Source organism: Streptococcus halotolerans, from assembly GCF_001598035.1.
In the GTDB taxonomy this organism is placed as follows: Bacteria; Bacillota; Bacilli; order Lactobacillales; family Streptococcaceae; genus Streptococcus; species Streptococcus halotolerans.
In genome coordinates, this window is record NZ_CP014835.1 from 1,640,344 (window position 1) to 1,755,686 (window position 115,343).

A 115,343-nucleotide genomic window follows, 5' to 3' on the forward strand; every position below is an offset into this window, starting at 1 on the left:
GTGTCGAGTGAATGCAGGTTATACTTTGCGACAAGTAGCTAAAAAGGTAGGGAAGAACTTTCAAACTATCTCGAAGTACGAAAAAGATAGCACTACAATCCCTTATGAATTGCTGAAAGAATTGTCGGTATTATATCAAGTTAAACTTGATGATATTTTTTTGGGCGATAGTACGAAAAAAATAGAACTGTCAAAACAGAATAGCTAAAACCAGAAAGGCAAGCAAGGATGAAAAGGAATTACAGCAAAGTCATAGCTGAGCTAAGAACCTCTTATAACTTGAACTTGGTAGAAATTGGGCAATGTTTGGGAACCGACCCCCGAACAGTTGGCAAGTGGGCATCAGTTAACAGGGCAATAGGAGGTACAAAATGAATTTAGTTTACTTAGATGGTAAGAAAGAACCGTACACGACACACGACATTATAGCTGAACATGCTGAAATCGATAATATTTCAGTAAGAAAGCTAATTGATAAACATAGAGAAGATTTAGAAGCCTTTGGGGTTTTGTCATTTGAAATCCATAAACCTGATAAAGGTTCTGTAGGTGGGCGACCTAGAAAAGTTTATCGCTTAAATGAACAACAAGCGACTTTGTTAGTTACTTACCTAGACAATACCAAACCAGTCAGAGCGTTTAAGCAGAACCTAGTCAAAGCGTTCTTTGAAATGCGTGATGAACTCACTAAGTTTCAATTACAACGTGAGTTAGAAAAGCCCAAGCGTAGGGCGTTGCATGAAGCCATTGAAACATGGACGGAAGCCCCAAAACACGCGCATTCAACGGTAACTAACTTATTACTGAAGACAGTAACAGGATTTAACGCCAAGCAATTAAAGACGGTTAGAGGTGGTAACAACGGTGTTGACACACTGACTAGTCAAGAGTTAGAAAATTACCAATCATTTGAAGATATGGCTATTGCAATGATTGACCTAGGCTTTACCTATGGTGAAATCAAAACCATGATCAACAAAGGCAAAGAAAAAACGCACCAGTAAATGGCGCGTGATAGAAAAAAGGCTTATGCAACCGACCAAAGTTCTAAGCCTTAACCAAAATGACTAAAACACAGTATAGCAAGCAAGCCATTAAAGGGTTTTAGAAATTATTTTATATGTTCATTATAACATATTTTGACCATTGAAAATAAAATAGAGTACGCAAAAAAGTTTGGTTTAGGGGTTGACTAAAAGGGTACACCATTATGCAATTTACGAGTACCCCGAAATAGAAAGTGAGGTATTCCATGGGGAAAACAGTTGGAAGACCTAAGAGCGATAACCCGAAAAATAGACAGCTAAAGATAAAAATGACGGAACAAGAGTTTCAAGATTTGAATGATTTAGCTGAAAAGAAAAGCATGACCAAAACAGATATAGTCATGCGAGGGATTGAGCTTGTAAAGTCTGAACCATAACAGCAAGAAACCGCCTAGGTTGTGTTAAGTTTGGCGACCTAACAACCTAGACGGCGAAGCACCCACAAAGTAGGTACGTAAATATAATAACATGCGTACTCTATTTTGTGAACTTAAAAATCATAGAAAGGGAGTACGCTTTTTGTGTACTCAAAAATAATATGAACAAATTTCCATTTAAAGAAGTAGGTAAACGACTAGAAGAATTAAACGGTTTGACGATTTATGAAATGTTAGATGTATTAGGAGCTGACCGCAAAAAAGCTGGTACCTTAAAAAGTAACTTATACGGATGGCGTAGATTGGGCAAAGTTTCCTTTGTTTGTAAAAATAAACGCTTCTACGATTTAAAATTAACAGACAATAAGTTAACTAACATCATTAAGGACGAAAAAGAAAAAGTTGAGTTATCTCAAATTAAGATAAAGTTATACGTGCAAGACGTTATCAACATGACTGAGATAGCCGACAACCCTGCTATTAAAGCGACAGAACGAATAAAAGCAACTGAAAACAAACAGCGGGCGCTGAAACACTTGGAAGATAAATACGCCTTACAGGTTTTAAAATCTTATGGCTTAACCGCTGAATTATAAACACCGACCGCCAACTTAGAAATAGCGGTGTAAAAACCAATCAAACAATAAAGACAGCATAAACGGAACAGCAGGAGCAATAATATGACAACAGATTTTTATGGGTTAATGTTAGAAGAAATCAACGAAGCAAACGGTAAATTATCTCTTTTAGTAGATTGGATTTGTTTGAAAGCAAAAAAAACTAACGACAGTACCATGAATGGGGCACTTGATTTAGCTAAATCCGCGATGATATCACAAGCTGAAGCTTACCAAAGATTAAGTCAGGCTAAAGAACAACACTATCGATTGACTAGAGACCTAGAAACAACCGCAGACGAAACTATGTCGGAGTTTATTGCCTGGCTAGATGGTGAAATGCTAAAAGGTCATGAAGTATTTAAAGATAGCCAGATACTAAGTAAACATTATCAAGCGAAAAGTGTCAAAGAGTATATTCTATTGAAAGCGGAAGAACATGCTATTTTCCCTTTAAAAGACGCAAATGTTACGAGTTATATTGAAACTTTAATCATAAATGATATGAAAAAATATAACGCAAATAAGCCAAGTTTATTTTCAAAGGTAGGGGTGAAGATATGATCCAAGAACTTAATTTAAGTCCCACAGGTTACGTTATTCTGTTTCTCGTTCTTGCATGGGTATTCTATCAGCTTGTCAAAACGCCAAGCAAAATAGAGCCTAGACAAGGCGATACAGAGCATAAAAACGAGTCTGATCTAACGTACCTATCAAGATATGGTGCTGTTATCCAAATGCAAGGGAGAAATTAAATGACAAACCTAGAACAAAGATTACTTAGACTTTTGAAAGTCGGCAAAGAAAACGCAACACCGACAGCGGAATTAGCTGGCTTGTTGAATATTGATATTAGAACTATTCGAAGCTTGGTCAGAAACCTTAGGTTAAAGCATGGCATTGCTATTATCGGTGGGCGTGAGACAGGCGGTAAGGGGCTTTATATCCCAGCTAATGACACAGAACGCCTAGAAGGTGTCAGAGCCTTAGACAACCAAGTTAATGAGGAGAGAAAGACAATCACAGCTTTATTGAATGCTGATTTGGATAATTACAGGAGATTATTAGATGGCGGTATTAAGTGAAGAAACTAGCCGAGATTTAAAAATGGAAGTGCTAGAGGTTGTTTCGGAATACTTAAAAGAGCAGAGCAAGCCAAAGCCTAGATTATTAGGGCTAGTGACACGAGTACAATTACAAGATGAATTAGACATCAGCTTGACCACTATCAAACGTTGGGAAGATACAGGATTAAAGCAGTATAAGCCCCCGTTAGAAGATAGCAGAATAATTTTCTATAAAGTCGATGAGGTTTTGAAGTTTTTGGGGGTGGAAAATGGTAGGTAAACGATTAAAACACCCAGCGCTTAAAGGGTTAAAGATAGGTCAAGAAAGCAATATTAAAAGGCGAACGCCAACAATTGAGCAGATCAAAGAACAGCAACGGCTGAAAAAGCTGAAGAAAAAGCGTAGAAAGGGGCGATAATGTGGCAATCTATGAAACCAGAGGTTATAGTCAACCCTTAAATGCTTATGATAAAAAAACGGCGTTTAGGTATCTGAAGGAGTTCAGACCTATCCGAGTGCCTGAAAATGTTGATGTTGAGGATTACAAACGTAGACAAGCCCCACAGTTTATCAGTGGCAAGATTGAACCCGATAATACAGGAACTTACAAACGCAACAATGACAGTCTTATCAATCGTGACCTTGTCTTGATTGATTACGATGATTTAGAAGACGCTGAGAGCTTTAAAACAGCCGTATCACGCGCATTGAACGAGTTTACTTACATGATTTACAGCACCATCAAACACAGACCCGAAAAGCCAAGATATAGGCTTGCCGTGGATGTTGATAGACCAATGACAGAAAGCCAGTATAGGGCAACGATACTAGCCATTACGCAAGCGATCGGACTACCGTTTGATATGGCCAGCTTGACATGGTCGCAGTTGATGGGGTTACCCGTTGACGCTGGTTATTATGATTCGGTTATCAATATTGGCAAACCTTATGAAATTAAGACAGGCAAGATTGCTAACAAGTCGATTCAAACATCATACAAGCCCCGTACAGGGGTTTCAATGACAATGAGGATAATTCGTACATTGATGAATGGTTACGGTGCAGAGGGTGGCAGAAATCAAAACCTAGCGCAGTTTGTGGGCTTGCTCTTGAATAAGTGGGTTGATTGTGATGTGCCAACAGCTTATGAATTGGCCAGAATTGCTAACGAGCAGACACCGGAGCCGTTACCGTTGGCAGAATTAGATAACACCTTTAGAAGTATCGTCAAAGCAGAAAACAGAAAGCGAGGAGCTTAGCTATCGAACAAGAAGAATTAAACCAATTGCAAGAAGAACATCTTGAAGCGCGTGAGAAAGTCAGTAGCATTGAGGCTAAAAAGCTTTCATATACAGAAAACAATAAATTAAAAAAGACTAGGACTAACCTAATCACGTTACTTAAAGGCGGAGATGAAGCGCTTAGGGGTGCTTTTGCTTACAATGAAGCGATCAATGATATTGAAATTGTTAAATCGGTAAAACTCAATAATGGTTATCACTTAACTAAAGGGGTGGCAGACGATACGGCTATTGTTAACTTATGGGGATATATCGCTGATAAATGGGGGTTGGAATTTAACAACAGTGACATTTACAACGCTTGTATGATTGTTGCGCAAGGTAATAGATACAATCCGATCAAAGACTTTTTAAACAAAGCCGTTGAAAAAGCCGAAGACAGAGATCCGTTTCAGATCATCAGGCATTATTTAAATATTGAAGACACCGAATATAACAAAATTGTCTTTGATTTAGTTTTTAGAGGGGCAATCGCTAGGGTGATGAATCCAGGTATTCAATTTGACTATTGTCTAGACTTGGTCGGAAGACAAGGAACAGGGAAAACAACTTTTTTTAGAGAAGTATTCAAGGGATTTCAAGCAAACGTCACAGGTTTTTCGGATAAAGATGACCTTTTGAAGATGATGAGACTTTGGGCAGTCAACGATGATGAGTTGATAGCGTCTAATAAATTGTCATTCGGAGAATTAAAAAGCTTCATCACAGCAACGGAACATCTTATTAGACGGCCATACGGACGCATAACAGAAAGTTTTCTAGTGGACTATATTATCACTCGGACAACCAACGATACAGGGCATTTGAAAGACGCAACAGGCGACAGGCGTTTTCTAGCGGTACAGGTTGAGCCAAAGACACAAGAACACGGTCACAATATTAGTGATGAAGATTTAAGGGATATTTGGGGCAATTATTACCGCGCCTATAAGGATAACCAAGTACTTTTCTATTCGGAAGATAGTCGAGAAGGGAAATTGATTGCCAAAGAGCGCGCTAAATTTAAAGCCCAAGATGACATTATAGATCGCCTTGAATGGTACTTAGAAACGATGATCCCTGAAGATTTCTATGAACCAACAACTAGCAGTGTTAACCGTCATAATTATTATTGGGGCTTAGAAGAGACAGGGGAAGCATATCGCAACAGTGAGAGCACGACACCATGGATAGGCACTGTTCAGCGTGACAGAATTTTCCTGAAAGGCGTGATCAATGACATTTTCCAAGATGAAAGAGATCGTCATCTTAAAAATAAAATCAAGATTTACATGAACAACTTAGAGGGGTGGGAGTATAACAGGGCTATCAAGTTTGGAAAGAAGACAACGAGCGGTTGGATCAAACAGTAAAAATGCAACCAAAACCCCGTTTTTGCAACTTTTGAAAAAAATTGCAACCAATCTAAACCCTTGAGGCATAAGGGATTGAAGGCCATTGGTTGCATAATTGCATATTTTTTACTATAAACTATTTATATTATTTATAGAGGATATATTCCCCAGGGTTTGTGACGTGAAAAAAATGCAATTTTGCAACCAACAGGGGGAAACTCCTTGGCGTTCTAGGCGTTTAAGTGGTTGCTGAAGTGGTTGCATAATTGCAAAAAGATACAAAGAAATGAGGAAAAAAATGAATCGGAATTACACCAAGCGAGGTAAGCTAGACTTAATATATGATTATGACGAATTTCCGCCTGATCAATATTATCGTTTAGAGTTACCAAATGGGCAACGAGGATATGACTTTATCAACAAGATTAATTTTAATACAAAGTCAAAACCTGGTGACTTAGATTTTACAAAACTAGAACTAGTGAAGAGAGGTTATCAATGGGTGTTTGATTGTGGGTTTGCCATACCAGTAGATGAAGACGGCAAAGATTGGCAGATAGGAGAATAACAAATGAAAATAATTTCAGATAACGAAACAATAGAATCTATGGAAGACTTTGAAAAAATCCGACTAGCCTACATGGCTGATAATACGCCAGTGACTGAGGAAGACTTACCGAAGCTGTTAGAGATAGCCGAGAAGTTACGAAACGAAGATACCAGCTTGAACCTATATGAGTTACAGAAACACCCCGACGCACGTTCTAAGCTATTTGAACAGATCACCGACGCTTGTTACATGATGTTGGAATTAGCGCCAACAACAGCCCAAAGAATGGTATTTTACAGCTATTTAGAAGGACAGTTTATCAAGACACTTGCTAAGCAAGCGAGCCGTACAGACGTAGAACGTTTAAATCAAGTGCTAACATTTGTTAACAAAGAAGATCCAAATGGTGATTTAAAAGCGTTAGCAAGGGAATTGGTTACCAGCGGATTATTTACAAAGGAGAGCTAGGAACATGACATCAAAAGAACAACTTAAAGAAATCTATGCTAATAAGCGCGTGACATCATTAGTAAATAAGACTAAGTGGGAAAATGTCAGCATAATAGCCCTTCGCTGAATATAAAAAAAGACCAGCACTGGCCGGTCTCCGTGTTAATAAGCATTGCAATCTTATTATATCACAGGGGGGCAGTGATGGACGCTAAGCAACTAATCAACCAATTAAAGTCTATTCCTAAGTTAATCCAAACATTAGAAGAAGACAGAGAAGCGACTTTAAGCGTTGTCTACGGCTCTCAAAGTTATTCTGATATAAGAGTGCAGACCAGCAAAACAAACGCACAGGAAGCTAAAACAGTAGCTTATTTAGACCAATCAGACTATTTGCTGAAGCAGATTGAGCAGTTGCATGCAGAGCGCCAAAGTATGCTTGAATATGTCTATAAAGTCGATGACTTGAATCTTGTTATGGTACTGTTTGCCATTATCAATAACGGGACGCTGACTGAAGCACAAGGTCATCTTGATGTAAGTAGATCAACATTCTTTAGATTGAAGCGTGAAGCGATGGCAAAGTTAGATGAAGTGTTGAATGCGAATGAATGAATTGGTTTAACAAAAGTTTGGAGATGGTAACAATGGCAAGGGAACATATTAAGACTTGTTAGAAAACCTTATTGGTAACAGTTTAAACAGATATTGTTAGAGGTGAATTTAAATGGAAGATATTTTAAAACAACATAGAAAGTTTTTTAACCGATATTCTGATAACAGGCTAAAGCTTGTAATGGTAGAACAGAAAGAAGATCTAGCAACAGTAACACAGTCATTGGTTAATACTGAAATGACAGTTTTGAACTTGTTACGAGAATTGAACAGCTTAGGAGTAACTGGGTTTAATGAGAACGCACTCCCAGACAATGTTAAAAGGTTGGTGGAAATATTAGATATAGATGGCTTGTATAAAGATATTTTTACAGAAAGCTAGATGAGAACACGATATAATAAATTTCAGTAATAAAAAAGCGTAGCTGGTGACTACGCAGTTCTTGCTTGCTGAACTCATTATTTAACAAAAAATTACCAAGTTTTTACCAAGTTTCTATGATCGTTTAAAGTGCTTTAATGATATGTTATTTTTTACAAACCCTTTATTTAAGCGATTTATGAGCGTTAGTGACAGTTAAAAAAATAACGTGCCTATAGCTTGCCAATATAACAGATTATAGGATAGTTATATTTGCTACTTGTAGCTAGCTTTGTTATGCTAAGGGTAACCTATATGCTCCGTAAACAGTTTTGCAGTTTTCTAGGAAAGAAAAAGAGGTAAGCCTATGTCTAAAGCACAACATCATTTTGATCATGTCGGTTCTTATTTACGTCCAGCCAAACTCAAAGAAGCTCGTGAACAGTTTGCCAATGGTGAGCTATCACGTGATGAATTACTTCGTATTCAGGATGAATTGGTCAAGGACTTGGTTCATCATGAAGTAGACAATGGCTTGAAAGTTGTCACAGACGGTGAATTTGGTCGTTCTTGGTGGCACTTGGACTTTCTTTGGGAATTAAGTGGCTATGAAGCCTATTTACAGGAGGATTCCTACAAGTTTCACGGTGCCAAAACGCGCACGACTAATGTCCGTGTAGCCGGTAAGATTGCGGTAAATCCTAATCATCCCTTCTACCGTGATTTTGAGTATCTGAAAGCCATTACCCCAGAGGGCGTGACACCAAAAGTTACTATTCCTAGTCCTTCCATGGTCTTTCGTGACGGGCGCAGTGATCTGGCTTTGGATTATTACGATAGCCGTGAAGACTACCTCAATGATTTGGCGCAAGCTTATCATGATACCATCCAACATTTTTATGATCTGGGTGCACGCTATGTGCAGCTGGATGATACGACCTGGGCATTTTTGATTGCCAAATTAAACGAAACTAGTGGTGACGAGTTTGATGACTACCGTACGCAAGCTCAAGAGATTGTGGACACCATAAATCAAGCCCTAGAGGGCTTACCTGATGATTTAACGCTTGCAACGCATATTTGCCGAGGAAACTTTAAATCAACCTATCTCTACGAAGGTGGTTATGATGCCGTTGCTAAATACTTAGGCCAACTCAATTACGATATCTTCTTTTTAGAATATGATGACAGTCGTTCAGGCGATTTCACACCACTTGTGGATATCTGGAATCATCGTGACCATGTGGAACTTATTTTGGGAGTTATCACGTCAAAAGATCCTACTTTGGAAGATGTGGATAAGATTATTGCGCGTTTTCAAGAAGCAGCTGTCTATGTACCATATCAAAATCTTGGTATTTCAACCCAATGTGGGTTTGCTTCAACTGAAGAAGGCAATGTTTTGACAGAAGAAGATCAATGGCAAAAACTTAAACTGATTAAGACTATCCGTGATAAGATATGGGAGTAAAATAGTCCAGCAGGCTATCTTAGTTTGCCAGTTTGATTCACAAAATGAAGCACGTTCATAGTCTAATAGGACGATATAAAGAAAACACAAGAATCTGGTTATCCTTGTGTTTTTGAATGTGGTTTAACTTAATCTTTTAAATGATAAGAATAAGATGAAATCACAATGCCTTCATTCCAGCGCAAGTAGTATTTGAGGCGTAGGCTCATTTGATTATGAAGAAGTTTTTGCCAAGATTTTTTGGGAACAAATTGTGGAATCAACACGGTTAAGGTTTGATTATTTTCTTTGGCGTCTTGACTACGTTTACGTACATAATCAACTGTTGGTTTGATAATATCGCGATAATCAGAATCAATTGTCACCAGTTCGGTGTTTGGGTATTTAGCATGAAACTCACAGATAATTTCAGTATCCTTATCTTGTGTTTCTTTGGTTGAAATATGTAGAGCTGTGACCTGCGTTCCGATAGCATTAGCATAGCTGATTGCTTGGGCAGTAGCTTGTGTCATATTTCCGAGAAGCACTAAAACCTGATTTCCAGTAAAGACAGCTGTTTCTTGATCTTCTTCTTGTAGATGCAATTGTTTGGCCACTTGTACATAGTGCTTATGGATGGCCATAAACATTAACATTAATAGGATGATAATAGGGAAAAATGGCCAGATATCTCCCAGGCGAAAGGCTAGTAAAATGCTAATAATGCCATAACAAATAATTGCTCCGATAATGTTCGCAGCGGCTTTTTTCAGGTAACACTTGCTGGATAGTTTTTTCCAATGGATGATCATTCCTGTTTGTGCAAGGGCAAAAGGAATAAATACACCGATAGTATATAGTGGGATTAGGGCTTCGGTAGATCCATTAAACAAGAAGAGCAAGAAAATGGCACCGACTGCAAGTGTGATAATTCCGTTGGAATAGCCCAAACGTGCCCCTTTTTCCAAGTACAAGTGTGGCATGTATTTGTTTTTTGCCATATTATAGGCTAGGACAGGAAAGGCTGAAAAGCCAGTATTGGCAGCAACAGCTAAAATCATGGCTGTTGAGAGTTGGAAAATATAGAAAAATGCTTGTCCTAGTGCACTATGGCCAAAGACAGCTTGTGCGATTTGTGCTAGGATTGTGACATCTTTTGATGGGATGATGCCTAACCAATAGTTGAGAAAGGTAATCCCAATGAACAAAACGCCCAAAATAAAGGACATGATGACCAGTGTTTCAACAGCGTTTTTGGTTTTAGGTTTCTTGAAGAATGGGACAGCATTGGAAATGGCTTCAACTCCAGTTAAAGATGCTGATCCGCTGGTAAAGGCACGTAATATCAAGAAAAGACTAATGCCGCTGACTGGGCTACCAACTCTTGAAATTGCATGGTAGGCAAGGTTACCTGTTATGATATTAATAACACCAAAGACAAGAAGTAGAAGGATTGCCCCAATAAAAAGGTAGACAGGGATGAAAAGTGCTGTGGCGGACTCGCGAAGGCCACGCAGGTTCATGAGCATGAGGATGAGGACTAGGGTTATGGAAAGTTCGAGATTGATATTCTTGAGGTCCGGAAAGGCTGAGGTGATAGCATCGGCGCCTGAGGATACGGATACTGCTACGGTTAGCATGTAATCGATAAGGAGGCTTCCGCCGGCTAGGAGGCCTAGTTTTGGTGAGAGATTTTCGGTGGAAACCATATAGGCACCACCACCGTTAGGGTAGGTATGGATAACCTGACTGTAGGAAATGGTCAGACTGATTAGAAGGATGAGAACGCAGATTCCGATAGGAAGGGACCACCAAATAGCACTAGCTGAGAGAGCGGTCAGGACTAAGATAACCTGTTCGGGACCGTATGCAATGGATGACAAGGCATCACTGGACAACATGGCGAGGGCTTGTGATTTGCTAAGTAAATGGTTGTCACCAGTACCATCGTCGGATCTTAAGGGTTTTCCTAATAGGACGTTTTTGAATGATTCTAACACCCTAGTTTCCTCCTGGAAAGTTATTGATAAGGCATTATAGTCTTATTTATTCTGAAAAGCAATAGATTTTTCAAAAAAATTAGACTAACTCTAAGTTGGGGTGGACAGGTGGTTTATGAGTTTATAGTAGTCATCGGATATCAGGACATTAAAAAAATGGTTATCGTAAATTTTAGGATTTCATGGTAAAATAAGGCTATTAAGTCTAGAGAAAGGGGAGGTCTGGGGCCTGTGCTTGTGAATGGAGCATGGTCCGAATCTTTGGTAGTCAATTCGATCACTAAAATCTGTTACGGATCATGATTGTCTATTGACTTTGAATGATATGACCTCTGTATTTGATGAGAATGAAACTGCAAAAACCTAAAGGAACCCAGGATATTCTTCCTGCAGATAGTGCCAAATGGCAATATGTCGAAAACTTTGCGCGTGAGACTTTTAAAAAATATAATTATGGTGAGATTCGAACACCAATGTTTGAACATTACGAAGTGATTTCGCGTTCGGTGGGTGATACGACTGACATTGTCACCAAAGAGATGTACGACTTCCACGATAAGGGTGATCGTCACATTACCCTCAGACCTGAAGGAACAGCCCCTGTTGTGCGTTCTTATGTGGAAAACAAACTCTTTGCACCAGAAATACAGAAGCCTGTTAAAATGTACTATATCGGCTCTATGTTCCGTTATGAGCGTCCTCAAGCCGGTCGTCTACGTGAATTCCACCAAATCGGTGTTGAGGCTTTTGGTTCAAGCAATCCTGCTACAGATGTTGAGACGATTGCCATGGCTTACCAACTCTTTACAGAACTCGGAATCAAAGATATCGTCCTTCACCTTAACAGTCTTGGAAATACCTCTAGTCGTCAAGCTTACCGCCAAGCCTTGATTGACTACTTGACACCAATGCGTGATCGTCTTTCTAAAGACAGTCAACGCCGTCTGGAGGAAAACCCTCTTCGTGTTCTTGATTCTAAAGAAAAAGAAGATAAGCTTGCCGTTGAAAATGCGCCATCTATCTTGGATTTCTTAGATGAGGAGAGCCAAAGGCATTTTGATGAAGTGCGCGCCATGCTTGAAGACCTTAATATCCCTTACGTGATTGACACCAACATGGTTCGTGGGCTAGATTACTACAATCACACTATTTTTGAATTTATCACAACCGTTGAAAAATCAGAATTGACCATTTGTGCAGGTGGGCGCTACGATGGCTTGGTTGAGTATTTTGGTGGGCCTGAGACGCCTGGCTTTGGTTTTGGTCTTGGATTGGAACGCTTGTTAATGATTATTGACAAACAAGGCATTGAGCTTCCAATTGAATCTGATATGGATCTTTATATTGCTGTTTTAGGGGCTGAAGCAAATAGCAAAGCATTAGAGCTTGTTCAAGCTATTCGCACTCAGGGCTTTACAGCAGAACGCGATGTTCTGGGCCGTAAAATCAAGGCCCAATTCAAATCAGCGGATGCCTTTAAGGCCAAAACAATTATGACTTTAGGCGGCAGTGAAGTTGAGGCAGGACAAGTAACTGTTAAAAATAACATTACCCGTCAAGAGGTGACGGTAACTTTTGAAGAGATTAGCGAAGATTTTGCAAGCATTCTCCAGAGGTTAGAAGCATAGGATAAGATTATTTAGATATCAAAATCGCTAATAATTTGTTCTTAAGTGATTTTGGTTTAGTCTTGGTTTGTAAGAGGTTATTAAAAATAACTATAAAAAGCGATTCGAGTAAGATTCCAGAAGTTTGAAATCTTGCTCGAATCGCTTTTTTACATGTAGTTTTTGTTTCAAGTTGAGATGCTACTAGCTTATTTATTTGTAATACTATCAACGTGAGGAAATAAAATGGTGATTTTGTAGATGTTCTCATTGATTTCTTGCTTATAGAGTCCATGATAACGGTTAACGATGTCTTTGATATTTCGAAGACCCAATCCATCATAAAGTCGTTGTTTTCGAGAATGTGCTTCTTGAGGATCGAAGCCATTTTCTATGGCGATATATAGTTTCTCATTGTAAAGATTGATGATAAGATTGATTTTTTTCTCAGTCGTTCTTTTGTTTCGGATGACTGCTGAAATGCTATTATCCAAAAGGTTTCCAACGATGATAGCTATTATATCTGTTTTTAGACGTGTAGAGGAGGGGATGAGACAACTGATGGATAAGCAGATATTATTTTCTTTGGCAGTTTGCGATTTTTGGTTTAGCAAGTGATTTAATATCAGTTCATTGGTAAAAAAGGTATCGTTAGTCTCGGTAAGTTGTGCTAGATTATTGTTGATGAGTTGCTCAGCCTCATCAAATTTTTCTTGCTTTAAGAGACCTATTAGAACGATATGATGGTTGTGTAGGTCGTGTTTTAATGCTCGGACTTTCAGGTGAGAATCCTTGAGATTTTGCATATTGTGGAGTTGCGCTTGAAATCTGATATTATCAAGTTTGGTATTGTAATGATTAGTATTTTGAATCATCATGTAACGATAGGTGTACAGAGAGATAATCGTTATTGCCATAAAACCAAAGGAGTAGATAAGGGTTGAGGCATCCAATTCGTAATGAGTTGAGCTATCAAATAATTGAAAAAAGAGTAGAGCACAGGTGATGGCAGGAATTAGCGATAAGCAGATAATCCAAGCCCCTTGTTTATGGTGGTTATCAGTATAACTGAGTTCAAACAAGAAAAAATGTTTTAAATAAAAACTCATGATGATGCTTAAAATAGCTAATAAGTTAATATAAATAAAGGTAAATGTCACCGAATTTATCAAGGCATCCCCAAAGAACAGGGTTAGGTTAAAGCCTAGAATGGCTTCGAATAGAAGACCAATAGTTTGCAGAAGAATTGCCCAGAAAAGCCCTTGTTTTCTGCCATAATCATAAATAGAAGCGATATAGAAAGAAGTGAGAAAAGAGCAGATCACAGTGATAAGGGAAGCTAAGTTAGTCCTTAAGTAGAACCTCAATGATTACAAGCACTCCAAGTGTGAGGATAGAGATGAGCTGGTTGATTTTTTGGGATGTCGCTCTTGAGAAAAAATAGTTGATAACTAATATGTTGATGATAGCTGTATAGAGATGAAATAAGCCTTTAATAACCATTACTGTCTTTCAATTTCATTAGAATAGTATCTTGTAAGTGTCGTTTAAATTTTCGACTAACGGGCAGGTTGATAAATTGTGACTCTCGAAGAAGTGTAATCATTTGTTTTTCAAATTTATAGAAATAGTTGACATTAAAGATATAGGAGTTATGAATTTGAATAAATTGTTGGGAAACTTGAGCAAGAACCTCCTTGGTTGATAAGAGAGCAGTGTAGGTTTCATACCTTGTATGGATATAAACCTTTCTACCGTCCTTTTCGAAAAAAATAATGTCTTTAAGAGGTAATTTATAGTAGGCATGATTGTAGGAAAAAGTAAAATAGTGATTGGTATTTTCCAAAATTTTCAAGCTACGGTTCAGACACTGATAAAATCTTTCTCTATCAAGAGGTTTAAGTAGATAATCGAAGGTCTGTACGTGAAAAATCTGTTCCATGTAGTCACGATGATTTGTTAAAAAAATGATTATGGCATCAGCATGTTTACTTCTAATGTATTCTGCCAGTTCGATACCAGAGCTATCTCCCATTTCAATATCTAAAATAAACAATTGATAATCTGTTAGTATTTTTTCATACAATTTACGAGGATGTTCATAGACGTCTAATGAAAAATAAGAATTATTTGAGAATTTATCAAGGGCATCTTCAACCATTGAACCAACTCCCTTGTCATCATCACATAAAGCGATACGAATCATCAAAAATCTCCTCCTGTTTGAAAAAAATTTATACTATTGTACCAAATTTTACTTAAAAACGGCTATTTTTGACAGAATTTTCTATCGATTGGGAAGACTTGTTAAAATAGAGCTATCAATTGAGGAGGAGGTAGTTATTATGCGGGAAGTGACCGTTCGTAAACCGATGGAAACAGCTGAAGTTTCATGGGTGATTGTTTAAATTTATAAAGTAGATTGCGCAATCAGCCTACTTTTTATCTTAATGAGGAGAGGTTTGATGCTGGGATATAGTAGGCCACGGATAAAAATATTTACCCAGTATATAAATTAGATAAGAATAGATTTAGAATCGGTGCTCAAATGAATATTACAAGAGAATTTGAAGATCCGACAGGACAATTATGGGATTTTGTAAAAAGATTAGATGGAAGAGAATTACCTTTAATTGAGGCTGATTTGCAGGCAATCTACCCTGAGGTGACACATGATGATATTGTATTCGCTTTGGAATTATTAGACAAATAAGGTTTTATAGAAGAGTATCAGGATGTTAACCTTGTGGAAGAACGGTATATGTCGAATGTTAATTATTTTAGACGCTATCTTGGTAGCTATGATGAAAGTTTAACTGTACAAAGAAAACTAAATGAAAGTTCAATTTTATTGTTGGGTCTGGGGGGGAGGAGGCTCTAATATTTTAAGTTTACTAGCTGGCATAGGTCCTAAAAAATTAACAATTGTAGATTATGATAAAGTTGAAAGTTCAAATTTAGGAAGGCAATTGCTGTATAAAGAAGATGATATAGGGAAATTGAAGACAGAAACGGCTTAAAGAGAGTTTCAGAAGATGAATTCATCTGTTAGCATAAATGCCATTACTAAAAAATTACTTCTGTGTCTGATGTAGTAGAATTACTTGATGGCATTGATCTGGTTATTTGTGCAATAGACGAACCGCCTTTTGTAGCACAAAGAATAGTTAATAAAGCCATTGTTAAAGTAGGAGTATCTTGTGTCTTTGGAGGGTCGCAAGTAAGTAGGGGTCGAGTTTATAGTGTTATTCCAAAAAAACAGGATGCTTTGACTGTCTAAATATCCATTATACAAAGACGTCTCCTAACTTTATAGATCAATTTATTGGCTTTCAGAAAATTAAATTTGATCCTCCCACAATAGCTTATGCACCTGCAATTCTTCAGTTATGTAGTGCTATAGTTGATGAATCAGTAAGACTTTTAACAAAATATACTGAACCAATGAGTTTAAGTACACAATTTGAGATTAATTATGAAACAGGTGCTTCGTTCTGTCATAAACCATGGCCTAGATATGAAGATGAGTGCCCAACTTGTGGAAAAGGAACTGTTTCTGAGTGGGAAATTTTTAATCATTATAATTCATGATGGTAAGAAGGAATAGAATATGAAGAATTGTTTAGCAGTGACGAATATCTCTAAAAAATACGCTAAGGGGAAACAGTTTGCAAACAAAGAGTTGAATTGTGAATTCAACGAAGGAGAAATCACAGCTTTAATAGGGCATAATGGTGCAGGAAAAACCACCTTGTTGAATCAAATCATCGGTGTAACAGATTCAGATAAGGGCGACATCTCCTATTTACAAGAGTCGTTTACGAAATCTCCCAAGCTAGCTAGATATTACACTTCAATGATGCCGCAAATGCATGCCCCTTTGAAAGGAGTAAGTGTGAGGCAAGCCATAAGCTCGATTGGAGCCATCCGAGGGATAGATCCAGCTGCTTTAAAAGATGAAGTTGATGATATTTTAGAGGCATTAGACATCACAAAATGGGAGAATCAAAAAGGAGAAAAGCTATCAGGTGGACTTAAACGCCTAACTTCATTTGCCATGGCGATTGTTGGTGCTCCTAAAATCATTTTGCTGGATGAACCGACAAATGATGTGGATCCGATGAGAAGGACTCGCCTATGGTTATATCTTAGAAAATTGGCTTCAAGAGGGCATATTCTTATCATTGTGACACATAATATTTTAGAAGTAGAAAAATACGCTGATAAGTATTATATGTTAGAGCAAGGAGAAGTAAAGGCAAGTGGAAACGTCAAATCGCTTGAGAACATGGCTGGTCACTTAGTTCGTTTCACGGTATACTCTCAAAAAATAATGGAGAGTTTTCCCTTAGACTGTACTATCAGTGATAGTTTGGAGGTTTCAGCAAGGATTGAAACACCCGATTTACCCGTATTATTGGCTTGGTTGCAGGATGCTATCATAGCTAAGACGATCAGTAACTACCACCTATCTACACTAGGCTTAAATGATTATTATGAGGTCCTATCCAATGAAAAGTAATTATCAACAGATACGAGGTTTGTTAATTTGGAGTTATGTCAGAAATAAATCTCTAATAATACTTTGTAGTATTGTCCAGTTTTTCATGTCTATTGCTCTGATTTATGGCTATTCATTAATTGTAGAACCCAGAACTCTAGAAGCGCAACTTTATTTGGCTTCAGGTGCAGTGACTTTAGGTATGATAACAATAGGCTGTACCATTGCTGCGCAAACTATCAGTAGCGCAAAGCAAGATGGACTCGTAGCCTACTTGAAAACCTTACCTGTAAAAAGAAGTTTTATTCTCTTTTCTGAACTGTTTATTTGGGCTATCGTCTCTTTTTTGGGTGTCATCCTATCTCTAATCACAGTCTTTGTAAAATTTCACTTTTTACCACAGCTGTCCATTGGGAGTTTTGGGATTCTATGGTTAATCCTATTAACCATGCTATCAATAGGATTTGCCATTGCCTATTCGACTTCACCAAGTGCCATGTCTCTAATCACTCAATTAATCCTCATGATTGGCTTACTATTTTCACCTATAATGTTTCCCGCAGATAGAATACCTGCCTTTTTACTAAGGCTGTACAGCCTTCTCCCCTTTGTTCCTGCTGGAAATCTCATTAGGTTATCTGTCTATCAAGATTATCCTGTGGCTGCTCGTGACATTTTTGTTTTATTGTTTTGGTTGCTCTTGACGAGTTCACTCTCAGTGTGGCAACTACACCGAAAAGTATGATCATCATTTATAGTGATGATAGGGAATCCCTAGAGTAAAGGATTGTTTTTGTCAAAACTCCACCTAAAAGGGTGGGGTTTTTAAGTGCTTTTTGCTATAATGATAAGGAATGATACGCAGGTCTTGTGTATGAAATACTGATATACGGAGAATAAAATGATTGAACGTAGTATGTATGCTGGTCGTGTTCGTAGCGAACACATTGGAACGGAAATCACCCTCAAGGGTTGGGTAGGACGTCGTCGCGATCTAGGTGGATTGATTTTTATTGATTTGCGTGACCGTGAAGGGATCATGCAGCTGGTGATCAATCCTGAAGAGGTTTCAAATGACGTGATGGCAACCGCTGAAAGCCTTCGTAACGAATATGTTATTGAAGTGACAGGGACTGTTGAAGCGCGCCAGCAGGCTAACGATAATCTTGCAACGGGTGCTGTTGAGTTGAAAGTAAGCGCCTTGAGCATTCTTAATGTTGCCAAAACAACACCTTTTGAAATTAAAGACGGTGTGGAAGTTTCTGATGATAATCGTCTAAAATACCGTTATTTGGATCTTCGTCGTCCAGAAATGTTGGAAAACTTCAAACTACGTGCTAAAGTGACACATTCTATCCGAAACTATTTGGATGCGCTTGAATTTATCGATGTTGAAACTCCGATGCTGACCAAGTCAACGCCAGAAGGTGCGCGTGACTATCTTGTGCCATCTCGTGTCAGCCAGGGTCATTTTTACGCTCTTCCACAAAGCCCACAAATCACGAAACAATTGTTGATGAATGCTGGTTTTGATCGCTACTATCAAATTGTGAAGTGTTTCCGTGATGAGGACTTGCGTGGAGACCGTCAACCGGAGTTTACACAGGTCGATTTAGAAACATCATTTCTTAACGAGCAAGAAATTCAAGATATTGTTGAAGGCATGATTGCCAAAGTCATGAAAGATACTAAGGGGATTGATGTAACCTTGCCATTCCCTCGAATGGCTTATGATGACGCTATGAATCTTTATGGTTCAGATAAACCAGATACGCGTTTTGACATGCTTTTACAGGACTTGACAGATATTGTCAAGGACGTTGACTTTAAAGTCTTCTCAGAAGCTCCAGCGGTTAAAGCCGTTGTCGTTAAAGGAAGCGCGGATAAGTATTCCCGTAAAGACATCGACAAGATGACAGAATTTGCTAAACAATTTGGTGCCAAAGGCCTCGCCTGGATCAAGGTAACAGACGGCGCTATCGCTGGTCCTGTTGCTAAATTCTTGACAAGTATCGAAGCTGACTTGACAGCTGCTTTACAACTTGAAGAAAATGACTTGGTGCTATTTGTTGCAGATAAGCTTGAAGTAGCTAATGATACACTTGGTGCTTTACGTGGTCGTATTGCCAAAGAGCTTGACATGATTGACAACTCTAAATTCAACTTCCTTTGGGTTGTAGATTGGCCAATGTTTGAATGGTCTGAAGAAGAAGGACGTTACATGTCAGCCCATCATCCATTTACTTTGCCAACGAAAGACTCTGCTCATGAGCTTGAAGGTGAGTTAGCCAATGTTCGTGCTGTTGCCTATGATATTGTTCTGAATGGTTATGAACTCGGTGGTGGGAGTCTTCGTATTAACGAAAAAGAGATGCAAGAGCGTATGCTTAAGGCACTTGGCTTTACAGAAGAAGATGCCTATGAACAATTTGGTTTCTTATTAGAAGCGATGGATTACGGCTTCCCTCCACATGGTGGTTTAGCGATTGGGCTTGACCGTTTTGTCATGCTGCTAGCTGGCAAGGACAATATTCGTGAAGTGATTGCCTTCCCTAAAAACAATAAAGCCACTGACCCTATGACGCAGGCACCAAGCGTGGTTGCTGACAAACAACTTGAGGAATTAGCCCTACAATTACAGTTAAATGACTAAAAAAACGACTTTTCTTAAAAAAGTAAGATATGAAGTAAATGTTGTTGCCAAACGGTTTGGTTTGTGGCGTACCTTACGAAGTATCTCCAGAGAAAAATACGCAGAGAAGATCTCGGCTTCTCTGCTTTATGGTATGTTATCTAGTATCGCTGTGAATTTCTTTTTTCAACCAGGCCATGTCTATTCAAGCGGTGCAACAGGTTTGGCACAGGTTATATCAGCCCTGACGGAAAGAAGTTTTGGGTATGCAGCTCCTATTTCCTTGACTTTTTATGCTATCAATCTGCCATTGTTGATTTTAGCTTGGTACACAATCGGTCATAAATTCACCGTCTTCACCTTTATGGCAGTTTCGATGAGTTCTTTGTTTATTCATCTCATGCCTCAGGTAACTTTAACAACTGATCCCTTGATTAATGCTATTTTTGGTGGATTGTTCATGGGCTTAGGTGTCGGTGTCGGGCTTCGCTCTCGAATTTCTAGTGGTGGTACCGATATTGTTTCTTTGACGATTCGGAAGAAAACAGATCGTAATGTGGGTAGCATCTCCCTCATTGTTAATGGGGTGATTATGATTTTTGCTGGTCTTCTTTTCGGTTGGCAATATGCGCTCTATTCTATGATTACTATTTTTGTGTCAAGTCGTGTCACTGATGCAATTTATACTAAGCAAAAGAAAATGCAGGCCATGATTGTGACATCAAGACCTGAGCGTGTGGTGGCTATGATTCATAAGAAATTACATCGCGGCGTAACATCGATAAACGATGCTCATGGGACTTATAAACATGAGGATAAGGCGGTGCTCTTAGCTATTATCACACGGGAAGAATACACAGAATTTAAACAACTAATGGCAAAAGCAGATCCTCGAGCATTTGTTTCTATTTCGGAGAACGTTCAGATAATCGGAAGATTTAACGATGACTAAAGGGGCTGAGCCCCTTTTTTAACCCGAGGTTAGACATTATACAATAAGAGGGCTAGGCAGCCTGGGGTTGGATAGTTAGATAGTCGAAGGGATTTTCCTGCTGTAGTCTGGACTCCCTGATGACTATACTAAGGTAAAAGGAGCCATCGGTTCTTTTTATGACGATGAAATGAAACACTCATCTTTGAAAAATAAGATGTTAAAAAGAGGTAATGGTATGAAATTTAGATGGCATCTTTCAGATAGTATTCATCTGGTTTGGATTGCATTAGGGACAGCTTTATATGCATTTGGGTTTGTGAACTTCAATATGGCCAATCATCTAGCAGAGGGTGGCGTATCGGGGATCACTTTGATTTTACATGCTCTTTTTGGCATAGATCCTGCCTTGTCGTCGTTACTGATTAATTTACCACTCTTTGTTTTGGGAGCTCGCGTTTTTGGAAAGAAATCGCTGCTGCTAACGATTTATGGTACGGTGACCCTATCTATTTTCATTTGGCTTTGGCAACGTATTCCGATGGAACTTGGTCTACAAGATGATATGATGCTGGTCGCGATTGTAGCAGGTATTTTTTCTGGAACGGGCAGTGGAATTGTCTTTCGTTACGGTGCTACAACTGGCGGTACAGATATTGTTGGTCGTGTTTTGGAAGAAAAAGTAGGGATGAATCTGGGTCAAACCTTGCTGATGATTGATGTTTTGGTGTTAGCATCTTCTTTGGTTTATATTGATCTAAAGCATATGCTCTATACTTTAATCGCTAGTTTTGTTTTTAGTCAAGTTCTGACAGTTGTGCAAAATGGTGGTTATATGGTTCGTGGTATGCTGATTATTACCAAAGAGTCGGACAAGGCTGCGGCAGCTATTTTACAAGAAATCAGTCGAGGAGTGACTTACCTACAAGGAAAAGGAGCTTATACCGGTCATGAATTTGATGTTCTTTACGTCGTTTTGAATCCTAGTGAAGTGCGTGAAGTCAAAGATATCTTGGCAGTACTAGATCCAAATGCCTTTATTTCAGTGCTTAATGTTGATGAAGTGATTTCTTCAGATTTCAAAATTAGGCGAAAAAAAGTCGACAAAAGGGTATAAACCAGAGGCCTGGTCAATGATAAACGAGGAATAATATTAAGTAGGAGAGGAGAACATTCTGGTCTCCTCTTTTTAGTTTTTTAAGAAGAGGAGTTTCATTGCTTACTATTGTGGTTATTAGAAGTTTTTTGATACTCAAAAAGCCCTATCGTCCCTGCGGCGGCATTTACCTACTACAGAAACGATAGCGCCTCGACCAACTTATCTAGCTTCTTTATTGGCATCATAATCAACACCAATAATGGTGACATCGATATTACCACGTGTCGCTTTAGAGTAAGGACACACTTCATGAGCTTTTTCACCGAGTTCTTTAGCTTCATCTGCTGATTTACCATCAACAGAAACTTCGATTTCAACACCCAGTTTGAAATCAGCGCCATCTGCTTTGAAGAGTTGTGTGCGCTGGGTAATCATTGACTTAGCTTTGATATTTTCTAGTGCAAGTACAACTTCTAAGGCACTATTGAAGCAGGCTGAGTAACCAAGTGCAAACAGTTGTTCAGGGTTTGTACCATTACCGTCACCTCCCATTTCTTTAGGACTTGAAATGGTGACTTGAAAACTACTGTTTTCAACATAGCTAATACCACTACGTCCACCAGTGTTTACAGCAGAAGTTTCATAGATTTTTTGATAATTTGACATATCAGCACCTCCATATCTAATGTCATTATAGCATTTTCAAGGTTAAAAGGCAGACTAGTTGTTTATTGATTTGACAAATCAGTCTTAGCTAATCTGTTTAGCGAAAAAGATAATCAAGTTGACAGGTCTGTAAAGATGCGTTAAGTCACTTGTCAAAAGATGTTGACACATTTTTAATATCATGTCAAAAGATTTAGTAGAATAGGCTGAATAAAAGCGATAAACTAGGAGTGACTGAGGAAGTTAGGGAATTGGTGACGGATTTCAGAAGGGAGGTATCGCCTAGAAGTTGAGAAAACATTAAAAGTTATCGTCAGCAGTTCAATTTATCTTAGGAAAAATTGGCAGAAAAGATCTATGTGACTAGACAAAAGATCTCTAACTGGGAGACTGACAAGTCCTATCCAGATGTTCACTCGCTCGTCTTACTTAGTCATTGTTTTAAGGTTTCCTTGGCTCAACTAATTGAAGGAGATCTCGATAAAATGAAAAAAATTGTTAAGAAAGAAGATATCGATCTTATGGATTGCTATGCCAAAAAGATGATGTGGGCAATGTTAGCTCTCTTGTTTACGGTGTTTCCTGCTTTTTATTATTTAGATTGGTGGGGATTTCTCGTTTATCTGCCTTTAGCAGCTTTTGGAATCTATTATGCTCATAAGGTTGAAAAATAAAGGCCAATTATGATTTGAAAACGTATCGTCAAATGCTTGCCTTTAGTCAAGGAAAAACTTTGGATGATTTAGAGACCAGCATTGAAAAAGCTAAGTACCCTTATCAAAAGCCTTTGATTGTTCTTGGTTTCATTCTAGCTTTTGCAGTTTTAGCCATTTTTCCTACCTTGATTGATGTGAGGTTCTTACCATAATGTAAAAAACACGGCCGTGGAGGTCGTGTTTTTTAGGCTCTATAATTTCTGTAGTGGGTAAATTCTTCTCGGAGATTATGGAGTCTTTTTGAATATAGCAAAAAAGTCCCATATGACTTATAATGAAGAGCAACCAAACCACTCATTAGAAAGACTCATATGGAACAATTAGATTATATCAAAGATTCGCTTGACATTAAAGACCCTAACATCACTTTTGAAAAGACATTTGACAAGTTCTTCACTCACAGAGAGTATCATGCCAAGTTAGATTATGATGCCCCGCAATGCCCTGATTGTCAAGGAAAAATGACAAAGTACGATTTCCAAAAGCCTTGCAAAATTCCCTATCTGGAAATGGCGGGTTGTAAAGTACTGATTCGTCTCAAAAAGCGTCGCTTCAAATGTCAAGCGTGTGGGAAAATGGCTGTCGCTAAGACCTCTCTAGTCAGAGAAAATCATCAGATTCCCAACATCATTAACCACAAAATCACCGACAAACTCATGAGCCGTGAAGCAATGACAAAAATCGCTGAAGACCTGTCTATCTCTGTGTCAACTGTCTATCGGCAACTCAACCGCTTTGAGTGCAAGACCGATTTAACCTGGTTACCTGAGAACATGTCCTGGGATGAGTATGCTTTCAAGAAGGGAAAGATGAGCTTTATTGCCCAAGATTTCGATGCTAACAAGATTATCGCTATCCTTGATGGGCGGACGCAAGCTGTCATCAGAAATCATTTCATGCGGTATTCTCACAAGGTGCGCAGTCGTGTCAAAGTCATCACCATGGATATGTTTAGTCCCTATTATGACATCGCTAAGCAACTGTTTCCTAAGGCGAAGATTGTTCTCGATAGGTTCCACATTGTTCAACAGTTATCTCGTGCTATGAACCGTCTCCGTATCCAAATCATGAACCAATTTGAGCGTCAATCTCACGACTATAAGGCCTTGAAACGTTACTGGAAACTCATCCAACAAGATAGTCGTAACCTAAACGATAAACGGTTTTATCGTCCAACTTTTCGCATGCACTTGACCAATCAAGAGATTGTGCAACGTCTTTTGAACTACTCTGATGAGCTACGTCACCACTATGAACTCTTCCAATGCCTTCTCTTTCATTTCCAAGAAAAGCAGGAGAAACACTTCTTTGAACTCATTTCTGATACCATCAAACAGGTCCATCCCATCTTCAAGACCGTCTTGTCAACCTTTCTAAAAGACAAAGAGAAGATTATTAATGCTCTGAAACTACCTTATTCCAATGCCAAACTAGAGGCCACCAACAACCTTATTAAAGTCATTAAGCGAAATGCTTTTGGCTTTAGGAACTTCGAAAACTTCAAAAAACGGATTTATCTTGCTTTGAACACAACAAAAGAGAAGACCAAACTGGTCCTCTCTCGGTGTTAGCTATAAGTCAACCCACTACAGTTGACAAAGAGCCGTTTTTTATACTATTACATTTCGTTTGGTGCTTCAACGCCAAGAAGACGAAGAGCTTCTTTAAGAACAGTTGCTGTCGCGTATGAAAGTGCTAGGCGACTGTCACGTTCTGGATTGTCATCGAGAATACGTGTGTGTGCATAGTATTTGTTGAAACTTTGTGCCAAATTGATAGCAAATTTAGCGATAATGGATGGCTCATAGTTGTCTGATGCACGTCTGATAATACGTGGGAAATCTTGAATCAATTTAATAATTTCCCAGCTTTCGTTGTCAGATAGGCTGTAGGTTGCCTCAGTATTTGGTTTGAAATCCGCTTTACGCAAGATTGACTGGATACGCGCATGAGCATATTGGACGTAAGGACCAGTTTCTCCCTCGAAGGAAACCATGGTATCAAGGTCAAAGTCATAACCGTTCGTACGGTCTGTTTTAAGATCGTAGAATTTGATAGCTCCGACACCGACAGCACGGGCAATAGCTTCTTTATTTGGAAGATCTGGGTTCTTAGCATCAATTTGAGATTGAGCACGATTAACAGCTTCGTTAATTGTAGGTTCCAAAAGGATAACATTACCTTTACGAGTTGACAATTTTTTACGTTCTTTAGTAACCAGACCAAAAGCAACGTGATGCATATCATCTGACCAGTCATATCCCATTTCTTTCAGAACCGCTTTAAGCTGTTTGAAGTGGGCAGCTTGTTCGTTACCAACAACATAGATGGATTTAGCAAAGTCATAAGTACGTTTACGATAAAGAGCAGCTGCGAGGTCACGGGTGATATAAAGTGTAGCACCATCCGATTTTTTAATCATAGCTGGGTGTTCGATACCGTATTTTTCAAGGTTAATGACTTGAGCTCCTCGAGAGTCTTGGAGAAGGTCTTTTTCTTCTAAAAGATCAATCACTTCATCCATCTTGTCATTGTAGAAGGCTTCACCATTGTAAGAGTCAAAATCCACTGCAAGCCCCTGATAAATTCGGTTAAATTCAACGAGGCTTTCATCACGGAACCATTGCCAAAGAGAAACAGCTTCCTCGTCATCAGCTTCTAATTTACGGAACCAATCACGTGCTTCGTCATCAAGAGAAGGATCTTCTTCAGCTTCAGCATTGATACGAACATAAAGTTTGAGAAGTTCTGAGATTGGATTAGCTTCAACAGCAGCTTGATCGCCCCATTTTTTATAAGCGACAATGAGCATACCAAACTGCTTGCCCCAATCTCCGAGGTGATTGATACGTACAGGGTTATAGCCTAATTTTTCCACGATGTACGCTAAACTATCTCCTATAACAGTTGAACGTAAGTGTCCAATAGAGAATGGTTTGGCAATGTTAGGACTAGACATATCTAAGATAATGTTGCGGTTTTGGCCAAGATTTTGGTCAGCGTAGTGGCTGCCATGTTGAACAACCTCTGCTAAGACTTGTCCTGAGATTTTGGATTTGTCTAAGAAAAAGTTGACGTAAGGGCCAACTGCCTGTACTTTTTCGAAGTCAGAAGCGTCAATTTGTTCAGCAACTTCAGCTGCAATCAAATTTGGTGCCTTGCGAAGGACTTTAGCTAATGAAAATGCTGGGAAAGCTAAGTCTCCCATGCTAGCATTTTTAGGTTTTTCAAGTAGTTGTTCAATGGTCTCTTGATCTAGGTCATTTAAGACAGCAGCAAGTTTTGAGGCGATTAGTTGTTTTTCAGTCATGATGTCTCCTTTGGTTTTTTGTTATTAACCATTTTAACATATTTTTCCAAAAGCTTAGTAGACTTTTTTGAAATTCTATGAATTTATATAAAAGATGAAAAAAACAGCCATTTTTGCTATAATTTAGGGTGAGTTAGAGTAAAAAGGATACTATAAAAATGAATAAAATACAGAGACATGCGGAAATTAAGCGTATTATTACACATCATCAAGTTGGTACGCAAGAAGAAATCAAGACCCTTCTGGAGCACCAAGATATTTTTGTGACTCAGGCGACCTTATCTAGAGATTTACGCGAGATTGGATTAATCAAGCTGCGTAGTGATGAAGGGAAACTTTACTATTGCTTGAATGAAGTGACTGGCAAACATTTTAGTAAACGAGCTAGTGACTTTGTCAATAAGGTCTCGAAAGTTCAATTTATGCTCGTTTTGAGTACTAATTTAGGTGAAGCAGATGTTTTAGCTAACATTATCGATCAAGAAGAACGCGGTGATATTTTGGGTACTGTTGCGGGAGCAGACACGCTTTTGGTTATTTGCCAAAATGAAGAGACTGCCGAGACGATTTACCAAGATATTTCAGCACAATTGTAAAAGGATTAACCATGGTAAAAGAAAAAATTTCCCCTGGTATGCAGCAGTATCTGGATATTAAGGCAGATTATCCAGATGCTTTTTTGCTTTTCCGGATGGGGGACTTCTACGAATTATTTTATGACGATGCGGTTAAGGCGGCACAAATTTTAGAAATTAGCTTAACTAGCCGTAATAAAAACGCTGAGAATCCGATTCCTATGGCGGGTGTGCCTTATCATTCTGCCCAAGCCTACATTGATGTTTTAGTGGAAATGGGCTATAAGGTTGCTATTGCAGAGCAGATGGAGGATCCTAAGCAGGCTGTCGGTGTGGTCAAGCGCGATGTGGTTCAAGTGATCACGCCAGGAACAGCAGTGGATTCTAGTAAGCCAGACAGTGCCAATAACTTTTTGGTAGCCTTAGATTTTGATGGTAGTCAATATGGTCTTGCTTATATGGATTTGGCTACGGGTGAGTTTATGGTGACTGTTTTGGCTGACTTTTTGACGGTAAAAAGTGAAATCCAGAACCTCAGAGCAAAAGAGTTACTTATTGGTTTTGAACTTTCAGATGAAGATAAGGAAGTCTTTGCGAAGCAAATGAATTTGATTTTGTCTTATGAAACTCAGCTTTTCGAAGACAGAGAATTGGTTTCAGATACCTTAAGTCCTCTTGAACAGACAAGTGCCTTAAAATTGCTTTCTTACGTTCACCGTACACAAATGAGAGAGCTCAAGCACATTCAAGCCTTGGTGCATTACGAGGTTAAAGATTATTTACAGATGACTTATGCTACTAAGTCTAGTCTGGATCTCCTGGAGAATGCTCGTACTGGTAAGAAGCATGGAAGTCTCTATTGGCTGCTCGATGAAACGAAAACAGCAATGGGTATGCGTCTCCTACGCCAATGGATTGACCGTCCTCTTATTCGCTTTGATGAGATTAAGGAGCGCCAGGATATTATTCAAGCTTTTTTAGATGACTTTATTAATCGAAGTGATTTAACGGAAAGTCTCAAAGGTGTTTATGATATTGAGCGTTTAGCCAGCCGTGTCTCTTTTGGTAAAGCTTCTCCTAAGGATCTTTTACAATTAGGAAATACCTTGACAAAGGTTCCTGTTATAAAGGCTGTTTTATCAGCTTTTGAAGTTGATGTCATTGACAAGGTTGACAGTCAAATTGACAGTATCCCTGATTTGGAATCTTTGATTCGTTTGGCCATTGATCCAGATGCGCCAGCAACTATTTCAGAAGGCGGCATTATTCGTACAGGCTTTGATGACACTTTGGATCACTATCGTAAGGTCATGAAAGAGGGTCGAGCTTGGATTGCTGATATTGAAGCTAAAGAGCGCCAGTCTTCGGGAATTTCTACTCTTAAAATTGACTATAATAAAAAAGATGGTTACTATTTCCATGTGACGAACTCTAACCTTTCCTTGGTGCCAGATTATTTTTTTAGAAAAGCAACACTGAAAAATTCAGAACGCTTTGGAACAGCAGAACTAGCCAAGATTGAAGGAGATATGTTGGAAGCGCGGGAGCAATCAGCTAATCTAGAATACGATATTTTTATGCGACTTCGTGCCCGTGTGGAGACTTATATCGATCGCCTGCAGACCCTAGCAAAAGTTTTGGCAAAAGTCGATGTGTTGCAAAGTTTGGCTGTTGTTGCTGAGACTAATCATTATGTGCGACCTGTTTTCAATGACCAACATATCATTGAGATTGTTGGTGGGCGACACGCAGTAGTGGAAAAGGTTATGGGAACGCAAGTATATATCCCAAATGATATTTACTTCGATCAAGAAACGACGATCCAATTGATTACTGGTCCAAATATGAGTGGTAAGTCAACCTACATGAGACAGCTCGCTTTATCAGTGGTGATGGCTCAAATGGGTGGCTATGTGGCAGCTGATACGATCAATCTTCCGATTTTTGATGCCATATTTACCCGTATTGGAGCGGCAGATGATCTGATTTCGGGACAGTCTACCTTCATGGTTGAAATGATGGAGGCCAACCAAGCTATCAATCGGGCCACATCAGATTCTCTCATTCTTTTTGATGAGTTAGGACGTGGAACGGCGACCTATGACGGAATGGCCTTGGCCCAGTCCATTATTGAATATATCCATGACCAGATTAAAGCAAAAACCATGTTTGCGACGCACTATCATGAGTTGACAGAACTGTCAACGACATTGACAAGTCTTGTCAATGTTCACGTAGCAACAGTAGAGGAAAAAGGTGAGGTAACCTTTCTCCATAGGATTTCTGAAGGTCCAGCTGATAAATCTTATGGGGTTCATGTCGCTAAAATTGCAGGCTTACCCGCTTCAGTGCTCACAAGAGCGGATCGTATTTTACAAGATTTGGAGAGCCATTCCGCACAATTAAATGTTGAACCTCTTTCAGAGCCAGTTTCCACCAATCAAGTTGAGGAACCGGTAGGTCAACTGTCTCTTTTTGCAGATGACCAGTATGCTGAATTGGCGGCTCGACTGGAGAAAGTTGACGTGTTAAATCTTACGCCGATGGAAGCCATGAATACTTTGTTTGAACTTAAAAAATTACTTTAGTGTTTTATCAAAAATCAAAAAGTTTATGATTGTCCTGACTCTCAAAAAGCTAGATTAAAAATCTAATGATTGGAGTATGCGTCAGACCTTTCATAGGCTTTTTATTGTCTAAGATGATTCAGTATTTGTGTTATAATAGTTAGCAACATAAAGCGAGGTCAGTATGAGTAGAATTATTGAATTACCCGAAATCTTAGCCAATCAGATTGCTGCAGGAGAGGTCATTGAACGGCCGGCCAGTGTAGTGAAAGAACTAGTGGAAAATGCTATCGATGCAAAAGCCAGCCAAATCAGTATTGACATTGAAGAATCTGGTTTACAAAAAATGGTGATCACTGATAATGGAATTGGAATGAGCCGCGATGATTTGGAATTAAGTTTGCAACGCCATGCCACCAGTAAAATCAAAAACCAAGCAGATTTATTCCGTATCCGAACACTAGGTTTTCGTGGCGAAGCCCTGCCTTCTATTGCCTCTATCTCCTATCTGACTGTGGAAACGGCCAGCGAGGATGAGTCAGTAGGAGCAGTTTTGTTTGCTAAAGGAGGTCAGATTGAGTCAGTAGAGACTATTTCACGTCCTGCAGGAACTAAGGTTTCTGTTGAAAATCTCTTTTACAATACCCCTGCTCGACTCAAATACCTTAAAAGTTTACAATCCGAATTGGCTCATATTGTTGATATTGTAAACCGTTTGAGTTTAGCCCATCCTGATATTGCTTTTACCTTGACCAGCGACGGACGCCAGGTAACTCAAACAGCAGGAACAGGGGATTTAAGACAAGCTATTGCTGGTATTTATGGACTTAATACAGCTAAAAAAATGGTGGAAATTTCCACAGCTGATTTAGATTTTGAAGTATCCGGATATGTCAGTTTGCCTGAATTAACCCGTGCCAATCGTAATTACATCACACTCTTGATAAATGGTCGTTACATTAAGAATTTCTTACTGAATCGTGCTATTTTAGATGGTTATGGCTCTAAGTTGATGGTTGGTCGTTTTCCGATTGCAGTGATTGATATTCAAATCGATCCTTACCTAGCTGATGTCAATGTTCATCCTACTAAGCAAGAAGTCCGTATTTCAAAAGAACGTGAACTGATGACCTTGATTAGCACAGCTATCAAGGAATCACTTCGAGAACAGGATTTAATTCCAGATGCCTTAGAAAATTTAGCTAAGTCTGCTACTCGAACGGCAGACAAACCTTTCCAAACTAGCTTGTCATTGAAACAATCCAATATTTATTACGATACTGACAAACAAGATTTTCTGGAACGCCCAAGTATTTTAGAAGAACCAACCCAATTTGAACAAGAAGAGGAACCTAAAGATATTGACAAAAATGTAAACTTTGTTGACAACGATGTCAACATTGATGTCAAAGGGGCGCCCAATATCAAATTTGCTGAAAGAGATGATCATCTTCTTGATAATGAAGAGCATGGTAGCCTTGATTTTCAAAATAAATCAAAAATCAATCGTATGATTGATCATTTGGAAAATGAAGAAACCTCGACTTTTCCAGAATTGGATTACTTTGGTCAGATGCATGGGACTTATCTGTTTGCGCAGGGCAAGGGAGGCCTTTATATCATTGACCAACATGCTGCCCAAGAACGTGTTAAGTATGAGTATTATCGTGATAAAATTGGTGAAGTTGACAGTTCATTACAGCAGCTTTTAGTCCCTTATCTATTTGAATTCTCATCTGCTGATTTTTTGAATTTACAAGAGAAAATGCCCTTGTTAAATCAAGTGGGGATCTATTTAGAGGCTTATGGAGATAGCACCTTTATTCTGCGTGAGCATCCGATTTGGATGAAAGAAGAAGAAATTGAATCAGGTGTCTATGAAATGTGTGACATGCTCTTGCTGACGAACGAAGTTTCTATTAAGAAATATCGTGCAGAGTTGGCGATTATGATGAGTTGTAAACGATCTATTAAGGCCAATCATATCATTGATGATTATTCTGCTTGCAATTTGATTTACCAATTGTCTCAGTGTCAGAATCCCTATAACTGTCCGCATGGACGTCCAGTTTTAATCAATTTTTCATCATCTGATATGGAAAAAATGTTTAGAAGGATTCAAGAAAATCATACCAGTTTACGAGACTTAGGAAAATATTAAGTTGACGATGTTGTAAACGTGATTGTAAAGGAGGTATTATGAGGAAATTTTTTACCCTGCCGAAACAATTGCAATGGCGCGAGGAATTACGGTTTATCTCCATCATTCTGGGAAGTGCTATTTTTCCTTTTATGTCGATGTACTATGTACACTACTTTGGTGCTTTTATTACAGGTTTACTTGTTATTGTGACGCAGATTGTTAGTTTTGTGGCCACCCTCTATGGAGGTCACCTTTCAGATTCTTTGGGACGCAAAAAAGTGACCGATTTGGGAAATTTTGGCGTTTTCATAGGTTATGTTCTGACAACAGTTGCTAACATACCTGGACAAGTTCAACCGGCCATGACTTTCATTGGTATTTTTACAGTTGAAGTGGCTTCTAATTTTGCTCATCCTGCTTATGAAGCGATGCTAATTGACTTAACCACCGAAGAAAACAGACGCTTTGTTTACACCATCAATTACTGGTTAATCAACGTTGCGGTTATGATGGGTGCTGGCATAGCTGGAGCTTTTTATGATCATCACTTTTTTGAATTGCTTCTAGTGATGACACTTATGGCAGCTTTTTCTTACGTTATTATGCGCTTGAAATTTGAAGAGACTCGTCCCAAAGACTTTGCTTTTAGTCATGGACGTGGCGTTTTAGCGACTTTTCGTAATTATAGTGAGGTTGCTAAAGACAAGGTCTTTATGCTTTATACTTTAGGTACTATTCTCTTTGCAGCTGTGTGGGGACAAGTGGACAACTATATTCCTATCCATTACAAGACTTTTTATCAAGAAACAGATTTATTTGGGATAACAATTAGCGGGCCAAAATTACTTAGCCTAGCTCTGTTTATTAATACGGTCATGATTGTCCTTTTGATGACGAGTATCAATCGTTTAACAGAAAAGATGTCCTTATTACCTCAAATCCTTTTAGGGGGAAGCATTTTTGCAACGGGGATTTTTGCAGCCTTAACCTTTAAAACGCTTATTCCAATTATGTTAGCTGCTGTAATCTATACATTAGGAGAGATTATTTATATTCCAGCTAGTCAGGTTCTTCGAGTCAATATGATGAATGAGAACAAGATTGGCTCTTATTCAGGCTTTTTGGCTATTTCCCAACCTTTGGGGATTATTATTGCTGGCGCTATGGTATCTCTCAGTGAATTTACAGGGACACTAGGAGTTCAGCTGACCTTTATCCTCATAGCTTCACTGGGACTTTATCTTATGGTGCATTCAGCTAAGTTGCACCATCTTTCTTAAGGAGAAATCATGTACGACTATATTAAAGGAAAATTGACAAAAATTACCGCAAAGTTTATTGTAGTAGAAGCTGGCGGTTTGGGCTACATCATCTATGTAGCTAATCCTTACTCATTTTCAGAAAGTGTCAATCAAGATGTCCAGATTTACTTGCATCATGTGGTCAGAGAAGATGCTCATCTTTTGTTTGGCTTCCACTCAGATGACGAAAAGGACGTCTTTCTTAAATTAATTTCAGTATCGGGTATTGGACCAATGACAGCACTTGCCATTGTGGCTGTGGACGATAATGAGGGATTGGTTAAGGCTATTGATAATAGTGATATCAAGTATTTAATGAAATTCCCTAAAATCGGTAAGAAAACAGCTCAACAAATGATTCTTGATTTAGCTGGTAAATTTATCGATGCTCCAATGGAAAATGGCAAGGCACCGAAAACGAAAACTGTCGCGACCAATGAGCAGTTGGACGAAGCTATGGAAGCTCTTCTGGCCTTAGGCTATAAAGCCAGCGAACTCAAGAAAATTAAGGCCTTCTTCGAGGGCACCAACGAAACCGCAGAGCAATACATCAAATCAGCTTTAAAAATGTTGATGAAGTAGGCCGTGATGGGGAAAGCAACAGTGACATTAGGAGATCTGATGAAGACACCGGTGTCTCAAAATTTTTTTCCTTTTACTCACTTTGTAGCGTGTACTTAATGACTTTGTCAGATCATTTGGTCCTGGATAGGGCTAGCATTAAAATGGCTTAAGTTTCATGCTAAAACTGTGTAGTGTCACTTATTCCCATCGTGTGATGTGACTTATGATTGGTAGTCCTTAGCTATCCGAGGAGTACTTTGTTAGGTTTACGCGGATAGAAAAATCAGAGGAGGTTTCACATGAAACGTTGTTCTTGGGTCAAGGAATCTAATCCACTTTATGTGGCTTACCACGATGAGGAGTGGGGCAAGCCGCTTCATAAGGAACAAGCTTTGTTTGAGCTGTTGTGCATGGAAACTTACCAGGCTGGCTTATCATGGGAGATTGTTCTTAACAAACGTCAAGCTTTTCGTGAAGCTTTCTATCATTATGATGTGGGTAAAGTAGCAATGATGACAGATAAAGAATTGGATGAGCTTTTGACGAATCCTGAGATTATTCGTCACCGTCTGAAACTGTATGCGACTAGAGCCAATGCACAAGCTTTTTTAGGGATTCAAAAAGAGTATGGTTCCTTTGATAGCTATATCTGGTCCTTCGTCAATGGCGAAACGAAAAGACATGACGTCGCTGATTATCGCCAAGTACCTGCTAAGACAGACCTTTCAGAGACAGTGTCTAAGGCATTGAAAAAAGCCGGATTTAAATTTGTTGGTCCTGTTGCTGTTCAATCCTTCTTGCAGGCAGCTGGCTTGGTCAATGATCATGAGAATGACTGTGAGTTTAAATAGTGCTTAGTTGATCATATCTTTATAAAACAGCCAAGTAATCAAAAGCATCTGACACAAAACATAAAAAAGGAACAATCGACGTATTCTCTTCAACAGAAAAACAACGATTGTTCTTTTTTAGAGTCTTATCAACTGACTAGGTATAGATGATAAAGTATTTTCTAAAATTTATCTCTTTATCCTAGACGCTTGTTTATTCTGCAGCTAGCGCTTCAATTGGGTTAAGGCGAGCGGCTTTGCTAGCTGGTGCGATGCTTGCCAATAAGGCGATAAGGATACCAATAATCACGGTAATGATGATTGACATGAGTGACATTTGAATAATGTCAAATTCAATCGTATTGTAGACCAGCTGGTTAACAGTAAATTGTGCTAGAAAGGCTGTGATAATAGCTAGGATATTAGCTGAGATACCCAATAATAAACTTTCGTTGACAAAGAGACGACGGATGTCTTTGCGACGAGCTCCCATAGCTCGAAGAACACCAATCTCCTTAGTTCGCTCAGAGACACTCATATAAGTAGTGGCAACAATCATAAGGATGCTGACAAGTAGTGAGATACCAGCGATTAAAGCAAGCACAACACTAACAATATAAGTCACCTGAACAATACTATCTAAAATATCACCAATACTAGCCACACGGAAACGGCGTTGTCCATTACTTTGAAGCTGGCGGACGGCCTTTTGAGCAGCCTTGGTGTTGTTCAAATCATCGACAGAGGCTGTTATGAAATTAGGTTTTAGATCAATGTTTTCCTTAGCTGCTGCGTCTTGTATGTCTTTGAAGTTAACCATATTGTAGCTGGTGCTAGTTCCTGAGACAATCAAGTCTTTTGTGATTACCTTTTCTTGTACTAGTGGAAGGGTTAGAGTGACCGTTTTACCGACGATTTTTTCAAATGTCTTTCCAACCAGTGCTTTGGCTTGTGTTTCAGACAGGACGATTTGGTCAGTTTTAGGATACTTTTTATTAGAGATACTATCGGCTAATAAGGTGGCATTTTTAGTAATGAGGTTATTTGGTCCATCTTGGTCTGTTTGGCTAGGCTGAGGTTTAGGATTGGTCTTCTGACCTTTAAGAGTTACTTGAAAGGCAGGCGACATGTAGCCCTTTTCGACTTTGGTGATGTGCTTAGTCTTAGCGACATCAGAAATATCTTGCTCACTCATGCTGGTTTGATCAGGTTTGAAAACTTGGAAAGCTTTAGGGTTGGCAATCCCGTCAATGAAGTGGTTCATGTAGTTGGTCGCACCATTGCCTAGGCCTAAGAAAAACATAACGGCAAAGAGACCGATAGCGGTGCCGGCGGTGATCATCAGGTTTTGCTTCCAAGCATTTCGAAAGTGGGCGAAAGCCATTTTCCAAATATCTCTAGATTTGAGTGGACGAGCTTGGAAAGCTTTAGGGCTGACCGATTGGCTGAAAGGTTGGCGAAGACGTTCATCTCCAGTCACACGACCATCAGCTAGACGGACAATCCGTGATCCAGCGTCAGCAACTTCTTGTGAGTGGGTCACCACGATCACCGTTTTTCCACTTTTGGCAATCCCTTGCAACAAGTTGAGAACTTCCTTGGTGTTTTGGCTATCCAAAGCCCCAGTTGGTTCGTCAGCAATGATGATATCAGGGTCACTGGCTAAAGCGCGTGCGATAGCAACACGCTGTTTTTGCCCACCAGAGAGTTGAGCGGGCTTTTTCTTGCGGTGCTCATAAAGTCCGACTTGTTTGAGGAGTTTTTCCGCTCTTTTAACCTGTTCTTTATGGCTTAATTGGGTCATCTGAAGACTGGTCATGACATTGCCTAAGACAGTGAGGTAATTGACAAGATTAAATGATTGAAAGATAAACCCAATGGTATCACGACGGTAATTGTCCATTGACTTTTCTTTTTTATCTTTTTGACGTTGCCCATTGACCATCACATCTCCGTCATAAGAACGGTCCAAGCCACCGATGATGTTCATCAGAGTAGATTTACCACCGCCGGATTCGCCAAGAATAGAAACGAAGTCTCCTTGGTCGAAGCTTAGATCAATGCCTTTGAGGACGGGAAATGCTTCTTTTCCTAAATAGTAAGACTTGTGGATATTTTGTAATTCTAAAATAGACATAACTTCTCCAAAATGATTTTTAACTGCCTACTAGTGTAACTTAATTTTCAGAAAAATTCAGTAATCCAGCGCGAAGACATTATATTTTAGGATTTGAATTAAGTTTGAATGTGTTATATTGAAAAGGCCATCTTTTTCTGTACAATTTTTATAAACTGCTTTTTGTTAAGCGATACCTCGCCTAGCCATGGGGGTGATAGTTGAGACTGCTGTGAATGCGATGATGATTCCACCAGTGGACGTCGTCCTTGGTTTTAATAACATCTTATGAAAAAAAGTAGCTGTCTTACTACTTTTTTTGTTAAAATAAAGGCAAAAATTCGAATAGTAAAGTAGGTGGGTAAATGAAAGCAGAATTAATTGCAGTCGGAACAGAAATCTTAACTGGGCAAATTGTTAACACCAACGCGCAATACTTGTCGGAAAAAATGGCCGAAATCGGGATTGATGTTTACTATCAAACAGCCGTAGGAGATAATGAAGAGAGGCTTCTATCGGTCATTGATTTGGCAAGTCAACGTAGTGATTTGGTGATTTTATGTGGTGGCTTAGGCCCAACAGAGGATGATTTAACGAAACAAACCTTGGCGAAGTATTTGAAGAGGGACTTGGTCTTTGACGAGTCAGCCAATCATAAATTAGATCAATTTTTTAAATCTCGACCTAAATATAGCCGCACTCCTAATAACGAGCGTCAGGCTCAAATGGTTGAAGGGTCAACTCCCATTCAAAACATTACAGGACTTGCCGTTGGTGGTGTGTTGACTGTTGATGGTGTCACTTATGTCGTCTTGCCTGGTCCTCCAAGTGAGCTGAAACCGATGGTACAGGATGGTTTAATGCCCCTCTTTTCAACTAGCGGTGAGCAGCTTTATTCTCGTGTACTTCGTTTCTTTGGCATCGGTGAGAGCCAGTTGGTGACGGTGTTAGCAGATATGATTGACCAGCAAACTGATCCTACTCTTGCTCCCTATGCTAAAGTTGGTGAAGTAACCTTGCGACTATCAACCAAGGCTAAAGACCAGAAGTCCGCAGATACTAAGTTGGATGCACTAGAGGCACAACTCTTAGCGATGCAAGGTTTGGATGATTTACCATTGAAAAGTCATTTATATGGCTATGGCGAGGGCAATTCTTTAGCTCAAGTGACGGTTGAGTTGTTGAAGGATTCTGGAAAAACCATTACGGCAGCAGAAAGCTTGACGGCAGGGCTCTTTCAATCGACGATTGCTGATTTTCAAGGGGTGTCTTCGATTTTCAAGGGTGGTTTTGTGACCTATAGTTTGGAACAAAAGGCAGCAATGTTGGGGATTTCTCGAGACGATTTATTAAAGCATGGTGTTGTCAGTGAGTTTACGGCAAAAGCTATGGCTCATTCAGCGCGTGAAAAAGTTGGGGCTGATTTGTCTATTTCTCTAACTGGAGTAGCGGGTCCTGATGAGCTTGAAGGGCAACCAGTCGGCACGGTCTTTATCGGACTAGCTAGCGAAGCAGGTGTTTGTGTCAAAAAAGTTCATATTGGCGGTCGTAGTCGTTCAGATATTCGATATATTGCGGTCTTACACGCTCTAAATATGATTCGACAAGCATTGCTAACATGATTATATCCACTTAATTTGGTATAATAAAGGGGTTGATACTTTGGGTGTTTCTGTGGATAACTTGTGGAAATATCAGGGTAAGATTATGGTATGACTAACGGTGATCGTTGTTGAACGTTAGTTTTATTTAAGAACATAGGAGACTATTTTGGCTAAAAAACAAAAAAAACTAGATACCATTTCTAAAAAGTTTGGGGACGAGCGTCAAAAGGCACTTGATGATGCTCTAAAGAATATCGAAAAGGATTTCGGTAAGGGAGCTATCATGAAGCTGGGTGAACGTGCTGAACAAAAAGTTCAGGTCATGAGCTCAGGGTCATTGGCACTCGATATTGCTCTTGGTGCTGGTGGTTACCCTAAAGGGCGTATCATTGAAATCTATGGACCGGAGAGTTCCGGTAAAACAACTGTAGCGCTTCATGCCGTTGCTCAAGCTCAGAAAGAAGGTGGGATTGCTGCCTTCATCGATGCCGAGCATGCCTTGGATCCAGCTTACGCTCAGGCGCTTGGTGTTAATATTGATGAACTGCTCTTGTCACAACCAGATTCAGGGGAGCAAGGTCTTGAAATCGCTGGTAAGTTGATCGACTCAGGTGCGGTTGACTTGGTGGTTGTGGACTCGGTTGCTGCTCTAGTGCCCCGTGCGGAAATTGATGGTGATATCGGTGATAGCCACGTTGGTTTGCAGGCGCGTATGATGAGTCAGGCCATGCGTAAATTATCAGCCTCTATCAACAAGACTAAAACAATCGCTATTTTCATCAACCAATTGCGCGAAAAAGTTGGGGTAATGTTTGGTAATCCTGAAACAACACCTGGCGGACGTGCTCTTAAATTCTACTCATCTGTTCGTTTGGATGTTCGTGGTAACACCCAAATTAAAGGAACTGGTGATAAGAAAGATCAAAATGTCGGTAAAGAAACTAAAATCAAGGTTGTTAAAAATAAGGTTGCGCCACCGTTTAAAGAAGCTTTTGTAGACATTATGTACGGTGAAGGGATTTCTCGGACGGGCGAGTTGGTTAAGATTGCTAGTGATTTGGATATTATCCAAAAAGCCGGCGCATGGTTCTCTTATAACGGTGAAAAGATTGGTCAGGGGTCTGAAAATGCTAAGAAGTTCCTGGCGGAGAATCCAGCCATTTTTGATGACATCGATCAAAAAGTACGTGTTCACTATGGTATGATCGAAGGTGACCAAGCTGAAGCTGTTCAAGAACAAGATGAAACACCGGTTGAAGCAGACGAGTTGGTTCTCGATCTTGATAGTAGCATTGAGATTGAAGAGTAAAAGAGCTATTGGCTACTTCCCAAAAACTTTAGAAATCAAGAGTAAGTGACAGGCACTTCCTAATGTATTGATAGGTTAGGCGTGATTAATCCTTAAAATCTAGTAGTTTTATAGTATGACTCTGCTTCATTCACAGTCTTAAGCGAATGAGTCTAAATAGACGAGGTAGGATTGTTGTCCTGCCTTTTTACTTTAAGAAAAGTTTAAGTTTTTGTGCTACTTTTCAGGTAAATACTTGACAAAATCAAAAATAGGTCCCAAGACCTATATCTTTGAAAACGTACACGTGCTATAATGTAACTATCATGGGATAGAAAGTGAGAATGTACATGATTAAAATTTATACCATCTCAAGCTGCACGAGCTGTAAAAAAGCAAAAACTTGGCTCAATGCGCACAAGCTCCCTTATAAAGAACAGAATTTAGGAAAAGAAACACTTACCAAAGAAGAAATTTTAGCTATTTTGGCTAAAACTGAAAACGGTATTGAGAGTATTGTCTCTTCAAAAAATCGCTATGCTAAAGCTTTGAACTGCGATATTGATGAACTTAGTCTCAGTCAAGTCATTGATTTGATTCAGGAAAATCCACGTATTCTTAAGAGTCCAATTTTAATTGATGACAAGCGTCTTCAAGTGGGTTACAAGGAAGATGATATTCGTGCCTTCTTGCCTCGTAATATTCGAAATGTTGAGAATGAACAGGCTCGTTTGCGTGCAGCATTATAAGAAGACATCATAAAACATAACAGGAAAAAATGCTTAGCTGACCACAGCTAAGCATTTTTTGGACTAACAACATTTATATTTTAAAAATGCTGAGATATGATTAACACCGAAAGCGAGAGCTTCTTCACTAGGATTCATCTTAGCATGGTGTAAAGGATAGGGCGTGTCAATACCCAGCCAAAACATCACACCTGGAATTTTATTTAGCAAGTAACCAAAATCTTCGCCTGTCATTGCAGGAAGACAGTCAATCAGATTAACATTGGCTTGTCCTTGAAAAAAGTTCATCAGCTCATGTGCTAAATCTGGTTTATTCTCTACAGGAAGATAGCCGCTAGGATTTAGCACGACCTCAACGTCCATATCAAAACTAGCAGCTACCCCTTCTGCAATGGTTTTAACACGCTTTTGAATATGGAGGCTCATCTCTTGTGTTAGTGCTCGGATGGTTCCGTGTAGGAAAGCTGTTTCTGAAATCACGTTGTTTGTGGTACCAGCTTGCATGGCTCCAAAGGTAACCACCCCTCCTTCAATCGGATCGACATTACGACTGACAATTGTTTGAACCTGAGTGATAAAATAGGCAGCTGCTACTAGGGCATCGTTTGACTGATGGGGGAAAGCTGCATGACCACCTTTGCCTTTAAAGGTTACTTTAACTTCACAAGTTCCAGCAAAAAGGGTTCCAGTATTGGTCGCAATATCACCAACTTTCATATCTGGACGAACATGAAGGCCGTAAAATTCATCGGGTTTCCATTCACCGAAGGCCCCATCTTCATACATGAGCATACCACCAGCTAAATTTTCTTCAGCAGGTTGAAAAAGAAAAAGTAAGTTTTCCTTCGGTTGTAGCTGTGTCAGTTTTTCGAGAAGTCCTAGGGCGATGGTCATATGCATATCATGACCACAAGCATGCATGCGTCCGGCATGTCGGCTAGTAAAATCAAGTCCTGTTTCTTCATGGATGGGAAGCCCATCGATATCTGTTCGCCAACCAATTGTTCTTTGAGCAGCGTAGCCTTGAACGAATACAAGGATTCCTGTGCGCCATGTTTTTTGTTTGACAAAAGGCTTGTTCTGGATTAATTCTGCTATTTTTTCGAGGAGATAGGCTTGAGTTTTGAATTCTTCTAAGCCGATTTCAGGGATTTGATGAAGGTCTCGTCTAATTTGGATTAAATCTAAAGCCATAATCATTCTTTCCTAGTTGTGATAAAAGCTGAGCTATGCTCAGCTTTTTAGTCTTAAAGGTTACGTAGAGCTTCTTCTAAGGCTGTCTTTTGTTGAGTTTTGGCATCGATTTGTTTGATCACACGAGCCGGGACACCAGCTACTACAACGTTTTCTGGGACATCTTCTGTGACAATAGCACCAGCTGCAACAACGGCTCCATTTCCGATTTGAACCCCTTCGATAACAACAGCATTGGCACCAATAAGAACATTGTCTCCCACACGAACAGGTTGAGCAGAAGCTGGTTCGATCACACCTGCTAGGACAGCACCAGCGCCGATATGGCTATTTTTACCGACTGTTGCACGCCCTCCAAGGATAGCCCCCATATCAATCATTGTGCCAGCACCAATTTCAGCACCAATATTGATGATAGCTCCCATCATAACAACAGCATTATCTTCAATAGTAACTTGGTCACGGATAATAGCTCCTGGCTCGATGCGAGCATTGATGTGACGCTTGTCTAACAGAGGAACTGCAGAATTACGGCCATCTTGTTCAACAACATAGTCAATATTTTCTGTCATTCCCTCAAGGAGTGGTTCAATATCTTTCCAGTCTCCGAACAGAACATTACTGAGTTGGATGACTGAAGCAGGAATGTCAGCAGCTACCTGTCCAGCATAGGTTACCTTAACATTAGTTTTTTTCTCAGCATTACCAATGTAAGCAATAATTTCTTGTGCAGTCATTTTTTGAGCGGTCATTCTAATCTCCTAAGAGTGTTTGGTTAGCTAGAAAGTAACACAGAATAACGCCACCCGTAGTGTTTCTAGTTAATCAGCTATGGCAAGCTTTAGACAAACCTAACCAAACACCCACTTTCTTCAAAAATAAGTTGATGGTATCTATTATAACAAATAGTCAGAAAATTTGGAAATGATGAAATAAAAAAAGACCTCGGGTGAGGTCTCATAATGTAGAGAAACGTCAATAATGCGTTTTTTGCTAAATCTAATTATTATTCTAATAATGCTGTGATATTGTTTTCACCATGAATGGATTTCCAATCCTTTCGGAAATCTTCAACAGCTTGCATGATAGTATGGGATGAAAGCAATTGTTCGACTAAATCTGGATTGACAGTAATGGCCTGTGCACCAGCATCAAACGTATCGTTAATCTGTTCGATGGTTTTGTAACTAGCTCCTAGTATTTTACTTTGACTACCTGTTCGTTCGATTTCTTTCTGAAGTGATTCAATGACCGCTTTAGAATCAATTCCTAGAGTTTCCATACGATTATAATAGGGGGCTAAATAGTCAGCGCCGGCAGCAATAGCAAGAAAACTTTGTAGTTTTGTATAAATAGCAGTTGCTGTAATATGGATACCTTCACTTTTAAGTTTTTTGATGGCTTTTAGTCCTTCAATAGTGACAGGAATTTTGATGTAGACTGAGGCATCGATGCCTTCTAAAATGGCATAGGCTTCTTCAATCATAGTTTTAGCATTAGTTGCAGTAATCTGAACATGGAGAGATTGTTCAGGTCCTATAATTTTCCTTATTTGTTTCAAATGATTGAAAAAATCAATTTTTCCTTCTTGTTTTAATATAGATGGATTGGTTGTAACCCCTTTGAGCGGAAGAATGTCGTGTAATTGTTTGATTTTCTGAATATTAGCAGTATCAAGTAATAATTCCATAAAATACCTCTTAGGTGTTAATTTTTACAATAGTCCCTTTCGCTAACGTAGGAAGTTGTTCAGCAGAGACATGAAGTGTACCGGGAAGTGAGCTTTCTTCAGAGCCATCAAAAGCGATGGTAATATGGCCAAGATTACTAAGATTTTTCTCAACAACCTTTCCCACTGATGTGATAGGGTAGGATAGGTTATCAATGAGAACAACACCTCCTGGTTGAATTGGTCCAGCTAGGTTTTTATTATCGATGGTAAAGCAAAACTCAGCTAAATCAGCAGGAGCATCCTCCCCGAAGAGAATCAGCATGTTTGCGCCTTCAATCATTTCTTCAGCTTCTGGACCAATTGTAGTTACGGTAGTTTGAAAAACAGTTGTCATGATAGTGTGCTCTTTCTAAGAAAATTATTCTTTTTATTGGTAAAGTCCGATACTTGCTAACCAAGCAACTAAAACACGTGGAACCCCATTTAAAAATCGAGAATAGAGTACAGAAGGGACACCAACTTCTACAGTTTCAGCATCTGCTTCAGTCAATCCAAGAGCGACTGGGATAAAGTCACAACCATTTTGAGTATTGATAGCAAATAAAGCGGGTAGTGCCATTTGTGGCGGAATGTTACCTTTTCCAATTTGAACACCAATTAAGGTTCCGACGATTTGTGAAATGACTGCCCCAGGTCCAAGAAGGGGAGATAAGAAAGGAAGAGAGCAAATAAAACCAATGATAACGAGTCCCCAAATATTACCAGCAAGTGGTGCTAATAAATTAGCAATCCATGTTCCAATACCAGAACCATTGATGATACCGATGAGTAGGGATACAAAAGCCATAAAGGGAAGAATGGTATTAAGCATAGTCTGAATGGCATCACGAGCGGCTTGATTAAAGGTGGCAACCACTTTACCAGCCCCCATTCCAATACGAGCCACAAAACTAGTTTCTGCACGCTGCTCAGTAATTTTTTGATTAGTATCGTAAGTACTTGATTTTGTTTGTTCTTGTTTAGTTTCAATAGTGGCTATTGAAGCACTTTCGTCAGTTCCTGAAATTTGATTTGGACCAACAGCTGATACATAGATATCCTCCGTGATATACTTAGCCAATGGACCGGATTTTCCTGTTGCCACGATATTGATTGTTGGAATCCCTTTTTTAGGATAAATACCACAACGTAGGGTACCACCACAGTCAACAATGGCAAGAGCGATTTCACTATCAGGTATAGATGTTTTAAAGCCGTTAACAGCTTCCATACCTGTTAATGCTACAATTTTATCGACAATTTCTGGTTTCTCTCCACCGCCAGTGATATAAATAAATTTATGTTTTTTATCGGTCGGAGTGATGATGAGAGGGCCACCAAAACCACCATTTCCTTTAACAACCTTAATGCTTTTATATGTCATGTTCGTTCTCCTAGCTATCTTATTTATCTAAGTGGACTGTTTTACTTAATTGAATCCCCTGTTGCTTGCAGACAAATGCTGTAGTAAAGTCAGTTACCCATCCCCCAACAGCATTCATGATAAGCCCCACTAAAAGGTAGCGAATAGCAAGGTCCATTTGGCTAAGACCTAATTTTTGAATTCCAGTAGCAATACCAAGGTAAACAAAGAGTTCCCCAGGATTAATATGGGGGAAGACACCATTAGAAGTGTGGCAAAATTGCATTTGAGCAGCAATATAACTTGGTTTGTAGTATTCTGGTAAGAAACGCCCCATGCTCATTGACATTGGATTTCCTAACATAAAAGCTGACAAGAAGGGGAGTAACATATAGCGTGTTAGAGGATTTTTGGCTGAAAATTCTCCAACTTTATTCATTCTGTCTTCACCGATAAGGGCAATTAAAGCATTCATTGCAACCAATAGCATCAATACTAATGGTACAATACCAGTCATCCAGCTAATAAAAGTATCAGCTCCTGCTTGGAAAAGGTTCATAAAACCTTCTGCAAATTTAGTGATATGATCCATGAGAAACCTCCTAGATTAAGATATTATAATGATTTTTTATTAAGTTTAACGTATGATAATAATGTTTTTACCTGTAATCCCCAATCAATCATTGGAATGTGTTTAGGCGCTTCTTTATAAGTTCCGGCTTCAATAGTGAGGAAGACGTTTCTAGCATCTTCAATAGCAATTTGTGTTAATTTATTTTCCTTGCGAACAAGTGGGTTATAGTGGTCAAGGTAGTGTAAGTCTTGATCCAAGTATTGAGGCATACTTTTAAAGCGTGCCCCAACAGTCACTCCTTGAATTTTTTTAGCGTCCAAAATAATGCCATCTTTATTTATAGCAAACATTACAACCGTTCCAGACTTAAATTTTCCCGAGCGCCGTCCGATGGCAACACGTCCTTTTCGTAGTAATGCGGCATAAACGGTATTGAAATGTTTAATCTGTTTTATTCCAAGAAAAATTTGAAAGATATATGCCATTGCAATAGTAATGGTTAGAACAATTACTGGACTCATCTCAGTACTCCTTTATTCTGGATAAATATTGAAAAATCTTCGTCAGTTTCAATCTGTTTTAGATTTGATTTTAATTCAGTATCATTGGCAATTCTGAAAATATCATCATAGAGTGCTAACAATTCTGTCTCTATTTTTTGTGTTGATTTTTCTGGAATGGCTAGCATAAAAATGAAGTCTACAGATTCTGAGGAAGTGATGTAAGTTTCCTCGAGAACCCCTACCATAAGTATTATTTGTTGTTTCGAATGTGTAGCATGAGGGAATGCAATATTATTTCCAAAGATGGTTGACTGCTTTTTTTCTCTAGTAATGATTTTATGAGTGAATGTTGAATCGATAGGGGTCTCTTTAACCAGCTTATCTGCCATCTCAATGAGATAATCAAAATAATATTCTTTTGGACTTAAACGTATAAATTGGAACTGAGTTGATTGGAAACTCTTTTGTTCCCACTGATTAACTTGTTCCCATTGATTTCTTAACCATTGGTCGTTAAAGAGATTCGTGATCTGAATAACAGGTGTACTAATGTGCTGAAATTTTAAGGGAATAGTGGTAAAAATAGCAGAGTAATGTTCAGCTTGATTAGGCTTGAAATTCTCTTCTGAATATTGATCAATGACAATTTCGTTTCCAAGAACGCGTCTTAGTTGATGATTAATCATAGTAGCAGTCCCCCGACCAGTAGTACAAACAACAGCTATTTGTCTTTTCTGTGTCAAGTGGACAGTATTAGCCTCGCGTAGTTCCATTTCAAAGTATAGCGCTAGATAACTAATCTCTGAGCTTTCTAGTTCATTTTGAAAAAGTTCTTCCAGAACAGTTCCTGCTTTACGGGCTAATTGATAAGCTAGAGGATATTTATTTTTGATTTCTCCTTGAAAAAGATCTGAAGTTTGGCAATAGAATCGAAGTCTATTCAGCAAAAATTTCAGGTGTGTGTGTAAATCACGAAATAATTTTTCAGTATTAATTTCAAGGTCAAAACTATCATTGATTCGTTCCATCATTTGTTGAAAGATAGTGCTGATTAAATCACTTGGTATCTCTTGATAGTTTAAAGTTGCAATGTATTGTAAGTGTAGTGGAAAGGACAGGAAATCTCGTTCTATTTGATTAAGAGAGATCTGGTAAGTGATTTCGATATGATAGACAAGCTCCTCTAAGATATTGCTCTGCTTAAGTTGGTTATTAAAATAGGGAATAATCCCTTCTAAGAAGGAACTAGACTTGATTCTCATGAGGCTAATAGCAATCACTTTTGATAATAGGTCTTGCGTTTTTCTGGGTAGCTGATAACGTTCATAGAGCTCAGATAAAAAGTGTTTGGTATCAGTTTTCAAGATTGTAGTATCAAAGTAAGGGTAAACATTGTAGCAATAAAACAACCGCAGTTGCATCTCATCGCCGTTGATGCTAATCCCACGATTAGGGGTTCCAAAGATGTCCACCTGATAGTGCTTGGCTAACTCTTTTACTTTTCTCAGGTCTTTATTAATCGTTGTACGGCTAACGTTTATTTCTGCTGCTAAATCATCAATTAAAGTTGGTTCGGGATGTTGCATCAGTTTTTTGATAATATATGATATTCTTTTACTGGATGAATTGAAATCACTTTCTTTCTTCAAACTTCCTGATAAAATTTCTTCTAGACGATTGTAGTCAAAGACTTGTAGAGATAACTGGTTATGCTCATTTTTTATACGAATATCGTCGTCCAAAACAGCATTTAATTGTTCGATACTGCTTAGTAATGTTTTTTGACTGACATTTAATTCTTTTTTCATCTCTTGTAGAGAGACTTGAGTTTGACTCACCAAAAAGTTCAGTATTTTATACCAACGTTTTATAATTGCCAATTCATCACCATCCTCAAGTTAAGTTAACCGCGGGTTTTACCACCTGCTATATTCGTAGTCACACCTGTGATATAACTGGCTCTATCAGATATGTAATAAGCTACGAGATCAGCAACTTCACTTAATTTTCCGCTACGTCCAAGGGGAGTAGTACTGGTAGAGGCATAACCTGCACGAATATCGTCTACACTCTTACCTCTAGTATAACCAAGAGCTTCTTCATAGGCCAATGTACGAAGTCCAGTGGCTTCCATGATCCCTGGCGCAATCCCAACGACACGAACATTGTGTTTACCCAGTTCTTTAGCCCAGGACCGTGTATAACTATAAACAGCAGCCTTAGTGGCAGCATAAGCACTTTGTCCTTCGGAACCTTCTAGCCCTGCCTCAGATGCCATATTGATAATAACACCATCTTTTTTCGCTACTAATATGCGCCCCACAGCTTGACTGACCAGGTAGAGCCCTTTTTGATTAATAGTTGTTATTTTGTCAAAGGTTGATTCATCTAATTCGTATCTACCGTGAGGGTCTTTAGGATCAATGAGTAGTCGAGGAATGTTAATGCCTGCATTATTAACAAGTGCATCGACTGTTCCAAACTGTTTAACAACCTCCTCTGTAGCTGCTTCTACTTGCTGGCGAGAAGTGATATCAACTTTTTGAAAGAGTAGATTAGGATGTGTTTCCTCGTTATCAGAAATATCAAAGTTAGCAACATTGACGCCTAAATCAAGTAGTTCGTCAACAATAGCTTTTCCGATACCAGATGAACCACCTGTAACAATAACTGTTTTTCCAGTAATATTTAACCAATCAGTCATGATTAAGCTCCTTTTCTTTTTATAGCTTAATTATAAAGCGCTTACAAAACAAAATTAAGACACACTTTTTTTAGTTATGAAGAAATTTACTGGACTAATGACTAAAATTAAAAAGCCTCTTTCGAGGCTTTCAGTTATATTACAAACGAGCGTTGAGTTCTGCGCCGAGGTCTTCAAATCCTGGTTTGCCGAGAAGTGCAAACATGTTTTTCTTGTAGGCTTCAACACCTGGTTGGTCAAATGGGTTAACGCTGTTGAGGTAACCAGAAAGACCGATAGCTAATTCGAAGAAGTAAATAGCATATCCAAGTGTAAATTCATTTTGTTCTGGAAGAGTCACAAACATGTTTGGTACGCCACCATCGGTGTGGGCAAGAAGAACGCCATCAGTTGCTTTTTTGTTAACAAAGTCAACGTCTTTACCTTGGAGGTAACCGAGTCCATCAAGATCTTCAGCCATTTCAGGGATAAGAACGTTTTTGCGTGGTTTATCAACGCGAATAACAGTTTCAAAGAGATTACGGTAACCTTCTTGGATGAATTGTCCCAATGAGTGAAGGTCTGTTGAGAAGTTAGCAGAAGTTGGGTAAATGCCTTTTTGGTCTTTACCTTCTGATTCACCAGCCAATTGCTTCCACCATTCACCGAAGTATTGAAGTGATGGTTCATAGTTAGCCAAGATTTCAGTTACATAGCCTTTGCGGTAAAGCACATTACGAACGGCTGCGTATTGGTAAGCGATGTTTTCAGAAATTTTATCTGAAGACAATTCTTTGCGTGCAGTGTTAGCACCTTCCATGAGGGCAGTGATGTCAGCACCAGCAGCTGCAATTGGAAGAAGTCCTACCGCTGTAAGGACTGAGAAACGTCCCCCAACATTATCTGGAACAACATAAGTTTCCCAGTTGTTAGCGTCAGCTTCGACTTTAACAGCCCCTTTAACTTTATCAGTTGTTGCATAGATACGTTTGTTAGCTTCTTCTTGGCCATATTTTTTAACCAAAAGCTCTTTGAAGACACGGAAAGCGATAGCAGGCTCAGTTGTTGTTCCTGATTTTGAAATTACGTTGACTGAGAATTCTTTATCTTGAACATATTCTACTAAATCAGCTAGGTAGGTTGATGAGATAGAATTACCTGCGTAAAGAATTTGAGGAGCTTTGCGTTCTTCTGCCGTTTGCAAGTTAGCAAAGTGGTTGTTTAAGAAATCAATGGCAGCTTTAGCGCCGAGGTAAGAACCACCGATACCGATAACAACAAGCACTTCACTGTCAGATTGGATTTTTTTAGCAGCTTCTTGGATACGGGCAAATTCTTCCTTGTCGTAGTTTTCTGGAAGATCAAGCCATCCTAGAAAATCTGATCCAGGTCCAGTGCCTTGACGAAGCATGCTGTCTGCTGCTGTTACTGATGCTTGCATGTAGTCAAGTTCATGCGGTGCAACAAATTGATCGAGAACTTTTGAATAATCAAATTGAATGTGTGTCATTTTAATACTCCTGTTAATTTTGGATTCAGATACTATCATACTCTTTTGTGAGACTTTTTTCAATCATTTCAAATTATTTTTGTAAAATAATGTAAGCGTTATAAACGGTTTTAAATCAAAGTTTTCCCTTACAGAAATTTTCTTGAAAATAATAATTATATTTCAGAAAATCAATAATGCGATTTGATGATTTCAATCCGTGTGATAATACCGTCGCTCATACTATCAACGCGCAAGGCAAGGTCTTTGATATGAATAAATGCTCCGATGGCAACTGTTTTATCTTCTGCTTTGAGATGGCGAGCCATAAAGTCACGCATTAACTCCTTGTCTTTGCAAGGAATATCAACACGAGCCAGAAGATTTGCCATTTTAACCGTTTGGCTACCTCGGACGATGATGCTATTAGGGTCATCGAAGTGACTGAGAAGAAATTTACGTGATGCGAAAAGAATTGACAGACTAATGACCGTCATTAAGGTATCCAAGGCGTTGCCATGAGAAACAACTAGCTGACGGGCTAGGGCAAAAAGTAGGACTTCGATGATGGTCGTTGACGTATGCTTGGTCAACATTTTGATTAGCTCGACCCCGATGGCAATGCTCATCGCCTGATTAAGAAAATTTTGTAAATAATGTTCTATGGTATTGTTTGATGCAAAAACACCTGATATATCAAGTACTAGACGAGTTGTTAGTGTCGCTAAAACAATGGCTAGGATGACAGAAATAATAATTTCAACATAGAAGGACAGCTCATAGAGAGTAGTTTGTAAAAATTTACGCATAAAGACTCCTGATACAGTAGATTGGAAAGGTCATATTTCCTTGTTTTTATAGTACCATAAATGAGCTTTTAAGGTGGAAAGCATTTCCTGAAAATATTAAATCCTTTATATCAAAAAAACTAGTCAGTTAAAAAACTAACTAGTCGAATGAGATGCTTTATAGCAAGCTTAGCACATCGATGTCTGGTCGAGGGTCTGCATTTTTATGATAACGGATTGGTAAGATAATTAGGGAGATAACCATTGTCACACCAGCTATCATCATTAATGACATCAGTGGGTCAGTATCTGTACTTGTTTTAAAGATAATATTTTGAATCAATTGCCATGATGACGAGACAGGAAGGTATGGGCGGATAGCTTTTAGCGCAGGTGCCATGAGGTATTCTGGAATCATAGTACCTGCAGTCACTACTTGGGCTAATGTTAAAGGTAGGGTGACAAGAAAAGCGACTGCGCCCAGAAGCATATAAATAGCTAAGATTAGTTGGAAGCTAACAAAGGTATTGAGGGTTAGAATACCAAGGAGTTTAAAGGTGACTTCCTGATTAAAATGATTAATCCAAGCCAGCATGAGAGCACCAGCTCCGCCAACAGCCAATGAAATCAAGAGATAATCAACTTCAAGAGCAAGCCAACCAAGCCATTTGTGAGAAACATTAGAACGGATTGCCTTTTTAAAGACAAAACTATAAAGGATGATGGATGAAATCATAGCACCGATATAACTGGATACAGGAGCAATCATTGGTGTCATAATGAGGTTCATTTGAGAGGTTGGTTTAGGATTAATATCCTTGCTATTTTCAGAAACGCTATTGAGGTTAACGGCATTTTTAGCCATTTGCGTGAACCGTTCCTGGTATTTAGCTGTAACCGTTTTTTGAATAGAGTCTAGTTTAGTTGGGTCCGTACCAACAGCTTTTTTGATATCGGCTTCGATTTGAGGTTTAGACACTTCCATCATTGATTTAACGAGGATAGCCTGCATTTTTTGACTAGATACGGCTAAGTTGAGTTTGTTTGTCAATTGGTTAGCAACCGTTGTTCCTGTTTGTTTACTGATGGTATCACCAGCACTGTTATAGAAGTAATTGAGCTTGACCGCCTTACCTTGGGCCATATCTTCAGTGTAATTTTCAGGGATATTGATGACCAAAGCAGCCTTATGGTTGCGAAGGATGGCTTTGGCTTTTGTTAAGCTCTGTTCGTCTTGACTGGCAAAATCCAAGGCATTTTTCATGGATTTGACAATATCTTTACCCTTGTCACCGTCCTGATTAACGTAGATAATCTTGCTATTTTCAGGACGGTCAGCTGTGTATTTGTAGCCGCCAATGTAGATACCTATCATGGCCACTTGATAAACCACTGCAATCACCATTGCTATTAACATGAGCTTATTAAGGATGATTTTTTTAAAAGTCATGGGGTCTCCTTTTCTATTTTTCAAATAACAAAGGGTATTATAGGACTATTTTGGGGTGTATTCAATCAGCACTTTTTTTAAAACCGTTGCTTATCAAACGTCCTCTGCAAAATCGTTGTATATTTCAGAAAAAAGACTAAAATAGATATTACTGAGGAGGGTATTCATGGATAAGCGAGTCATCAAAACAAAAAAGGCTATCAAAGATGCTTTTGTCCGATTGCGACAAGATAAGCCTATTGAAAAGATTTATGTGGAAAACTTGTGTCGGGAAGCACTCATCAATAAATCTACTTTTTATCGATATTACACCGATATTTATGATCTTGTGGCACAATTACAAGAAGAAGCTCTAGAGCCCATTCGTCAGTTTCTTTTGGAAAATCCTATTCAAGAAGAGGATATGGCAACTTTTTTGGATGACATTCAAACGACAATTCGTCAGGTTTACAGTGAGAATAGAGCTTTGTTTACCAACCAAGACGAGACCTTAGAAAAAACCTTTCAACTCTATCAAGAGACCATTTCAGAGCAACTACCAGAGACTGTTCAGTTAAGACTTTCTTTTGCGGTAGGAGGAGCCTATGCAATCTTGAAAAACAATCATTACAGATTGACCAAGGAACAAGAAGATGTCTTGTATAACCTCTTTAAACGTATTTTTGCCGATTAAAAAAGCTGGGATAACAGTACCCAGCGTAATATTTTTAGAGGTTCTTTTGGAAGAGACCATGTTGAGAGTCTCAGAGACCGGAATGACTTTTTAAAGAAAGAAGTGAGAGGATCATTAGTTTTGAACCATTTTAGATCGAATCACTAGGCCTAACGATTGGGGACAAAATCGTCTCCGTTTTCATAGATCAAAAAGAGAGGCGAGTTGTGCGGGGTAACTTTTTTTGCAGATAGAAAACCAAAACAGTGATTTAGCTTTCTGTTTCAGCGATTAACATATCTGCTGCAATAGTGATTTCATTTAGATCTTGCCAATCAATCTTATCCAAGTTAACATGGAAAAATAATGGTGTCATCTGAGCAAACGTCAGCAGCTCTTTTTGAGTGGCAGGATGGGTTGTTGTGAGATGGCTTTTGTGATAATTTGGAAATGCCTGGCTAAAATGATGGAGAATCTTAGCATTTGAGTAGGTTTTATTTCTTAATTGTTCAAAAGCAGCTTGGCGGAGTTCCGAAACGTGTTCACTTGCTGTCACCACTTTAATCAGTTTGCCACCAGGCTTTAAGACACGCTTAAATTCTTGATAGTTAGCAGGGGAGTAGATGTCAAGAATAACATCAACGCTGCTATCGGCCAGAGGAAGTTTGGCTAAATCCCCCACAAACCAGGTCACACGTTTTTCAGTATCTTTTTGGGCAGCCAGTCGAATGGATTGTTTTGATAGGTCGAAAGCGATGATATGATTTTTCTTATTTTGAGCGAGTTGACGTGCGTAGTATCCTTCCCCGCAAGCCACATCGAGGATCACCTTCGTTTTGTCATCGTTACTAATTTCTTTGGCAATGGCCTTTAAAATAGGGTCATAAAAACCTGCTTCTAGAATGTCATGACGTCGCGCAAAAGAGAGTTTGTCATAATGTTTATCGGGTTTGTTGTTGAGGATTAGATTAATATAATGTTGTTTGGCAATGTCAAATGAGTGTCCCTTTGTGCAGACTAATCGTTTGGGTTGATAGTCCATAGCAGCGAGACAGACAGGACAGGTAAAAAGAGGGGCTAATGATTTTAAGGGGTGAGACATGATGTTCCTTCCATGGAAAATGATAGGCTAATGATTTTAGGTTACTGATTTTAACATGATATTGCCTCATCAGTGAAGTGAGGCTTTAAAAAGTATTTCTTTGAGAAGTAATCCTTTACATTATAACATCTTTCGTCAAAACCTTCTCAAGGTATTCCTTTTATAACCTATCCCAATATGGAGAAGTATAAGGGAGCCAAGTCATCTACAATCTTTTGAGTTTCTTGTAAACAGCCAAACGATATGGGATTGATTTAGAGAAATGCATGACTTATCTTCTAAAAAGGAGGTTTTAGAGGCTCATTTGCCGTGAACTAAAGACATTCAGAAGACGTGCAAGTAGCAAAACGTTCCAGAGTCAGCTTGACTTTGGAACGTTTTTAATAGACTCCGTTATGGGGCGCTTGCAAAAAATTAGCTCTATAGATCTGAGACACCCAAAGACCCCAACCGTTAGTATCTCTAGCGGTTGGGGTCTCTTTGATCCTTTGACTTGATCAACTCGTCGTTGACAATCGTCTGTAACGATTCAGGACATGTCTTGACAAAAATTTAATCAGTAGTAGTGCGATAAAATTAGTCTTCACTATCTCTTTTACGCTTCTTAGAAGCCAGTAAGGCAGCTAGACCGATTGCCATACCACCGTAAGCTGCAGCTAGGTAGCTGCTTGTCTCACCTGTATTCGGTAAGTTTTCAACACCTTTTGCCATGTACTTATCAGAATTGTTACGACGTGTTGACGCTGTCGGAGTCACTGGAGACTCAGGAGATTCTGGAGTCTTAGGAGCATTCGGTGTGTCAGGCATGTCTGGAGTACCTGGTTTTTCAGGTGACTCAGGAACTTTCGGCACCTCAGGCGTTTCCGGCGTTTCTGGTTCTTTCGGTACCTCAGGATTTTCTGGCACTTCTGGTTTTTCTGGGGTGTTTGGTACATCTGGATTTTCCGGCTCTTCAGGAGTATCGGGCACTTCCGGTTTTTCTGGTTCTTCCGGTACTTCAGGAGTATCAGGAATTTCCGGCACTTCTGGTACTCCTGGTTTTTCTGGTTCTTCCGGTGCCGTTAAGAGTCTATAAACGTAAGTCACATGGATAGTCCCTTCGCGTAATTCCCCTTCCACCGGCTCACTATTTGGATGAACTCTCACTAGTTCATACGATTTTCCATTAAAGACAATGGTACTTGGTTTATCCGTTTCATTATCGACATTGTAAGGCTCATGTGCATTACTCTCTTCAGCCAGTTGGGCATTGATGTAAGTTTTCGTTGTGACTACTTTCTTATCTTTGACATTGTCACTAGCAATAACATTTCCATCTTCATCGACGTAATGAACGATGACATTTCCTTCCACTTGTTTAGTGGTTAACTCAGCCGTTGGTCTGTCCACTGTTGGGTAGTCGTTTGGTACTTCACTTGTTTTAAGCTTGTAGACATAAACGACGTGTCGAGTGCCTTCAATATATTCACCCTCAACAGGTTCGCTTTCTTCGTGAACACGGATGAAGCGGTAGTTATCCCCCTCAAATGGAATTTCGTCAGGTTTTAATTCCGGTGTGGTTGTATCGTACGTTTCACCAGTTGGTACGGATTCAGCCAGTTCACCGTCAATGTAGGTTTCGGTTCTGACTTCTTTTGTTGGGAGCTCTTGGTTCGGTGCAATGACCTTGCCATTTTCATCGACGTAGTGAACGACGACATTACCTTCCACTTGTTTAGTGGTTAACTCAGCCGTTGGTCTGTCCACTGTTGGGTAGTCGTTCGGTACTTCACTTGTTTTAAGCTTGTAGACATAAACGACGTGTCGAGTGCCTTCGATGTAGTCTCCTTGCACAGGTTCGCTTTCTTCGTGAACACGGATGAAGCGGTAGTTGTCGCCTTCAAATGGAATTTCGTCAGGTTTTAATGCTGGTGTGGTTGTATCATACGTTTCACCAGTTGGTACGGATTCAGCCAGTTCACCGTCAATGTAGGTTTCAGTTCTGACGACCTTAGTTGGGATCTCTTGGTTTGGTGCAATGGTCTTACCATTTTCATCGACGTAGTGAACGACGACATTACCTTCCACTTGTTTAGTGGTTAACTCAGCCGTTGGTCTGTCCACTGTTGGGTAGTCGTTCGGTACTTCACTTGTTTTAAGCTTGTAGACATAAACGACGTGTCGAGTTCCTTCGATGTAGTCTCCTTGCACAGGTTCGCTTTCTTCGTGAACACGGATAAAGCGGTAGTTGTCGCCTTCAAATGGAATTTCGTCAGGTTTTAATGCTGGTGTGGTTGTATCATACGTTTCACCAGTTGGTACGGATTCAGCCAGTTCACCGTCAATGTAGGTTTCAGTTCTGACGACCTTAGTTGGGATCTCTTGGTTTGGTGCAATGGTCTTACCATTTTCATCGACGTAGTGAACGACGACATTACCTTCCACTTGTTTAGTGGTTAACTCAGCCGTTGGTTTCTCCACAGTTGGGAAGTCGTTAGGGATGTTGCTCGTTTTGAGTTTATAGACATAAACGACGTGTCGAGTGCCTTCAATATACTCACCCTCAACAGGTTCGCTTTCTTCGTGAACACGGATGAAGCGGTAGTTGTCCCCCTCAAATGGAATTTCGTCAGGTTTTAATTCCGGTGTGGTTGTATCGTACGTTTCACCAGTTGGTACGGATTCAGCTAGCTCACCGTCAATGTAGGTTTCGGTTCTAACTTCTTTTGTTGGGAGCTCTTGGTTCGGTGCAATGACCTTGCCATTTTCATCCACGTAATGAACGACGACATTTCCTTCTACCTTTTTAGTGGTTAACTCAGCCGTTGGTCTGTCCACTGTTGGGTAGTCGTTTGGTACTTCACTTGTTTTAAGTTTGTAGACATAAATGACGTGTCGAATGCCTTCAATATACTCACCCTCAACAGGTTCGCTTTCTTCGTGAACACGGATGAAGCGGTAGTCGTCCCCCTCAAATGGAATTTCGTCAGGTTTTAATGCTGGTGTCGTAGCATCGTAGGTCTCGTTAGTTGGGGTTGCGTCAGCGAGTTGTCCATCAATGTAGGTTTCAGTTCTGACGAGCTTAGTTGGGATCTCTTGGTTTGGTGCAATGGTCTTACCATTTTCGTCTACGTAATGAACGATGACGTTGCCGTCCACTTGTTTAGTGGTTAATTCAGCCGTTGGTTTCTCCACAGTTGGGAAGTCGTTCGGTACTTCACTTGTTTTAAGCTTGTAGACATAAACGACGTGTCGAGTGCCTTCAATGTATTCCCCTGATACAGGTTCACTTTCTTCGTGAACACGGATGAAGCGGTAGTCGTCCCCCTCAAATGGAATTTCATCTGGTTTTAATGCTGGTGTCGTAGCATCGTAGGTCTCGTTAGTTGGGGTTGCGTCAGTGAGTTGTCCATCAATGTAGGTTTCAGTTCTGACGACCTTAGTTGGGATCTCTTGGTTTGGTGCAATGGTCTTACCATTTTCGTCTACGTAATGAACGATGACATTTCCTTCCACTTGTTTAGTGGTTAGCTCAGCCGTAGGTCTGTCCACAGTTGGGAAGTCGTTCGGTACTTCACTTGTTTTAAGCTTGTAGACATAAACGACGTGTCGAGTGCCTTCGATGTAGTCTCCTTGCACAGGCTCACTTTCTTCATGAACACGGATGAAGCGGTAGTTGTCGCCTTCAAATGGAATTTCATCTGGTTTTAATGCTGGTGTCGTAGCATCGTAGGTCTCGTTAGTTGGGGTTGCGTCAGCGAGTTGTCCATCAATGTAGGTTTCAGTTCTGACGAGCTTAGTTGGGATCTCTTGGTTTGGTGCAATGGTCTTACCATTTTCGTCTACGTAATGAACGATGACGTTGCCGTCCACTTGTTTAGTGGTTAATTCAGCCGTTGGTTTCTCCACAGTTGGGAAGTCGTTCGGTACTTCACTTGTTTTAAGCTTGTAGACATAAACGACATGTCGAGTACCTTCGATGTAATCCCCTTGCACAGGTTCGCTTTCTTCGTGAACACGGATGAAGCGGTAGTTATCCCCTTCAAATGGAATTTCATCTGGTTTTAATGCTGGTGTCGTAGCATCGTAGGTCTCGTTAGTTGGGGTTGCGTCAGCGAGTTGTCCATCAATGTAGGTTTCAGTTCTGACGAGCTTAGTTGGTATTTCTTGGTTTGGTGCAATGGCCTTACCATTTTCGTCTACGTAATGAACAACAATATCGCCTTTTACCTCTTTAGTGGTTAATTCTGCTTCAGGTAATTCTTTTGTTGGATAGTCGTTTGGCACTTCACTATTACGAGGGATTTCTTTGTAATACACATTAATGGTGCGAATATGACGCGCTTCTTCCGCTACGCAGTATTCTGGTTCTAATCCTTCACGCACTTGTTGTGCTCGTTCATGACTAACTGCTTCTACAATCGCATAGTTATCATAAGTTAGGGCAAATCCTGCGTTACGTCCATCAGTTGATGAGAAGAATGGCGGTGCAACCGTACCCATTGTCTCAGTTTGAGTAATTGTTACAGACCCAAAATTAAATCCTTTTGTGTAATATTGGGGATTTTCTACCTTTTTATAAATATATTCTTGCTCATCTATGTCAGAGCGAACATAGGTATAATCTTTAAGAAACTCTGGTGACCCCTCTCTAAAATAAGGATCTAGCGTATCGGTCGCTGCTTTCGTTTCCGTTTTTAACAAGGTTCCATCTTCTAAATAATGATTGACTGTCACATTCGGTGTAATCGTTACATTACGGTGGAATGGCGCATTTTTATCAGCGACTTCAGCTAGAATTTCGCGGCGGACATCGGTACGATATGGACGATGGTTGATATTATAAGTCGCCTTACGATCATCCATCTCCGTTGCGCGGCGTGTCGTGTCGTCTCCAGTAAATAATGCATCGTAACCGTCAGGATTATCTGCTAATCGACGCGCATCATAAATACCGTAGTAATCTTGTAAAATAGACTGTTTATTGATATTGTAGTTTTGATCATAAATCACTTGTAATAATGCTTTATTGGTTAAAACAACATTACCATCTTGTAATTTGGGTAAGGTTAAGGCAACCCCTTCAGAGACGAATGTTGTCTGTGTTTGATCCGCTGGGACTTCGTCAACAGGTATTAGTGTTTCAGAAAGGATAACTTTTTCACCTGTCTTTTGATTGAGGCCATACTCTGTGTATTTATAGTGTTCTTTACCGTCCACCATCGCACGTTCAGTTGTCGGTTGAATATCCACGAGTACTGCTCGGCGATACTCATTTCCAGCAATACTTAAACGAGCAGTTTCCGCTATTCCACTATTTTCCGTTATGCGGGCATTAGTCACTTCTGGATAATAGCCAACATGTGATTTTAATGTAATGGTCTTGTTAAATGGCATCCAAGCTGTTTTAGAATAAGTAACATCTTGTCCGCTATAGTCAGGAAACGGACTTGCCTCACGCTTGTCATTAGTTGTTTTTGTGGCGGTTCGATAGGATACCGTATAAGTTACATCAGTTGTCGTATTATGGTTATATAAATACGCTTTGTTATCGCCTTGTCGGTTTTCAACATTATGCGCATCATTCACGACGGTCAACAAAGGGGTTTGACCACGCAAACGCCTACCTTCTGGGCTGGCACTATTTACAATACCATATAATCCTCCTAGTGTTGAAGGATTTTTCGCTAATTGAGCAGGTGTTAATTCTTGCCATGAACGACCATCATAAAAATCACGTATATGTGCGTTAAATGCAGACGAGGCTGCTTCTGTCACTGTCGATACTTGACTCCCTTCAACAACAGACGCTACCACCTGTTCTGACTTATTCGTAGACACCCAATTACGGCCATCCGCGCCTTTGAATAAGGCTAAATACGATTCATGTCCGTCGGATCCCACTAATTTAAACTCAGTCATTACTGGTTGGTTTTCTTGGGTAGCCATCCAGTCCAATACTTTATTTAAATCAATGACCCCTTCTTCGCCAAATTGTTGTACTTGCAGTGTGTCTTCAATGGTGCGAATTTCTTTGGCTTCAACTGTTTCGTAGGCTTTTATTAAGTCAGTGTATTGGCCTTTTGCGATTTTGTTTAGTCCATCCAAGTTTTCTACTACATGATTTGGCGCAATGTTAGACTCACCTGTTTTGTATTTTTCATAGGCACTTTTATCATAGGATAAGCTGCCTGCTTCGTAGCGTGTGGTGCGAATGGTGTTATCATCTTCAACTACTTTTGGTTTGACACCTAATGCGATGGTACCAGTCGTTGCACCTTCTTCAGTCGTATTTTCCGCATAGCCGAAATCTTTAGTAGGATCTTCCTTGATTTCATATTTTGTAACAGTTTCGCAACAAGTTGCTTGAGTTTTTGCTGCATCTTGTTCTTCAGAGTTCGCTTCTGTGATAACTAGTTGTTTCTTTGGATCTGATTCAGTAGCAGGGGTTGTATCTTGTGGTGCTGTGGGTTCAGAAGTAGGTACAGGTGTACTTGCTAAAGCAGTGTTGTCTGTTTCTGAACTACCTTGAGTTGCTTGCGAGACTTGTGTTGTACCTGAGGTGGCTTCTTGTGCTAAGACTGCATGACCACCAAACAGGCTTACACCAATCAAAGCGGAAGCAACACCGAGTTTAAATTTTCGAATTGAAAATATCTCTCTACGTTCCATTCTATAAAATTCTCCTTTAGTTCTAGTTTTATTTTTCTGCATGTTTAACTTATTTTAAAATCTCTCTAGTGTCGCGTTAGATTGAGACTAATAGTCATTGATTAGTGGAATTATCTGTGTTTATATGATTCATTCTAGTTCAATTTCCTGAAAACGATTAGTATTTTCAGACTTTTTGAATTAAAAAAAGTTATCAAGAAACAGCCACACCGACTTTTAAAGCAATGAGAAGTAACTCAATGCCGTTAAATTAATGCAAAATCATTAATTATGTTCTGCGATTTTTATAGTTAAATTTTTAGTTAATATGGTTTTTATTGGAAAATAAACTACCATATAGCTAACATACCATACTAGTAGCGTATAAGCAACTAGTACGCAAACGATTTAAACGTATTCATGAATGGCAAACTTAATCTCAGGTTAAGCAAGGATATTTAACTTATGGTAGGGTGTCATCGGTACGTCTACCACTTAGCGGTGGATAGCTAAAATAGAAGTTGTATTTATTAAAAATAAATCTCCTCTAATCTCTGTGAACCCTTCAGTCCTAAACAAAACAACTCGATGATATTCTCTGAAATTGAGATAAGCTCTTATTTTATAAATAGGAAGAAAGGTAGGTTAAAGTAATGTTAACCACCGTGATTGCACGGCTGAAAAATGATAATCATTGGCTCGCTTTACACTGCTAGTTTGAAAGCCATGATCAGGAAAGTGAACCAGTATATCTGCTAAGTCATCCAGATTGTCATATAGGATCCCTGAAAGACCTTGTTGAATGATTTCTGGAGCACCATAGGGTTTATTCCAAGCTATAGGAGGTGTTCCTTGCGACAACGCTTCAAGTAGCGTATTTCCCAATCCTTCCCCAAAGGACGTAGACACGTAAGCCTTGTACTGATAGTAGGGAATGTCTTTTGATAACACATGTCCCATCAAACGAATATAAGGCTTGTCTTGAATCATTTTTTCGAGTTCTAAATGCTCTGCTCCTTCGCCGTAAATATCTAGGGTGATGGAATCATCTTTGTCATGGGCGCGACTTACTTGGTCAATCAAAGCTGTTAGATTTTTTTCAGGAGCCAATCGACTTGCTGTTATAAAACCCTTTCGTTCGGTATAATAAGCTTTTGGATGAATGTTTGGGCTGCTACTCATTTGAGCGACGTAGATACGATCCATCTCAATATCGTTCTGTTTAAGCGAGAGAGACAAGGCTTCTTTTTGCGCATTTGTATTAACCACAAAACCGGTTACCTTATTTGACAAATAAGGTAGTAATGAGTATCCTGGATTCCATATGCTGTCTACCATGTGCTCACTCATAATATTGATATAGCTTTTGATGTTTTTTTGGCTTGCAACCGAAAAGAAAAACGCAGGCGCAACCTCCTCGACACGATCAAAAAAGACAACATCACTACTTTTAAAACCGATTAAATTATAAAAATGAACTAATAAATCTTGGTGCGTTTTATAGTAGTGCCCTTGATAATCATAGGCTGTATTGTTGTATTGAAAGTACTGGATGAGGATTTTCTGACCAAAATCATCATAGAAAATCCGTTGCGTCAACTCACTAAAACCACCTATAACTTCATAAATTTCTTTATAAAAAAGAGTGTCTTCATAAAAGAAGCGATGAGCTTCAATGTCATTAATGATTTTCCAGTCATCACGCGTCACCTTACGCGGAGGCCGGTTTGTTAAATAATGAAACAAATCAATATAGTCGCCACTGAGACCTAGTTCTTCATAATAATCATGAATGGATTTATTTTGGGTAAGATCTGTAAAAATCATCATGGTTTTAAAACCAGCGTCTTGAAACATGGTTAAGCGATATCTCTCAGACACTTCGATACCAGATGGAATGGCTCCGAGTTTTTCATTGACAATATAGACGGTCATAAGGTCACCTTTAACTTTAGAATGTTGATATTTATTGTATCAAATTAAGTCAAAAGTGTTGAGCGGGGTGCACTAAAGTAGCTGATATACCAATCAACAGTCAAATATAGGGCGTTTTGAGGCTTTTGAGAACTTGTTTTAGGCCATTTTGCCATAACAAGTGCTATTTGGATGATAGGCTGTTAGGTTAACCATAAGACATCATCTGTTGATTTAGAAAAAGTTATGACATTCATTCTCTTGTAACGTTAACGTGTGTGTTATAATTGGATGGCAATAGAAACAAAAAATGAGACAAAGGAGCAATTAACAGTGACTATATCTGTAGTGAAAGTGGGGAAAGACAAATCGGAATTTGATTGGTTTGTGGAAAACCATCCTCACGGCAATTTGTTGCAAACGAGTCTTTGGGGACAAGTGAAAAGCAACTGGGCATCAGAACAGATCGTTTTTTATCGCGACCAAGAATTGGTGGCTTGCGCTTCTATTCTTATCAAAACAGTTATGAAGCATGTCAGGGTCGCTTATGTCCCTCGAGGTCCAGTCGTTGACTATGGCAATCCAGAGTTAGTCCTTTCTGTTTTTAAAGCTTTAAAAGCCTACGCACGAAGAGAGAAATTCTTATTATTGAAATGTGACCCTCAGGTTCTTTTTGATCGAAGTGATGCCAAAGAAGTTAGTGATCGTCAGGATTTGATTGGTCGTATGGAAAAGATGGGCTTTGTGTGGTCAGGATTGACGACTGAGCTGAAAGATACTGCTCAACCTCGTTTTCAGGCCAATAAATATTTAAACGATGATGCTATCAATGACTATCAAAAGCATGCCAAACGCTTGATTAAAAAGGCCAGTAAAAAAGGTGTTGAGATTGTTAAAGGTCAGGAAGATGAGGTTAAATCCTTCTCAGAATTAGTCCTGTTAACAGAACAGCGTAAGCAAATTCGGTTAAGAAACTATGACTATTTTCAAAAGCTAAAGGATGTTTACGGTGATAGGGCGGAATTTTACTTTGCCAAGATTGACATCGAAAAGCAACTCGCCAAACAAAAGGAGCGCTTGACGCAGTTAGAAAAAGCCATACACGATACACCAGAACATCAGAAAAATCGACTAAAAGACCTCAAGCAACAGGAAGTTTCTGTGAAAAATCAAGTTGATGAATTAGCTGATCTGTCTGAGACAAATCCTAATCAATTAATCATGGCAGGAGTGCTAGGCATTCGCTTTGGCTCTGGCATCGAACTACTCTATGCCAGCATGGACGAACGCTTTAAACATTACTATCCACAGTACCTTTTAGATGCTGAAATTTTCAGACGATGTCATCAAGAAGGCTTGCAGTGGGCAAACATGGGTGGCGTTGAGGGAAACCTTGAAGGAGGACTAGCAACCTTTAAGTTATCCTTTAAACCAGTCATTGAGGAGTACATCGGTGAATTCAACTTGGCCCTTAATAAACCACTCTATCAATTGGCGAACCGTCTTTACAGGATTTATAAGAAAAAATAATCATTTGATTGGATAGCACAAGCCAAAGCTAGAAACTTCTATCATTGTGTTCAATCGCATTCATGATAGTCACAAATACCTTCAAAGAAGATGATTGTCAAAAAAATGAGACATGTAGCATACGCTGACTAGTCCAAAAAGAGCTGACATAAGATTTTTAGATTGAAGAAAGAGTCTATTTGGGACAATTTCTTCAATCTTTTTGATTTTGTTGTAAAAAGAAAAACTCTCAGAAAGATCACTGCCGTAACCTTTCTGAGAGCCTGTCCTGTTGTCACTCAAGTCTCATATTATCAATTTTTAGCTATCTAGTTAGTTTGTCAAAGGGCAGTGTTCGCTAATCAAATATCGTACGTGTAAGCAAAAACATTAGGCCATCTTTTTTACGATTACAATAACTTAAGAATTTGATTTTCGATATGATTTAAATCATCTTCAATATTATGGGGCTCAATATTGAAAACATGGATTTGACAGTAGTACGCTAATAAAGGGCTAAGAATGGCTCTGACGATTTCCAATCTAGTGAGAGCATTCCCTTTTCCTAAGCATTCGAAAATGTGGTTAACTGCCTCATTTTCAGATTCTAGAACATTTTTGAAGACAGATACCATTTCAGGATTGATCAACAATTCTTGTAGGATAATGTTCACAACTTTATAATTATGATCAATAAAGTGAAAGCGATCTTGAACAAAAAAATGGATTAATTCTTCTTTAGTTGAATAGGTAGATAATTGCTCTAGGAATGGAGAGCTGATGGTGTAGGTCATCAACCTAACGATATAGATTAAAATAGCTTCCTTAGTGTCAAAATACTTGTAAATAGTCGCTTGGCTGACATTAGCATGTTGTGCTAGTTGAGCAGTAGACGTCCCATGGAATCCTTGAGAGGCAAATAATTGAATAGCAGATAAAATAACCTTTTTTTGACCATTCGGTATCTTTTGAGTATGGATATACTGTTCGATTGAAAAAATAATATTATCTGTCATTCTAAACTCCTTTCAAAAATTATATCATACTTTTCGGTAACGTTTTAAACCTATAATGTTAGCAGCGGTTAAAAGTATGAGAAATAAACAAAGAACCAGGATATTAGGGTAAATAGTTGACAGTTCTTTTCCATGCATGATGATGTTTGTTAGGGCATCTCCTGCATAGTAAAGAGGCAATACCTTACCAATGGTTTGTGCCCATTCTGCCATATTTTCCAACGGGATAATACCAGAAAAGAATAATTGAGGCATGACTATTAGTGGTATGAATTGCATCATTTGAAATTCAGATTTTGCTAGTGTTGACATTAGAATGCCAAAAGATAGGGCAACTAGAGCTAAAACAAAATTGATTACAATGACATTAGCAATATGGCCAACGACTTGAATATCTAGTAGCCAAATAGTTGATAATACGATAACAATAGTCTGAATAATAGCGATAATACCATAGGAAAGCATGTAACCAAAGACAATATCACTGCGTTTGACCGGAGTAGCAAGCAGACGGTCAAGTGTACCTGAAGTACGCTCTTTTAAGAGTGCCATACCAGAAATTAGAAAAACAAAGAAAAACACCATGAACCCCATAAGTATCGGAATCATTTTTGCGAAAAAACCAGTATCTTGATCACCATAATGATAGGATTCCTTAATTTTTTTAGATTGGTTTGAAACTAATCTTTTGGGGGTGGGATTTTCAGCTGTCATTTTTGCTAACGTCTCTGAAAGACCTTTCATTTTACTAACATTAAGTGCTGTGTTAAAGGCTTGTTTAGTTAATGCAGTTTTTGAAGAATCAGTGTTAGCATAGCGGATTTTGTAGGAAGTATCTTCTTCTGAAATATAAGCGTCAATGTCATTATTTTGAATGTCTTTGCTAGCCGTTTTCACGGTATCGTAGGGGACAACTTTGACATGTTTGATATGATTGAGATTGGTTGCTAGGTTATCTTCAAGTTTTATTGTCCCAATAGTAATATGAGTGTTGTTGCTAGCTGAGAAGATAACATTCATCAAGAACATGATTAAGATTGGAGCAATAAACATCATGGCAAGTGTTCTTTTGTCTCGAAAAAGTTCTTTTAGAACCTTTTGGGTTATGGCAACAATTCTCATATTTTTTCTCCTTCGGCTTTCAAAAACACTTCTTCAATGGTATTAACGTGAAATTGATTCTTCAAATTAGAGGGGGTATCAAAGGCAATGATATTCCCGTGTAATAATAATGCTACTTTATTGGTTAATTCAGCTTCATCCATGACATGCGTAGTGATAAAAATAGTGCGTCCCTCATTTTTAATGCTAGTTAATTCTTTCCAAATCTTACGTCTTAATGAAGGATCAATACCAACGGTTGGCTCATCTAAAATAAGTAGTTCTGGATTACCTAATAAAGCGATTGCTAACGATAATCTTCGTTTCATACCTCCGGAGTAGCCAGATACGAGCTTGTTGAGATGATTGTCTAACTCGACAACTTTTGCAACGTGCTCAATTTGAGTTGGCAACAAGGATTTAGAAACCCCCTTCATTTTTCCAAAAAAATTAAGATTCTCTATCCCTGTTAAGGAGTCATAGAGGGCATCTGATTGTGCCATATAACCGATTTTATTTAATATTTCTCGATTAGGCATAGTCGTTTTCAAGATAAGGGCTGAACCACCGTCAGCTTTTTCCATACCAAGCATTGTTTTGATCATTGTTGACTTACCAGCCCCCGAAGGTCCAATTAGACCGATAATTTCACCTTTTGTAACAGCAAGATCAATATGGTTCAAAACGATCTGTGAGGAAAAGGCTTTTTGCAAATTTGTTAATTCAATAATTTTAGTCATTATGAATAGCTCCTCTAAAAAAAGTAGTGAGTAATCACTCACCTAAGGAGATATTATAGTTAGTGATTACTCACTTGTCAATAGTTGTTTGTTATTTTTTTTTACTCGTGGTGCTAGCTAACGACACGCCAATCAAAAAGCCATTAGCAATTGAGTGCTAAGGACTTTGTTTTCTATCATTTGTCGAATATTGAAAAGACAATGTGGTTGTTCTAGGGAAATGGATGTTAATGGTATTTCACGGCCTGTTTTATCTGTTTAACTGATAAGAAAAATAGAATTTCTAGAAAATCTCTAAACTATCATACACCAAGGATCAAGCGCATAAACGATTAAGAAAAAACACTTTATGAATTTTGTACAGAAAAGTGTTGCTTGTTCAATACTTGATATCAGTACAATGGACTTAGAGACCTATCCTGTGACGTTTAAAGAACAAAAAGAAGTTAGCAAAGAAATTAATGACCTTGTAAAATCTCTTTTGAAAAGAGTTGACGAATCTATTATTAATCTTCAATGGTTATATGATTTTATTTTTCAAGAAAAATGACACTCAAAAAAGCCCTATACTAAAGGCTTGCTTCAAATATTGCATTATGCTCCCTACATATAGTTTGCATATTATATAGGGGCGTAAATAGTTGATTTATTAGGATTGTAACGTTTTGAATTTTAAAAAATATTTGAAAATAAAGAGAAATTCATGAAATGAAAACGGTTCCAACGTAATAGTTAATTTGATATAATGAGGTTAGAAAGATTAGTGGTTGCAAAATTTCATTTGTCTCTATGGTTTATTTTTTGGTCGTAGTCTTAGTTAAAGGATAGGACTAGTATATTCTATATTATCTATTTTTTACTTACAACGAAAGGGCAAATATGGAAAAGTATAGAGAATTGTATAAAGTTCGCGTTATTAAAATAATACAGTTGTTTCTAGTAATATCTAATGTTTTTTTATTCACAAGACATTTTGACACATTACTGGTTATATTGCCTCTTCTAATATGTCTTATCCTAGAATCCATCATTCCAGAAGGCTACGGATGGGGGTTAGCTGCAAAAAAAAATGTGTATTTTAAGTCCATTTCTCCAGCTAAAGAAAATATCATTTTTATGATATTGGTTATTATATTATCGGCATTAGTAGGTTTTTTTGCATTATACTGATAATAAAGGAATGGCTGTAATCAATTAAGAAAGAATAACTGTGTTGTGTCAATGAGAAATGACGACATAAAATTGATGTCACTATTCTAAAATGTTATTGAACCTAGACGTAAACTTTAGTATACTATAAGTATAGTAATCCAATTCGCCATTCGCGTTTTACTATCATATGATACGTTTGTATCAGAGGAATAATGATGAGCCTTTAGAACTTCTTCATGAATGGCAAAAAATCACAATACCTTGTGTTTTTTTGCTGTGCATGAAAGAGGTTCTTTTTGTATCACAAGGTATAAAAACGGAGGCATAAATGAAAGCGATAATTGGTGTTTTAAAACAAAAAAGATTGTTATTATTATATTATATAGTACTAGGTATTGTCATTAATTCACTTAATCTTGTCTCAATTTCCTATTTTCAGGTAATCATTGATACCTATCCTAAGGGATTGCTTAGCTGGGGAAATATAATAAGATACAGTTTACTATTAATTGTTCCGACAATACTTGCTTATTTAGATAATTATCCTCATCAACAGTTATTTGAAGGATTATATTTAGATTTCAAACTCTTATCAATTGATAAGATTAGTCGAATTGATTATAGTAACTACCAAAAATATGGCGTTGGACAGTTAATACAGAAAATCGAAGAAGGTGCTCTTGCACTTCGAAACACGATTACTAGCTTCTGGTTAACACTCATTCGAGAACTCGTTCCCAATGTCCTTTTAAGTCTATATTTAATTTATAATTTTGAAAAGAGACTTCTATTTTATATTTTGATAGGATATGTTTTTATTGCCCTAACCACAACATTGTTATTGAAAAAATTATACGCCATTAAAGAGCATATTCTTATTAACCAAGAATTATTTAATAAAAGGTTAGTAAGAGGGCTTATGGAAATGGTTTTGTTTAGACTAAATAACAGATATACTTCCGAAAGTAGGACATTATCAAAAAGTGCACGTTCAATTACTAATGCAAGAACTAAATTAACAATGGTTCATGAATTATTCTTTGCTATTTTTGGTTTAATCATTAATTTTCTAAAGATAGTGGTACTTGCTTATGCAGTATTTGAAGCTAAATTATCTGTAGGATCTATTGTTGCCATTGTAACCTTACTTGGGAAAGCTTACGAGCCAATAGCCATTTTCAATGTTATTTATGTTGATTATAAACTTAACCAATTAGCCATTCAAAGATATCTTGATTTTTTAAATGGTAAAGATGATTCTCACCTTTATAATGGCAAATGTTACGAGTTGAAAAATGATGACATTAGAATAACTGACCTAACCTTTTCTTATAACAAAACATTTCATTTATTTAAAGAGTTTAATTTAACCATAAAAAAGAATAGCACAACAGCTTTTGTAGGGGCAAGCGGAAGTGGAAAATCAACACTAATAAAAATAATACTTGGTCTGATTAAACCTGATAACGGTGAGATTTTTTTAGGGGATGTGACATTGAGTGAGTTGAGATTGGAACACTTGTACAAACAGATTAGCTATTTACCTCAAGAGTCAACAATATTTGAGGGAACATTAAGAGAAAATATTGTACTTGACAAAGAAATAAGCGATGAAGATATCATTAATGTATTGAAAAAAGTAGAGTTACTAGACTTTTATACAAACTTAGAGCTAGGTCTCGATACAGAACTTGGAGAGAAAGGTATTATTGTGTCTGGTGGTGAAAGACAAAGAATAGCCTTAGCAAGACTGTATTTTGATAAGGCAGAGCTGATAATTCTAGATGAAGCAACTTCGGCGCTAGATAATATTACTGAACAAAAAATAATGTATAAATTATTAAGAGAATTTAAAAATAAGACAGTCATTATTATTGCTCATAGACTTGAAAGTATTAAAGGGGTTGATAGAATTATAGTTTTCAAAAAAGGAAAAGTTTGTGAGAGTGGTCATTTTCAAGAGTTATTGAATTTAAGAGGAGATTTTTACAAGTTATACAAATCTAATGTAAACTAAATCATCATTGATAGGATAAACGATGAGACAAATCTTCTCGAAACAAGCAAAAAAGCCTTTCATCAAAGGCTTTTTTCTGTATAGTCAGATGTCCCTTACTTGTAGCTGTTATACAATATGGGAACATAAATAGTTGATTTTCTAGGCTTTTAAAGTTTTAAATCTATTAAATGAGCCAGATTTTTTATGTTTCGCAACACATAAAATGTTATAAATTGGGCTATTATTAATCCCTCTTACAAATTGAAAAGTAAAATTTAGAGATTTTACTACGCAATGAAAAGGCAACACTTTTCTGTACAATTTTTATAAAGTGTTTTTTCTTAAGCGATCACTCGCCTAGCCATGGGGGTTTGATAGTTGAGACTGCTGTGAATGCGCTGATGATTCCACCAGTGGACGTAGTCCTTGGTTTTAAGATTTAGTTCTTCAAGCGAATGAAAGATTTCTTGATTAATAAACTCAACTTTGAAGGAACGATAAGTACTTTCAGCCACGGCATTGTCATAAGGACAGCCTGCTTGACTAAGTGAACGGGTGATACCGAATGCTCCTAACACCTCATCAATCAGCTGATTATCAAACTCCTTACCACGATCAGAATGGAAAAGATTGACCTTGGTTAGGGCATAAGGGATACTCTGAATCGCTTGCTTTACGAGCTCTGCAGTCTTCTGCCAACCGACTGACAGACCAATGATTTCACGATTATAGAGGTCTATTATTAAGCAAACATAGGCCCAGCGCTTACCAACACGGACATAAGTCAAGTCTGTTACAATCGCTTCAAGTGGCCTTTTTCGATTGAATTGTCTAGCTAAGCGATTTGGAATGGGTGCTTCATTTTTCCCTTTAGAATGCGACTTGAAGGTAGTCTGCTGGTAAACAGATACGAGATTCCATCGCTTCATGATCCGACGAATGCGACGACGAGACAAGAGGATTCCTCCTGTTTCCAGACATTTCTTGATCTTTCGAGCACCATATCTAGATTTGCTCTCAAGGAAAATCTGCTTAACTTTTTCTTCAAGCTCTGTTTCCGATACTGGCTCTATGGCTTTGTAGTAATAGCTGGAACGAGGGAGGTTCAACCAACGACACAAGGCTGAAATACTGTATTTATCCTTGTTAGCAGTGATTATTTGCCTTTTTGTGCCATAATCACTGCCGCTTGCTTTAGGATGTCTAGCTGCATTTCGAGTTCTTTATTGCGTTTTCTAAGGGCTATGAGCTCCCGTTGGTCATCTGTTAGATTATCAACCGATTTGAAGGAACCAGTTGTTTTGGCTTGTCTCACCCATTTGTCAAAGGTTGAGGGGGTTAAATCATATTCTTTGATGATTTCGCTACGTTTCATACCTGCATTGTGAAGGTCAACGATTTGTTGTTTAAAGTTATCTGTGAATTGACGACGTACTCTTCTAGACATAAATTTCTCCTGTTTTTGATTACTATAGGACACTTTATAAATTCTGTCTAGTTTAGTGTAACCGATTCACAAATATTAACAAACTAGGTAATACGATTAGAAACATTTAGGCGATATATCTTGCATATTAATAAATGATTGATTTGAGTAGAATAACTATCAGCATCATATTTATCGTATGATATAATTGACATAGAGAAACTGCTATTATCAATTGTCAAGTGGAATAGAGCTGAATGATGTAACGTGGGGCTACTATATTGAAAAAGAAAATATATATCATAGAAGACGATAAATCAATTAATCGAGGAATTGAATTGACTCTTGGAAAAGAAAAATATGATTTTGTAAACTTCTATAACTTATCTGAAATTCAAGATATAAATAGCGCTGATCTTATCATATTAGATATCAATCTTCCGGACGGTAACGGTTTAGATTTTTTAAAAGAGTATCGAAAAACATCAAGTAAACCAGTTTTAATTTTAACAGCAAATGATACGGAAATAGTAGAAGTAGAAGGACTTGAATCAGGGGCAGATGATTATGTCACTAAACCATTTTCACTTATGGTATTAAGATTGCGAATTGAAAAACTTTTAGCACGAAATAAAGAAGTAGTCTCATATAATGATCATGGATTATCTCTTGATTTCAATTCTTTTGAATTTAGATGTAATGAATCTGAGTTAGAATTAAGTAAAACGGAGATTCGTCTGCTAAAGTACTTAGTTGAAAACGAGAATACCATACTTTCTAGGGAGAAATTAATTGATCATGTGTGGCAGAATCAATTGTATGTAGATGAAAATGCTCTTTCTGTAACAATTAAAAGATTGAGAGATAAAATTGAAACAAGCGAAACTAAGTTAATTCATACGGTTTACGGTATTGGATATGTTTTTAAAGTGGGGTGAAACATGTTCAGAAAAAACGAATTTACAATATTAAATGAAATGTTGGATTCTGCGATAAAAGGTGAGTTTCGAGAAGAAACGTTTAATGAGACTGAGCTATCAAAATTTCAAACCAAATTTATGCGGTACCTTAGTAGTTCCGTAATGTCTGAAAAAAATATAAGAGAAGAAAAAGAGAGGCTTAAAGAACTAATTACAGACATATCACATCAAATCAAAACTCCCTTAACAAACATAAAAATGTATTCTCAATTGCTATCAGAGGTTTCAAAAGATGATGTTATAAAAGATTATGTTAACGAAATTTCTCTACATAGTAAGAAGTTAGAGGATCTCATAAATGCTTTAACTAAAATGTCTAGACTTGAAGTTGGAATATTTCATTATAAAGAAGAAGAGGTCTTACTTTCTGAAATTGTTAATAAAGTCGCTGAACAAGGACATCCTAAAGCTCTTTGTAAGAATATAGTGATTGATAGTGTCATATCGGGGGACACGATTATTAATGCTGATAAAAAATGGGTGTCAGAGGCTGTCTATAATATTTTAGATAATGCTATTAAGTATTCCGAAGAAGATACTAGGATACGTATAAGTATTTTTTGTTTTGAAATGTTTTGTGGTATAAGTATTTCTGATAGAGGTCCGGGAATATCTGAAGATGAAATACCAAGGATATTTAACCGGTTTTATAGAGGTTGTTATTCGGATGAAAGTGATGGAATTGGGGTTGGTTTATTCCTTGCACGTCAGATAATTGAAGATCATGGTGGCTATATAAGAGTTAAATCAAAGGTTGGAATAGGTAGCACTTTTGATATTTGCTTCCCAATACTTTCAAAAGTGAAAGAATGACGAAAGAATTTGGAAAGAATGAAGAATTATACTAAGTATAGATAGAAATACTTAGTATTTTTTTAACCTTGGAGGTAAAAATATGGAAGTGTTAAAAGTAACAGCATTAAAAAAATATTATAAGCAATCGGATATTGTCGTAAAAGCAATTGATGGGGTAGACATGACTGTATCACATGGGGAATTCGTAGCTATTGTAGGTTCCAGTGGTAGTGGTAAGTCAACATTACTTAATATGCTTGGAGGATTGGATAGACCATCTGAAGGTAATGTGATTGTAGATGGAAAAGAAATTTTTTCATTAAAAGATGAAGAATTAACTATTTTTAGAAGAAGAAAAATTGGTTTTATATTTCAAGCATATAATCTGGTACCTGTACTTAATGTTTACGAAAATATAATACTCCCTATTGAACTAGACGGGAATGTAGTTGATGAAGAGTACATAAATTCAATCATTACTTCACTAGGACTAAAGGGAAAAATAAATAGCATGCCAAATCAACTATCAGGTGGTCAGCAACAAAGAGTGGCCATTGCAAGGGCAATTGCTACTAAACCTTCTATAATCTTAGCTGATGAACCTACAGGAAATTTAGATTCAAAAACAAGTCAGGATGTTATTGGTCTTCTAAAAGTAACAGGTGAAAAATACAATCAAACTGTCGTTATGATAACTCATAATGAAGAGATAGCTCAAATGGCAGACCGGATTATAAGAATTGAAGATGGCAGAATTGTCCCTAAAGGCGGGTGGTCTTGATGCATAAAGTAGATAGTCGCAATTGGCTTTTCACTCTTTGTAGAAAAAACATGAAAGCCAATAAATTAAGAAATCTTATTCTAACAATTGCTATTTCATTAACTGCGTTTATGATGACTAGCGTTTTTACTGTTGCAGGTAGTATGATAAAAGGTATGGAAAAGTCTGCCATGTATCAGGTAGGAACAGATTCTCATGCAGGATTTAAATACTTAACTAAAGAACAATTTAATAAGCTCTCAAAAGATGATCAAATAAATCGTCTAAGCTATAATGTAATTGTTGGTCAACCAATAAATGAAGAATTACGAGAAGATTATACTGAAATCAGGTATACCGAAACTGATAATGCAAAACATTCATTTGCTCTCCCCACAATTGGCAAGCTACCCAAAAAATATAACGAGATTGCTACTAGTACCAATGTTATTGATAACTTTGGCATTCCACGAAAAGTAGGTCAGAAAATCCACTTAACCATTTACAATGGGATTAACACTTATGAAGGTGATTTTATTATTAGTGGTATGTGGGAAAAACCTACGGCTACACTTACTAATCAAATATTTGTTTCTAAAAAATTTCAAGAAGACTTTTCACCTATTTGGCAAAATGAATCTGAAAAAAGTCAATTTATGGGTGAAAATTCCTATGCAGGGTCGATTAATCCTATTTTTAATTTTCGTAACTCTATTAATATTAATAAACAAGTTAATGATTTAAAATCTCGATTAGGTTTTGGAAAAGAAGTTAATGAAGGAGTAAATTGGGCATATTCTGCATCATCTATTGACTCGACAAGTATAGCGATAGTAGGTTTCTTACTTGGTGTTATTTTCATTTCAGGATATTTAATTATTAGTAATATTTTCAATATTTCAGTTACTGCAGATATTCAGTATTTTGGTCTTTTAAAAACTATTGGTACAACAAATAAACAACTTAAAAAGCTTGTTATAGGACAAGCCATTATGATGAGTATCTTTGCTATCCCAATCGGTTTGCTCTTTGGCTATCTTGCTTCATTGGTAATCATTCCATTCATAATTAACAATATGGTAAGCATTCCATTTAACATGGAATTCAATATATGGTTTTTTGTCATAAGTGCCGTTTTTTCATGGCTCACAGTTCGAGTGAGTTGTTTAAGACCTTGTAAAATTGTAAGTAGAATATCTCCGATTGAGGCTATCCGATATACATCCACTGCAAATACAAATAATAGAACATTTCGCAAAAAATATAAAGTTTCTCCAGTAATGATGGCATGGCAAAATTTAGGACGTCATAAAATGAAGTCTCTTTTCGTTGTGTTTTCGATGGCTTTAAGTATTATAATGCTTAATATTACTGGTACCTTGGTAGCAAGTTTTGATGAAAATCTTTATGTTAAGAGTTTTGCAAATTCAGATTTTACAATTGCAGATGCCTCATTGTTTAACAAACAGTCGAATGAATTAAATTATGAAGGGGTAAGTCAAACTGATATTGATTATTTCAAAAAATTGACAGGAATAGAAGAAATTGGAGCAATTGCCATGTCTCTATCTGTTCATAAGGTTGAAGGAATGCCATTAAAAAGGGTTAGGTCATTTTATAAAATGATAAAAGATGATATTGATCCTGAGGACTCTAAAGATCTTAAAAATGAAATTTCAAAAAATCATAATATTTATAGCAGTATATTTGGATTAGATCAAATGATTTATAAAAATTTAGAAATGAAATCTGGAGTTGTTGACTGGGAAAAGTTTAATAGTGGAAACTATGTAGTTATTTCAACTCCTATGAAGGGTTCTAAAGATGATAGCAAGTATTCATTTTATAAAGTTGGTGATTCAATTAGTGTTAAGTTGCCTGATGGAAGTAATAAGACCTATGAGGTAATGGGTATTGGCTGTCTTCCTTATGCTATGGGGCCAGGTTTTTCACGTTCAATGGATATGAATATCATGTTACCTCTTTCTGAATATACTTCATATTCAACTAGCAACAAAGTAATGAAGGTTTTTATCGATGTAGATAAAGCTCATATTAAGAATATAGAAAAACGATTGTTAGATTATTGCGAAAAGGAAAAACCACTCCTTGATTTAGAATCACGTAGTGCCTATAAAGAAGGATTCAAACACATGAAACAAATGTTCATATTTATTGGGGGATCTCTTAGTTTTATAGTTGCTCTGATTGGAATATTAAACTTTATCAATTTAACATATATGACAATCAATGAAAGACGAGATGAGCTGAATACACTGCATGCTATTGGAATGACATATAAACAAATTAAAACAATGCTTTATGCAGAGGGAATTATCAGAATTGTTCTCACATATGTTACTGTATTACTTTTTGGAATTGGCTTAACGTATAAAATTGTCAATATGATAGCTGGTCAAATGATTATGTTTAAATACCAGTTTGTAACATGGCCAATTTTAGTAACATTACCATTATCTATATCAATAGTTTTCATAATTCCAAATATATTCAAATGGAAGAGAATATAGCAATTGCTTAATGACTATATAGAATTACGTATAAAACGTTTTTTAAAAACATTAATAATATTTTGGGGACAAATCCATCTCAAGGCACACGAAAAGCCCTATTTCTAGGGCTTTTTTCTGTATAGCTTAATTTTACAAATTGGGAAGTTAAAATTCTATATTACCGAGATTCAACTTGAAAATATAACCCAATAATTGTTAAGCTTAAAAATAATATCCAAAGAATATTACTATTAAATACGTAAATTATAGAGAAGATACTAGTTCCAATCGGAATGCTGATCATAACTAAGAATGAAATAAATGATGATACTTGAGCAAGCATATTATCAGGAACATTTGTCATTAGAGTTGCACTGAACTTAGGGTTAAATTTTCCTACTAAAAAACAGTTAAAAGAAAAGACAAAAAGTACAAAAATAAATGGAAACTTCAAAAATAGAGAAATTGCTATTAATGCAAAACTATATAGTTCTAATACTAGTATTTTTTTTAAAGGTAATCTTGAGAAAAAATCTTTAGGAAATAGACTTCCTAAAATATTTCCTAAAATCATTGTAGTGTTCAGAATTAATAACGTTTGTCCGTAAGAGAAGTTATGCCATTTATTCTCTAGAAAGTATAGATTAAAAATGGGGATGATTGCAGATCCTAGTATATTTGAAATCATTACAGTCGTTATTAATTTGATAAATTGACTGTCAGATTTAGTTGAAAAAATTCCTTTACTCGCGTTATACATTTCTAAGAAATTTTTTGAAAAATTGAATTTTGCTATTTTTTCTTTATTAGTTATCAATAACGATTTAATAGATACTAAAATAATTGATGACATCAAAAAGGAAGAAGCATTTATTATGGCAACAAAACCAAAGTTTTTGTTTGAAATTTCAAGTAACCAAATACCAAAGGTTTGTCCACCTATTCCACAAATGAAGGAAATAATATGTCGAATCGAGTAAGCAGACATTAGTTCAGATTGAGGGATATGATGCTTAAATATCGGCATTGAAACCCCAGACAATAGATTAGAGATACAATCAGAAACAATGTTGATAAGACAAATTACAGAAAATACTAAATATGATTTCTGAGTGGTTAAATAGGCAATTATAATAAATAATATGGACTGAGAGATTCCTCCCCCAATCAACCATTTGGCTCTGTTTTTAACTCTATCAGCACATTGTCCTATTAATAGTTGAAACAATACTGGGATCATCAATATAATGTTAGCTATGCTTACAAGAGTTTTTGAATGATATGTAGAGGCAACATAAATGATAAAAACAATGTTATATATTGAAGAGCCAAATTGATTTAAAAAGGTAGATATAGAAGTATATCTGAAAAATCTGTTATTTATCAGTAGATTCATTAATAACCCCAATATAGTCATTAAATACTTGAATAAATTGTTCTTTTTCAACGAGTTTATACTCAACATAAAAACTAGTGTTTAATAACAATTTTTCAGCATAAAATAAATAGTCGTCTTTATTGTTTAAATATATTTTTTGAATATAAGCAAAAAAATTAATCTATGATATGTTTGAATTCATTGTAGTAATAAGTTGAAATGTCATCATAGCCTAAATCTTTAAAGATGTTGATTCCCTTTTTAATTAAAGAGATTCCTTTGTTTTTATCAAATTTTGTTAGATAATAACCATTGGCAATCATAAAAACAATTTTTAGATAAGCATCTCGAGTTTGGGAGAAATTTTGTTCTATTGTCTCAATTAATATTGAAGCATCTTCTAGTCTATTCTTTTCGGCACTATAGAAGATACCATTTATTAGTATTGTCTGAATAAGAGTACTATTATAAGGAAGTCTTTTATAAAAATCAGAGCGATGTAGCATTTCTTGACAATATTTTAAAAATGCGTTTGGCTCAAAGAGATGAATAGTTTCTGAGAAAAGCGTTAATTCATAATTTGCCCAATTTACCATCGAAAAGAGATAATTCTTTAGATATTCAATCAAATCATCGGAAATGAAATAATTATTATTCACGGATTTGATTCTAGCTTTAATTAATATATTGTTTAGTTTATGATATTGTTCTCGGCCATCAATTTTAATTTTATCTAGTTCTTTTTCCGCTAATTTTTCTAACTCAATTTCATTATATGGATTGTAGAAGTGATGAACGTTTTTTTGTAGTGTAGAAAAGTCTGTTGGTTTGTATTCTCGAACTAATAAGTTATATTCTTCAATATCCAAATAAATATTATCTAAACAAGTAAAAAGTTTTTGAGCAGACATCTCAGATTGACCACTTTCAAAACGAGAAAGCATAGATTCTGAAAACTCTTCTCCAGTTGCTTCACTCAAAGTTATTCCTCTTGATTTTCTCATACTTTTAAATGCCTCTCCCATTTTACTTAGCATATCTTCCTCCTATTACTTTTATTTATTCTTATTAATATTATTATTTCAAATATTTTTTGAAACTATTTACATTATTTAAAATAATTTTTCTTCAGCTCTCTGTATTTATGGAGTATACTCGTAGTGCTAGTTACTTTCCAAATACACAAAAAAGCCCTATACTAAAGGCTTTTTTTCAAATATTGTACTTTGCCCCCTACAGGGCTCGAACCTGTGACCCATGGATTAAGAGTCCACTGCTCTACCAACTGAGCTAAGGAGGCGTAAAGAAAAAGCTGTATTGGTACCGATGATTCACGGCTTGTATTGAACCCGCGCAATAAAGCAGGTGGGCGACTTGTTCTTGGCTTTAGTTGCTTCCGCGTGAAACGGCTTGCATACTGTCAAGAAACGTTTGTCTCCCGAAAATACAAAGAATTAGTCGGTCAACACTTAGATGTGAATTCGTATACCACAGCCATATTTCTATTAATTATGATACCACTTTTTTTAAAAATTTCAAGAGAAAATCTCAATTTTTGGAAGCGGTTGCTGTGAGGTTATTGAGAAAGCTTGTCAATTCGCTGTTTATTAGCAGAGAGAGCCCGTTCGTATTTACCTGTTTCATTGGCGTCAAAATAATTTGCCTGCTTCAACTTATCGGGTAGGTATTGTTGCTTGACCCATTTTTCTGGATAAGCATGTGGGTATTTATAGTCTTGGGCATTGCCTAATTCCTGACTACCAGCGTAATGACCATCTCGCAAATGTCTTGGGATGGGAAGATTTCCTGAACGTCGTAAGTCTTTTAAAGCAGCATCCATAGCAAGGTATGCTGAATTGGATTTTGGTGATAAGGCTAGATCGATGACTACATTGGCTATTAAGATTCTGGCCTCGGGGAAACCAATCTTTTGTGCTGCTTCTAAAGCGGTTACGGTGTGGATCTGGGCTTCAGGATTGGCCAAGCCAATATCCTCATAGGCGATAACGGTTAATCGTCGCGCTAAACTTGGCAAGTCTCCAGCTTCCACAAGGCGCGCGGCATAGTGGAGGCTAGCATTGACATCAGAGCCACGGATAGACTTTTGCAGGGCTGAGAGGACATCGTAGTGACCATCTCCATCTTTATCCATGGTAATATAGCTGCGCTGTAAACTGTTTTCAACCGTGTTTAGCGTGATGTGGCGACTACCGTCAGCGTCTTCTTGTGTGGACATAACAGCTAGGTCGAGGGAATTGTAGGCAGAGCGCAGATCTCCATTGGTTGCTGTAGCGATAAAGTCTAAGGCTGCGCTGTCCAAATGCACATCGAAAGCGAAGCCCCGCTCCTTGTCTGAGATGGCCGTTTGGATAGCTAGCTTGATGTCATCATTATCCAAAGGCTCCAGCTCAAAAATCTGAACACGGGAGCGGATAGCGGGGGTAACAGAGAAAAAAGGGTTCTCCGTTGTGGCACCAATCATGATGATATTGCCATTTTCCAAAAGTGGCAGGAGAAAGTCTTGCTTAGTCTTATCAAGGCGATGAATCTCGTCTAGCAGCAGTACCAGTCCACCAGAAAACTTGGCTTCTTCAGCGATTTCTTGCAGGCGTTTTTTAGTGTCAACCGTAGCATTAAACGTCCGAAAAGCATACTGGGTGGTTCCAGCGATGGCACTGGCGATGGAGGTTTTCCCAATTCCGGGAGGGCCATAGAGGATCATGGAAGAGAGCATGTTGGCTTCAACCATGCGGCGGATAATTTTTCCCTCCCCCACCAAATGCTCCTGCCCAATGACTTCTGAGATATTGCGTGGTCGCATGCGCAGGGCTAAATTATCAGGCATTACTATCCTCCTCCAAAGTGTAAGTGAAAATCAAGTCATCCACATAGTTTCCATTGATGAGGTAGGTTTCTTTGAGGCAAGCTTCTTGGGTAAAGCCTAATTCCTTATAGAATTGCACAGCTTGATGATTGGTGCTAAGAACATGGATGATAGCCTTACGATAGTTTTCGGCTATCGCTTCTTTAAAGAAGTCGTCAATCAAAGCTTGTCCAACGCCCTCTCGACGTTCCTCAGGATCAACGGCAATGCCAAAAGTCACTACATGTTTGCCAGATTCAAAAGGATAAAAGGCATGGAAATCCAGAACACCTAGGACAAGACCATCCTTGTCTTCAGCGATTAGATATTTAGTATTGTTTTCATATTTTTCAATGACCTTGTTAGGGTCAGAGATGGGTAAGGGAGCAGGCGTTGTTTCTGCTGTCCAGACCTTATTTTCCAGTGAGACAATGTCCTCAATATCGTCCAAGGTCATGTAACGAATGTTCATTTTTATACTTTCCTTCGGTTAAATTATGTTAGAATTATTATACTATAAATAATGAGACGAGAAGTGATTTTAATATCATTCTTGAGTGAGGAAAGCATGGCTAAGTTTGGATTTTTATCGGTTTTAGAAGAAGCATTAGAAAATCACCTAGATGTAGACTTTGCGATGGACTGGGATAAAAAAAATCATGCGGTAGAAGTTGTGGTTGTTTTAGAAGCGCAAAACAAGTCAGAGGTTGAAGTCATTGATGATGTGGCGGAAGTTTCTAATGATGACATTGTTTTCGAAGATTTTATCCTCTTTTATAACCCAGCTAAAACCAAGTTTGATCCAGAAGATTACTTGGTAGCTATCCCTTATGAACCCAAAAAAGGTTTGTCACGTGAGTTTTTAGACTATTTTGCCAAAACGTTGAATGATGTGACTATGGAGGGAATTAGCGACCTCATGGACTTCTTACAAGACGATAGCATCCCAGAATTTGCTCTCAAGTGGGATGACAACGCCTTTGAAAAAGGTAGGGCAGAGTTGGTAGAGACGGAATTTTATGGTTATCCGAGGTATTAGAGATGGTAGGTCGGAGAAAAAACATCAATATTTTTCTGATGGATGGGGATGTTACAGGACGTATGAAGTGCACCCTCTCCAATTGGACAGGAGTTTTGTATAAAATTCCGCGGATTCAACTTGCTAGTCTTAAGGAGCGCGATGAGCTTAAGCGAAGTGGGATTTATTTTCTGTTTGGTAAGGACGATAATAGTCAGAAGGATATTACCTATATTGGCCAAGCGACCACTCGGAAAAATGGCGAAGGTGTCCTGTTTCGTGTGCAGGAGCATACCAGAGATTCCCATTCAGATTATTTCAACGATGTGATTATTCTGACGACACAAAATAACTCCTTTGGTCCAACAGAAATTAGCTATTTAGAAAATTCGTTCACCAATCTTGCGAAAGAGGCAAGACGTTTTGTAGTCAAAAATAGCAATGAACCCAATCCAGGTCATGTAACCGAGGAGAAGCAGGCAGAATTAGATGAAATCATCGAATATGCGACTATGATTATCGGTACGTTAGGTTATAAGTTGTTTGTACCGCTTATTCAGCCAGAGTCTATTGCTCAGGTGAAACAGCAAGATAATGAACAGCTTCTCTATCTTAAACGTAGGATAAAGAAAGCTAAGCAGGAAATTAGAGCAACTTGCAAACGAACTACGGAAGGTTTTGTGGTCTTAAAAGGGAGCATGGTTGACATGATTGCTGCTCCGTATCTTTCTCAGGCGGTACAGAAGCTAAGGGAAGAACTTGTAAAGAAAGGTATGATTCAAGGTGGCATCTTGCAGCAAAATCAACTGTTCAATAGCGCTTCAACGGCAGCCACGTTTGTTTTAGGAATGAATACGAACGGACGGACAGACTGGAAAAATCAGACAGGTATGACTCTAAAAGAATTAGAAGAACGAGAAATAAATGACTAAAGCCTAAAAAGCACGGACTCAGATAGTTTAACTAGGTGAATTTACCATAGAAGAAGAGATAGTAAGAAACTTTTGGGATCGTTTAGCTGAACTCGGGTATAAAAGCGGGCAAAACTTAATAACGGAAAAGGAATTGGTTTAGTTAGTTTATCTAACTGAACCCGCCCTGAACAAAAATGAAATAGAAAGGAAAGTTCAGTTTATTATAAAAAGTTAAACTGAACACGGGACGAATTTTCTAGGAGAAAAGATAAAACTGCCGAGACGCGAGTGGTGTCGTTAGTTTTCCTATTTTTCTACAAAAATGTTCGCAAGCGAAGCGTCCCTTTGTATCTTAATTATGTGGAACGAACTTACCATTCACGTTTTGCGTGAGGCTGAGGAGGCGGTTTCTAACCTCCTTATTGAAACAGGGAGTCAGGGGGTTGCGATTGCGGACTCTGCTGATTATATTGGCCAGGAGGATCGCTTTGGTGAGCTTTATCCTGAAGTGGAGCAGTCTGATATGATTGCGATCACGGCTTATTATCCTGATACGATGGACTTATCTGAAGTGACGGGGAACCTTCAAGCTGGTCTTGCAAGACTGGCTAAATCTGGGATAGTAATGGGGGATTACACCCTTGATTCAAAAGAATTGGCCGAGGAAAACTGGGCTGACAACTGGAAAAAATACTACGAGCCTGCTCGTATCACTCACGACTTGACCATTGTGCCGTCGTGGACGGACTATGAGGCTGGTGCTGGCGAGAAGGTCATTAAGCTGGATCCGGGTATGGCTTTTGGCACGGGGACGCACCCGACGACCAAGATGAGCTTGTTTGCTTTGGAGCAGGTGCTCCGTGGTGGGGAGACTGTCCTTGATGTCGGAACTGGTTCTGGAGTGCTGTCAATTGCTAGCTCACTCTTGGGTGCCAAGGAGATTTTTGCCTATGATTTGGATGATGTAGCGGTGCGCGTGGCTCAGGAAAATATCGATATGAATCCTAATATGGAAAACATTCATGTGGCAGCTGGCGATTTGTTGAAAGGTGTTGCCATTGAGGCAGGTGTTATTGTGGCTAACATTTTGGCAGATATTCTCATTCATCTAACAGAGGATGCTTATCGCTTGGTCAAGGATGAGGGCTATCTGATCATGTCTGGTATCATTGCTGACAAGTGGGAGATGGTTCGCGCGAGTGCTGAAAAGGCTGGTTTCTTCCTTGAAACTCATATGATTCAGGGTGAGTGGAACGCTTGTATTTTCAAAAAAACCGACGATATTTCCGGTGTGATTGGAGGCTAGATGCAGCAGTATTTTGTAAAAGGAAGGCCTGAAAATCCTATTATGATCACTGATAAAGATACCATTAAGCATATGTTTAGCGTCATGCGCTTGGTTGAAGGTGATGAAGTTGTTCTCGTTTTTGAAGACGGTGTCAAACACTTGGCTAAGGTTTTGGATGCTTCGGAACATTCTTTTGAGCTTGTCGAGGAATGGCTTGACGATGTGGAATTACCAGTTCGTGTCACGATAGCTTCAGGTTTTCCCAAGGGAGATAAGCTAGACTTGATTACGCAAAAAGCGACAGAGTTAGGCGCAAGTGCCATTTGGGCTTTTCCAGCGGATTGGTCAGTGGTCAAGTGGGATGGTAAAAAAATAGCCAAAAGGGAAGACAAATTAGCTAAAATAGCTCTTGGGGCTGCGGAGCAGTCAAAACGAAATCGAGTGCCAGAAGTACGATTATTTGACGATAAGAAAGACTTTGTGGAGTGTTTGGACGAGTTTGATAAGATTTTTATCGCCTATGAAGAATCTGCCAAAGCAGGAGAAATGGCTGTCTTGGCGCGTGAATTGAAAGACATGGAAAAAGGAACTAAAATCCTCTTTGTTTTTGGGCCTGAAGGAGGTATCTCACCTAAAGAAGTCGCAACCTTAGAAGCTGCAGGAGCCCTAACCTGTGGACTTGGTCCCCGTATCATGCGGACGGAAACTGCGCCATTATATGCCCTGTCAGCTATCAGCTTCGCGACAGAATTGTGGGGACTATAATTGGATTAAGAAAGCCATTAGTTTTTTAACTTTCGAAGATCATTAGAGGCCATTGCTACTTGTAGTTGATAACTGATATGTAATCATGAGAATCTGAGACAAAGGCTAACAAAAAATAGAAAGTGAACGATGTAGAGTTCTGTTCGACAGTAGTCTAATCCCCTCATAGTTTCTAGCGAAGTAAAGAATATTTCACTAGAAACTATGAGGGGATTTCGTATGTCCAAGGAGTGTAGAAAAAATAGGGTTTGTCTTGGGAGAGGGAACTGCTAGATCAGTTGTTCGTGAGAATGGATGTTGCCATCTCACGAACAAGAGCTTGATTAGACATTATTGATTTGATGGTATAAATGATAAAGAATCTTTAAAATTCCTGAAGATAAAAGGGTTGTTTCATAATATACCATTGATGGTGACTATTAGAACTTTATTTTAGTATAGAAGTAAGGTAGCTTTAGTGAGTTAGCAATATAGCCTTGTTAACTGCTTCATGCATGGGAATTTTCCCACACTTTGAATTTTTGTTTCAGAACTGTTATCTAGAATCATCCTTTAGAAATAGTATTGTAAACGCATTCAAAATATATTAATATTTAATCAACAAGTAAAAAATAACTAATGCTTAGCGCTGAGCAGTAGAAAGGAAATTAGTTTATATGATGGAGAAATTTCAGCGTTTTGGTGGCGCGATGTTTACTCCAGTGTTACTCTTCTCTTTTGCAGGGATAATGGTTTCAATAGCAACTGTAGCTAATAATGAACTATTTGTTGGAGGACTTGCAGCGGAAGGCACACTGTGGCATTTATTTTGGAAAATTGTTGAAAACGGTTCTTGGACTGTTTTTAATAATATGGAACTATTATTCGTTATTGGCTTACCAATAGCATTAGCTAGAAAAGCAAATGCCCGAGCCATTATGGAGACGGTCGTCAGCTATCTCACATTAAATTATTTTATTAATACTATATTAACGTATAAAGATAAAGCTTTTGGTGTAGATTTTTCTCAAGATCCTGGTGGTATCAGTGGATTGAAGGCTATTGCGGGTATTAAGACCTTGGATACCGGCATTATCGGTGCGATACTGATTGCTTCTATTGTCATTTATTTGCACAACCGTTATTTTGAAAAATCATTGCCTGAATTTTTAGGAACATTCCAAGGTTCTTCATTTGTTGTTATGATTGCATTTGCAATATTGTTACCCCTAGCATTCTTAATTTGTTTAATTTGGCCAAAAGTACAACTAGGAATTAGTTCTTTACAAGTAGTTATGGCGTCATCTGGTGTTGTAGGTGTATGGATATATACTTTCTTAGAAAGAATACTAATCCCTACGGGGCTTCATCATTTTGTTTATACACCATTTGTTTTTGGACCAGCTGTTGTTGAGGGAGGTATTACTCAGTACTGGTTCTCTCATTTAAATGAATTTGCAGCTTCAAAAGAGTCGTTGAAGACTCTGTTCCCAGAAGGTGGATTTGCGCTCCACGGAAACTCTAAAGTTTTTGCTTCTCCTGGTATTGCTGCGGCATTTTATTATACAGCTAGACCAGAAAATAGGAAAAAAGTTTTGGCAATGATGATTCCAGTAACTTTGACGGCTGTGTTAGCTGGTATTACTGAACCTTTAGAGTTTACTTTCTTATTTGTTGCACCACCTCTGTTTGCTGTTCACGCTGTATTAGCAGCTTTCTTAGCAGCAACTTTATATTTCTTTGGAGTAACAGGTGACTACGGTGGAGGTCTGATAGACTTTGTGACTAGAGGATGGATTCCGATGTTTGCTAATCATTCAGCGACTGTTTTCACACATATACTAGTTGGTTTAATATATACCGTAATCTGGTTCCTCGTATTTAGGTTTTTAATCATGAAATTCAATGTTATGACACCAGGACGAGCTGTAGATCCAAATGCTGAAATGAAATTATACTCTAAACAAGATTATAAAGATAAGAAAGGTAGCACTAGTACTAATGCTAATACTGACTCACCAAAGAGTAGCGCCTATTTAGAACGTGCCGCAGCTTTCCTAGAAGCTGTAGGAGGTGTTGAAAATATCAATAGTGTGACTAATTGTGCGACTCGCCTTCGTTTAACAGTTAAGGATGAGGGGCTTGTCCAAGATGATTCAGTGTTTAGAGCTAGTGGCGCTCACGGCTTAGTTAAAAAAGGTAATAATATTCAAATTATTGTTGGTTTGGATGTACCACAAGTTAGAGAAGAATTCGACAACTTGGTAAAATATTCGAAAGATAATTTATAGGAGGATTCATAATGTCTAATCGTAAACCAGTTTCTATTGTTGTTGCAGGAGGAGGATCAACCTTTACACCTGGTATTATTATGATGTTGCTCAATCATCAGGATAGAATGCCAATTCGACAAATTAAATTTTATGACAATGACTATGAAAGACAAAAGCAAGTTGCAGATGCTTGTGAAATTTTGTTAAAAGAAAGAGCCCCAGAAATAAAATTCATTTCTACAACTGATCCTGAGACAGCTTTTACAGATGTAGATTTTGTTATGGCCCATATCCGCGTTGGTAAGTATGCAATGCGAGAAAAAGATGAAAAAATCCCACTTAAATATGGTGTAGTAGGCCAAGAGACTTGCGGCCCAGGAGGCATTGCTTATGGTATGCGTTCAATTGGAGGTGTTATTGAACTAATCGATTTTATGGAAAAATACTCTCCAAATGCATGGATGTTAAACTATTCTAATCCAGCAGCTATTGTGGCTGAAGCAACTCGTAAATTACGACCAAATAGTCGTATTATCAATATTTGTGATATGCCTGTAGGTATTGAGTATCGAATGGCAGAAATTTTAGGACTTGAGTCTCGTAAAGACTTTGTTGTTCGATATTATGGTTTAAATCATTTCGGTTGGTGGACTGACATTCGAGATCACGATGGAAATGATTTGATGCCAAAACTGAAAGATTACGTTCAGAAACATGGATATGTGACACCGAATGAGCTAGACAATAAAAATTCTGAAGAAGTTGAAGCTAGTTGGATGCATACTTTTGAAAAAGCAAAAGAAGTTGCAGTACTGGATCCAAACACACTTCCTAACACTTACTTAAAATACTATTTTTATTCACAAGATGAATTTGCGCTTGCAGATCCTAACTACACCCGCGCAAATGAGGTTATGGACCATCGAGAAAAGTTAGTATTTACAGAGTGTAACCGCATAGTTTCTGAAGGTAGTGCAGCTGGTACTACATTTACAGCTGACGACCATGCTTCTTACATCGTAGATTTAGCAACAGCTTTAGCTTATAATACACATGAAAGAATGTTGTTGATTGTTGAAAATGATGGTGCAATTGAAAACTTTGATTCTACTGCGATGGTTGAAGTACCATGTATTGTAACATCTAATGGACCAGAAAAAATCTGTCAAGGTAAGATTCCTCAATTCCAAAAAGGAATGATGGAGCAACAAGTATCAGTGGAAAAACTTGTTGTTGAAGCATGGGAAGAGGGTTCTTATCAAAAATTATGGCAAGCACTCACGCTCTCAAAAATGGTTCCAAATGCTCGTGTAGCTAAGCAAATTTTGGATGATTTAATTGAAGCAAATAAAGAGTATTGGCCAGAACTTCGATAATGTTTTTCGTAAATTAGTTTAAAAGGGATGCCTATTAGTTGCATCCCCTTTTTAATACTAAGTCAAACACTGATAATTTTGGTATAATGCTATTATCAATAATTTCATAAGAAGGTTTGAAAAAATATGATTGAGCAGTTAATAGCGGAGCACCAAAAAGTACTTGGGGAATTAGACAAAGATATTGTTGCTTACATGTTAGAGCATAAGGATGTATTGCATACTCTAAGTATAACTGACTTGGCTGAAAAAACCTTTACTTCAAAATCAACTGTCTTACGTTTAGTAAAAAAGTTTGGCTTTTCTGGTTATTCTGAATTTAAATACTCATTGAGACAAGAGTATAATAAGCAAAGAGTTGACGATTTTAGTGATTCCATTGCATTACAATCGGTGGATATTATGAAAACATTGGATTTACTTGAAAAAGTTGATTTCACCGAAATTTTTGAAATTATTCATAATGCGAATATTATTTATGCATACGGGACAGGGTCGTCTCAACGAAGAATTTTATCAGAGTTTGCAACACTATTAGTTCCACTCGGTAAAACTATTATTGTTATACCAAATAAGACAGAGCTGGATTTAACAATGCCAGTTATTTCAAATAGAGATGCTGTTATAGTAGCGTCGCTAAGTGGATCGGCCAAAAATATTCAATCTAATTTCTTAGCGCTTGAATTAAGGAAAGTTCCTATTATTAGTATTAGTAGGTTGGGCGATAATTTTATGAATAAACACTCGGATTATGCCATACATTATCAGACCACTCCTTTTCAGTTCACACCTGATAAAACCACTGATTCGTTAATGCCTCTTAATGTAACAATGGATTATATATACAGGAAAATAATAGATTACAATCTTAAAAGGTGAAAGATATGTTTAATTTAAAAATTAATACAGCACTTTTTTCTAAAAGGATTCTGCTAGGATATTGGATAGTATCCTCTTTAGCAATTGTCATGTATTTATATATAACAGCTATTTCTTCTGGAGAAAATTTACAACACTTACTTCATAGTCAGGCAAGTTTTGCTATTGGGTTTTTAATTGCAATGGTGACATTAGGTAATTTTTTAATACTCATTAATGAAGAGAAATTTGATTTCTCTGAACACGAGGCTAAAGGGGTATTATATGTCATTCTGATTCAGCAATGCTGCATGCTAAATATTTTAGGTGCCATTCTTGTTTTTTTGTATTTTAAATCAAAAAAATATACTTTTGATTTAAGCTTGAAAAAGGTGCGCCCGAGCATTAAAGGATTAATATTTATAGTACTCTTGATATCTGCTTTTTTATTATTTGTTTTGCTTAGACTACGATTATTGGTATGAGATTGTCATAGTACATAATGTATTCATATATGTTTTTAACGGTTTTATTGTTTATTATAGAGCTGTCGATGAAAAATATATCTTGAGGGGATCAAATTGGTTCTCTCTTTTTTGACTGAGTAGCAACTCAAATTTAAAAAGATTTTTAATTTTTTCATGTGAAATCGCTTTACAAATTTTAAAAAGGTGTTATAATAATGTTACAAACAACGCAAACGCTTGCGTAAGTTCAACTTAAAGACATTGTGTCTAAATATCATGAGGAGAAGTCACATGAAAGAAAAATTTCAACAATTTTTTAGTTTCGAGTTTTGGCAAAAATTCGGAAAATGTTTGATGGTTGTTATTGCGGTTATGCCAGCGGCGGGTCTGATGGTTAGTATTGGGAACTCTATCCCTCTCATTAACCAAGATTCTACTGTTTTAGCAAATATCGGTAATGTCGTAGCTCAAATTGGTTGGGCCGTTATTGGTAACCTTCATTTGCTCTTTGCTTTGGCAATTGGTGGTAGCTGGGCTAAGGAACGTGCTGGTGGTGCCTTTGCAGCCGGTTTATCCTTTGTCTTGATCAACCGTATCACAGGTGCTATCTATGGTGTTTCAGGCGACATGCTTGCCGATTCTAAAGCTACTTTGACAAGTTTCTTAGGCACTAAGATGGTGGTTTCTGATTACTTTACAAGTGTCTTGGAGTATCCTGCTCTTAATACAGGGGTATTTGTTGGTATTATTGCTGGTTTTGTTGGTGCTACTGCTTTCAACAAGTACTATAATTACCGCAAATTACCGGATGCCTTGACTTTCTTTAATGGTAAACGCTTTGTGCCATTTGTGGTTATCCTTCGTTCTGCTATCGTAGCGATTGTATTGGCGCTCTTTTGGCCAGTTATTCAATCAGGAATTAACGGCTTTGGTAAATGGATTGCTTCATCACAAGACACAGCACCAGTATTAGCACCATTCTTGTATGGTACTTTGGAACGTCTACTCTTGCCATTTGGTCTTCACCACATGTTGACGATTCCTATGAACTATACTGCTCTTGGTGGTACTTATGATATCTTGACAGGTTCAGGTGCCGGTAGTCAAGTGTTTGGACAAGACCCACTCTGGTTGGCTTGGGTAACAGACTTAGTAAATCTTAAAGGTGCTGGCGATACAGCTGCTTATAATGATTTGTTTAACTCAGTAACACCAGCTCGTTTCAAAGTTGGTCAAATGATTGGTGCAACTGGTATCTTGATGGGACTCACACTTGCAATGTATCGCAACGTTGATCCTGATAAGAAGAAAAAATACAAAGCAATGTTTGTATCAGCTGCAGCAGCGGTATTTTTAACAGGTGTTACCGAACCTCTTGAGTACATGTTCATGTTTGCTGCAATGCCACTTTATGTTGTATACGCACTCCTTCAAGGGGCAGCCTTTGCAATGGCAGATATTGTTAACCTTCGTGTTCACTCATTTGGTAATATTGAACTGTTAACACGTACACCTATGGCTATTAAAGCTGGTTTGGGAATGGACCTTGTCAACTTTGTTTGGGTATCTCTTCTCTTTGCTGCTATTATGTACTTTGTTGCAGATTTCATGATTAAGAAAATGAATTTAGCTACTTCAGGTCGTAATGGTAACTATGATGCCGATATGCTAGGTGATAATGCAGAAAGCACAGAATCTGGTGCAGTTGCTGATGCTAACTCACAGGTTGTTCAAGTCATTAACCTTCTCGGTGGTAAAGCTAATATCGCTGATGTAGATGCTTGTATGACTCGTCTTCGTGTTAGTGTAAATGATACTGAAAAAGTTGCTTCTGAAAATGCTTGGAAACAAGCTGGAGCTATGGGCTTAATTGTCAAAGGAAATGGTGTTCAAGCGGTTTACGGACCAAAAGCTGATATCTTAAAATCTGACATTCAAGATTTGTTGGATTCAGGTGCTGAGATTCCAACAGTAACAACGCAAGAAGTTGCGCAAACATCACAAGTAAATACATCATTTAAGGGTGTTATCGAAACCATTGCAACTGTTGCTGATGGTGATGTTCTTCCGATTACAGACGTTTCTGACCCGGTCTTTTCACAAAAAATGATGGGAGATGGTTTTGCGGTTGAACTTGAATCTGGTAATATCTACTCACCAGTATCTGGTGTCGTAACTAGCGTCTTTCCAACTAAGCATGCCTTTGGACTATTAACAGATAATGGCTTGGAAGTGTTAGTTCATGTAGGTCTTGATACCGTAGCTCTTAACGGTGCACCATTCTCAGCTAAAGTTACTGACGGACAACGCGTGTCTCTAGGTGATCTTTTAGTCGTAGCTGATCTTGATGCGATTCGTTCGGCAGGACGTGAAGTGACAACTGTTGTTGCCTTTACTAATACAGCTGAAATTGAATCTGTCTCATTAGACAAGACAGGCCATCAGTCTGCTAAAGAAATGGTTGCGCGTGTTAGCCTATAAGTGCTTAAAAAGCAGCTATAATTATAGAATCTGAGTCAAAAGCTCGGATTCTTTCGTTTATGACGCTTGTTCAGTATGTTATACTGAACAGGACCACTTGTTTTTTCTGGATATTAGTTCTACGTTGTAGTTACCCTTTTTGGAAGTATCGCGTATCGGAACCTTATAATGATGTCCGAAGTATAGAAAGGAATTAATTGTGAAGTTACTAACCTTAAATACACATTCGTGGAGAGAGGAAGACATGGAAATAAAGTTCCAGGGTTTGCTTTCAACTATTTTAGAAAATGATTATGATATCATCTGCTTACAGGAAATCAACCAACTTATTGAAGCTAGTGAAGTAGAACCTTTTAATTATCAACATTTAATGGTTAATCCACCTATTCACGAAGACAATTATGCTCTAAAGCTAGTGACAGCTTTAAAGGAGCAAGGTGTTAACTATCATTGGTCTTGGGTCTACAACCACATTGGTTATGATTATTTTCATGAAGGCGTAGCTATTTTATCTAAGACACCAATTGAAGCATTGGATATTTTGGCGTCAGAATCGGTAGATCCTACTGATCACCATACAAGGCGAGCACTTTTAGCACGTACGCAGGTTGATGGACAGGCTATTTCTGTTGTCAGCTTACACTTGTCTTGGTGGGAAAAAGGCTTTGAGACGGAGTGGCCTCGTCTTGCTCAAGCCCTTGAAAATGAGCATAATCCTCTTATTTTAATGGGAGATTTCAATAATCCCACTGGAAATGAAGGTTATCAACAAGTTATCAACAGCTCCCTGAACCTCCAAGATAGTCATGTGGTAGCAGAACAATTTTTAGGAGACTACACCATTCTAGCTGATGTTGATGGTTGGGAAGGCAATGAGTTAGCTCTCAAAGTTGATCACGCCTTTGTAAATAGGTCTTTTAAGGTCAAGTCTTCAACAGTCGTTTTTGATGGAAACAATGGCCCAGTGGTGAGTGATCATTTTGGTTTGGAGATTGAGCTAATATAAGAAAAAGTCCTGATGATTAGTGTCATCAGGACTTTTTAAGGTCTGAAAGGATGAGAGTTTTAGCTACTTCTAGAGAAAGTGTTTTTGTTAGTTTTGTTTCAGGAATGTCCGCTAAATAATCTTTTTCTACCCACCAACGTTTGAGAGCGTCTTCTCCAAACTCGTTAGCTTTATCACGAGTATTATGGCGTTTTAGTGTCTCATAGAAAGGCAGGTCGTAGTAGTAAGCATAAGTATTTGCTAAACCATAACGTTCGATGATTCTTTGCCAGACTGGTTGGTACCAATCTGATTTTAAAATACCCTCTAAAATAGTCGTTTGATGATGATTAAAACCATAGTCTAGTAAATTAAGGAGAAGAGGAACAGTTGGCGTATCGAACCCATCATGGGCTTGAAGCATTGTTCGTCTTAGTAAATCCTGAGATAGTAAAAGGGTATTTTCGCCTAACTCTTTTTGAAGAGAATGAGCTAGACTGGTTTTTCCCGATCCAGAGTTGCCACGTATAATGACTAAAGTCGCCATATCAATCCTTTCTGTAATAGTGTCCAAAGTCTTCCTTAATTCTTTGGTGAATAGTTTGAGGGTTTGTTCCGGTGGTGTTCAGAGTGATGTTGACGAGAGGGTATCCCATTTTAAGATTAGCTTTTGTAGCATGGCGTTGAAGGGGTGTCATTTTTGCCAAATAGGCCTCATGAGAGGTGACCTCGACACTGATAAAAATCTGGTTGAACATATGGCGGATTTCAATGTTTTCAATGTCCTTCCAAGGAATAAACCCAATAGCCAAGGCTGAAGAATGATCAGTGATTCCTTGCTCGTCAATGATTAGTAAGGGATGCGTTCTGAAGATTCTCTTGATGTACATAACCAAACAAAAACCAAAAAAGGCAATTGAGAGTAGTCCTGCTAATTGAACGGAAAGACTGGGAACAGTTAGGAAGACTATACCTATTAATACAAAGCAGAGAGCTCCAAAAGCGTAGATGATATCTCCTGTTTTTTTATGAGAGACAATAATAGGTTCTGGCATGTGTTTTCTCCTGATGTGTCTTCCATTTAGGCTTTGCTGTCTATACTTGGTATTTAAAGCTAGTGAGGTCAATCATGAGGTTCGTTAAGAGATTTGAGTAGATGACGACCTCGGTTTTTAAGGTCAACTAGTCTATCATTGGACTTTTGAGATAGGCATCGACTAGACGCTCGGTCGCTTCCACAGAGTCTGTATGAGTACGCTCGTAGGAATGACTTGATTCGATTCCAGCACCAAGGAGGGCATGTTTGACTTCAGCTCCCGCACTAACAGCAGCTGAAGCATCGCTACCATAGTAAGGATAGATGTCTAATTTGTAAGGGATGTGGTTAGCTTCACAAAGCGAAACCATGTGCTGACGAAGCTCATAATGGTAAGGACCAGAAGCGTCTTTGACACAGATAGAGACCGTGTACTCGTCAGTGGCTTGGTCATCTCCCATGGCTCCCATATCGACAGCTAAGTATTCAACAGTTTGAGCTGGAAGACTTGAGTTGGCACCATGACCAACTTCTTCGAAGGCTGAGAAGTAGAAGTGGGTTGTGTGTGGCAGTTTGGTCTTTTCTTCTTGATAGGTTTTGAGCAGTTCTAGGAGAATGGCTGCGCTGACCTTGTCATCTAGGTGACGTGATTTGATGAAACCGTTTGGAGTGACAACAACTCTGGGATCAAAGGAAATGAAATCTCCAACTTCGATTCCTAGAGCACGTGTTTCCTCAGCACTGGTAACTTTTTCGTCCAGACGTATTTCCATGTTAGCTTGATTACGTTCGGCAGTGCCAGCATCTTTGTAAACATGAACAGACGTTTGGTGCATGAGAATGGTTCCAGAAATTTCTTTGCCAGTTTTTGCGACATGGATAGTGCAGTTTTCGCCTTCGATAGCGTTATAAACAAAGCCACCGACTAAGTCCATTTTAAGGCGTCCATCTGGTTTGATGGCGCGAACCATGGCTCCTAGTGTGTCTAAGTGGGCAGTAACCACACGGTGTTGCTGGTTATCTTGGCCTTCGATAGAGACCATAACCCCTCCCTTATGAGTGCGGATGGGTTCATAACCAAAATGTTGTAATTCTGACACAATGTAGTTCATAATCGTTTTGGTGAAGCCAGTTGGCGAAGGGATGTTAGTCAGTGTTGTGATATAATCTACGGTTGTTTTCATAAATTCTCCTTTGTCAGTATATTGCTAATAGGATTATAGACATGCCATTCAAATAGTAGGACCAGTTAAAGCATCCAAAACTAGCACTTAAAGCTTTTGCTATCTTCTCTTTAGTGGTCTTATTACTTCTCAAACGTCTGCCAAGTCTCCAGAACAATTGGGGCGATGCGTTCGATATCAGCTGATGTTCCCCTAAGTTCAAAGTCAGCTAACATGGGGAAGCCAAATTGTTCAGCGTATTGTTTGGCTGAAAGGCAATACTGGTTGTTGAAGTTACGGTTACCGGAACCGATGATACCAAAGCAGTTTTTGTAGTTATCATGAGCTGCGATGAATTGTCGCAATGGTGTCGTCAAAATCTCGGTATCTCCACTATCCAGACCGTTTCCACCTTCAAGATAAGTCGGAAGGAGGGCAAGGAATGGTTCTTTGACAGGAAACGTTTCGTGTTTAAGGTCTTTGATGTTAATCAATCTGGAGTCAATGTTGTGCTTTTCTTTGAGAAAACTAGCAAAGCGTTTGACAAAACTGTGAGTATTGCCACTGAGACTGACGTAGACAAGGGTTAGTGTAGACATAGTGCTTCCTTTCTAGTTGTAATTATAAAGAAAGTTATTTTAAAATACAACCTTTATCCAAAATGAAAGAAAACGTTTTATTTGATTGTAATATTGATTCTAAAAGAGTTGACAATGCTTTTTATTAGTGCTAACATAAAAATATGAAACGTTTCACTTTTTACAAAAGGAGTTAAAGATGGTTAAAGATGCTTACAAACAAACTGCCGCTTCTATCATTGAATCGGTTGGTGGGAAAGAAAATATTTCAACAGCTGTCCACTGTGCAACCCGTTTAAGATTGGTTATTAAAGATGAATCAAAAATTGATATTGAAAAAATTGAAAGCTTAGACTTGGTAAAAGGACATTTTAATAATGGTGGTCAGTTTCAAATTATTTTGGGAACAGGCATTGTGAATAAGGTTTACGAAGAGTTTATGGCTTTAACGAATCTAGCGGAGGTCAGTAAAGAGGAATTTAAAAATACCGCTGCAACTAAGCTCAACCCTTTACAAAAGATTTTAAAAACCCTAGCAGATGTTTTTGTGCCTATTTTGCCTGCCTTGGTGGCGTCAGGTTTGCTGATGGGCTTGAACAATGTCCTAACAGCTAAGGGTCTGTTTATTTCGGGAAAAACACTAGTGGAAGTGTATCCACAATTTGCAGATGTAGCAAGTATGATAAACCTTTTTGCCAATGCAGCTTTTGTTTTTCTTCCAATACTTATTGGGTTTTCTGCTGCTAAGATATTTGGTGCTACTCCAGTTCTCGGCGCGGTTATTGGAGCGATTATGATTCACCCAGATTTATTAAATGGTTATGGGTACGCAGAAGCTTTAGCAAATAATACTCTTCCCTTTTGGAATATTTTTGGATTAAAAGTGGCACAGGTTGGTTATCAAGGCACTGTTTTACCAGTCATTGCAGCTTCCTTTGTATTAGCTATTATTGAAAAAACTTGTCGTAAGGTTGTCCCAGCTATTTTAGACATGATTATTACGCCATTGGTATCGGTGCTATTTACTGCATTGATTACATTTGTGGTGATAGGTCCAATCATGAGGTTTGTGGGAGATGGTTTGACGGGGTTCGTCTTATGGCTTTTCTATGATTTAGGAGCTGTTGGAGGTGCTATATATGGTGTTCTTTACCCACTTCTAGTTATTACAGGAATGCATCATAGTTTAGTAACAGCTGAAATGCAAATTTTATCTAATATTGAAACGTTAGGCGGTTCTCCAACTTTTGCAGTTGTGTCTGCTTCAAACGTTGCACAGGGAGCTGCTGCTTTGGCTATCTTCTTTTTAATGAGGAACGATTTGAAACTAAAAAGTATTGCTCCCGCAGCTGGAACTTCAGCTCTTTTAGGGATTACTGAGCCAGCACTTTTTGGTATTAACCTAAAACTACGTTATCCATTCATTGCAGCCTTGATAGGTTCGGCAGCAGGTTCTGGTTATGCTACGCTGATGAAAGTATTGTCTGTTTCGCAAGGCCCTGCTGGAATTCCAGGAGTCATTGTAATGAGACCTCAGTCAATGGGGCAATTTTTAGTAGCAATTACTATTGCCTTTGCGGTTTCATTTGTGATGACCTTTGTTTTGCATAAACTATTCTTGAAAAAGGAAGTTATTTGAGGGTTAAGCTATGGAATGGACACGTGAAGAACGTTATAGGCGATTAGAGGATGTTACGCAAGAAGCTTACCAAAAATTGTTAGAACAGGTTGCAAGATCTCCTTACCGCCAAAAATTTCATATACAACCTAAGACAGGTTTGTTAAATGATCCTAATGGATTTAGTTATTATAAGGAGCGCTACCATCTGTTTTATCAATGGTTTCCTTTAGGACCCGTACATGGTGTTAAATACTGGTATCATGTGTCATCCGAAGATTTACTGAATTGGAAAGATGAAGGTGTAGCCTTGGAGCCAGATAGTGCTTATGATAGCCATGGTGTGTTTTCAGGAAGTGGTTTAGTTGTAGAAGACGAGCTACATTTATTTTACACGGGAAATACTAGAACAGCTGACTGGATGAGAATCCCCTACCAGTGTCATGCTGTTATGAATCAGTATGGAAATATCAAAAAATCTAAATTACCCCTAATCTCAGATAGTCCAAATGGATTTACAGATAATTTCAGAGACCCTAAAGTAATCGAATATCAGGGGCAGTATATATGTTTAATTGGTTCAGAAACTACCGATAATAGGGGCAAAATCGTTTATTATAAATCTGAAAATTTAGTAGATTGGGAGTATCGAGGCACGATTGATACCGCCGATTATAGCAACGCTGGTTATATGTGGGAGTGCCCAGATTACTTTGAGCAAAATGATCAAGGCGTGCTGTTATTCTCCCCTCAAGGCATGTCACCTGAAGGTGAAAAATATCGCAATATTTTTCAGTCCGGTTATCTGATGGGGAATCCTATTGACTTTAGTACAGGTCAGTTTCATCATGATAAATTCAAGGAATTGGATAGAGGATTTGATTTCTATGCTCCTCAGACGATGCAAGATCACCTAGGTCGTCGACTCTTAGTAGGATGGTTAGGACTTCCGGGAGTAGATTGTGTGACAGATGTCTATGGTTGGGCACACTGTTTGACTCTGCCGAGAGAATTGATTGTTGAAAAGGGTCATCTTTATCAACGCCCTATAAAGGAATTAGAAGGGTTGAGGAAGTCCCACAGTTATTTTAGTGGAAACTTAAATGATGAAACACTTAACTTCTCTGAAACGTCTCGTACTTATGAATTGCAACTTAGCTTAACCTTAGATGAGCTGGAATATTTTGCGCTAACTCTGCGTAAGGGAGATGGAGAGAAGACCATCTTTTCTTATGATAGTAGTAGATCCAGATTGCAGCTAGATTTAAGCAATGCTGGAGAAACAATGACAGCTGAGTATGGTCGTATAAGATCATGTGAATTTCAGGCAGATAATTTAGATATTCATTTATTTTTAGATGAATCTAGCCTTGAAATTTTTATTAACAATGGCTTTGAGGTATTTACAAGCCGTATTTTTAGTAAAAAAGAAGCTAACGGACTGCAATTATCAAGTAAAGGTAAAACATCCTATGAATTAGATTTGTGGGAAATTTAATAATCAGTGTCAGCTTCTACGAAAAATATAAAATAAGTTTGGGATTATTTCGATCTCAAGCTTGTTTTTAGTTATGTTATAATCGATAAATATAAGCACCAAAGAATGGAGTAATAGATGGCTACGATAAAAGATGTTGCTAAATTAGCTGGAGTATCTGTAGGAACAGTTTCTAAGTACCTCAACGGATTTAAAGTTAAGGAGAAAACTAGGATTGCTGTTGAGGGAGCTATCAAAGAATTGGAATACGAGCCTAATGCCTATGCGAAAGGTTTAAAAACCAATCGAACTAACAGTGTGGTTTTGATTATTCCAAGTATCTGGCATCCTTTTTTTAGTGAGTTGACTTATTATATAGAACAGACTTTAAGAGAGCAGGGTCTTAAATTGATTCTTTGCAATACCAGGGATAATTTGGATGCCGAGATAGAGTATGTCACAATGGCACGTCAAAACAAAGTCGATGGGATTATTGCGATTACCTATAGTAATATCGATAACTATATCACCTCAGACATGGCTGTCGTTAGTATAGACCGTTTTTTTTCAGCTAATACCGATTTTATTTCCAGCGACAATTATCGTGGGGGGTATCTGGGTGCGAAAGTTTTATCTCAAAGGGGAAGTTCTGTTCTAGCTTACGTGGGTCATGGTTCTTCGTATGAAAATGATACGACAGCTCGCTTAGATGGTTTTAAAGCTTACTGTGAGGAATATGATATTCCTTACCATCTCTGCTATGATAGTGATTCTCGCAAAGAGTATCAAAACAGACTGATTGAATTTATCAATCAGATAGTCTCTGGTCAAATAAAAGTTGACGGTATCTTAACAGCGTCAGACACGCATGCTTTTAATGTTTACGAATTGCTAACACAAAGAAATATAAGAGTTCCTGAAGACATCCAATTAATAGGTTTTGACGGAAGTCAGCAAAGTTATTCTGCACCTGTATTTCTATCTAGCATCCGTCAAGATGTTCCGACAATTGCTAAAGAGGCAGTAGCTTGTTTATTAGAACGTATCAATGATCGGAACAACAATCATCCAGTTGTTCGTAAGAAAATTCCTGTTTCTTTTACTGAAGGGAAGACAACCCGGTAAATAGTAAAATATCTAGTACAAAAAAGAAGTAGAGTTAAGGGTGTTATCTTTGGAATCTAAAAAGTGAACGAAAATATAACAAGCTTCTGTCTTTCTTAAACAATAGAGAAATTGAACATTTAAGACATGATTGTAAGTCATTCTTAATAAAAACAGATGTGTCATAGAGACTATGAAACTCGCTCTATTCTTCTAAGTCATAAATTAAAACAAGTTGTTGCAATATTCCTATCACAGACCTATTCAATATATTCTTCTACGTGCTGAGAAATTAGTATTTTTAGTTATTGAAAATTTCCCTAATTTTGCGTCACAAAGGCTTAAGGATTAAGCTTTCAAGATGCTTGATGACTTGTATTGGGCTGGCTTGATTTTCACAGATTATTAGTAGCTTTATGAGAGTTTTTCTTTCTCTAAGAAAATGAATCAGGTTGAGGAAAATCGTCCAAAATTGACTTTTTCTTCAACCTGATTTTTTATTTTCGAAAACTAATTTTCTTTACGTTTTTTGACTTTAGCTACAAAGCCAAGGCTCATAACTCCTAAGATGGTCATCCAAAGTGAGTTTGTTTCACCAGTATTTGGTAAAGTTGCTTGGTCATTCTTGGTTGCAGCGAGAGCTTCTTTTTCGGTCGCATTAGCTGCTTGTGTTTGTGCATAGGCTTTGGCAACCAGATGATGAATGGCAGTGCGTGTTTCTGGATCTAGAGGAGATGGTGTTTGAGGATTTGGACGGGTACCTTCATTGCCACCAGGTGTTTCACTAGCTTTAGCTTCTGTGTAGGCAAAGCGATAGTCTCCGAATCCTTCCATATCAGCAGATGGGTTGAGGTAGAGCAGTTCTTCACTGTCTTTGACTAAGTTTTTAGCACTATCTGCCGTATTGAAACGTAAATCCAGTCCTTTAATGGTGTTTGCAAAACGCCAGTTATTATCCGCCGAAGGATTGATGGTTTTTTCAGCTAAAATATAGTTGATAATGGCTTGGCGATTTTCAAGATTAAGCAAACGATTGATGCTTGCATTTTTAACCCCTGGGAAGTTTCCAGTTGCACGGTAGTTATTGGTTACAACCATAAATTGTTGATTAGGGTCGATGGCTTGACCATTGTACTTGAGGTTGCGAACACGGTTGGCATCAGCGTTAACTAAGTTACCACTGCGGTCGTATTTATTTGGTTGGGTAACATCAAATTCGTAGGTGAGACCATCAATCACATCAAAATTGTAGGTACGATACTCCATATTGACGAGTGATTGTGGTTTGGTATCTGTTGGATCAATCTGATTGAATTGCCCTGCAGACATTTCCAACCATTCTTTTAAATCAGCTCCGGTTACTTTTAAGATAGCTGCGACGTTATCGTAAAGATAGAGATCAGCTACGTTTTTAATCGCGATTGGGCCAGCAGGAATATCAGTATAAGCTGTCGCATCTCCTCGCGTACCGGCCTTAAATGGTGCAGCGGCAGATAGTAGAGGAAGTTTTGCTTCTGGTGTGCCAGCCAGTTCTTGCTTAGCATACCAAAGCTGTGCATTATTCACAATTTGAATAGAAGGATCATCCTTGACCAGTGAAAAGTAGCTATTGATAGGAGCCGTAGTTGTGCCGACTTGCTTACGAACATAGGCAATGGTGCCTTGATGGGCTTCGTCAGCAAGGGCTACAATATTGGGGTCAGCTACATCGCTTTTCTTGTCAATTTCTCGGATTTCAGCATGACTCTTGGTGACTTTCCATTTGCCATTGGTGTAAGTCAAACCAAGATCGATAACACCAAGATGATCTCCATATTTACCAGCCATAGTAACTGGTTTACCGTTAATTGTTCCATTGACCCCATCAACGTTAGCGTATTTTTCATAAAAACCAGTATCGTCTCCTGAAGGGAATTCGGCGTGTGAGTGACCTGTTACGACAGCATCAACGCCGTCAATTCCAGCGATCTGGTAACCTACATTTTCCTCGCCTTCGTGGTATTCATCATCACCGATACCAGAGTGAGAAAGCACGAGAACGATGTCAGCTCCTGCCTGACGGATTTTTGGAACTAATTCTTCTAAAGCCTTGACTGAATCGCGAACAAGGACCTTGCCCTCTAAGTTTGCTTTATCCCAGTTGAGGATTTGTGGCGGTACGATTCCTGTGATACCAATCTTGAGATTGACTTGTTTACCGTCAGCATCTTTGAAAGATTTGGTGAGGATTTCGTATTGTTTAAAGAGAGGTTGTTTACTGGTTGCATCGATAACATTGGCATTGACGATGGGCAGACCTGCTGTGGCAATGACATTTTGCAGGTAGTCCAAACCATAGTTAAACTCATGATTTCCAAGTGTTGCAGCATCAAAGCCGAGAGCTTTTAAGGCAGCGTGCATGGGATGCTGTTCCCCTTTTTCAACACGGTCAACCAGGGCTTTGTAGGTACCAAGTGGTGTTCCTTGGATAAGATCACCGTTGTCGACGAGGAGGACGTTGCTATTTTCAGTTTTGGCTTTTTGGATTAGAACAGCGGTTTTGGCTAAGCCAATACTTTGTGAGGCTTTATCTTGGTAGTAATCGTAATTGACTAAATTAGTATGAAGGTCAGTAGTTGAGAGGATGCGAACATCTACGGCTTGCCCTTCTTGAGGAGGAACAGCGTCGCTAGTATCCGTTGAAACGGGATTGGCTGCTGTTACTGCAGTATCCGGATCACCTGACGTAGCAGGTTTGGTTACATCAGTTGTATCGGTAACCTGTGCTTGATCTGCTACTGTCTTTTTAGTTTCGACTGGTGTAGGTTTTTCTACGGCTGGAGTAGTCGTTGCTGCTTGGCTGACGACATTAGGGTCAGTTGGAGTTGTTGCATTTGTCGTTTCTTCTGCTTGAACCAGGCTAGCACTAGTTGCGGCTGCAAGAAGAGATAACAAAAGGGCGCTTTTGGACCAATAATACTTTTTCATAAGATCTCCTTTGTGATAAAAAAATATTTCCACAAACATTATACAAAAAGAAACCCTTTTCATCAATAAAAGACCTGAATAAAACGAATGTTTTATTCAGGTCTTTTGATAAACAGTAGTAATATAGTTGTTTTTACAAAGATAGTTAAAAGTGTTTGTTTTATTTCAAGGGCTAATCATCATAACCCTATTTTGCTTTCAACAGTTCCTCGATAGTCGAGAGAACCCCTGACTGGTCATTAGAAGGTGCTTGATAATGAGCTACTTCTTTCACTTTTTCAGAGCCATTAGCCATGGCGTAGGAATAGCTAGCTAAATCCAGCATTTCCAAATCATTGCCGCCATCGCCAAAAGTGGCTAACTCTTGACTAGTCAATCCCCATCTTTCCAATAAAAGCGCCAAAGCAGCTCCTTTATGGACGCCGGTGGCAATGAGATCGATATTGCCATCTTCAGCTGAGGTGGCTGTCATTTGTCCGGGAAATGCTTGGTTAAAGTAATGAGTGATGGCAGCGGTTTTTTCCGGTGGAATATTGATGGAACATTTGAGGAAGTTATCGTCTGGAAGTGTATCAAAGGTATCTACCTCTGTTAGTCGATGGTAGTAAAGTCCAAAATAATCTTTGTCGTCTTGCGGCATGGCTGATTTGAGATAGGCTGATTTTTCACCACAAAGCAGGATTCTCGCCTGGGGAATCTCACGTTCAATGAAAGTGATTGCTTCTTTAATAACAAGTTTAGCAATGGTAAAAGAAGTTAAAAAGCGCCCATCTTCAACAATATAAGCACCATTGTCTCCAACGATAGTCATCTGCTTTTCGTAATCTTTAAAAAAGGACCGAATTTGATAATATTGATTGCCCGAAATAGCGACAAAACGAGCACCTGACGCTTGAATGGTGTTGAAAACGCGTTTAAAACGCTCGCGATCATAATCGTTTTGAGAATTAAGAAAACTACCATCCATATCGGTCGCAAATACTTTAACAGTCATTTGATGTCCTCCTCATCTGGTGCTTGTCCATTGTGGGCTTGCCAAACACAGTCGCCATAATCAAAATCAGTAAATAGGGCGATAAAACTGGATGCTTCTGGTGAGCAAGCATAGATACCAATATTAACCGCTCCCTTTGCTTCATGAAGGTGACAAATCCGCATCTGTTCAAAAGTCTTGCCATCTTTTGAAGATTCAATACAAAAATCTTGTTCTCGACGACTCAGACGATACCACATGCTTTTGACAGTCGTCGGAATCTCTGTGGTCGCCCAATCAGAATAACCATGATTGGTCACGACGCTACCGAGATGTTGAAATCTTTCATTTTCATACTCAATTGATCCTTTGATCCAATTGTCGCTGTCTTGATAGAGAATGATGCCGCACTGGTCAAAGCGGTGGCCACTATTTTCAAAATTAGTCTTAACCGTAAAGGAAAAATAAGCTTCCTCGGTTGTCATTTGAAAAAGGGGCGCATTGTCATTTACAAAGTGATAGTAAGTTTTTTGCCAAAGATCAGTATGCGGCTCCGTTGTCAAGGACACCTGATGATCGGTGACGTGGTAGGTTTTGGGTGGACGCGTCCACTGGAAATCCTTCAAAGCTAATGTCATCATAACACCTCTTCTTTCTTAGATAGTCAGTTCCAACTGGTTGCCTTCTGGATCAAGCATAACGGCTTCGTAATAGCCATCACCAGTTGTTCGTGGGCCGTTGATGATTGGAAAGCCCTGTGTTTTCATAGTGTGAGCAAAGTCATCCACTGCTTCTTTTGATCCTAGTGAGAAAGCCAGGTGGGTTAGCCCAAAGGTATCTTTGTCACCCTTTTTGATATCTTCGCGGTGGCACAGCTCCAAGCGAGCCTCAGATGTAAAGGTTAGAAAGTAAGACGAAAATCCAGACTTAGGATTATAGTATTTTTCGGAAGACTCGGCTTTGAAATAGGTTTCGTAAAAAGCGCGCATAGCTTCTAAATCTTGGCACCAGAGTCCGACGTGTTCGATGGAAAGCATCACAAAATCACCTCTTCTTTGCACTTTTTTAATATTATAACGCTAACTTTAATCAAAAGATAGTATTATATTAGCTTGTTATGATACTATCCTATGTTTAGAATTGCTATCGGTATGTGAAAATGCTTTGATAGAGCTGTTCTTGTTAAAGCATTTTGCGAATCAATGTTAATGATTGATAACTGTAGGCGCTTGTTAATGAGCATTTGGCAGAGACCTTCTTTCCTTTTTCCTAGAAATCGTGTTAAAATAGTTACACGATAAGAGTCTAAGATGGGGTAGGTAGTTAGAATGGCAAAAACAGTTGATTTAACTGGTCAAGAAGTCGTTGCATTAGCAGCGGAATATATGACAACAGAAGATCTTGCATTGGTTAAGAAGGGACTGGAGTGTGCCGAGAAGGCGCATGAGGAACAGTACCGAAAATCTGGTGAGCCTTATATCATTCATCCTATCCAAGTGGCAGGGATTTTGGCAGGTCTGCATTTGGACGCTGTGACAGTCGCCTGTGGTTTTCTTCATGATGTTGTCGAAGACACGAATTTTACCTTGGGCGATATTGAAGAGCTCTTTGATAAGGATGTCCGTAATATTGTTGATGGCGTTACAAAACTTGGTAAAGTAGAGTACAAATCCCATGCAGAGCAGCTGGCAGAAAATCATCGTAAGATGCTGATGGCCATGTCTAAGGACATCCGTGTTATCTTGGTTAAATTGGCTGACCGTCTGCATAATATGCGCACCTTGAAGCACCTGCCTAAAAGTAAGCAAGAACGGATTTCTCGTGAAACCATGGAAATCTATGCGCCCTTAGCCCATCGTCTAGGAATTAGCCGCATTAAATGGGAACTAGAAGACTTGTCTTTTCGCTATCTCAACGAAGTTGACTTTTATAAAATTTCCCACATGATGAAGGAAAAACGTCGCGAACGTGAAGAACTTGTGGATGAAATTGTTAATAAAATCAAGTCAACAACGGAAGAAGAAGGAATATTTGGCGAGGTTTATGGACGTCCCAAACACATCTATTCGATTTACCGTAAAATGCGCGACAAGAAGAAACGTTTTGATCAAATTTATGATTTGATTGCGATCCGTTGTGTCATGGAAACACAGAGTGATGTTTATGCGATGTTGGGCTATATTCATGAGCTTTGGCGCCCCATGCCAGGGCGCTTTAAGGACTACATTGCCAACCCCAAAGTCAATGGTTACCAGTCTATCCACACCACCGTTTATGGCCCCAAGGGACCAATTGAAATTCAAATCCGTACCAAAGAGATGCATCAAGTTGCAGAATTTGGGGTAGCTGCTCACTGGGCCTACAAAAAAGGAATTACGACCAAAGTTGATCAAAAAGAATCGGCTCTTGGCATGAACTGGATTAAAGACTTAGTGGAATTGCAAGACGCGTCCAATGGTGACGCAGTTGACTTTGTGGATTCTGTTAAGGAAGATATTTTCTCAGAGCGCATTTATGTCTTCACACCGACAGGTGCCGTGCAAGAGTTACCAAAAGATTCTGGACCAATTGACTTTGCGTATGCTATTCACACGCAAGTTGGGGAAAAAGCGACAGGTGCTAAGGTTAATGGGCGCATGGTTCCTTTGACAGCTAAACTTAAAACAGGTGACGTTGTTGAAATTGTCACCAATAGCAATTCTTTCGGACCAAGTCGAGACTGGATTAACATGGTTAAGACGACCAAGGCCCGCAATAAAATTCGCCAATTCTTTAAAAACCAAGACAAGGAAATGTCGATCAATAAAGGTCGTGAAATGCTCGTGGATTTCTTTCAAGAGCAAGGCTACGTCGCTAATAAATATCTTGAGAAAAAACATATTGAAGAGATTCTGCCAAGGCTTAGTGTCAAGAGTGAGGAGTCCTTATATGCTGCGGTTGGCTTTGGCGATATTGGTCCTGTTAGTGTCTTTAATAAATTAACCGAAAAAGAACGCCGTGAAGAAGAGCGTGCCCGCGCTAAAGCTGAGGCTGAAGAGCTCATGAAAGGTGGCGAAGTCAAGGCTGAGAAGAAAGATGTTCTCAAGGTTAAGAGTGATGAAAATGGTGTCATTATTCAGGGAGCGTCTGGTTTACTCATGCGTATCGCTAAATGTTGTAACCCTGTCCCGGGTGACCCTATTGAAGGTTATATTACTAAAGGGCGAGGCGTTGCTATTCACCGTCAAGACTGTCACAATATCAAGAGCCAAGAGGGCTATGAACAGCGCTTGATTGAAGTAGAATGGGATGATGCCAATTCGCGCAAAGAATACCAAGCCGAGATTGATATTTACGCCCTTAATCGCTCTGGCATTATCAACGATGTCATTCAAGTGGTTTCAAATATCACAAAAAATATTTCCTCTTTTCATGCGCAGCCAAGTAAAGACATGAAGTTTGCTAACATACACGTGACTTTCGGCATTCCAAACGTTTCAGAACTCACCTATGTGGTGGATAAGATTAAGATTATTCCGGATGTCTACTCTGTTAAACGTACCAATGGCTAAAAGGTTCTGGGGATAGCACCTTTTAGGTTGCAGATAGAGAAAGCATTAGCTTTCGACTTTGAATTGATAGGGGATTTGTCTTTATACTTTGTTAGTGCCCCGTGCTTCATTCAAACCATGGATTTGCCAGACTGTCTCGTTTTAGATTGTTCAGTGCTATCTTTGTAGCATTTAGTGTTAGGTAAAGACATCGTAACTGCCCACTTACTTTACTGATGTTATCAATCATCCACGCACCTAATTCATTGCTGTTTTCCCTTGTGAAAGGTGACTTCAAAAGGGTTTGGCTGGAAGTGAATGACTGTGTCTTTCTTGCGAGCGTGGCAAGATAGGGTATTGTTAGGATTGGATTTTGGGGCAATAACGTTTTTTGATTGTTAGAAAGTAAATGCATTTATGAAAATTATTATTCAAAGAGTTTCAGAAGCGTCTGTGACGATAGACGAAAAAATAGTAGGTCAGATTGGCCAAGGACTGGTGCTCCTAGTCGGTGTTGGACCGGAGGATAATCAGGAAGATTTGGATTACGCGGTTCGTAAGATTGTCAACATGCGTATCTTTTCAGATGCTGATGATAAGATGAATCTGTCGGTTTGCGATGTTAAAGGAAGCATTTTGTCTATTTCACAATTCACCCTTTATGCTGATACTAAAAAGGGCAACCGTCCTGCTTTCACTGGTGCCGCTAAACCTGATAAGGCTAGTCATTTCTATGACCAGTTTAATGCAACTTTGGCAGAGCATCTCCCTGTCGAAAAAGGTGTTTTTGGAGCGGATATGAAGATTGCTTTGGTCAATGATGGTCCTGTAACCATTGTGCTAGATACTAAGAGTAGGTAGAATCATATGAGAATTGCCGTGCTAATTGTATTAGGTCTGTACTTGTTTGTTATTGCTTTCTCAACTGTTTTGAGCAGTTTGGGGGCCAAGATCATTACCAAACGCAATATGCTCTTGACGCTTTTTGGAGTGTTTGTGACCATTGCTTTTACCTACCTTTATTTCTGGCAGGACAATAGCAGTGCTATTTATGGTGTTGCTGGAGGTCTTTTTGGAATGTCAGGAATAGCCCTCAACAATGCTGCTAATATGGGACAACGTCCTAATCTCAAACCTCAATTGATTCGCCTAGTGGTTGATGTATTGATTTTAGTGGCGATGTTTTTGACGCCTTAAACACTAAGTGTCTAAATGAGAAGCTATCTGGTAATTCACTAGAAGTGCTGGTAGTGAAAAGCCAATGATGATAGCTAGTTAAAAGCGAGAAACTCACTAAGTTTTCTCGCTTTTTTTCGTTAAGCTTGGTCTAAATAAGCTTGCTACTCTAACTCTTTTAGCAAATCTTCCATATGTAAAATGGCTTCTGCAGGTAGTGGATTCTCAAGATTGTTGTGGTTAAAGTTGAGAAGGAAATCAAGGCGAGCTTGCATGCGGTCTCTGATTAATTGCTTGTAATCGTCATCGAAAGCCCTAACTGGAAACTCTGGACAATCCAAAAATTCTAGGTTAGACGTTGGTCCAAATGGTCTAAAGAGACCTTTCTTGTCGACGATTTGTTCAATAATGCCGAGGGTTGTTTCCTTGGGAATCTTGTCTCCCATGTAAGCACCAGTGTTAATGATGTAGCAATCAACTCCTGATTCAAAGAGGTTTTGGAATTTGTCATAGTCTTCTACCAAAGGATAGACGCGGAATGGATTAGCATAAGGCTCGATAATCAAACTGCTGAGGCTATCAGAAGTGTTTTCAGCACTAGAGCGCATGGTCATTAGCGTGCAGCCCATGGTTGAAGCGAGAACAGGATCATTGACTTTTACCAGTGGTGGTAAGGAATCATCTTTCATAATCCAGAAGATAGACTGGATACCATCTTGGATACGATCGACACGGTTTGGTGTTGAATAACGAGATTTGACAGTACGGCCGTTACCATTTCGAATATCCTCTGTCACTAATCGTTTACGACCGGTTTTATCCAAAGTAACGCCGCAGTTTTGAACCGTTACAAAGTAATCTTGTTCACGATGTCCTGACGGATAATCCTGTGTTTTGTCAAAGTAAGATGGCTCTAAGGCGATGGAAGAGCCGTCTTTTTCAGAGATGATAAAGGCGTCATCGTGGAGAACTTCAATATCGTATTTATCCTCATGTTTGGCATGGGTTAGAGTTGATTTTCCAGAACCAGAAAGTCCGAAAAAGGATGCGACATGGCTGTCTTGGCCGTCTTTTTTAAATATTTTCAATCCACCGTGACAAGAAACGTAATGATGTCGAGCGGCAGTTCCCCAACCTAGGGTAAGAGTGGATTTCTTAAGCTCGCCAAAGTAATGCATACCAAGAATAACTGCACAATTATGATTAGTATCAAAATAAGCCAAACCATCAGGGTAATCTGGGTGACTCCAGTCGGGATCAGAGAAAATGTAAATATCATTGTCTTCATACAAGACTGACTGATCCAAGCGTTTTTGATAATCATCATTTAAGATTTGAAAATTAATCAGCCAAGAATAGAGGTTGTTGATGTCATCCTCTGGTACCATGAGGTGAGCTCTAAGCATGAAGGCTTCGTCCAGGCCGACAACGGCATCAGCGCGGTAAAAAGTGCGGTGACGAGCATTGAAAATAGCCTCACGCACAATAGGGAGAAGCTTGGCATCTTCTTCAGGATTTTGTCCCAAAATGCGTCTAGCTTTAGCGGTCCGTCCAACAACTGCTCCGCCATTTGAGAGAAGGACCTTGGCACCTACTGGAAGTCCTAATTCGTCAGCATGAGCGACTTCCATATCAAGCACAATGGTTGTTGGTGCTTGGCTGGCTAGTGTATAAGCGTTCTCCAACGACGTAATCGTTTTGACATGATTCTCATAAAAAGCCGTTTCAATCGTTGCTTTGAGAGGGGAAAAGTAAGGAGCGCTTTTGCGCATAAGATCTTCAGCAAAGTGTTGATAAGTTACCATAAACAAATCTCCTTTTTACAGAATATGATTAGGTTCATTATATCACAAATTAAAGTAAGCGCTGTCATTTTTTCTGTAAAAAAACACAACTAAAACATAGTGTTAAAACCAAGCTTGAGTATTTGAAGACATTTGCATATAATGACAGTAAGGTTAAAAGCTAGTAGAAATACCAGAATGAGGAGTTGTATATGGCTGAGATGATTGTTGTCGCTAGTGATTCTTTTAAGGGGAGTGCCAACTCCTTAGAAGTTGCTTCCTGTATTCGTCAAGGGATTCATACCCTTTATCCTGATGATGAGGTTTTGGTTTATCCTATTGCTGACGGTGGGGAAGGAACCGTAGATGCCATTATGGCTAGTCGTGAAGGTCAGCGCATTTCGTTAACCGTTCAAGGCCCATTCGGTCAGAGTGTGGAGGCCCATTATGGTCTCATTGATAATGGAAACACAGCTATTATTGAGATGGCAGAGGCTTCTGGGCTCACTCTAGTCGCAAAAGAGGATTTGGACATTTTGCAATCTTCAACCTATGGGACTGGGGAACTTATCAAAGATGCAGTGGACAAAGGGGTATCAAACATTTATATTGGTTTGGGTGGCAGTGCAACCAATGATGGTGGTATGGGCTTGGCAGCTGCACTAGGGGTAAGATTTCTTGATGATGAGGGACAATCTCTAAAACCCATTTCTGGAAATTTATCAAAGATTCAGTCGATAGATACTAGTCAACAACTAGCTGCTATGGCTGATGTTGAGATTATCTTATTGGCTGATGTGGATAATCCTTTGTGTGGCGAAGAGGGGGCGTCCTTTGTTTATGGTGCCCAAAAAGGAGGAAATTCAGATCAATTGGAAGCGTTGGACAGAGCGCTTGATCGGTATGCGGATCTTGTGGCAGAGGTAACTGGTCGGCAGGAGAAAGATAGTCCAGGTGCCGGTGCTGCTGGAGGATTGGGATTTGGTTTGATGGCTTTTTTCAATGCTAAGGCACAAAGTGGTATCGCGACGATATTAGACTTGATAGCTATTGAAGATGTTATCGCCAAGGCTGATTTGGTGATTACTGGTGAGGGTCAGATGGACAGTCAATCAGTAAATGGTAAGGCTCCTATGGGAGTTGCCCAACTGGCTCAGAAACACCATGTGCCTACCGTAGCGATTGTCGGAGGAGCATCGACAGGGTTGGATGCGCTGTATGAAGCAGGGATTTCGGGAGTGTTTGACATTGTCCATTCTCCAATGAGCTTAGAAGACGCTATGACAAATGCACCCTCTCTCATTACCAATACCGCTAAGAATGTTATCAGTTTCTACCATAGCATAAAGAGATAAGAAAAGACTGAGATAGTTCGACTATCTCAGTTTCTTTGTACTTTAGACTCTTCGAAAATCAAAAGCAGACCTTGTTGACTTGATTTGATGGATTTAGATTCTATCTACATCGGTGTTGCCTAGCCTGCTTTTGATTGTCATTGGGTATTAACTGGCTGTTTTGAGCTTAGTTGGCTGGTCTTCTCTTGGCAAAATCCACAAATCTAAATTTATCCAATTTATGGCGGCTTTCGGTGAATTGAAATTGTTGACCATTAGTCAGAAAGACTTTGGATTTGATGGAGACGACATGATGCTCACCAGCAAGATCTAAAAGAATACTGTCCTGCTGGTTGGTCTGATCGATAGTAATCTCTTTTTCTGCTAGATCAATCATGAGGTGTAAGTGATTTTCTAAATAATCATAAATAGACTTTTCCGCAATCGAACGATCTATTTCCGGAACAAATGTGGTCAGCAAATAGTCAATGTCAAGAACAGAGGCCACGCCTTCCATCACACGTTGGCGCGTGATGCGCCAAACATGACTCTTGGGTGGAAAACCTGTTAACTCTGACAATTTCCCATCAATGATGAGTTTATCAATGGCAATGACATTAGTGGTTGTTGTCATCCCTTGTGCTTGCGCAATTTCTTGGAAACTGGTCAAGGTTGAGACAGGAAAATTAATCCGTTCATGTTTGATAATTTGTGAGCCACTGCCTTGACGTTTTTGAATGAGGCCGTGTTGTGCAAGGAGTTTCAAGGCTTTTCGAATGGTATCGCGGCTAACAGAAAATTGCTGAGCCAGATCTTCTTCAGTTGGTAAATAATCATTAACCTGATAGGTTCCTTGATTAATAGCAGCTTCTAAATTTCGGAAAACTTTCTCGTATTTTTTCATATTTTCATGTATTTTCTAAGTTGTCTATTTTTTACAGACAAGATACCTTATTTTAACAAAATTGAAGCAAAATGTCGCCAAACAACTTGCCTACAAATTTGAAATCGATTACACTTATCTTGTAAATAAATTTATCTACGCTTTACTGCAAAAAAATCTGGAGCAATCCTAGTAAACTATAAAAGGAGTTTGACTCAAATGGGAAAATTTGAATCTCAAGCTAAAGATCTCTTGACTGCCATAGGTGGTAAGGAAAACATCAAAGCTGTTACCCACTGTGCGACCCGCATGCGTTTTGTTTTGAATGATGACAGCAAAGCGAATGTTGCTGAAATTGAAAAGATTTCAGCTGTTAAAGGTACCTTTACTAATGCTGGACAATTCCAAGTGATTATCGGTAACGATGTGCCTATTTTCTATAATGACTTTACAGCCGTTTCAGGTGTTGAAGGGGTTTCTAAGGAAGCAGCTAAATCTGCCGCTAAAAGTAATCAAAATCCTGTCCAACGCGTCATGACGATGTTGGCTGAGATTTTCACTCCAATCATTCCAGCGATTATCGTTGGTGGTTTGATTCTCGGTTTCCGTAATGTCTTAGAATCTGTGGGGATGCCATGGCTAGGACAACAAATCGCAGATGGTGCCAAAGTTTTTGATGCTGATGGCAATCCTGTCTGGAACACTATAACAATGGTGTCACCATTCTGGAATGGTGTCAATCATTTCCTTTGGTTACCAGGTGAAGCGATTTTCCACTTCTTACCAGTAGGAATTACATGGTCTGTTTCTCGTAAAATGGGAACCACTCAAATCCTTGGTATCGTTCTTGGTATCTGTTTGGTTTCACCACAGTTGCTCAATGCCTATGCCGTAGCTGGCACACCAGCAGCTGAAATAGCTAAAGATTGGGTGTGGGATTTTGGTGCTTTCACCATCAACCGTATCGGTTACCAAGCGCAGGTTATTCCAGCCCTTCTAGCAGGACTTAGTTTGTCCTACCTTGAGATTTTCTGGCGCAAACGTATTCCAGAAATGGTGTCGATGATCTTTGTCCCATTTCTATCATTACTTCCAGCCCTAATCTTGGCTCACACTGTTTTGGGGCCACTTGGTTGGACCATCGGTAAAGGCATTTCATTTGTCGTCTTGGCTGGATTGACAGGACCTGTGAAATGGCTATTTGGTGCTATCTTTGGTGCCCTTTATGCGCCACTTGTTATCACTGGTCTCCACCATATGACTAATGCTATTGATACGCAACTGATTGCAGATACAGCTTCTAAAACAACTGGTCTATGGCCAATGATTGCTTTGTCAAATATGGCGCAAGGTTCAGCTGTATTAGCTTATTTCTTCATGAATCGCAAAAACGAGCGTGAAGCTGAAATCTCACTGCCGGCTGCTATCTCAGCCTATCTTGGTGTTACCGAACCAGCTCTTTTCGGTGTCAATGTTAAATACGTGTACCCATTTGTAGCCGGTATGATTGGTTCTGGTATTGCAGGGCTTTTATCAACGACTATGAATGTTCAAGCCAACGCTATCGGTGTTGGTGGTATTCCAGGCTTCCTTGCCATCAATGTTAAATACATGGTCCCATTCTTCATTTGTATGGCAGTTGCTCTTGTTGTACCGTTTGTCTTAACCATTGTTTTCCGTAAAGCTAAGATTTTAACAAAAGCTGAGGATGAAAAATTAGCCTCACAAGCGGCTCTTGCTAGTGCAGAGGATGAAACACCAGCAGCTACAACTGCTACGACAACATCAGCAGTAGGAACAGTTTCTTCAATCCATAGCCCACTTGCTGGTGAAGCAAAACCACTTTCGGAAGCTGTTGACCCAGTCTTTGCTCAAGGTGTTATGGGACAAGGGGTTCTTATTGAACCATCTGAGGGTGAGTTAGTGTCACCTGCAGCGGGGACGATTTCTGTTCTTTTCCCATCAAAACATGCTGTTGGACTTGTAACCGATGAAGGTGTGGAAATGCTTATGCACATCGGTATGGACACCGTAAACCTTGACGGAAAAGGGTTCACAGCCCATGTTGCCCAAGGGGATAAAGTGGCTGTTGGCGATCCCTTGATTTCATTTGATATAGCAGCTATTAAAGCAGCGGGGTATCCAGTTGAGACACCAGTTATTGTAACAAATCATAGCGATTATCAAATTGACATTTTGGGCAATTTACCTCGTCAGATGACGCGTGGAGAGGATCTTTTGACTGCAAAGAAACAATAACAGAATAAAGAGGAAGCATGATTTCACAAAAAGAATGGCATAAGCTAATGGATCAAAAATTGTACAACCCTTATAAGGTTGGTGGTGATTCATGGCAAAACGTTCATCAAGCACAGAAAACGTTTAATGAGTCTGAGTTTTGGCACGATGATTCTGCCTTAAAAGCTCTTCGCCTTTGCTTTGCAGAAGCCCCTGAGGATATGGTACTAACGCCTCCAGTTTATTTTGATCATGGTAATCGGATTCGATTTGGAAAGCATTTTTATGCGAATACAGGTTTGACTATTTTAGATGAGCATCATGTCACTTTTGGAGACAATGTATTTTTAGCGCCACATGTCAGTATTTATACGGCCGGACATCCCATAGACGCTTTTGTCCGCAATACCGAGTTAGAATATGCA

At 38.6% G+C, this 115,343-nt stretch carries 99 protein-coding genes, 1 tRNA gene, 1 other RNA gene and 2 pseudogenes (2 of these 103 only partly in view); 62 read left to right on the plus strand and 41 right to left on the minus strand.

Annotated elements, in window-relative coordinates; translation table 11 throughout:
• The 16 genes and pseudogenes from A2G56_RS07570 to A2G56_RS07635 form a co-directional block, all read left to right on the plus strand.
• Nucleotides 1–208 carry the 3' portion of a helix-turn-helix domain-containing protein gene (locus tag A2G56_RS07570; protein ID WP_062711022.1) on the plus strand. Its footprint begins 23 nt before the window's first position, so only the last 208 of its 231 coding nucleotides appear in the window; its start codon lies off the left edge, out of view; its stop codon occupies nucleotides 206–208.
• A 20-nt stretch (nucleotides 209–228) separates the two neighbouring features.
• Nucleotides 229–342, plus strand: a pseudogene (locus tag A2G56_RS10985) (BRO-like protein); the annotation flags it as partial.
• A 29-nt stretch (nucleotides 343–371) separates the two neighbouring features.
• Complete coding sequence (locus tag A2G56_RS07575) at nucleotides 372–1,004, plus strand: Rha family transcriptional regulator (RefSeq protein ID WP_062711025.1); 633 nt, start codon at nucleotides 372–374, stop codon at nucleotides 1,002–1,004.
• Between the two features lie 248 nt (nucleotides 1,005–1,252).
• Nucleotides 1,253–1,423 (plus strand): hypothetical protein, encoded by a 171-nt coding sequence (locus A2G56_RS10790; RefSeq protein WP_172793794.1) that lies wholly within the window; start codon nucleotides 1,253–1,255, stop codon nucleotides 1,421–1,423.
• 161 nt (nucleotides 1,424–1,584) lie between these two features.
• The gene (locus A2G56_RS07580; RefSeq protein ID WP_062711028.1) at nucleotides 1,585–2,019 is read left to right on the plus strand and encodes a hypothetical protein; all 435 of its coding nucleotides are present in this window, start codon (nucleotides 1,585–1,587) and stop codon (nucleotides 2,017–2,019) included.
• An 84-nt stretch (nucleotides 2,020–2,103) separates the two neighbouring features.
• A complete protein-coding gene (locus tag A2G56_RS07585) occupies nucleotides 2,104–2,604 on the plus strand; it encodes a hypothetical protein (protein WP_062711031.1) in 501 nt (166 codons plus the stop codon).
• 191 nt (nucleotides 2,605–2,795) lie between these two features.
• Nucleotides 2,796–3,125 (plus strand): hypothetical protein, encoded by a 330-nt coding sequence (locus tag A2G56_RS07595; RefSeq protein WP_062711037.1) that lies wholly within the window; start codon nucleotides 2,796–2,798, stop codon nucleotides 3,123–3,125.
• Nucleotides 3,109–3,387 carry a hypothetical protein gene (locus A2G56_RS07600; protein WP_062711039.1) on the plus strand — a complete coding sequence of 93 codons (279 nt, stop codon included), beginning with the start codon at nucleotides 3,109–3,111 and terminating at the stop codon, nucleotides 3,385–3,387. The genes A2G56_RS07595 and A2G56_RS07600 overlap by 17 nt, the downstream gene beginning before the upstream one ends.
• Nucleotides 3,377–3,526: a hypothetical protein gene (locus A2G56_RS10795; protein WP_172793795.1), complete on the plus strand. Its 150-nt coding sequence runs from the start codon at nucleotides 3,377–3,379 to the stop codon at nucleotides 3,524–3,526. Before A2G56_RS07600 ends, A2G56_RS10795 begins: the two co-directional genes overlap by 11 nt.
• A 1-nt stretch (nucleotide 3,527) precedes the next feature.
• Entirely contained in the window at nucleotides 3,528–4,367 is an 840-nt protein-coding gene (locus A2G56_RS07605; RefSeq protein WP_062711042.1) for a primase alpha helix C-terminal domain-containing protein, read from the plus strand.
• A gap of 26 nt (nucleotides 4,368–4,393) precedes the next feature.
• Nucleotides 4,394–5,761 (plus strand): VapE domain-containing protein, encoded by a 1,368-nt coding sequence (locus A2G56_RS07610; RefSeq protein WP_237334398.1) that lies wholly within the window; start codon nucleotides 4,394–4,396, stop codon nucleotides 5,759–5,761.
• A 280-nt stretch (nucleotides 5,762–6,041) separates the two neighbouring features.
• A complete protein-coding gene (locus tag A2G56_RS07615; protein WP_062711045.1) occupies nucleotides 6,042–6,311 on the plus strand; it encodes a hypothetical protein in 270 nt (89 codons plus the stop codon).
• A gap of 3 nt (nucleotides 6,312–6,314) precedes the next feature.
• Nucleotides 6,315–6,761, plus strand: a complete 447-nt coding sequence (locus A2G56_RS07620) for a hypothetical protein (RefSeq protein WP_237334399.1) — start codon at nucleotides 6,315–6,317, stop codon at nucleotides 6,759–6,761.
• Between the two features lie 186 nt (nucleotides 6,762–6,947).
• Nucleotides 6,948–7,358, plus strand: coding sequence for a hypothetical protein (locus A2G56_RS07625; protein WP_062711048.1), 411 nt, complete (start codon nucleotides 6,948–6,950; stop codon nucleotides 7,356–7,358).
• Between the two features lie 112 nt (nucleotides 7,359–7,470).
• Nucleotides 7,471–7,740, plus strand: coding sequence for a hypothetical protein (locus A2G56_RS07630; protein ID WP_062711051.1), 270 nt, complete (start codon nucleotides 7,471–7,473; stop codon nucleotides 7,738–7,740).
• Between the two features lie 346 nt (nucleotides 7,741–8,086).
• Nucleotides 8,087–9,190 (plus strand): vitamin B12 independent methionine synthase, encoded by a 1,104-nt coding sequence (locus A2G56_RS07635; protein ID WP_062711054.1) that lies wholly within the window; start codon nucleotides 8,087–8,089, stop codon nucleotides 9,188–9,190.
• Nucleotides 9,191–9,318: 128 nt separating this feature from the next.
• Here the strand turns inward: A2G56_RS07635 and A2G56_RS07640 are convergent, their stop codons facing one another.
• The gene (locus tag A2G56_RS07640) at nucleotides 9,319–11,169 is read right to left on the minus strand and encodes an APC family permease (protein ID WP_062711057.1); all 1,851 of its coding nucleotides are present in this window, start codon (nucleotides 11,167–11,169) and stop codon (nucleotides 9,319–9,321) included.
• Nucleotides 11,170–11,516: 347 nt separating this feature from the next.
• Between A2G56_RS07640 and hisS the strand changes: the two genes are divergently transcribed.
• Nucleotides 11,517–12,797, plus strand: a complete 1,281-nt coding sequence (gene hisS / locus A2G56_RS07645; RefSeq protein ID WP_062711060.1) for a histidine--tRNA ligase — start codon at nucleotides 11,517–11,519, stop codon at nucleotides 12,795–12,797.
• 188 nt (nucleotides 12,798–12,985) lie between these two features.
• Here hisS and A2G56_RS07650 read toward each other — a convergent pair whose 3' ends face one another.
• Complete coding sequence (locus A2G56_RS07650; protein WP_062711063.1) at nucleotides 12,986–14,101, minus strand: sensor histidine kinase; 1,116 nt, start codon at nucleotides 14,099–14,101, stop codon at nucleotides 12,986–12,988.
• A 167-nt stretch (nucleotides 14,102–14,268) separates the two neighbouring features.
• Nucleotides 14,269–14,982: a LytR/AlgR family response regulator transcription factor gene (locus A2G56_RS07655; protein WP_062711065.1), complete on the minus strand. Its 714-nt coding sequence runs from the start codon at nucleotides 14,980–14,982 to the stop codon at nucleotides 14,269–14,271.
• Nucleotides 14,983–15,244: 262 nt separating this feature from the next.
• On the opposite strand from A2G56_RS07655, the pseudogene A2G56_RS11195 reads away from it, so the two are divergent.
• The 6 genes and pseudogenes from A2G56_RS11195 to A2G56_RS07685 all read left to right on the plus strand — a co-directional run bounded on the left by A2G56_RS11195 (nucleotide 15,245) and on the right by A2G56_RS07685 (nucleotide 21,957).
• Nucleotides 15,245–16,367: pseudogene (locus tag A2G56_RS11195) on the plus strand (ThiF family adenylyltransferase).
• A 19-nt stretch (nucleotides 16,368–16,386) separates the two neighbouring features.
• Nucleotides 16,387–17,298, plus strand: coding sequence for an ABC transporter ATP-binding protein (locus A2G56_RS07665; RefSeq protein ID WP_062711067.1), 912 nt, complete (start codon nucleotides 16,387–16,389; stop codon nucleotides 17,296–17,298).
• Entirely contained in the window at nucleotides 17,288–18,022 is a 735-nt protein-coding gene (locus A2G56_RS07670; protein WP_062711069.1) for an ABC transporter permease, read from the plus strand. The genes A2G56_RS07665 and A2G56_RS07670 overlap by 11 nt, the downstream gene beginning before the upstream one ends.
• 159 nt (nucleotides 18,023–18,181) lie before the next feature.
• Nucleotides 18,182–19,930 carry an aspartate--tRNA ligase gene (gene aspS, locus A2G56_RS07675; protein ID WP_062712527.1) on the plus strand — a complete coding sequence of 583 codons (1,749 nt, stop codon included), beginning with the start codon at nucleotides 18,182–18,184 and terminating at the stop codon, nucleotides 19,928–19,930.
• Entirely contained in the window at nucleotides 19,923–20,861 is a 939-nt protein-coding gene (locus A2G56_RS07680; RefSeq protein WP_062711071.1) for a YitT family protein, read from the plus strand. Before aspS ends, A2G56_RS07680 begins: the two co-directional genes overlap by 8 nt.
• Nucleotides 20,862–21,078: 217 nt before the next feature.
• Nucleotides 21,079–21,957, plus strand: coding sequence for a YitT family protein (locus A2G56_RS07685; RefSeq protein WP_062712528.1), 879 nt, complete (start codon nucleotides 21,079–21,081; stop codon nucleotides 21,955–21,957).
• 201 nt (nucleotides 21,958–22,158) lie between these two features.
• On the opposite strand, the gene A2G56_RS07690 is transcribed toward A2G56_RS07685, so the two are convergent.
• On the minus strand, nucleotides 22,159–22,605 hold the full coding sequence (locus A2G56_RS07690) for an organic hydroperoxide resistance protein (protein ID WP_062711073.1): 447 nt from the start codon (nucleotides 22,603–22,605) through the stop codon (nucleotides 22,159–22,161).
• Between the two features lie 485 nt (nucleotides 22,606–23,090).
• On the opposite strand from A2G56_RS07690, the gene A2G56_RS11010 reads away from it, so the two are divergent.
• The 3 genes from A2G56_RS11010 (at nucleotide 23,091) to A2G56_RS07700 (ending at nucleotide 24,892) form a co-directional block, all read left to right on the plus strand.
• Nucleotides 23,091–23,279 (plus strand): hypothetical protein, encoded by a 189-nt coding sequence (locus A2G56_RS11010; protein WP_237334447.1) that lies wholly within the window; start codon nucleotides 23,091–23,093, stop codon nucleotides 23,277–23,279.
• A gap of 14 nt (nucleotides 23,280–23,293) precedes the next feature.
• A complete protein-coding gene (locus A2G56_RS11015; RefSeq protein ID WP_237334403.1) occupies nucleotides 23,294–23,473 on the plus strand; it encodes a hypothetical protein in 180 nt (59 codons plus the stop codon).
• A gap of 159 nt (nucleotides 23,474–23,632) precedes the next feature.
• Nucleotides 23,633–24,892: an ISL3 family transposase gene (locus A2G56_RS07700; RefSeq protein ID WP_062708466.1), complete on the plus strand. Its 1,260-nt coding sequence runs from the start codon at nucleotides 23,633–23,635 to the stop codon at nucleotides 24,890–24,892.
• A 47-nt stretch (nucleotides 24,893–24,939) separates the two neighbouring features.
• On the opposite strand, the gene argS is transcribed toward A2G56_RS07700, so the two are convergent.
• Nucleotides 24,940–26,631, minus strand: a complete 1,692-nt coding sequence (gene argS / locus A2G56_RS07705; RefSeq protein ID WP_062711075.1) for an arginine--tRNA ligase — start codon at nucleotides 26,629–26,631, stop codon at nucleotides 24,940–24,942.
• A 158-nt stretch (nucleotides 26,632–26,789) separates the two neighbouring features.
• Here argS and argR point away from each other — a divergent pair, with 158 nt between their 5' ends.
• The 6 genes from argR (at nucleotide 26,790) to A2G56_RS07735 (ending at nucleotide 34,632) form a co-directional block, all read left to right on the plus strand.
• Nucleotides 26,790–27,227, plus strand: coding sequence for an arginine repressor (gene argR, locus A2G56_RS07710; protein ID WP_062711078.1), 438 nt, complete (start codon nucleotides 26,790–26,792; stop codon nucleotides 27,225–27,227).
• 11 nt (nucleotides 27,228–27,238) lie between these two features.
• Nucleotides 27,239–29,794, plus strand: a complete 2,556-nt coding sequence (gene mutS / locus A2G56_RS07715; RefSeq protein WP_062711081.1) for a DNA mismatch repair protein MutS — start codon at nucleotides 27,239–27,241, stop codon at nucleotides 29,792–29,794.
• A 163-nt stretch (nucleotides 29,795–29,957) separates the two neighbouring features.
• Entirely contained in the window at nucleotides 29,958–31,934 is a 1,977-nt protein-coding gene (mutL, locus tag A2G56_RS07720; RefSeq protein WP_062711084.1) for a DNA mismatch repair endonuclease MutL, read from the plus strand.
• Between the two features lie 38 nt (nucleotides 31,935–31,972).
• A complete protein-coding gene (locus A2G56_RS07725) occupies nucleotides 31,973–33,196 on the plus strand; it encodes an MDR family MFS transporter (RefSeq protein ID WP_062711087.1) in 1,224 nt (407 codons plus the stop codon).
• A 9-nt stretch (nucleotides 33,197–33,205) separates the two neighbouring features.
• Nucleotides 33,206–33,799, plus strand: a complete 594-nt coding sequence (gene ruvA / locus A2G56_RS07730) for a Holliday junction branch migration protein RuvA (protein ID WP_062711090.1) — start codon at nucleotides 33,206–33,208, stop codon at nucleotides 33,797–33,799.
• Nucleotides 33,800–34,080: 281 nt separating this feature from the next.
• On the plus strand, nucleotides 34,081–34,632 hold the full coding sequence (locus tag A2G56_RS07735) for a DNA-3-methyladenine glycosylase I (RefSeq protein WP_062711093.1): 552 nt from the start codon (nucleotides 34,081–34,083) through the stop codon (nucleotides 34,630–34,632).
• Between the two features lie 193 nt (nucleotides 34,633–34,825).
• On the opposite strand, the gene A2G56_RS07740 is transcribed toward A2G56_RS07735, so the two are convergent.
• Nucleotides 34,826–36,748, minus strand: coding sequence for an ABC transporter ATP-binding protein/permease (locus A2G56_RS07740; RefSeq protein ID WP_062711096.1), 1,923 nt, complete (start codon nucleotides 36,746–36,748; stop codon nucleotides 34,826–34,828).
• A gap of 344 nt (nucleotides 36,749–37,092) precedes the next feature.
• Here A2G56_RS07740 and A2G56_RS07745 point away from each other — a divergent pair, with 344 nt between their 5' ends.
• The 3 genes from A2G56_RS07745 to spx all read left to right on the plus strand — a co-directional run bounded on the left by A2G56_RS07745 (nucleotide 37,093) and on the right by spx (nucleotide 40,368).
• Nucleotides 37,093–38,349, plus strand: a complete 1,257-nt coding sequence (locus A2G56_RS07745; protein WP_062711099.1) for a competence/damage-inducible protein A — start codon at nucleotides 37,093–37,095, stop codon at nucleotides 38,347–38,349.
• Between the two features lie 148 nt (nucleotides 38,350–38,497).
• The gene (gene recA / locus A2G56_RS07750; protein WP_062711102.1) at nucleotides 38,498–39,640 is read left to right on the plus strand and encodes a recombinase RecA; all 1,143 of its coding nucleotides are present in this window, start codon (nucleotides 38,498–38,500) and stop codon (nucleotides 39,638–39,640) included.
• A 329-nt stretch (nucleotides 39,641–39,969) separates the two neighbouring features.
• Nucleotides 39,970–40,368 carry a transcriptional regulator Spx gene (gene spx / locus A2G56_RS07755; RefSeq protein WP_026217660.1) on the plus strand — a complete coding sequence of 133 codons (399 nt, stop codon included), beginning with the start codon at nucleotides 39,970–39,972 and terminating at the stop codon, nucleotides 40,366–40,368.
• 63 nt (nucleotides 40,369–40,431) lie between these two features.
• On the opposite strand, the gene A2G56_RS07760 is transcribed toward spx, so the two are convergent.
• The 12 genes from A2G56_RS07760 to A2G56_RS07815 all read right to left on the minus strand — a co-directional run bounded on the left by A2G56_RS07760 (nucleotide 40,432) and on the right by A2G56_RS07815 (nucleotide 52,123).
• Nucleotides 40,432–41,562: an N-acetyldiaminopimelate deacetylase gene (locus tag A2G56_RS07760; RefSeq protein ID WP_062711105.1), complete on the minus strand. Its 1,131-nt coding sequence runs from the start codon at nucleotides 41,560–41,562 to the stop codon at nucleotides 40,432–40,434.
• A 53-nt stretch (nucleotides 41,563–41,615) separates the two neighbouring features.
• Complete coding sequence (gene dapD, locus A2G56_RS07765; protein ID WP_062711109.1) at nucleotides 41,616–42,314, minus strand: 2,3,4,5-tetrahydropyridine-2,6-dicarboxylate N-acetyltransferase; 699 nt, start codon at nucleotides 42,312–42,314, stop codon at nucleotides 41,616–41,618.
• A 254-nt stretch (nucleotides 42,315–42,568) separates the two neighbouring features.
• Complete coding sequence (locus A2G56_RS07770) at nucleotides 42,569–43,252, minus strand: fructose-6-phosphate aldolase (RefSeq protein WP_062711112.1); 684 nt, start codon at nucleotides 43,250–43,252, stop codon at nucleotides 42,569–42,571.
• A 10-nt stretch (nucleotides 43,253–43,262) separates the two neighbouring features.
• Nucleotides 43,263–43,628: a PTS glucitol/sorbitol transporter subunit IIA gene (locus tag A2G56_RS07775; protein ID WP_062711115.1), complete on the minus strand. Its 366-nt coding sequence runs from the start codon at nucleotides 43,626–43,628 to the stop codon at nucleotides 43,263–43,265.
• Nucleotides 43,629–43,661: 33 nt separating this feature from the next.
• A complete protein-coding gene (srlE, locus tag A2G56_RS07780; protein WP_062711118.1) occupies nucleotides 43,662–44,657 on the minus strand; it encodes a PTS glucitol/sorbitol transporter subunit IIB in 996 nt (331 codons plus the stop codon).
• 19 nt (nucleotides 44,658–44,676) lie between these two features.
• Complete coding sequence (gene srlA / locus A2G56_RS07785) at nucleotides 44,677–45,228, minus strand: PTS glucitol/sorbitol transporter subunit IIC (RefSeq protein WP_062711121.1); 552 nt, start codon at nucleotides 45,226–45,228, stop codon at nucleotides 44,677–44,679.
• 23 nt (nucleotides 45,229–45,251) lie between these two features.
• Nucleotides 45,252–45,731 (minus strand): transcriptional regulator GutM, encoded by a 480-nt coding sequence (locus A2G56_RS07790; RefSeq protein WP_062711124.1) that lies wholly within the window; start codon nucleotides 45,729–45,731, stop codon nucleotides 45,252–45,254.
• Nucleotides 45,728–47,593 carry a BglG family transcription antiterminator gene (locus A2G56_RS07795; protein WP_062711127.1) on the minus strand — a complete coding sequence of 622 codons (1,866 nt, stop codon included), beginning with the start codon at nucleotides 47,591–47,593 and terminating at the stop codon, nucleotides 45,728–45,730. The genes A2G56_RS07790 and A2G56_RS07795 overlap by 4 nt, the downstream gene beginning before the upstream one ends.
• 23 nt (nucleotides 47,594–47,616) lie before the next feature.
• Nucleotides 47,617–48,417 (minus strand): SDR family oxidoreductase, encoded by an 801-nt coding sequence (locus tag A2G56_RS07800; protein WP_062711129.1) that lies wholly within the window; start codon nucleotides 48,415–48,417, stop codon nucleotides 47,617–47,619.
• A gap of 139 nt (nucleotides 48,418–48,556) precedes the next feature.
• Nucleotides 48,557–49,906, minus strand: coding sequence for a glucose-6-phosphate isomerase (locus tag A2G56_RS07805; protein ID WP_062711132.1), 1,350 nt, complete (start codon nucleotides 49,904–49,906; stop codon nucleotides 48,557–48,559).
• A gap of 170 nt (nucleotides 49,907–50,076) precedes the next feature.
• Complete coding sequence (locus A2G56_RS07810; RefSeq protein WP_062711134.1) at nucleotides 50,077–50,694, minus strand: hypothetical protein; 618 nt, start codon at nucleotides 50,692–50,694, stop codon at nucleotides 50,077–50,079.
• A gap of 157 nt (nucleotides 50,695–50,851) precedes the next feature.
• Nucleotides 50,852–52,123: a YhgE/Pip domain-containing protein gene (locus A2G56_RS07815; protein WP_062711138.1), complete on the minus strand. Its 1,272-nt coding sequence runs from the start codon at nucleotides 52,121–52,123 to the stop codon at nucleotides 50,852–50,854.
• A gap of 166 nt (nucleotides 52,124–52,289) precedes the next feature.
• On the opposite strand from A2G56_RS07815, the gene A2G56_RS07820 reads away from it, so the two are divergent.
• Nucleotides 52,290–52,796 carry a TetR/AcrR family transcriptional regulator gene (locus A2G56_RS07820; RefSeq protein ID WP_062711141.1) on the plus strand — a complete coding sequence of 169 codons (507 nt, stop codon included), beginning with the start codon at nucleotides 52,290–52,292 and terminating at the stop codon, nucleotides 52,794–52,796.
• Between the two features lie 250 nt (nucleotides 52,797–53,046).
• On the opposite strand, the gene A2G56_RS07825 is transcribed toward A2G56_RS07820, so the two are convergent.
• From A2G56_RS07825 to A2G56_RS07835, 3 genes are all read right to left on the minus strand, one after another.
• Nucleotides 53,047–53,877, minus strand: a complete 831-nt coding sequence (locus A2G56_RS07825; RefSeq protein WP_062711143.1) for a methyltransferase domain-containing protein — start codon at nucleotides 53,875–53,877, stop codon at nucleotides 53,047–53,049.
• Nucleotides 53,878–54,453: 576 nt separating this feature from the next.
• On the minus strand, nucleotides 54,454–60,528 hold the full coding sequence (locus A2G56_RS10495; RefSeq protein ID WP_062711146.1) for a MucBP domain-containing protein: 6,075 nt from the start codon (nucleotides 60,526–60,528) through the stop codon (nucleotides 54,454–54,456).
• A 624-nt stretch (nucleotides 60,529–61,152) separates the two neighbouring features.
• The gene (locus tag A2G56_RS07835) at nucleotides 61,153–62,442 is read right to left on the minus strand and encodes a glycosyltransferase (protein WP_062711148.1); all 1,290 of its coding nucleotides are present in this window, start codon (nucleotides 62,440–62,442) and stop codon (nucleotides 61,153–61,155) included.
• Nucleotides 62,443–62,712: 270 nt separating this feature from the next.
• Here A2G56_RS07835 and A2G56_RS07840 point away from each other — a divergent pair, with 270 nt between their 5' ends.
• Complete coding sequence (locus A2G56_RS07840) at nucleotides 62,713–63,951, plus strand: peptidoglycan bridge formation glycyltransferase FemA/FemB family protein (protein WP_237334404.1); 1,239 nt, start codon at nucleotides 62,713–62,715, stop codon at nucleotides 63,949–63,951.
• 389 nt (nucleotides 63,952–64,340) lie between these two features.
• On the opposite strand, the gene A2G56_RS07845 is transcribed toward A2G56_RS07840, so the two are convergent.
• From A2G56_RS07845 to A2G56_RS07855, 3 genes are read right to left on the minus strand one after another with little or no spacing between them, the layout of a single operon-like run.
• Nucleotides 64,341–64,946 carry a TetR/AcrR family transcriptional regulator gene (locus A2G56_RS07845; protein ID WP_062711153.1) on the minus strand — a complete coding sequence of 202 codons (606 nt, stop codon included), beginning with the start codon at nucleotides 64,944–64,946 and terminating at the stop codon, nucleotides 64,341–64,343.
• A 24-nt stretch (nucleotides 64,947–64,970) separates the two neighbouring features.
• Nucleotides 64,971–66,068, minus strand: a complete 1,098-nt coding sequence (locus A2G56_RS07850; RefSeq protein ID WP_062711154.1) for an ABC transporter permease — start codon at nucleotides 66,066–66,068, stop codon at nucleotides 64,971–64,973.
• Complete coding sequence (locus A2G56_RS07855) at nucleotides 66,065–66,787, minus strand: ABC transporter ATP-binding protein (protein ID WP_062711156.1); 723 nt, start codon at nucleotides 66,785–66,787, stop codon at nucleotides 66,065–66,067. Before A2G56_RS07855 ends, A2G56_RS07850 begins: the two co-directional genes overlap by 4 nt.
• Before the next feature lie 349 nt (nucleotides 66,788–67,136).
• Here A2G56_RS07855 and A2G56_RS07860 point away from each other — a divergent pair, with 349 nt between their 5' ends.
• Both A2G56_RS07860 and A2G56_RS07870 read left to right on the plus strand, forming a co-directional pair.
• A complete protein-coding gene (locus A2G56_RS07860; RefSeq protein WP_062711158.1) occupies nucleotides 67,137–67,337 on the plus strand; it encodes a hypothetical protein in 201 nt (66 codons plus the stop codon).
• Between the two features lie 930 nt (nucleotides 67,338–68,267).
• Nucleotides 68,268–69,956, plus strand: a complete 1,689-nt coding sequence (locus A2G56_RS07870) for an ABC transporter ATP-binding protein (RefSeq protein WP_062711164.1) — start codon at nucleotides 68,268–68,270, stop codon at nucleotides 69,954–69,956.
• Nucleotides 69,957–70,279: 323 nt separating this feature from the next.
• On the opposite strand, the gene A2G56_RS07875 is transcribed toward A2G56_RS07870, so the two are convergent.
• Nucleotides 70,280–71,385 (minus strand): IS3 family transposase gene (locus A2G56_RS07875; RefSeq protein ID WP_099091480.1). Its coding sequence is split into 2 segments (ribosomal slippage): nucleotides 70,280–71,109 and nucleotides 71,109–71,385, totalling 1,107 coding nucleotides; the frame shifts between segments, so codons are not numbered across the junction.
• A gap of 260 nt (nucleotides 71,386–71,645) precedes the next feature.
• Between A2G56_RS07875 and A2G56_RS07885 the strand changes: the two genes are divergently transcribed.
• From A2G56_RS07885 to A2G56_RS07900, 4 genes are all read left to right on the plus strand, one after another.
• Complete coding sequence (locus A2G56_RS07885; protein ID WP_062711170.1) at nucleotides 71,646–72,302, plus strand: response regulator transcription factor; 657 nt, start codon at nucleotides 71,646–71,648, stop codon at nucleotides 72,300–72,302.
• Nucleotides 72,303–72,446: 144 nt separating this feature from the next.
• A complete protein-coding gene (locus tag A2G56_RS07890; protein WP_172793796.1) occupies nucleotides 72,447–73,157 on the plus strand; it encodes a sensor histidine kinase in 711 nt (236 codons plus the stop codon).
• 82 nt (nucleotides 73,158–73,239) lie between these two features.
• Nucleotides 73,240–73,920: an ABC transporter ATP-binding protein gene (locus A2G56_RS07895; RefSeq protein WP_062711176.1), complete on the plus strand. Its 681-nt coding sequence runs from the start codon at nucleotides 73,240–73,242 to the stop codon at nucleotides 73,918–73,920.
• Nucleotides 73,920–76,430: an ABC transporter permease gene (locus A2G56_RS07900; RefSeq protein ID WP_062711179.1), complete on the plus strand. Its 2,511-nt coding sequence runs from the start codon at nucleotides 73,920–73,922 to the stop codon at nucleotides 76,428–76,430. Before A2G56_RS07895 ends, A2G56_RS07900 begins: the two co-directional genes overlap by 1 nt.
• 160 nt (nucleotides 76,431–76,590) lie before the next feature.
• On the opposite strand, the gene A2G56_RS07905 is transcribed toward A2G56_RS07900, so the two are convergent.
• The 6 genes from A2G56_RS07905 to A2G56_RS07930 form a co-directional block, all read right to left on the minus strand.
• Nucleotides 76,591–77,829: an MFS transporter gene (locus tag A2G56_RS07905; protein WP_335339156.1), complete on the minus strand. Its 1,239-nt coding sequence runs from the start codon at nucleotides 77,827–77,829 to the stop codon at nucleotides 76,591–76,593.
• A 137-nt stretch (nucleotides 77,830–77,966) separates the two neighbouring features.
• Complete coding sequence (locus A2G56_RS07910) at nucleotides 77,967–78,827, minus strand: Rgg/GadR/MutR family transcriptional regulator (RefSeq protein WP_062711185.1); 861 nt, start codon at nucleotides 78,825–78,827, stop codon at nucleotides 77,967–77,969.
• Between the two features lie 190 nt (nucleotides 78,828–79,017).
• A tRNA-Lys gene (locus tag A2G56_RS07915) sits at nucleotides 79,018–79,090 on the minus strand.
• Nucleotides 79,091–79,095: 5 nt separating this feature from the next.
• Nucleotides 79,096–79,290: non-coding RNA, 6S RNA (gene ssrS, locus A2G56_RS07920), on the minus strand.
• Nucleotides 79,291–79,366: 76 nt separating this feature from the next.
• Nucleotides 79,367–80,635: a replication-associated recombination protein A gene (locus A2G56_RS07925; protein WP_062711188.1), complete on the minus strand. Its 1,269-nt coding sequence runs from the start codon at nucleotides 80,633–80,635 to the stop codon at nucleotides 79,367–79,369.
• Nucleotides 80,628–81,125 (minus strand): GNAT family N-acetyltransferase, encoded by a 498-nt coding sequence (locus A2G56_RS07930; RefSeq protein ID WP_062711190.1) that lies wholly within the window; start codon nucleotides 81,123–81,125, stop codon nucleotides 80,628–80,630. Before A2G56_RS07930 ends, A2G56_RS07925 begins: the two co-directional genes overlap by 8 nt.
• Nucleotides 81,126–81,221: 96 nt before the next feature.
• Between A2G56_RS07930 and A2G56_RS07935 the strand changes: the two genes are divergently transcribed.
• The 10 genes from A2G56_RS07935 (at nucleotide 81,222) to A2G56_RS07980 (ending at nucleotide 93,078) form a co-directional block, all read left to right on the plus strand.
• Nucleotides 81,222–81,692, plus strand: a complete 471-nt coding sequence (locus A2G56_RS07935) for a DUF3013 family protein (RefSeq protein WP_062711192.1) — start codon at nucleotides 81,222–81,224, stop codon at nucleotides 81,690–81,692.
• A 2-nt stretch (nucleotides 81,693–81,694) separates the two neighbouring features.
• Entirely contained in the window at nucleotides 81,695–82,603 is a 909-nt protein-coding gene (locus A2G56_RS07940) for a GIY-YIG nuclease family protein (RefSeq protein WP_062711195.1), read from the plus strand.
• A 340-nt stretch (nucleotides 82,604–82,943) separates the two neighbouring features.
• Nucleotides 82,944–83,891 (plus strand): 50S ribosomal protein L11 methyltransferase, encoded by a 948-nt coding sequence (gene prmA, locus A2G56_RS07945; RefSeq protein ID WP_062711199.1) that lies wholly within the window; start codon nucleotides 82,944–82,946, stop codon nucleotides 83,889–83,891.
• Entirely contained in the window at nucleotides 83,892–84,638 is a 747-nt protein-coding gene (locus tag A2G56_RS07950) for a 16S rRNA (uracil(1498)-N(3))-methyltransferase (protein WP_062711202.1), read from the plus strand.
• A 656-nt stretch (nucleotides 84,639–85,294) separates the two neighbouring features.
• The gene (locus A2G56_RS07955) at nucleotides 85,295–86,908 is read left to right on the plus strand and encodes an alpha-glucoside-specific PTS transporter subunit IIBC (protein WP_062711205.1); all 1,614 of its coding nucleotides are present in this window, start codon (nucleotides 85,295–85,297) and stop codon (nucleotides 86,906–86,908) included.
• Between the two features lie 11 nt (nucleotides 86,909–86,919).
• A complete protein-coding gene (locus A2G56_RS07960; RefSeq protein ID WP_062711208.1) occupies nucleotides 86,920–88,266 on the plus strand; it encodes a 6-phospho-alpha-glucosidase in 1,347 nt (448 codons plus the stop codon).
• 126 nt (nucleotides 88,267–88,392) lie between these two features.
• A complete protein-coding gene (locus A2G56_RS07965) occupies nucleotides 88,393–89,145 on the plus strand; it encodes a MurR/RpiR family transcriptional regulator (RefSeq protein WP_062711211.1) in 753 nt (250 codons plus the stop codon).
• Nucleotides 89,146–89,150: 5 nt separating this feature from the next.
• Nucleotides 89,151–89,609 (plus strand): hypothetical protein, encoded by a 459-nt coding sequence (locus A2G56_RS07970; protein WP_062711214.1) that lies wholly within the window; start codon nucleotides 89,151–89,153, stop codon nucleotides 89,607–89,609.
• Nucleotides 89,610–89,882: 273 nt separating this feature from the next.
• Entirely contained in the window at nucleotides 89,883–92,072 is a 2,190-nt protein-coding gene (locus tag A2G56_RS07975) for a PTS transporter subunit IIBC (protein ID WP_062711217.1), read from the plus strand.
• Nucleotides 92,073–92,271: 199 nt separating this feature from the next.
• Complete coding sequence (locus A2G56_RS07980; protein WP_082785129.1) at nucleotides 92,272–93,078, plus strand: endonuclease/exonuclease/phosphatase family protein; 807 nt, start codon at nucleotides 92,272–92,274, stop codon at nucleotides 93,076–93,078.
• Nucleotides 93,079–93,103: 25 nt separating this feature from the next.
• Here the strand turns inward: A2G56_RS07980 and A2G56_RS07985 are convergent, their stop codons facing one another.
• The 4 genes from A2G56_RS07985 to nrdI all read right to left on the minus strand — a co-directional run bounded on the left by A2G56_RS07985 (nucleotide 93,104) and on the right by nrdI (nucleotide 95,855).
• On the minus strand, nucleotides 93,104–93,604 hold the full coding sequence (locus A2G56_RS07985) for an AAA family ATPase (RefSeq protein WP_062711221.1): 501 nt from the start codon (nucleotides 93,602–93,604) through the stop codon (nucleotides 93,104–93,106).
• Nucleotide 93,605: 1 nt separating this feature from the next.
• Nucleotides 93,606–94,112 (minus strand): STM3941 family protein, encoded by a 507-nt coding sequence (locus A2G56_RS07990; RefSeq protein ID WP_062711224.1) that lies wholly within the window; start codon nucleotides 94,110–94,112, stop codon nucleotides 93,606–93,608.
• Between the two features lie 127 nt (nucleotides 94,113–94,239).
• Nucleotides 94,240–95,277: a M42 family metallopeptidase gene (locus A2G56_RS07995; RefSeq protein WP_062711228.1), complete on the minus strand. Its 1,038-nt coding sequence runs from the start codon at nucleotides 95,275–95,277 to the stop codon at nucleotides 94,240–94,242.
• A 122-nt stretch (nucleotides 95,278–95,399) separates the two neighbouring features.
• Nucleotides 95,400–95,855, minus strand: coding sequence for a class Ib ribonucleoside-diphosphate reductase assembly flavoprotein NrdI (gene nrdI, locus A2G56_RS08000; RefSeq protein ID WP_062711231.1), 456 nt, complete (start codon nucleotides 95,853–95,855; stop codon nucleotides 95,400–95,402).
• 178 nt (nucleotides 95,856–96,033) lie between these two features.
• On the opposite strand from nrdI, the gene A2G56_RS08005 reads away from it, so the two are divergent.
• The 3 genes from A2G56_RS08005 to A2G56_RS08015 all read left to right on the plus strand — a co-directional run bounded on the left by A2G56_RS08005 (nucleotide 96,034) and on the right by A2G56_RS08015 (nucleotide 100,054).
• Nucleotides 96,034–97,473: a sucrose-specific PTS transporter subunit IIBC gene (locus A2G56_RS08005; RefSeq protein ID WP_062711234.1), complete on the plus strand. Its 1,440-nt coding sequence runs from the start codon at nucleotides 96,034–96,036 to the stop codon at nucleotides 97,471–97,473.
• 10 nt (nucleotides 97,474–97,483) lie between these two features.
• Nucleotides 97,484–98,950 carry a glycoside hydrolase family 32 protein gene (locus tag A2G56_RS08010; protein WP_062711239.1) on the plus strand — a complete coding sequence of 489 codons (1,467 nt, stop codon included), beginning with the start codon at nucleotides 97,484–97,486 and terminating at the stop codon, nucleotides 98,948–98,950.
• 117 nt (nucleotides 98,951–99,067) lie between these two features.
• Complete coding sequence (locus A2G56_RS08015; RefSeq protein WP_062711242.1) at nucleotides 99,068–100,054, plus strand: LacI family DNA-binding transcriptional regulator; 987 nt, start codon at nucleotides 99,068–99,070, stop codon at nucleotides 100,052–100,054.
• A 489-nt stretch (nucleotides 100,055–100,543) separates the two neighbouring features.
• Here the strand turns inward: A2G56_RS08015 and A2G56_RS08020 are convergent, their stop codons facing one another.
• The 4 genes from A2G56_RS08020 to A2G56_RS08035 form a co-directional block, all read right to left on the minus strand.
• A complete protein-coding gene (locus A2G56_RS08020) occupies nucleotides 100,544–103,000 on the minus strand; it encodes a bifunctional 2',3'-cyclic-nucleotide 2'-phosphodiesterase/3'-nucleotidase (protein WP_062711245.1) in 2,457 nt (818 codons plus the stop codon).
• 187 nt (nucleotides 103,001–103,187) lie between these two features.
• Nucleotides 103,188–103,994 carry a Cof-type HAD-IIB family hydrolase gene (locus tag A2G56_RS08025; protein WP_062711248.1) on the minus strand — a complete coding sequence of 269 codons (807 nt, stop codon included), beginning with the start codon at nucleotides 103,992–103,994 and terminating at the stop codon, nucleotides 103,188–103,190.
• Nucleotides 103,991–104,614 (minus strand): DUF1349 domain-containing protein, encoded by a 624-nt coding sequence (locus tag A2G56_RS08030; RefSeq protein WP_062711250.1) that lies wholly within the window; start codon nucleotides 104,612–104,614, stop codon nucleotides 103,991–103,993. The genes A2G56_RS08025 and A2G56_RS08030 overlap by 4 nt, the downstream gene beginning before the upstream one ends.
• A 15-nt stretch (nucleotides 104,615–104,629) precedes the next feature.
• Complete coding sequence (locus A2G56_RS08035) at nucleotides 104,630–105,013, minus strand: VOC family protein (RefSeq protein WP_062711253.1); 384 nt, start codon at nucleotides 105,011–105,013, stop codon at nucleotides 104,630–104,632.
• Nucleotides 105,014–105,301: 288 nt separating this feature from the next.
• Here A2G56_RS08035 and A2G56_RS08040 point away from each other — a divergent pair, with 288 nt between their 5' ends.
• From A2G56_RS08040 to A2G56_RS08050, 3 genes are all read left to right on the plus strand, one after another.
• The gene (locus A2G56_RS08040) at nucleotides 105,302–107,524 is read left to right on the plus strand and encodes a RelA/SpoT family protein (RefSeq protein WP_062711255.1); all 2,223 of its coding nucleotides are present in this window, start codon (nucleotides 105,302–105,304) and stop codon (nucleotides 107,522–107,524) included.
• A gap of 396 nt (nucleotides 107,525–107,920) precedes the next feature.
• Nucleotides 107,921–108,364, plus strand: a complete 444-nt coding sequence (dtd, locus tag A2G56_RS08045; protein WP_062711258.1) for a D-aminoacyl-tRNA deacylase — start codon at nucleotides 107,921–107,923, stop codon at nucleotides 108,362–108,364.
• Nucleotides 108,365–108,382: 18 nt separating this feature from the next.
• Nucleotides 108,383–108,700: a hypothetical protein gene (locus A2G56_RS08050; protein WP_237334406.1), complete on the plus strand. Its 318-nt coding sequence runs from the start codon at nucleotides 108,383–108,385 to the stop codon at nucleotides 108,698–108,700.
• Nucleotides 108,701–108,843: 143 nt separating this feature from the next.
• On the opposite strand, the gene A2G56_RS08055 is transcribed toward A2G56_RS08050, so the two are convergent.
• A complete protein-coding gene (locus A2G56_RS08055; protein ID WP_062711263.1) occupies nucleotides 108,844–110,484 on the minus strand; it encodes a phosphoenolpyruvate carboxykinase (ATP) in 1,641 nt (546 codons plus the stop codon).
• Between the two features lie 191 nt (nucleotides 110,485–110,675).
• Between A2G56_RS08055 and A2G56_RS08060 the strand changes: the two genes are divergently transcribed.
• Nucleotides 110,676–111,818 (plus strand): glycerate kinase family protein, encoded by a 1,143-nt coding sequence (locus A2G56_RS08060; RefSeq protein WP_062711266.1) that lies wholly within the window; start codon nucleotides 110,676–110,678, stop codon nucleotides 111,816–111,818.
• Nucleotides 111,819–111,984: 166 nt separating this feature from the next.
• Here the strand turns inward: A2G56_RS08060 and treR are convergent, their stop codons facing one another.
• Nucleotides 111,985–112,701, minus strand: a complete 717-nt coding sequence (gene treR / locus A2G56_RS08065; RefSeq protein ID WP_062711269.1) for a trehalose operon repressor — start codon at nucleotides 112,699–112,701, stop codon at nucleotides 111,985–111,987.
• Nucleotides 112,702–112,899: 198 nt separating this feature from the next.
• Between treR and treP the strand changes: the two genes are divergently transcribed.
• Together treP and A2G56_RS08075 are read left to right on the plus strand one after the other, a co-directional pair.
• Complete coding sequence (treP, locus tag A2G56_RS08070; RefSeq protein ID WP_062711271.1) at nucleotides 112,900–114,939, plus strand: PTS system trehalose-specific EIIBC component; 2,040 nt, start codon at nucleotides 112,900–112,902, stop codon at nucleotides 114,937–114,939.
• 17 nt (nucleotides 114,940–114,956) lie between these two features.
• Nucleotides 114,957–115,343 carry the 5' portion of a sugar O-acetyltransferase gene (locus A2G56_RS08075; RefSeq protein WP_082785130.1) on the plus strand. 228 nt of this gene lie beyond the right edge of the window, so 387 of the gene's 615 nt are visible here — the first part of the coding sequence; the start codon lies at nucleotides 114,957–114,959; the stop codon falls past the right edge of the window.

Excerpts from the sequence above, each read along its gene's own strand:
- A2G56_RS08020 (WP_062711245.1), bottom strand. The coding sequence starts at position 103,000 with ATGAAAAAGTATTATTGGTCCAAAAGCGCCCTTTTGTTATCTCTTCTT.
- A2G56_RS08055 (WP_062711263.1), bottom strand. The coding sequence starts at position 110,484 with ATGGTAACTTATCAACACTTTGCTGAAGATCTTATGCGCAAAAGCGCT.
- A2G56_RS07820 (WP_062711141.1), top strand. The coding sequence starts at position 52,290 with ATGGATAAGCGAGTCATCAAAACAAAAAAGGCTATCAAAGATGCTTTT.
- A2G56_RS07950 (WP_062711202.1), top strand. The coding sequence starts at position 83,892 with ATGCAGCAGTATTTTGTAAAAGGAAGGCCTGAAAATCCTATTATGATC.
- A2G56_RS08060 (WP_062711266.1), top strand. The coding sequence starts at position 110,676 with ATGGCTGAGATGATTGTTGTCGCTAGTGATTCTTTTAAGGGGAGTGCC.
- A2G56_RS07665 (WP_062711067.1), top strand. The coding sequence starts at position 16,387 with ATGAAGAATTGTTTAGCAGTGACGAATATCTCTAAAAAATACGCTAAG.
- argR (WP_062711078.1), top strand. The coding sequence starts at position 26,790 with ATGAATAAAATACAGAGACATGCGGAAATTAAGCGTATTATTACACAT.
- spx (WP_026217660.1), top strand. The coding sequence starts at position 39,970 with ATGATTAAAATTTATACCATCTCAAGCTGCACGAGCTGTAAAAAAGCA.
- A2G56_RS07735 (WP_062711093.1), top strand. The coding sequence starts at position 34,081 with ATGAAACGTTGTTCTTGGGTCAAGGAATCTAATCCACTTTATGTGGCT.
- A2G56_RS07655 (WP_062711065.1), bottom strand. The coding sequence starts at position 14,982 with ATGATTCGTATCGCTTTATGTGATGATGACAAGGGAGTTGGTTCAATG.
- A2G56_RS07670 (WP_062711069.1), top strand. The coding sequence starts at position 17,288 with ATGAAAAGTAATTATCAACAGATACGAGGTTTGTTAATTTGGAGTTAT.
- treR (WP_062711269.1), bottom strand. The coding sequence starts at position 112,701 with ATGAAAAAATACGAGAAAGTTTTCCGAAATTTAGAAGCTGCTATTAAT.
- A2G56_RS07995 (WP_062711228.1), bottom strand. The coding sequence starts at position 95,277 with ATGAAAACAACCGTAGATTATATCACAACACTGACTAACATCCCTTCG.
- A2G56_RS08010 (WP_062711239.1), top strand. The coding sequence starts at position 97,484 with ATGGAATGGACACGTGAAGAACGTTATAGGCGATTAGAGGATGTTACG.
- A2G56_RS07910 (WP_062711185.1), bottom strand. The coding sequence starts at position 78,827 with ATGCTAAGTAAAATGGGAGAGGCATTTAAAAGTATGAGAAAATCAAGA.
- A2G56_RS07770 (WP_062711112.1), bottom strand. The coding sequence starts at position 43,252 with ATGGAATTATTACTTGATACTGCTAATATTCAGAAAATCAAACAATTA.
- A2G56_RS07850 (WP_062711154.1), bottom strand. The coding sequence starts at position 66,068 with ATGAGAATTGTTGCCATAACCCAAAAGGTTCTAAAAGAACTTTTTCGA.
- A2G56_RS07575 (WP_062711025.1), top strand. The coding sequence starts at position 372 with ATGAATTTAGTTTACTTAGATGGTAAGAAAGAACCGTACACGACACAC.
- A2G56_RS07625 (WP_062711048.1), top strand. The coding sequence starts at position 6,948 with ATGGACGCTAAGCAACTAATCAACCAATTAAAGTCTATTCCTAAGTTA.
- A2G56_RS07600 (WP_062711039.1), top strand. The coding sequence starts at position 3,109 with ATGGCGGTATTAAGTGAAGAAACTAGCCGAGATTTAAAAATGGAAGTG.
- A2G56_RS10790 (WP_172793794.1), top strand. The coding sequence starts at position 1,253 with ATGGGGAAAACAGTTGGAAGACCTAAGAGCGATAACCCGAAAAATAGA.
- A2G56_RS07825 (WP_062711143.1), bottom strand. The coding sequence starts at position 53,877 with ATGTCTCACCCCTTAAAATCATTAGCCCCTCTTTTTACCTGTCCTGTC.
- A2G56_RS07985 (WP_062711221.1), bottom strand. The coding sequence starts at position 93,604 with ATGGCGACTTTAGTCATTATACGTGGCAACTCTGGATCGGGAAAAACC.
- dtd (WP_062711258.1), top strand. The coding sequence starts at position 107,921 with ATGAAAATTATTATTCAAAGAGTTTCAGAAGCGTCTGTGACGATAGAC.
- A2G56_RS07800 (WP_062711129.1), bottom strand. The coding sequence starts at position 48,417 with ATGACTGATTGGTTAAATATTACTGGAAAAACAGTTATTGTTACAGGT.
- A2G56_RS08040 (WP_062711255.1), top strand. The coding sequence starts at position 105,302 with ATGGCAAAAACAGTTGATTTAACTGGTCAAGAAGTCGTTGCATTAGCA.
- A2G56_RS07840 (WP_237334404.1), top strand. The coding sequence starts at position 62,713 with ATGGCAATAGAAACAAAAAATGAGACAAAGGAGCAATTAACAGTGACT.
- A2G56_RS07960 (WP_062711208.1), top strand. The coding sequence starts at position 86,920 with ATGTCTAATCGTAAACCAGTTTCTATTGTTGTTGCAGGAGGAGGATCA.
- A2G56_RS08025 (WP_062711248.1), bottom strand. The coding sequence starts at position 103,994 with ATGACTGTTAAAGTATTTGCGACCGATATGGATGGTAGTTTTCTTAAT.
- A2G56_RS07835 (WP_062711148.1), bottom strand. The coding sequence starts at position 62,442 with ATGACCGTCTATATTGTCAATGAAAAACTCGGAGCCATTCCATCTGGT.
- A2G56_RS07740 (WP_062711096.1), bottom strand. The coding sequence starts at position 36,748 with ATGTCTATTTTAGAATTACAAAATATCCACAAGTCTTACTATTTAGGA.
- A2G56_RS07895 (WP_062711176.1), top strand. The coding sequence starts at position 73,240 with ATGGAAGTGTTAAAAGTAACAGCATTAAAAAAATATTATAAGCAATCG.
- A2G56_RS07905 (WP_335339156.1), bottom strand. The coding sequence starts at position 77,829 with ATGACTATATTGGGGTTATTAATGAATCTACTGATAAATAACAGATTT.
- A2G56_RS07965 (WP_062711211.1), top strand. The coding sequence starts at position 88,393 with ATGATTGAGCAGTTAATAGCGGAGCACCAAAAAGTACTTGGGGAATTA.
- A2G56_RS07970 (WP_062711214.1), top strand. The coding sequence starts at position 89,151 with ATGTTTAATTTAAAAATTAATACAGCACTTTTTTCTAAAAGGATTCTG.
- A2G56_RS07585 (WP_062711031.1), top strand. The coding sequence starts at position 2,104 with ATGACAACAGATTTTTATGGGTTAATGTTAGAAGAAATCAACGAAGCA.
- A2G56_RS07975 (WP_062711217.1), top strand. The coding sequence starts at position 89,883 with ATGAAAGAAAAATTTCAACAATTTTTTAGTTTCGAGTTTTGGCAAAAA.
- A2G56_RS07930 (WP_062711190.1), bottom strand. The coding sequence starts at position 81,125 with ATGAACATTCGTTACATGACCTTGGACGATATTGAGGACATTGTCTCA.
- A2G56_RS10495 (WP_062711146.1), bottom strand. The coding sequence starts at position 60,528 with ATGGAACGTAGAGAGATATTTTCAATTCGAAAATTTAAACTCGGTGTT.
- A2G56_RS08015 (WP_062711242.1), top strand. The coding sequence starts at position 99,068 with ATGGCTACGATAAAAGATGTTGCTAAATTAGCTGGAGTATCTGTAGGA.
- A2G56_RS08005 (WP_062711234.1), top strand. The coding sequence starts at position 96,034 with ATGGTTAAAGATGCTTACAAACAAACTGCCGCTTCTATCATTGAATCG.
- A2G56_RS07890 (WP_172793796.1), top strand. The coding sequence starts at position 72,447 with ATGTCTGAAAAAAATATAAGAGAAGAAAAAGAGAGGCTTAAAGAACTA.
- A2G56_RS07580 (WP_062711028.1), top strand. The coding sequence starts at position 1,585 with ATGAACAAATTTCCATTTAAAGAAGTAGGTAAACGACTAGAAGAATTA.
- A2G56_RS07925 (WP_062711188.1), bottom strand. The coding sequence starts at position 80,635 with ATGCCTGATAATTTAGCCCTGCGCATGCGACCACGCAATATCTCAGAA.
- A2G56_RS11010 (WP_237334447.1), top strand. The coding sequence starts at position 23,091 with ATGAAAAAAATTGTTAAGAAAGAAGATATCGATCTTATGGATTGCTAT.
- A2G56_RS07745 (WP_062711099.1), top strand. The coding sequence starts at position 37,093 with ATGAAAGCAGAATTAATTGCAGTCGGAACAGAAATCTTAACTGGGCAA.
- A2G56_RS07805 (WP_062711132.1), bottom strand. The coding sequence starts at position 49,906 with ATGACACACATTCAATTTGATTATTCAAAAGTTCTCGATCAATTTGTT.
- A2G56_RS07775 (WP_062711115.1), bottom strand. The coding sequence starts at position 43,628 with ATGACAACTGTTTTTCAAACTACCGTAACTACAATTGGTCCAGAAGCT.
- A2G56_RS07860 (WP_062711158.1), top strand. The coding sequence starts at position 67,137 with ATGAATTTTGTACAGAAAAGTGTTGCTTGTTCAATACTTGATATCAGT.
- A2G56_RS07620 (WP_237334399.1), top strand. The coding sequence starts at position 6,315 with ATGAAAATAATTTCAGATAACGAAACAATAGAATCTATGGAAGACTTT.
- A2G56_RS07900 (WP_062711179.1), top strand. The coding sequence starts at position 73,920 with ATGCATAAAGTAGATAGTCGCAATTGGCTTTTCACTCTTTGTAGAAAA.
- A2G56_RS07810 (WP_062711134.1), bottom strand. The coding sequence starts at position 50,694 with ATGCGTAAATTTTTACAAACTACTCTCTATGAGCTGTCCTTCTATGTT.
- A2G56_RS07815 (WP_062711138.1), bottom strand. The coding sequence starts at position 52,123 with ATGACTTTTAAAAAAATCATCCTTAATAAGCTCATGTTAATAGCAATG.
- A2G56_RS07855 (WP_062711156.1), bottom strand. The coding sequence starts at position 66,787 with ATGACTAAAATTATTGAATTAACAAATTTGCAAAAAGCCTTTTCCTCA.
- A2G56_RS07700 (WP_062708466.1), top strand. The coding sequence starts at position 23,633 with ATGGAACAATTAGATTATATCAAAGATTCGCTTGACATTAAAGACCCT.
- A2G56_RS07790 (WP_062711124.1), bottom strand. The coding sequence starts at position 45,731 with ATGAGTCCAGTAATTGTTCTAACCATTACTATTGCAATGGCATATATC.
- A2G56_RS10795 (WP_172793795.1), top strand. The coding sequence starts at position 3,377 with ATGGTAGGTAAACGATTAAAACACCCAGCGCTTAAAGGGTTAAAGATA.
- A2G56_RS07935 (WP_062711192.1), top strand. The coding sequence starts at position 81,222 with ATGGCTAAGTTTGGATTTTTATCGGTTTTAGAAGAAGCATTAGAAAAT.
- A2G56_RS07940 (WP_062711195.1), top strand. The coding sequence starts at position 81,695 with ATGGTAGGTCGGAGAAAAAACATCAATATTTTTCTGATGGATGGGGAT.
- A2G56_RS07845 (WP_062711153.1), bottom strand. The coding sequence starts at position 64,946 with ATGACAGATAATATTATTTTTTCAATCGAACAGTATATCCATACTCAA.
- A2G56_RS07870 (WP_062711164.1), top strand. The coding sequence starts at position 68,268 with ATGAAAGCGATAATTGGTGTTTTAAAACAAAAAAGATTGTTATTATTA.
- mutS (WP_062711081.1), top strand. The coding sequence starts at position 27,239 with ATGGTAAAAGAAAAAATTTCCCCTGGTATGCAGCAGTATCTGGATATT.
- mutL (WP_062711084.1), top strand. The coding sequence starts at position 29,958 with ATGAGTAGAATTATTGAATTACCCGAAATCTTAGCCAATCAGATTGCT.
- hisS (WP_062711060.1), top strand. The coding sequence starts at position 11,517 with ATGAAACTGCAAAAACCTAAAGGAACCCAGGATATTCTTCCTGCAGAT.
- A2G56_RS07630 (WP_062711051.1), top strand. The coding sequence starts at position 7,471 with ATGGAAGATATTTTAAAACAACATAGAAAGTTTTTTAACCGATATTCT.
- A2G56_RS07615 (WP_062711045.1), top strand. The coding sequence starts at position 6,042 with ATGAATCGGAATTACACCAAGCGAGGTAAGCTAGACTTAATATATGAT.
- ruvA (WP_062711090.1), top strand. The coding sequence starts at position 33,206 with ATGTACGACTATATTAAAGGAAAATTGACAAAAATTACCGCAAAGTTT.
- dapD (WP_062711109.1), bottom strand. The coding sequence starts at position 42,314 with ATGACCGCTCAAAAAATGACTGCACAAGAAATTATTGCTTACATTGGT.
- A2G56_RS07595 (WP_062711037.1), top strand. The coding sequence starts at position 2,796 with ATGACAAACCTAGAACAAAGATTACTTAGACTTTTGAAAGTCGGCAAA.
- srlA (WP_062711121.1), bottom strand. The coding sequence starts at position 45,228 with ATGGATCATATCACTAAATTTGCAGAAGGTTTTATGAACCTTTTCCAA.
- A2G56_RS07690 (WP_062711073.1), bottom strand. The coding sequence starts at position 22,605 with ATGTCAAATTATCAAAAAATCTATGAAACTTCTGCTGTAAACACTGGT.
- argS (WP_062711075.1), bottom strand. The coding sequence starts at position 26,631 with ATGACTGAAAAACAACTAATCGCCTCAAAACTTGCTGCTGTCTTAAAT.
- A2G56_RS07760 (WP_062711105.1), bottom strand. The coding sequence starts at position 41,562 with ATGGCTTTAGATTTAATCCAAATTAGACGAGACCTTCATCAAATCCCT.
- srlE (WP_062711118.1), bottom strand. The coding sequence starts at position 44,657 with ATGACATATAAAAGCATTAAGGTTGTTAAAGGAAATGGTGGTTTTGGT.
- A2G56_RS07990 (WP_062711224.1), bottom strand. The coding sequence starts at position 94,112 with ATGCCAGAACCTATTATTGTCTCTCATAAAAAAACAGGAGATATCATC.
- A2G56_RS08030 (WP_062711250.1), bottom strand. The coding sequence starts at position 104,614 with ATGATGACATTAGCTTTGAAGGATTTCCAGTGGACGCGTCCACCCAAA.
- A2G56_RS07685 (WP_062712528.1), top strand. The coding sequence starts at position 21,079 with ATGAAATTTAGATGGCATCTTTCAGATAGTATTCATCTGGTTTGGATT.
- nrdI (WP_062711231.1), bottom strand. The coding sequence starts at position 95,855 with ATGTCTACACTAACCCTTGTCTACGTCAGTCTCAGTGGCAATACTCAC.
- A2G56_RS07725 (WP_062711087.1), top strand. The coding sequence starts at position 31,973 with ATGAGGAAATTTTTTACCCTGCCGAAACAATTGCAATGGCGCGAGGAA.
- A2G56_RS07955 (WP_062711205.1), top strand. The coding sequence starts at position 85,295 with ATGATGGAGAAATTTCAGCGTTTTGGTGGCGCGATGTTTACTCCAGTG.
- A2G56_RS07635 (WP_062711054.1), top strand. The coding sequence starts at position 8,087 with ATGTCTAAAGCACAACATCATTTTGATCATGTCGGTTCTTATTTACGT.
- prmA (WP_062711199.1), top strand. The coding sequence starts at position 82,944 with ATGTGGAACGAACTTACCATTCACGTTTTGCGTGAGGCTGAGGAGGCG.
- treP (WP_062711271.1), top strand. The coding sequence starts at position 112,900 with ATGGGAAAATTTGAATCTCAAGCTAAAGATCTCTTGACTGCCATAGGT.
- A2G56_RS07680 (WP_062711071.1), top strand. The coding sequence starts at position 19,923 with ATGACTAAAAAAACGACTTTTCTTAAAAAAGTAAGATATGAAGTAAAT.